This is a genomic window from Planktothrix mougeotii LEGE 06226 (genome assembly GCF_015207485.1).
GTDB lineage: Bacteria > Cyanobacteriota > Cyanobacteriia > Cyanobacteriales > Microcoleaceae > Planktothrix.
On record NZ_JADEWU010000002.1, the window covers coordinates 1 to 115,343 of the forward strand.

The 115,343-nt window shown below is 39.2% G+C and carries 106 protein-coding genes and 1 tRNA gene (1 of these 107 running past the window's edge); 46 read left to right on the top strand and 61 right to left on the bottom strand.

What is annotated here, in order from left to right:
* Window positions 1-47 precede the first annotated feature (47 nt).
* A complete protein-coding gene (locus tag IQ236_RS01050; protein ID WP_228041365.1) occupies window positions 48-1,142 on the bottom strand; it encodes a transposase in 1,095 nt (364 codons plus the stop codon).
* Between the two features lie 135 nt (window positions 1,143-1,277).
* Here IQ236_RS01050 and IQ236_RS01055 point away from each other — a divergent pair, with 135 nt between their 5' ends.
* From IQ236_RS01055 to IQ236_RS01080, 6 genes are all read left to right on the top strand, one after another.
* The gene (locus tag IQ236_RS01055) at window positions 1,278-1,787 is read left to right on the top strand and encodes a TIGR02652 family protein (RefSeq protein WP_190516452.1); all 510 of its coding nucleotides are present in this window, start codon (window positions 1,278-1,280) and stop codon (window positions 1,785-1,787) included.
* 11 nt (window positions 1,788-1,798) lie between these two features.
* Complete coding sequence (locus IQ236_RS01060; RefSeq protein WP_193867569.1) at window positions 1,799-2,239, top strand: VOC family protein; 441 nt, start codon at window positions 1,799-1,801, stop codon at window positions 2,237-2,239.
* A gap of 144 nt (window positions 2,240-2,383) precedes the next feature.
* Entirely contained in the window at window positions 2,384-2,875 is a 492-nt protein-coding gene (locus IQ236_RS01065; RefSeq protein WP_193867570.1) for a plastocyanin/azurin family copper-binding protein, read from the top strand.
* Between the two features lie 468 nt (window positions 2,876-3,343).
* Window positions 3,344-4,249 carry a polysaccharide deacetylase family protein gene (locus IQ236_RS01070; RefSeq protein WP_193867571.1) on the top strand — a complete coding sequence of 302 codons (906 nt, stop codon included), beginning with the start codon at window positions 3,344-3,346 and terminating at the stop codon, window positions 4,247-4,249.
* 229 nt (window positions 4,250-4,478) lie between these two features.
* Window positions 4,479-5,576 carry a DJ-1/PfpI/YhbO family deglycase/protease gene (locus tag IQ236_RS01075; protein WP_193867572.1) on the top strand — a complete coding sequence of 366 codons (1,098 nt, stop codon included), beginning with the start codon at window positions 4,479-4,481 and terminating at the stop codon, window positions 5,574-5,576.
* Window positions 5,577-5,987: 411 nt separating this feature from the next.
* The gene (locus IQ236_RS01080; protein WP_193867573.1) at window positions 5,988-6,491 is read left to right on the top strand and encodes an ATP-binding protein; all 504 of its coding nucleotides are present in this window, start codon (window positions 5,988-5,990) and stop codon (window positions 6,489-6,491) included.
* A gap of 15 nt (window positions 6,492-6,506) precedes the next feature.
* On the opposite strand, the gene IQ236_RS01085 is transcribed toward IQ236_RS01080, so the two are convergent.
* Window positions 6,507-12,752 carry a translocation/assembly module TamB domain-containing protein gene (locus IQ236_RS01085; RefSeq protein ID WP_193867574.1) on the bottom strand — a complete coding sequence of 2,082 codons (6,246 nt, stop codon included), beginning with the start codon at window positions 12,750-12,752 and terminating at the stop codon, window positions 6,507-6,509.
* Between the two features lie 465 nt (window positions 12,753-13,217).
* Between IQ236_RS01085 and IQ236_RS01090 the strand changes: the two genes are divergently transcribed.
* Window positions 13,218-14,129: a pentapeptide repeat-containing protein gene (locus tag IQ236_RS01090; RefSeq protein ID WP_193867575.1), complete on the top strand. Its 912-nt coding sequence runs from the start codon at window positions 13,218-13,220 to the stop codon at window positions 14,127-14,129.
* A gap of 24 nt (window positions 14,130-14,153) precedes the next feature.
* Entirely contained in the window at window positions 14,154-14,477 is a 324-nt protein-coding gene (gene cutA / locus IQ236_RS01095; protein ID WP_193867576.1) for a divalent-cation tolerance protein CutA, read from the top strand.
* A gap of 21 nt (window positions 14,478-14,498) precedes the next feature.
* Here cutA and IQ236_RS01100 read toward each other — a convergent pair whose 3' ends face one another.
* The 8 genes from IQ236_RS01100 to IQ236_RS01135 all read right to left on the bottom strand — a co-directional run bounded on the left by IQ236_RS01100 (window position 14,499) and on the right by IQ236_RS01135 (window position 24,643).
* Window positions 14,499-15,248, bottom strand: coding sequence for a CPBP family intramembrane glutamic endopeptidase (locus tag IQ236_RS01100; RefSeq protein WP_193867577.1), 750 nt, complete (start codon window positions 15,246-15,248; stop codon window positions 14,499-14,501).
* Window positions 15,249-15,319: 71 nt separating this feature from the next.
* Window positions 15,320-16,519, bottom strand: coding sequence for a hypothetical protein (locus IQ236_RS01105; RefSeq protein WP_193867578.1), 1,200 nt, complete (start codon window positions 16,517-16,519; stop codon window positions 15,320-15,322).
* Window positions 16,520-16,522: 3 nt separating this feature from the next.
* Window positions 16,523-17,878 carry an APC family permease gene (locus tag IQ236_RS01110; protein WP_193867579.1) on the bottom strand — a complete coding sequence of 452 codons (1,356 nt, stop codon included), beginning with the start codon at window positions 17,876-17,878 and terminating at the stop codon, window positions 16,523-16,525.
* Window positions 17,879-18,076: 198 nt separating this feature from the next.
* On the bottom strand, window positions 18,077-18,556 hold the full coding sequence (locus IQ236_RS01115) for a hypothetical protein (protein ID WP_193867580.1): 480 nt from the start codon (window positions 18,554-18,556) through the stop codon (window positions 18,077-18,079).
* 145 nt (window positions 18,557-18,701) lie between these two features.
* Window positions 18,702-20,066 (bottom strand): UDP-N-acetylmuramoyl-L-alanine--D-glutamate ligase, encoded by a 1,365-nt coding sequence (gene murD, locus IQ236_RS01120; protein ID WP_193867581.1) that lies wholly within the window; start codon window positions 20,064-20,066, stop codon window positions 18,702-18,704.
* 102 nt (window positions 20,067-20,168) lie between these two features.
* A complete protein-coding gene (glyS, locus tag IQ236_RS01125; RefSeq protein WP_193867582.1) occupies window positions 20,169-22,322 on the bottom strand; it encodes a glycine--tRNA ligase subunit beta in 2,154 nt (717 codons plus the stop codon).
* A 161-nt stretch (window positions 22,323-22,483) separates the two neighbouring features.
* Complete coding sequence (locus tag IQ236_RS01130; RefSeq protein WP_193867583.1) at window positions 22,484-23,143, bottom strand: Uma2 family endonuclease; 660 nt, start codon at window positions 23,141-23,143, stop codon at window positions 22,484-22,486.
* A gap of 150 nt (window positions 23,144-23,293) precedes the next feature.
* Window positions 23,294-24,643, bottom strand: coding sequence for a lysophospholipid acyltransferase family protein (locus tag IQ236_RS01135; protein ID WP_193867584.1), 1,350 nt, complete (start codon window positions 24,641-24,643; stop codon window positions 23,294-23,296).
* A gap of 395 nt (window positions 24,644-25,038) precedes the next feature.
* Between IQ236_RS01135 and IQ236_RS01140 the strand changes: the two genes are divergently transcribed.
* On the top strand, window positions 25,039-25,683 hold the full coding sequence (locus tag IQ236_RS01140) for a DUF4241 domain-containing protein (RefSeq protein WP_193867585.1): 645 nt from the start codon (window positions 25,039-25,041) through the stop codon (window positions 25,681-25,683).
* On the opposite strand, the gene IQ236_RS01145 is transcribed toward IQ236_RS01140, so the two are convergent.
* The 10 genes from IQ236_RS01145 to IQ236_RS01190 all read right to left on the bottom strand — a co-directional run bounded on the left by IQ236_RS01145 (window position 25,652) and on the right by IQ236_RS01190 (window position 34,661).
* Window positions 25,652-26,209: a peroxiredoxin family protein gene (locus tag IQ236_RS01145; RefSeq protein ID WP_193867586.1), complete on the bottom strand. Its 558-nt coding sequence runs from the start codon at window positions 26,207-26,209 to the stop codon at window positions 25,652-25,654. The two genes, IQ236_RS01140 and IQ236_RS01145, sit on opposite strands and share 32 nt — an antisense overlap.
* 115 nt (window positions 26,210-26,324) lie before the next feature.
* Entirely contained in the window at window positions 26,325-26,918 is a 594-nt protein-coding gene (locus IQ236_RS01150) for a peroxiredoxin (RefSeq protein WP_072720737.1), read from the bottom strand.
* A 206-nt stretch (window positions 26,919-27,124) separates the two neighbouring features.
* Window positions 27,125-27,197, bottom strand: a tRNA-Met gene (locus IQ236_RS01155).
* A 123-nt stretch (window positions 27,198-27,320) separates the two neighbouring features.
* Window positions 27,321-29,480, bottom strand: a complete 2,160-nt coding sequence (locus IQ236_RS01160; protein ID WP_193867587.1) for a LysM peptidoglycan-binding domain-containing M23 family metallopeptidase — start codon at window positions 29,478-29,480, stop codon at window positions 27,321-27,323.
* A gap of 535 nt (window positions 29,481-30,015) precedes the next feature.
* Window positions 30,016-30,477, bottom strand: coding sequence for a tRNA (cytidine(34)-2'-O)-methyltransferase (locus IQ236_RS01165; protein ID WP_193867588.1), 462 nt, complete (start codon window positions 30,475-30,477; stop codon window positions 30,016-30,018).
* Between the two features lie 133 nt (window positions 30,478-30,610).
* Window positions 30,611-31,762, bottom strand: coding sequence for a glutamate--cysteine ligase (gshA, locus tag IQ236_RS01170; RefSeq protein ID WP_193867589.1), 1,152 nt, complete (start codon window positions 31,760-31,762; stop codon window positions 30,611-30,613).
* A gap of 122 nt (window positions 31,763-31,884) precedes the next feature.
* Window positions 31,885-32,712: a cobyrinic acid a,c-diamide synthase gene (locus IQ236_RS01175; RefSeq protein WP_375539504.1), complete on the bottom strand. Its 828-nt coding sequence runs from the start codon at window positions 32,710-32,712 to the stop codon at window positions 31,885-31,887.
* Between the two features lie 581 nt (window positions 32,713-33,293).
* On the bottom strand, window positions 33,294-33,482 hold the full coding sequence (locus IQ236_RS28125) for a DUF4089 domain-containing protein (RefSeq protein ID WP_322744061.1): 189 nt from the start codon (window positions 33,480-33,482) through the stop codon (window positions 33,294-33,296).
* Between the two features lie 7 nt (window positions 33,483-33,489).
* A complete protein-coding gene (locus IQ236_RS01185; RefSeq protein WP_193867590.1) occupies window positions 33,490-33,957 on the bottom strand; it encodes a KGK domain-containing protein in 468 nt (155 codons plus the stop codon).
* 251 nt (window positions 33,958-34,208) lie between these two features.
* Complete coding sequence (locus tag IQ236_RS01190; protein ID WP_193867591.1) at window positions 34,209-34,661, bottom strand: KGK domain-containing protein; 453 nt, start codon at window positions 34,659-34,661, stop codon at window positions 34,209-34,211.
* Window positions 34,662-34,847: 186 nt separating this feature from the next.
* Between IQ236_RS01190 and IQ236_RS01195 the strand changes: the two genes are divergently transcribed.
* On the top strand, window positions 34,848-36,644 hold the full coding sequence (locus tag IQ236_RS01195) for an N-acetylmuramoyl-L-alanine amidase (RefSeq protein ID WP_193867592.1): 1,797 nt from the start codon (window positions 34,848-34,850) through the stop codon (window positions 36,642-36,644).
* Window positions 36,645-36,792: 148 nt separating this feature from the next.
* Window positions 36,793-38,319, top strand: coding sequence for a metallophosphoesterase (locus IQ236_RS01200; RefSeq protein ID WP_322744062.1), 1,527 nt, complete (start codon window positions 36,793-36,795; stop codon window positions 38,317-38,319).
* A gap of 12 nt (window positions 38,320-38,331) precedes the next feature.
* Here the strand turns inward: IQ236_RS01200 and IQ236_RS01205 are convergent, their stop codons facing one another.
* From IQ236_RS01205 to speB, 7 genes are all read right to left on the bottom strand, one after another.
* Window positions 38,332-40,914, bottom strand: coding sequence for a GAF domain-containing sensor histidine kinase (locus IQ236_RS01205; RefSeq protein WP_228041366.1), 2,583 nt, complete (start codon window positions 40,912-40,914; stop codon window positions 38,332-38,334).
* Between the two features lie 204 nt (window positions 40,915-41,118).
* Complete coding sequence (locus IQ236_RS01210) at window positions 41,119-43,923, bottom strand: GAF domain-containing sensor histidine kinase (RefSeq protein ID WP_193867594.1); 2,805 nt, start codon at window positions 43,921-43,923, stop codon at window positions 41,119-41,121.
* Between the two features lie 363 nt (window positions 43,924-44,286).
* A complete protein-coding gene (locus IQ236_RS01215) occupies window positions 44,287-45,375 on the bottom strand; it encodes a geranylgeranyl reductase family protein (RefSeq protein ID WP_193867722.1) in 1,089 nt (362 codons plus the stop codon).
* Window positions 45,376-45,469: 94 nt separating this feature from the next.
* Entirely contained in the window at window positions 45,470-46,018 is a 549-nt protein-coding gene (gene frr / locus IQ236_RS01220) for a ribosome recycling factor (protein ID WP_193867595.1), read from the bottom strand.
* Window positions 46,005-46,733: a UMP kinase gene (gene pyrH, locus IQ236_RS01225; protein WP_193867596.1), complete on the bottom strand. Its 729-nt coding sequence runs from the start codon at window positions 46,731-46,733 to the stop codon at window positions 46,005-46,007. Before pyrH ends, frr begins: the two co-directional genes overlap by 14 nt.
* 986 nt (window positions 46,734-47,719) lie before the next feature.
* A complete protein-coding gene (locus tag IQ236_RS01230; RefSeq protein ID WP_193867597.1) occupies window positions 47,720-48,259 on the bottom strand; it encodes a thioredoxin family protein in 540 nt (179 codons plus the stop codon).
* Window positions 48,260-48,440: 181 nt separating this feature from the next.
* A complete protein-coding gene (speB, locus tag IQ236_RS01235; RefSeq protein ID WP_193867598.1) occupies window positions 48,441-49,361 on the bottom strand; it encodes an agmatinase in 921 nt (306 codons plus the stop codon).
* 262 nt (window positions 49,362-49,623) lie between these two features.
* Here speB and IQ236_RS01240 point away from each other — a divergent pair, with 262 nt between their 5' ends.
* Entirely contained in the window at window positions 49,624-50,499 is an 876-nt protein-coding gene (locus tag IQ236_RS01240) for an alpha/beta fold hydrolase (RefSeq protein WP_193867599.1), read from the top strand.
* Window positions 50,500-50,826: 327 nt separating this feature from the next.
* On the opposite strand, the gene IQ236_RS01245 is transcribed toward IQ236_RS01240, so the two are convergent.
* The 3 genes from IQ236_RS01245 to IQ236_RS01255 all read right to left on the bottom strand — a co-directional run bounded on the left by IQ236_RS01245 (window position 50,827) and on the right by IQ236_RS01255 (window position 51,856).
* Window positions 50,827-51,030, bottom strand: a complete 204-nt coding sequence (locus IQ236_RS01245; protein ID WP_193867600.1) for a hypothetical protein — start codon at window positions 51,028-51,030, stop codon at window positions 50,827-50,829.
* Window positions 51,031-51,046: 16 nt separating this feature from the next.
* Window positions 51,047-51,610 (bottom strand): peptide deformylase, encoded by a 564-nt coding sequence (gene def, locus IQ236_RS01250; protein ID WP_193867601.1) that lies wholly within the window; start codon window positions 51,608-51,610, stop codon window positions 51,047-51,049.
* A gap of 102 nt (window positions 51,611-51,712) precedes the next feature.
* On the bottom strand, window positions 51,713-51,856 hold the full coding sequence (locus IQ236_RS01255; protein WP_193867602.1) for a hypothetical protein: 144 nt from the start codon (window positions 51,854-51,856) through the stop codon (window positions 51,713-51,715).
* Between the two features lie 254 nt (window positions 51,857-52,110).
* On the opposite strand from IQ236_RS01255, the gene aroF reads away from it, so the two are divergent.
* Both aroF and IQ236_RS01265 read left to right on the top strand, forming a co-directional pair.
* A complete protein-coding gene (gene aroF, locus IQ236_RS01260) occupies window positions 52,111-52,965 on the top strand; it encodes a 3-deoxy-7-phosphoheptulonate synthase (RefSeq protein WP_193867603.1) in 855 nt (284 codons plus the stop codon).
* A 75-nt stretch (window positions 52,966-53,040) separates the two neighbouring features.
* A complete protein-coding gene (locus tag IQ236_RS01265) occupies window positions 53,041-53,238 on the top strand; it encodes a heavy-metal-associated domain-containing protein (protein ID WP_072720756.1) in 198 nt (65 codons plus the stop codon).
* Window positions 53,239-53,303: 65 nt separating this feature from the next.
* Here IQ236_RS01265 and IQ236_RS01270 read toward each other — a convergent pair whose 3' ends face one another.
* Together IQ236_RS01270 and IQ236_RS01275 are read right to left on the bottom strand one after the other, a co-directional pair.
* Complete coding sequence (locus IQ236_RS01270; protein WP_193867604.1) at window positions 53,304-53,492, bottom strand: hypothetical protein; 189 nt, start codon at window positions 53,490-53,492, stop codon at window positions 53,304-53,306.
* Between the two features lie 273 nt (window positions 53,493-53,765).
* A complete protein-coding gene (locus IQ236_RS01275; RefSeq protein ID WP_190516382.1) occupies window positions 53,766-54,086 on the bottom strand; it encodes a 2Fe-2S iron-sulfur cluster-binding protein in 321 nt (106 codons plus the stop codon).
* 645 nt (window positions 54,087-54,731) lie between these two features.
* Here IQ236_RS01275 and IQ236_RS01280 point away from each other — a divergent pair.
* Window positions 54,732-56,696, top strand: coding sequence for an ABC transporter ATP-binding protein/permease (locus IQ236_RS01280; RefSeq protein WP_193867723.1), 1,965 nt, complete (start codon window positions 54,732-54,734; stop codon window positions 56,694-56,696).
* 39 nt (window positions 56,697-56,735) lie between these two features.
* Here IQ236_RS01280 and IQ236_RS01285 read toward each other — a convergent pair whose 3' ends face one another.
* Window positions 56,736-57,089 carry a DUF6464 family protein gene (locus IQ236_RS01285; RefSeq protein WP_072720759.1) on the bottom strand — a complete coding sequence of 118 codons (354 nt, stop codon included), beginning with the start codon at window positions 57,087-57,089 and terminating at the stop codon, window positions 56,736-56,738.
* Window positions 57,090-57,241: 152 nt separating this feature from the next.
* A complete protein-coding gene (purN, locus tag IQ236_RS01290) occupies window positions 57,242-57,904 on the bottom strand; it encodes a phosphoribosylglycinamide formyltransferase (RefSeq protein ID WP_193867605.1) in 663 nt (220 codons plus the stop codon).
* Window positions 57,905-58,078: 174 nt separating this feature from the next.
* Between purN and IQ236_RS01295 the strand changes: the two genes are divergently transcribed.
* Complete coding sequence (locus tag IQ236_RS01295; RefSeq protein WP_190516375.1) at window positions 58,079-58,966, top strand: carbohydrate ABC transporter permease; 888 nt, start codon at window positions 58,079-58,081, stop codon at window positions 58,964-58,966.
* A 143-nt stretch (window positions 58,967-59,109) separates the two neighbouring features.
* On the opposite strand, the gene IQ236_RS01300 is transcribed toward IQ236_RS01295, so the two are convergent.
* Window positions 59,110-60,579, bottom strand: a complete 1,470-nt coding sequence (locus IQ236_RS01300) for a phytoene desaturase family protein (RefSeq protein ID WP_193867606.1) — start codon at window positions 60,577-60,579, stop codon at window positions 59,110-59,112.
* 462 nt (window positions 60,580-61,041) lie between these two features.
* Here IQ236_RS01300 and IQ236_RS01305 point away from each other — a divergent pair, with 462 nt between their 5' ends.
* Window positions 61,042-62,667 (top strand): hypothetical protein, encoded by a 1,626-nt coding sequence (locus tag IQ236_RS01305; protein WP_193867607.1) that lies wholly within the window; start codon window positions 61,042-61,044, stop codon window positions 62,665-62,667.
* 67 nt (window positions 62,668-62,734) lie between these two features.
* Window positions 62,735-63,730: a pentapeptide repeat-containing protein gene (locus tag IQ236_RS01310; protein WP_193867608.1), complete on the top strand. Its 996-nt coding sequence runs from the start codon at window positions 62,735-62,737 to the stop codon at window positions 63,728-63,730.
* 10 nt (window positions 63,731-63,740) lie between these two features.
* Here the strand turns inward: IQ236_RS01310 and IQ236_RS01315 are convergent, their stop codons facing one another.
* Window positions 63,741-64,133: a hypothetical protein gene (locus tag IQ236_RS01315; RefSeq protein ID WP_190516366.1), complete on the bottom strand. Its 393-nt coding sequence runs from the start codon at window positions 64,131-64,133 to the stop codon at window positions 63,741-63,743.
* 88 nt (window positions 64,134-64,221) lie between these two features.
* Between IQ236_RS01315 and IQ236_RS01320 the strand changes: the two genes are divergently transcribed.
* The 8 genes from IQ236_RS01320 to IQ236_RS01355 all read left to right on the top strand — a co-directional run bounded on the left by IQ236_RS01320 (window position 64,222) and on the right by IQ236_RS01355 (window position 70,858).
* On the top strand, window positions 64,222-64,389 hold the full coding sequence (locus IQ236_RS01320; RefSeq protein WP_190516364.1) for a YqaE/Pmp3 family membrane protein: 168 nt from the start codon (window positions 64,222-64,224) through the stop codon (window positions 64,387-64,389).
* Window positions 64,390-64,519: 130 nt separating this feature from the next.
* The gene (locus IQ236_RS01325) at window positions 64,520-65,584 is read left to right on the top strand and encodes a branched-chain amino acid aminotransferase (protein WP_193867609.1); all 1,065 of its coding nucleotides are present in this window, start codon (window positions 64,520-64,522) and stop codon (window positions 65,582-65,584) included.
* 75 nt (window positions 65,585-65,659) lie between these two features.
* On the top strand, window positions 65,660-66,532 hold the full coding sequence (locus IQ236_RS01330) for an EI24 domain-containing protein (protein ID WP_193867610.1): 873 nt from the start codon (window positions 65,660-65,662) through the stop codon (window positions 66,530-66,532).
* Between the two features lie 48 nt (window positions 66,533-66,580).
* Window positions 66,581-66,814 carry a DUF2283 domain-containing protein gene (locus tag IQ236_RS01335; RefSeq protein ID WP_193867611.1) on the top strand — a complete coding sequence of 78 codons (234 nt, stop codon included), beginning with the start codon at window positions 66,581-66,583 and terminating at the stop codon, window positions 66,812-66,814.
* Between the two features lie 11 nt (window positions 66,815-66,825).
* Complete coding sequence (locus tag IQ236_RS01340; protein ID WP_193867612.1) at window positions 66,826-67,974, top strand: O-fucosyltransferase family protein; 1,149 nt, start codon at window positions 66,826-66,828, stop codon at window positions 67,972-67,974.
* A 339-nt stretch (window positions 67,975-68,313) separates the two neighbouring features.
* A complete protein-coding gene (locus IQ236_RS01345; RefSeq protein ID WP_193867613.1) occupies window positions 68,314-70,341 on the top strand; it encodes a serine/threonine-protein kinase in 2,028 nt (675 codons plus the stop codon).
* Between the two features lie 48 nt (window positions 70,342-70,389).
* Window positions 70,390-70,632 carry a hypothetical protein gene (locus IQ236_RS01350; RefSeq protein ID WP_193867614.1) on the top strand — a complete coding sequence of 81 codons (243 nt, stop codon included), beginning with the start codon at window positions 70,390-70,392 and terminating at the stop codon, window positions 70,630-70,632.
* A gap of 25 nt (window positions 70,633-70,657) precedes the next feature.
* On the top strand, window positions 70,658-70,858 hold the full coding sequence (locus IQ236_RS01355; protein WP_193867615.1) for a hypothetical protein: 201 nt from the start codon (window positions 70,658-70,660) through the stop codon (window positions 70,856-70,858).
* 172 nt (window positions 70,859-71,030) lie between these two features.
* On the opposite strand, the gene IQ236_RS01360 is transcribed toward IQ236_RS01355, so the two are convergent.
* The 3 genes from IQ236_RS01360 to IQ236_RS01370 are packed head-to-tail and all read right to left on the bottom strand — an operon-like array spanning window position 71,031 to window position 71,914.
* Entirely contained in the window at window positions 71,031-71,474 is a 444-nt protein-coding gene (locus tag IQ236_RS01360; RefSeq protein WP_193867616.1) for a type II toxin-antitoxin system VapC family toxin, read from the bottom strand.
* A complete protein-coding gene (locus IQ236_RS01365) occupies window positions 71,475-71,720 on the bottom strand; it encodes a hypothetical protein (protein ID WP_193867617.1) in 246 nt (81 codons plus the stop codon).
* Between the two features lie 14 nt (window positions 71,721-71,734).
* Window positions 71,735-71,914, bottom strand: coding sequence for a hypothetical protein (locus IQ236_RS01370; protein ID WP_193867618.1), 180 nt, complete (start codon window positions 71,912-71,914; stop codon window positions 71,735-71,737).
* A gap of 271 nt (window positions 71,915-72,185) precedes the next feature.
* Between IQ236_RS01370 and typA the strand changes: the two genes are divergently transcribed.
* Entirely contained in the window at window positions 72,186-73,976 is a 1,791-nt protein-coding gene (gene typA, locus IQ236_RS01375) for a translational GTPase TypA (RefSeq protein ID WP_193867619.1), read from the top strand.
* Between the two features lie 242 nt (window positions 73,977-74,218).
* On the opposite strand, the gene IQ236_RS01380 is transcribed toward typA, so the two are convergent.
* The 4 genes from IQ236_RS01380 to IQ236_RS01395 all read right to left on the bottom strand — a co-directional run bounded on the left by IQ236_RS01380 (window position 74,219) and on the right by IQ236_RS01395 (window position 78,928).
* A complete protein-coding gene (locus IQ236_RS01380; RefSeq protein WP_228041367.1) occupies window positions 74,219-75,082 on the bottom strand; it encodes a lysophospholipid acyltransferase family protein in 864 nt (287 codons plus the stop codon).
* A 138-nt stretch (window positions 75,083-75,220) separates the two neighbouring features.
* On the bottom strand, window positions 75,221-77,344 hold the full coding sequence (gene glgX / locus IQ236_RS01385) for a glycogen debranching protein GlgX (protein WP_193867620.1): 2,124 nt from the start codon (window positions 77,342-77,344) through the stop codon (window positions 75,221-75,223).
* Window positions 77,345-77,531: 187 nt separating this feature from the next.
* On the bottom strand, window positions 77,532-78,155 hold the full coding sequence (locus tag IQ236_RS01390; RefSeq protein ID WP_193867621.1) for a hypothetical protein: 624 nt from the start codon (window positions 78,153-78,155) through the stop codon (window positions 77,532-77,534).
* Window positions 78,156-78,250: 95 nt separating this feature from the next.
* Entirely contained in the window at window positions 78,251-78,928 is a 678-nt protein-coding gene (locus IQ236_RS01395) for a chromophore lyase CpcT/CpeT (protein ID WP_193867622.1), read from the bottom strand.
* Window positions 78,929-79,012: 84 nt separating this feature from the next.
* On the opposite strand from IQ236_RS01395, the gene IQ236_RS01400 reads away from it, so the two are divergent.
* On the top strand, window positions 79,013-79,972 hold the full coding sequence (locus tag IQ236_RS01400; RefSeq protein ID WP_193867623.1) for a M48 family metallopeptidase: 960 nt from the start codon (window positions 79,013-79,015) through the stop codon (window positions 79,970-79,972).
* 178 nt (window positions 79,973-80,150) lie between these two features.
* On the opposite strand, the gene IQ236_RS01405 is transcribed toward IQ236_RS01400, so the two are convergent.
* From IQ236_RS01405 to IQ236_RS01420, 4 genes are read right to left on the bottom strand one after another with little or no spacing between them, the layout of a single operon-like run.
* Complete coding sequence (locus IQ236_RS01405) at window positions 80,151-80,438, bottom strand: type II toxin-antitoxin system RelE/ParE family toxin (RefSeq protein ID WP_193867624.1); 288 nt, start codon at window positions 80,436-80,438, stop codon at window positions 80,151-80,153.
* A gap of 3 nt (window positions 80,439-80,441) precedes the next feature.
* Entirely contained in the window at window positions 80,442-80,657 is a 216-nt protein-coding gene (locus IQ236_RS01410; protein WP_193867625.1) for a hypothetical protein, read from the bottom strand.
* 1 nt (window position 80,658) lies between these two features.
* Window positions 80,659-80,844 carry a hypothetical protein gene (locus IQ236_RS01415; protein WP_193867626.1) on the bottom strand — a complete coding sequence of 62 codons (186 nt, stop codon included), beginning with the start codon at window positions 80,842-80,844 and terminating at the stop codon, window positions 80,659-80,661.
* A gap of 18 nt (window positions 80,845-80,862) precedes the next feature.
* Window positions 80,863-84,147, bottom strand: a complete 3,285-nt coding sequence (locus tag IQ236_RS01420) for a Calx-beta domain-containing protein (RefSeq protein ID WP_193867627.1) — start codon at window positions 84,145-84,147, stop codon at window positions 80,863-80,865.
* 232 nt (window positions 84,148-84,379) lie between these two features.
* Here IQ236_RS01420 and IQ236_RS01425 point away from each other — a divergent pair, with 232 nt between their 5' ends.
* Window positions 84,380-85,750 (top strand): NB-ARC domain-containing protein, encoded by a 1,371-nt coding sequence (locus IQ236_RS01425; RefSeq protein WP_193867628.1) that lies wholly within the window; start codon window positions 84,380-84,382, stop codon window positions 85,748-85,750.
* A gap of 51 nt (window positions 85,751-85,801) precedes the next feature.
* Here IQ236_RS01425 and IQ236_RS01430 read toward each other — a convergent pair whose 3' ends face one another.
* On the bottom strand, window positions 85,802-86,209 hold the full coding sequence (locus IQ236_RS01430; RefSeq protein ID WP_193867725.1) for a type II toxin-antitoxin system VapC family toxin: 408 nt from the start codon (window positions 86,207-86,209) through the stop codon (window positions 85,802-85,804).
* 3 nt (window positions 86,210-86,212) lie between these two features.
* On the bottom strand, window positions 86,213-86,422 hold the full coding sequence (locus tag IQ236_RS01435; protein ID WP_193867629.1) for a hypothetical protein: 210 nt from the start codon (window positions 86,420-86,422) through the stop codon (window positions 86,213-86,215).
* Between the two features lie 180 nt (window positions 86,423-86,602).
* Here IQ236_RS01435 and IQ236_RS01440 point away from each other — a divergent pair, with 180 nt between their 5' ends.
* Window positions 86,603-87,031: a DUF4359 domain-containing protein gene (locus tag IQ236_RS01440; RefSeq protein ID WP_193867630.1), complete on the top strand. Its 429-nt coding sequence runs from the start codon at window positions 86,603-86,605 to the stop codon at window positions 87,029-87,031.
* Here IQ236_RS01440 and IQ236_RS01445 read toward each other — a convergent pair.
* Window positions 87,013-88,440 carry a GTP-binding protein gene (locus IQ236_RS01445; RefSeq protein WP_193867631.1) on the bottom strand — a complete coding sequence of 476 codons (1,428 nt, stop codon included), beginning with the start codon at window positions 88,438-88,440 and terminating at the stop codon, window positions 87,013-87,015. The two genes, IQ236_RS01440 and IQ236_RS01445, sit on opposite strands and share 19 nt — an antisense overlap.
* Window positions 88,441-88,588: 148 nt before the next feature.
* Complete coding sequence (gene thyD / locus IQ236_RS01450; protein WP_193867632.1) at window positions 88,589-89,515, bottom strand: thylakoid membrane protein ThyD; 927 nt, start codon at window positions 89,513-89,515, stop codon at window positions 88,589-88,591.
* A 156-nt stretch (window positions 89,516-89,671) separates the two neighbouring features.
* Between thyD and IQ236_RS01455 the strand changes: the two genes are divergently transcribed.
* The 3 genes from IQ236_RS01455 (at window position 89,672) to rsfS (ending at window position 93,383) form a co-directional block, all read left to right on the top strand.
* Window positions 89,672-91,315, top strand: coding sequence for a DUF3352 domain-containing protein (locus tag IQ236_RS01455; RefSeq protein WP_193867633.1), 1,644 nt, complete (start codon window positions 89,672-89,674; stop codon window positions 91,313-91,315).
* A 171-nt stretch (window positions 91,316-91,486) separates the two neighbouring features.
* The gene (locus IQ236_RS01460) at window positions 91,487-92,761 is read left to right on the top strand and encodes a WcaI family glycosyltransferase (protein WP_193867634.1); all 1,275 of its coding nucleotides are present in this window, start codon (window positions 91,487-91,489) and stop codon (window positions 92,759-92,761) included.
* A 205-nt stretch (window positions 92,762-92,966) separates the two neighbouring features.
* Window positions 92,967-93,383 (top strand): ribosome silencing factor, encoded by a 417-nt coding sequence (rsfS, locus tag IQ236_RS01465; protein WP_193867635.1) that lies wholly within the window; start codon window positions 92,967-92,969, stop codon window positions 93,381-93,383.
* 468 nt (window positions 93,384-93,851) lie between these two features.
* Here the strand turns inward: rsfS and IQ236_RS01470 are convergent, their stop codons facing one another.
* Window positions 93,852-94,316, bottom strand: a complete 465-nt coding sequence (locus tag IQ236_RS01470) for a hypothetical protein (protein WP_193867636.1) — start codon at window positions 94,314-94,316, stop codon at window positions 93,852-93,854.
* 37 nt (window positions 94,317-94,353) lie between these two features.
* Here IQ236_RS01470 and IQ236_RS01475 point away from each other — a divergent pair, with 37 nt between their 5' ends.
* From IQ236_RS01475 to IQ236_RS01490, 4 genes are all read left to right on the top strand, one after another.
* On the top strand, window positions 94,354-94,572 hold the full coding sequence (locus tag IQ236_RS01475; RefSeq protein WP_193867637.1) for a hypothetical protein: 219 nt from the start codon (window positions 94,354-94,356) through the stop codon (window positions 94,570-94,572).
* Window positions 94,551-95,999: an NB-ARC domain-containing protein gene (locus IQ236_RS01480; RefSeq protein ID WP_193867638.1), complete on the top strand. Its 1,449-nt coding sequence runs from the start codon at window positions 94,551-94,553 to the stop codon at window positions 95,997-95,999. Before IQ236_RS01475 ends, IQ236_RS01480 begins: the two co-directional genes overlap by 22 nt.
* 329 nt (window positions 96,000-96,328) lie before the next feature.
* Entirely contained in the window at window positions 96,329-96,841 is a 513-nt protein-coding gene (locus IQ236_RS01485) for a hypothetical protein (protein ID WP_193867639.1), read from the top strand.
* 35 nt (window positions 96,842-96,876) lie between these two features.
* A complete protein-coding gene (locus tag IQ236_RS01490) occupies window positions 96,877-97,152 on the top strand; it encodes a hypothetical protein (protein ID WP_072719234.1) in 276 nt (91 codons plus the stop codon).
* A gap of 225 nt (window positions 97,153-97,377) precedes the next feature.
* Here IQ236_RS01490 and IQ236_RS01495 read toward each other — a convergent pair whose 3' ends face one another.
* The 4 genes from IQ236_RS01495 to IQ236_RS01510 all read right to left on the bottom strand — a co-directional run bounded on the left by IQ236_RS01495 (window position 97,378) and on the right by IQ236_RS01510 (window position 99,400).
* Complete coding sequence (locus IQ236_RS01495) at window positions 97,378-97,932, bottom strand: Npun_F5560 family protein (protein ID WP_193867640.1); 555 nt, start codon at window positions 97,930-97,932, stop codon at window positions 97,378-97,380.
* A gap of 226 nt (window positions 97,933-98,158) precedes the next feature.
* On the bottom strand, window positions 98,159-98,497 hold the full coding sequence (gene rpsF / locus IQ236_RS01500; RefSeq protein WP_193867641.1) for a 30S ribosomal protein S6: 339 nt from the start codon (window positions 98,495-98,497) through the stop codon (window positions 98,159-98,161).
* Between the two features lie 140 nt (window positions 98,498-98,637).
* Window positions 98,638-99,114 (bottom strand): Tic20 family protein, encoded by a 477-nt coding sequence (locus tag IQ236_RS01505; protein ID WP_190519954.1) that lies wholly within the window; start codon window positions 99,112-99,114, stop codon window positions 98,638-98,640.
* Between the two features lie 88 nt (window positions 99,115-99,202).
* Window positions 99,203-99,400, bottom strand: a complete 198-nt coding sequence (locus IQ236_RS01510) for a hypothetical protein (RefSeq protein ID WP_193867642.1) — start codon at window positions 99,398-99,400, stop codon at window positions 99,203-99,205.
* A gap of 248 nt (window positions 99,401-99,648) precedes the next feature.
* Here IQ236_RS01510 and glyA point away from each other — a divergent pair, with 248 nt between their 5' ends.
* The 7 genes from glyA to IQ236_RS01545 all read left to right on the top strand — a co-directional run bounded on the left by glyA (window position 99,649) and on the right by IQ236_RS01545 (window position 108,423).
* The gene (gene glyA, locus IQ236_RS01515; protein ID WP_193867643.1) at window positions 99,649-100,932 is read left to right on the top strand and encodes a serine hydroxymethyltransferase; all 1,284 of its coding nucleotides are present in this window, start codon (window positions 99,649-99,651) and stop codon (window positions 100,930-100,932) included.
* A gap of 196 nt (window positions 100,933-101,128) precedes the next feature.
* Window positions 101,129-102,187, top strand: a complete 1,059-nt coding sequence (locus IQ236_RS01520) for a glycosyltransferase family 4 protein (protein WP_190519948.1) — start codon at window positions 101,129-101,131, stop codon at window positions 102,185-102,187.
* A gap of 165 nt (window positions 102,188-102,352) precedes the next feature.
* Complete coding sequence (locus IQ236_RS01525) at window positions 102,353-103,600, top strand: competence/damage-inducible protein A (protein WP_193867644.1); 1,248 nt, start codon at window positions 102,353-102,355, stop codon at window positions 103,598-103,600.
* 518 nt (window positions 103,601-104,118) lie between these two features.
* A complete protein-coding gene (locus IQ236_RS01530; RefSeq protein WP_190519944.1) occupies window positions 104,119-104,256 on the top strand; it encodes a hypothetical protein in 138 nt (45 codons plus the stop codon).
* Between the two features lie 29 nt (window positions 104,257-104,285).
* Entirely contained in the window at window positions 104,286-104,732 is a 447-nt protein-coding gene (aroQ, locus tag IQ236_RS01535; protein WP_190519942.1) for a type II 3-dehydroquinate dehydratase, read from the top strand.
* Between the two features lie 11 nt (window positions 104,733-104,743).
* Window positions 104,744-105,814, top strand: a complete 1,071-nt coding sequence (locus IQ236_RS01540; RefSeq protein ID WP_193867645.1) for an ADP-ribosylglycohydrolase family protein — start codon at window positions 104,744-104,746, stop codon at window positions 105,812-105,814.
* Between the two features lie 119 nt (window positions 105,815-105,933).
* Window positions 105,934-108,423 carry an HD family phosphohydrolase gene (locus IQ236_RS01545; RefSeq protein WP_456107198.1) on the top strand — a complete coding sequence of 830 codons (2,490 nt, stop codon included), beginning with the start codon at window positions 105,934-105,936 and terminating at the stop codon, window positions 108,421-108,423.
* A gap of 7 nt (window positions 108,424-108,430) precedes the next feature.
* On the opposite strand, the gene IQ236_RS01550 is transcribed toward IQ236_RS01545, so the two are convergent.
* Genes IQ236_RS01550 through IQ236_RS27960 form a run of 3 tightly spaced genes read right to left on the bottom strand, consistent with a single transcriptional unit; the run spans window position 108,431 to window position 109,975 of the window.
* On the bottom strand, window positions 108,431-109,285 hold the full coding sequence (locus tag IQ236_RS01550; RefSeq protein ID WP_193867646.1) for a carbohydrate ABC transporter permease: 855 nt from the start codon (window positions 109,283-109,285) through the stop codon (window positions 108,431-108,433).
* 1 nt (window position 109,286) lies between these two features.
* Window positions 109,287-109,853, bottom strand: a complete 567-nt coding sequence (locus IQ236_RS01555) for a 5-formyltetrahydrofolate cyclo-ligase (protein WP_193867647.1) — start codon at window positions 109,851-109,853, stop codon at window positions 109,287-109,289.
* A complete protein-coding gene (locus IQ236_RS27960) occupies window positions 109,847-109,975 on the bottom strand; it encodes a hypothetical protein (protein ID WP_265578662.1) in 129 nt (42 codons plus the stop codon). The genes IQ236_RS01555 and IQ236_RS27960 overlap by 7 nt, the downstream gene beginning before the upstream one ends.
* 294 nt (window positions 109,976-110,269) lie before the next feature.
* Here IQ236_RS27960 and IQ236_RS01560 point away from each other — a divergent pair, with 294 nt between their 5' ends.
* Window positions 110,270-111,580 (top strand): serine hydrolase, encoded by a 1,311-nt coding sequence (locus tag IQ236_RS01560; protein ID WP_193867648.1) that lies wholly within the window; start codon window positions 110,270-110,272, stop codon window positions 111,578-111,580.
* 283 nt (window positions 111,581-111,863) lie between these two features.
* Here IQ236_RS01560 and IQ236_RS01565 read toward each other — a convergent pair whose 3' ends face one another.
* Complete coding sequence (locus IQ236_RS01565; RefSeq protein ID WP_193867649.1) at window positions 111,864-112,265, bottom strand: protein kinase family protein; 402 nt, start codon at window positions 112,263-112,265, stop codon at window positions 111,864-111,866.
* Between the two features lie 268 nt (window positions 112,266-112,533).
* Complete coding sequence (locus IQ236_RS01570; RefSeq protein ID WP_193867650.1) at window positions 112,534-112,941, bottom strand: molybdopterin-binding protein; 408 nt, start codon at window positions 112,939-112,941, stop codon at window positions 112,534-112,536.
* A gap of 1,198 nt (window positions 112,942-114,139) precedes the next feature.
* Here IQ236_RS01570 and IQ236_RS01575 point away from each other — a divergent pair.
* On the top strand, window positions 114,140-115,343 hold the beginning of the coding sequence (locus IQ236_RS01575; protein ID WP_193867651.1) for a S8 family serine peptidase. 1,286 nt of this gene lie beyond the right edge of the window; 1,204 of the gene's 2,490 nt are visible here — the first part of the coding sequence; its start codon is at window positions 114,140-114,142; the stop codon falls past the right edge of the window.

A 115,343-nucleotide genomic window follows, 5' to 3' on the forward strand; every position in this document is an offset into this window, starting at 1 on the left:
AAGTTGTCTTTTGTTGAGGATTTAAGTGCTTACTCAACCCTTCAGGGTTACTCAACAAATGCCAGCCATCCCCCTATTTCTAGGTTTCGACTGAACGAATCGCACTTTCGTGCTGCATTCAAATCAGAGTTATGGTAGTGACCATTAGGGCAATTAAAATCCTGTCGATTTCTTTTGCCAATAACACCACAAGTTGAACAAGATTTAGAAGTATAGGGTGCAGGTCTTTTAATTAACTTCAATCCTTTCAAAGCTAACTTATAATTAAGTTTCTGTTCCAAAGAATAATAAGACCAATTATGTCGAGATTCGCCTGAATCAGAACGAGATTTCTGGCTCTGTTTCATCGTATTTCGACAACCTTCCAAATCCTCAATAACAACATCAGCATTATGGTATTCAGCAAAACGAACAATTCGGCGACTAATAGTATGGTTAATAGCATCCATCCAACGTCGCTCTTTTTTGTTCCATTTCTTTAAAGCTCGAAACTTCTTAGCTTCTTGAAGTTGTTGCCTTCTTAGTTGAAAATAACGTCTTCGATGTTTAACACTGTGACCTTTAAAGAACTTGCCGAAACCCTGTTTTGGTGCAACTACCGCTAAATTATTCTGCCCTCGGTCACATCCTAATCTTTTCTCTGTCTTAACTTCTGGAACATCCTCAGTAATTGACAGATAGGCATACCATTTATTTCGATGTTTAATTAATTTAAAAGAACCCCCTTGAATTGTTCCCTTTAGCAATCCATCTAAAACAGGTTGCCAATGAGGAGATGCAACTTCAACGGGGATTCTTTTTTCACCTTTGAGGGTTGGAAAACTAATTGAATAGGTATCTCCTTTTAGGGTTAACTTCCAGTTTTGGTTGTTAACTTCTATCGGGAGAACTTTATATTGTTTGGTTTTACGACCTGTGGGTGATGTGGTATGTCGAATAACTTGATTAACCAAGGCAGATTTTAACTCGGACATGATTTTAGCTGTTGTCATTTTACGCCGTTCTTTGATTGGCAATGACAACAGCTTATTAGCAATTCGCGTGTTTTCTTCCGTCATTTGCTCAAACATTTGAGCTTTACAACGGTTGAGATTCAGGAATTTCAACTTAATAGTCCGAGTTACTTTTATCATGTTAACCATGATAACATAGGATTATTTACTCCGCCTAAAGGCGGGTATTCTACATCCCACGCTTGAAAGACGTGGGCTTTGAATACGGTTATTGTAAAATTCCCATAGTTATAATAAACGACAGCCCTGGTGTAAAACCATTTAATGATGAATTCTGCCTTGCAGTACCCAATTTTTGGCCCAGAGATTAGTTGTCCCCATTGTCGTCAGCAAATTCCGGCCCTGACGCTGACGGATACCTATTTATGTCCCCGTCATGGCGCTTTTGAAGCTGACCCGAATACAGGTGAGTTGGTTCATTTGCAATCGGGTCGTCATTGGCGAGAATGGCAGGGAGAATGGTATCGACAACATACTCATCCCGATGGCATTCGATTTGAAATTCATGAAGCGTTAGACCGACTCTACACCCAAGGTTATCGGGCTACCCGTGTGGTGATCGCTAAACGCTATCAAGAGTTAATCAGTGCCTATTTAGAACGCAGTGCCCCTTGGCGCAATGGGACAGATACTACACAACCGAGATTATACGGTTTACCTGTGGAATTTAGCCCCGATGCCAAGGATGAACCGTGCTGGGATGTGATTAATTTTGATTTAGATAAAGAACAGGGAGTACCCGTCCGTTATCCCTATTTTCGATTATTTGAATAGGGAGAAAATTCATGCACCATGCGTCAATTCGGACGGCTAATATTCATCGAGCGATCGCTTTTTATGAAACCCTGGGATTTACGGTTTGTGAACGGTTTACAACGGGATATACCTTAGCGTGTTGGATGGAAGGGTTAAACGGACGAATTGAATTGATTGAAATTCCCCAACCGAAACCTGCTCCTGATGCGTTCTCGGATGAGAATTATGTGGGTTATTATCATCTTTCGTTTGATTTAACAAATCAAGTTTCTGATTTAGCCAGTTGGTTAAATGATCTTAAAAATCAGTTTAATCAAGGAGTTACAGAACAGCCCAATTTATTTCAACCGTTAAAGATTCTATTAGAACCTATGCAACAAATGATCGGAGATCGGGTGTATGAAGTCATGTTTATTGCGGACACAGACGGTTTACCTTTAGAATTTATCCGCATTTTGTCGGCTGTCTAACCAACCTCCACCCATTCCCTAAGAATGTTGTTCATAAAAATATAGAATTCAAAGTTTCCAAACTTGATATAATTTTTCTAAAAGTTTAGATCAAAACTTTGAAGCCTAGAGAAGTTCTGATTTTTTAAATAAAAGGGTAAAAACATGATAAAATTTAATTTTGATTTTAAATTATTATTTAAACAAATCTCCGTTGGTTTAGGTGTATTATTGATCCTGATTTTAGGATTGAATGCTATCCTAATGCAACCCGCTTTTGCTGGGGTTGATTTATCCCGACAACCAGCAACGGAAGTTACCGTTAGTTTAAGTAATGAATCAGGAGAATTAAAATTTTTCCCGGATCACTTCCAATTTGAAGCTGGAAAACCCTATAAATTAATCTTAAAAAATCCCAGTCCCGGTAAACATTATTTCACCGCTAAAGATTTTGCGGATATGAGTTGGACACAAAAAGTTGAGTCTGGAAAATTAGAAGTTAAAGGGGCCATTCACGATTTAGAATTAAAACCGGGTGGGGAAGCAACCTGGGTATTTGTTCCCATCAGAACTGGAACTTATAGTTTACGCTGTTCTATCCCCGGACATACCGAAGCTGGAATGAAAGGGGAAATTATGATTACCGAGAACTCGTGATTACAAACGTAAAGATTTATTAATAAAATTTGGCTTAGGTAAAGCTTTATGATCTGGATTTAAAGATTGAGTGAAATTAAGACCTATCAGAGTATAGAGGGAAACTGGATGAGGGTGATTATAGTATATTGAAGAATATCAGGGGTATTATTCGCATATTTTCTGATGCAAAAACGGTTTTTCAACCGAGATCAGTTCCCAACTGAGCTAATAATTAACACTGCATCTGAGGGAAATAGGGCCGACTGAAACCCACAACCCACAGGGGGTCATTATGACAGGGTTAGAATTGGCTATTTTTATTGTAGGGCCGTTAGTTTCGTTTTTATTTGCGATCGCATTAACACCCAACAAACCGGAGATTGTTTCTGATCAGGAACATTCTCATATTTAATTTAATGAAGGTCTACGGGAGTGAGGGCAAAAGTCTCGTAAACTAGAGTCAGATTATTCTGACGGTTAAAACCGATGATAGGTTCCATAACTTTTAAACGGTTTTCACAAATTCTACTCGGTGGTGTGAGTGGAATTTTTATCTTGAGTTTTCATCAAGCGCAAGTTGCTGTATCTTTGCCGAATGTTGGGTTACCAACTCAAAATCAGGTTCTTCCAGCCGAGATTAATTCTTCTGAAGATTACATCGAAAAACCGGCTATTCCCCCTTTAGGAGAACCAGACCCCTTTATCCCCAGACAACCTTTCCCCACTCCCAATTTAAACAAGCCTGAAAAACCTTATTATTCTTTAATTCCAGAACGCTATAAAGGCAAAACTGTTAATCACGTTTCTCCTCGAAATCAAGAAAAAGTAATTGCCTTAACCTTTGATGATGGCCCTTGGTTAGACACCTTAAAAGTGTTAGTGGTTTTACAACAGTTTGATATTAAAGCCACATTTTTTATTTTAGGTCGCAATTTAGTATTATACCCTGAAATTATACAACAAGTGGTTCAAGGGGGTCATGCGGTTGGGAATCATACTTGGACACATCCTTATGTTAAAATGGAGTCCCAGCAGGCAAAATCAGAAATTGAAAATACAGCCGCAAAATTACAGTTGATGACGGGGTTAAAAACCCGGTTATTTCGTCCTCCTGGCGGCATTTTAGATAATGGAACTGCGGAGTATGCTCGCAGTAAAAACTATGCGATTATTATGTGGTCAATTGATACGAAAGACTATCAACAAGCTTCGGCTGAAATTTTAGCAGATCGGGTTTTAAATCAAGCCCGTCCAGGGGATATTGTTTTAATGCACGATGGCGGTGGAAATCGGTTTCAAACCATAGAAGCTTTAAAGATGATCATTCCTGAATTACAAAAACGAGGCTATCGGTTTGTCACTGTTCCTGAATTATTAGCCTTATCTGAATAGTAAGCTAAATTCCACGAACGAGGTAATCATTGATGGAATTTTAGCCAACGCACTCTAGTCTCATCATTTCTCCAACCTTTGACAGATGAATTTTAGAGTTTTAACTCTTTAAACTAACAAAATGGTCAATGATTCAATTGAGCTTATACAGTCCAAAAATCCACTATTTTAAAGCTCAGATTGTTCATGCAAACTTTAATAGTAAATTCATCATCATTAGGAGAATAGCATGGCATTAAACAATAACAGTTCATCTAAAAAGCGGGTGGCAATTTTAATTGAAAATGGAGTCGAAGATGCAGAGTTTCTGATTCCTTATAATGCCTTTAAAATGTCCGAGGTGGAAACCGTTGTTCTTGGTTCTCGGATGAATGAAAAATACAAAGGAAAACAGGGAAAAATGACTCATTCTGCCGATGGAACGACGACAGAAGCCCGTCCAGAAGACTTTGATGCTGTGATTATTCCGGGGGGAATGGCACCCGATAAAATGCGCTGTAACCCCAATACAGTTAAATTTGTGCAGAATATGATGGAGCAAGGAAAATGGGTCGCTGCGGTTTGTCATGGCCCCCAGGTATTAATTGAAGGAGATTTATTGCGCGGAAAAAATGCAACGGGGTTTGTGTCTATTCGCAAAGATATGATGAATTCTGGGGCAATTTATCTAAATAAACCTGTAGTTATAGATGGTAATTTAATCACCTCTCGTCAACCCGGAGATTTAGCGATTTTTACCACTGCAATTTTACACCGATTAGGCTTAGGAAAACAGGCAGGTCTTCCTGATGAAAATAACAATTTAGCGGAATGGTGGAAATTAGCGGATGCTTGGGGAGGTTCTACCAAAGGAGAAATTGCTAAAGCATTGAATACGGCTTTAGCAGGAGAACACTATTCTTTAGAAGCCTTAGAACAGTATGCCGAAAAAGCGGATTATCTAAAATTAAAATTACTGTTGAAAGATTTTATTGCGATTAAACGGCGACATATTGATCAATTAGAAACTCGTTTGCAAGAGTTAGGAGAAAAACCGAGTTTACCATCAGCAATGGCGGAACCCTATGCGAAGTTAAAAAGTGGGTTACAGTCTAGTGATGATATAGCGGTTACAAAACGAGCATTAGGGGATATTCAAACCGGGGTTGTTGATGTTTTTAATTTACGGGCTCAAACCACTGACCCAATTTCAACGGCTTTATTTACCGAAATTGAACAACATTTAGCAGAGCAAGAACAACAATTAGTCGAACTTTATCAAACCATGTTAGGGTCAAAATCTCCTGAACCTGCGACCCCTTCTACGGGTGCTGCTATCAGTCTGTAAGTTGTTTGAATTAAGGGCTAAAACCCAACAATAACAGGACTTACGCAGAAACCGGGTTTCTTGTTCCGTTTTTATTAATACAGTCTACTGTCCTTGAGAGAAACCCGGTTTCTTGAGCCTCATGCGTAACTCCTGAATAAATTTTTTTGAGCGATCGCTTCTTAATCTCATTGTCCATAATTGGAGAAGAGAGGCGATCGCTATTTTATCGCGTGAATCTAAATCAATTGTACAACTGTTTTGATTCCAAAATTATCGTAAGGGGGAGGTAACCTCGCCCCTACCTAGAAATCACAGTATTTTTGGGGATTAATAATTGGGCTGACTATTTTATACAATTGATTTAAACTTGCTATATAGCGGTTTCCTATTCTATCTGCTAAACAGCCAAATCTTTTAATCGCATGGAATATGATATGTCATTTTATGATTGGGGTTCCGGGTTCAGGAAAGTCAACGATTGCTCAACAACTTGCGGAAATTACCCAGGGTATTATTATTTCTACAGATCGAATTCGAGAGCAACTTTATGGGGAGGAAATTATTCAGGGGAATTGGTCTGAAATTGAAGCAGAAGTTTTAAGACAAATGGAAACGGCGATCGCTTCTTCTCAACCGATTATTTATGATGCGACTAATGCTTATCCCCAATGGCGACTCGAACTGTTAGAAAAAATTGCTTTAATTTCTCCTGAAATCCCTCGTTCTTGGATGGCTTGGGTATTAGAAACCCCGATAGAAATTTGCAAACAATGGAATCAAAATCGCCAGCGCCAGGTTCCTGAATTTGTTATTGAAAAAATGGGACAAGCGATCGCAAACTTTCCTCCCACTTTATCAGAAGGATTTATTACCATTTATCCTGTCAAACCCGGACATCTCGATTTAAAAATCCTCTTAACCACTAACTATTAACAGTCAACAATTAACTTAAAACCGAGTTTCATACTCAAACCGAATTTCACTTTCATTATTAAAATTTGTAGCTCCACGTAACAATAAATTATCATTCAGACGATAATTAATATTAAACAGAAAAGGTTGATGAGCCGCTAAGACACGACTTAAAGACACATAGGTATTATCGGTTACATCTAAACCGACTTCAATTCCGACCCCTAATGCGGAAGCTCTTCCACTTGAACCCCGTTCAGCAACCCGTGAGGGATAAATTCTAAATTCCGTTAATCCCGTTGCATTAATAATATCCTGCTGTAGCTTACCAAATAATCCCGCACTGGCAATATTTGCTAATACTAATGTACTATCATCTTGAATGCCTTGAATTACACTTCCACCCAATAAAGCGACTAATTCATTTTGAGAACGAGGCGGAGAACTTTGTAACTTAATAATATCATTAATTTCCGATGCAGGGCCACGCACAAGGGCAACAATACGGATCGTTCGCACCGTTCCAAACCGAGACGGACTTAAGGCTTCCGTTTGTTCAGCCGGGAATGCAGAGGGAGGAGAAACAAAGCGCACCGCTTCAGGAACACGGGTGACTAAGCGAACATTTAAAATGGGGTCGAGTCCCTCAGAAGGAACAAAGATGGCTTGTTGGGGATAGCCTCGATCTAATCGTAATTGACTCGTATAAAGATTCACTTGTCCTCCGGTTAAGTCAATGGTTCCTTGAGGACGAATATCATTAATACTCGCTAAACTTCCATTCAATTGAATTGTTCCTTGGGCTGTAAAATTAATTAAAGGAGCATCTAAAATCGGGGGAGTCATAACTTGAATATCATCGGCTAACGTGAGTTTTAATCCATTTAAACTGACATTAACTGGGGGTTGAGAATTCGTTTCCGGGGTATCGGTTGGTAAGGTGGCGGTTTCTTGAGACGGTAAAATCACTCTTCCCTGACTTAATACGACTTCTCCGCCTAATTTGGGTTTTAAAGCTGTTCCTGTAATTGTGATAGCACCGGAAGCATTTCCTTTATAGAGATCGGGTAAATTTAAGGTTAATTGATCTAAGCTTAATTGTAGGGGAGTTTGCAGATCGGGATCGGTTTCAGCAAAGGGATAAGACACGGGTAAAACGCCACTTAAGAGGATATTTCCGGTTCCTTTATCTCCTTGTAATTCGCCTTTAATTTCTTTAACGTGAATGCGATCGCCTGTAAATAAAGCGGTTCCACTTAATCCGACAATAGACTGTTCTAAACTGCGGGCGGTTAAGACTGCATCTTGAATTTTAAATAATCCTTCAGGTTTGAGATTGAGTTTAATTCCTCCCGTTTCTGGTTGTTGCAAACTGCCACTAATTCTTAATTGAACTAATCCCTTTCCTTCTTGCCAATTTAACTCAGGATTCAGTAAATTAATCACCGCTAACCCTTCATCTTTAATATCCACTCGTACATCCACTAAATCGCTTTCGGGAGTGACTTTAGCAAAGGGTAATTGAAAGGGAAGAGTGCCTTTAAACGCAATCGGATCAACTTCAGTAACTAATAAACTACCTCCAAATCGTAGGCGAGCATTATTATAACTAAAACTGCTTTGAGCTTCTTGAACGGGATCACCATTTACTGTTGCTTCTAATAAGGTTAATTCTCCCGATGCTTGGGGATTATCTAAAGTTCCCCCCACACTCGCGCGAACATTTAATTGTCCGGTTAAATCAACATTCGGTAAATCGACAATTTTTTCAATTTCTTCTAACCGGATATTTTTGACTCGTAATTGACCAGAGGGTTGTTGATTGGCTAAATTTAATTGTCCGCGAAAATCATATAATGCTGCGCCCGAACGCAATTGTATGGGTTCAACTCGTAAGACATTATCGGCAAAATTAGCGTCTAATAAAAACTGATTAGCCCTATATTTTCCATAGTTCCAATCTTCACCTTTAACCGTTGCAGTTGCTTGAATTCCTGATGGAATTGAGCCTTGAAAAGCAATTTCTCCGGTAAATTTTCCTTGTAAATCTTGTAAGGGTGGTAAAGGTTCCTGCGCCGCTTCTTCAATTGATTGTTGTACGATTTCTTGAATTTCTGCAAATCGTCGTAATTGTTGCAATAACGTAGGATTTCCCGGTAAACCGACGGGAACTGGGGCGACTTCTGCGGCTGTTGCATAGTCGGGGGGTTTTAATCCTCTGGCTAAATCTTCTAAATTAAAGATTTTTAAAGCGGTTAAGACATCTTGTAAACTGCCTTGAGGGATTTTAATCGTTCCTTCAAATTGATTGGATACAGTCGATAAATTTTGAGTGTTGGGTGCGGAAAGACTCGCTAAAATTTCAGAAACCTGGGCTTTAGTATTAATTAAAACTTGAGTGATACCTTTTTTCAGTTCAGCATCCGTTAAGGTGGCAATTCCATTTTGATAATTAAAATTTCCTTTAAAGGAATCCGCTTGAATATATCCTAAAGCGGGTTCTTGAACAATAATATTTCCTGTTGCACCGATTTGATTCAGATTAAAACTGGCTAAATTAGAAACTGTAACTTGTCCCGATGCTATCCCGTTTAACAGTCCAATATCGAATTGGGCTAAGGGAGAAAGGCTTAAGGCTTGTAGGGGAAATTGTTCTAAACTAATGTTTAAATTATTTCCCTGAGATTGTCCAACTAATAAGCTTTTATCCCGTTGAACTAAAAATGAAATTGGTAAGTATTTATTATCTAAAATTAGTTCTATTTTATCTTGTTCCCCTGCTAAAGCAACATTCACCTGTTGACCGGGAGTAATATTAACGGTTCCTGCTAAAAGGGGATCAAAAGTGACATCCCGCAGGGCAAAATTATTTAATCTTAAATTTCCGTTGAGATTCAAAGCGGAAAGAGTTCCCGTTAACTTGCCATTAAAATTAACAATTCCCGCCACTAAAGGGCTATCTCCGGTTGTGACTTCTGGGGGTAAAGTTGCTAAAATATTTTGAGCTAAGGGAGATTGTAAATCAAAATTATTGACCCGAACATTTAAGTTTAAATTCGAGAGTTGGGGAATGCCATTTCCTTGAAATTCAACCCCAATAAATCCATCGGTTGAAAATCCTGGGGTTTCAGCTTTTTGAATATTAATTTGTTGACCATTCCAACTCGCAATTGCATCAAAGGGTTGTTTAATAATCGGTAATTCTGTTAGCCGTAATTGACCTAAAGCTTGTATTGTTCTAGGATTAATAGACGCTAGATTTCCCTGTCCGAGGATTTCAGTATTTAATAATCCTCGTAATAAAGGCATATTTTCTGCTTGGTCTAACAGTCCGTTTTGACGTAAATTAGCCATGAGTTCAGGAATTTGAGATTCAACTAAATTTGAGAAGCGACTAAGGGCAATTTCATCTCCTTTAAAACCTGCTTTCCATTGTCCTTGTTGGGTTTCTCCAGTTGCTAAAACTAAGCCTCCTCCTTGACCTAAATTAACTTGTCCATCCAGACTTGCAATTAAATTATTAGGCGAAAAATTCGTTAAATTTCCGCGAAAGTTAGCTGATCCCTGGAGAAATCCTCCTTGTAAATTTAAAGCGTTAATTTCAGTAACTAAACTGGGTTGTAAATTGGCTAAGGGTAATCCTAAATTGATTAAAGGTTTCAGAGGAATTTGATTGGTAATGACTTGAGCTATTAACTGATTATTTTGTAATTGTCCTTCTGCATTAATTGTACCGCCAAAATTCCCTAAATTAACTTGTCCTGATGCGTTAGCAATAATGGTATTTAGGTTTAAGTTATCTAAATTTCCCGTAATATTTCCGCCTGCGGTTAAACGACTATTCCGCAGGTCAATTGTTTGAATTTGGGTTTGAACATTATTGGGTAAATTAGCGAAGGGTAAACCTAAATTAATCCAAGGATTTAATTGAACATCCCTGGCGTTAAATTCGCCTTGAAACTGTCCTTGATTGATTTGACTATTGGCGGTAATGATTCCTCCTAAATTCCCTAAATTAATTATTGTTTTTGCGTTTCCCGTGAGGCTATTAGGGGTAAAATTTTCTATATTACCGTTGAGAGAACCTGCAATTTGTAGAGTTCCTTGGCTGAAATCTAAATTTTGAATTTGTGCGGTTGTAGTCTGGGGTAAATTTGCTAAGGGTAATCCAATATTAATTAATCGAGGTAAGGCTAAATTATCGCTGGAAAATTCTGTTTGAAATAGTCCGTTTTGTAGTTGAGCGATCGCATTAATCGTGCTATCCTGAAAATTAAGTTGAATTTGACTATCAGCAATTAAAGTATTGAGAGAAAATTCTTTCAAATTTCCTGATAATTTTGCAGCGAGATTTAAACGACCATCGGTCAAATCAACAGATTGAATTTGTTGTTTTGTCGCATTAGGAATGGGGGCAAATAATAAACCTAAATCAACTAAAGGCGTGATTGCAATTTGATTTCCTAATATTTCTGCATTCCAAATATCATTATTATTTTTTTGAGCAATCAGATTTAGATTACCGTTAGCAATTTCAACTTGTACTTTCGCCGTTGTTCCTGCAAATTGAGCTTGACCCAAAATCGGATAGGTCGCCGAGGGTAAGCTAAATTTAGCCTCACCTTTTAAGTTGTCTAAATTTCCAGAAACTTGAGCATTTGCGGATAAATTACCAATTCTAAAACTTGGTAAAAGTCCATAGGATTGAGCGATGGCATCCCCTGGAATATTATCCACTATAAAATCTAACTTAACCGTCGGATTAAAATCAACTTTTCGGGTTGTAATCTCAGGCTTTGGAGGTAAGGTTTGGAGCGATTGATTCGGAGTGGGTTTTTGTTGACGGATAATGACTTGATCACCGGGTTTAAGCAGTTCTGGTTGGGAGTCTAATAATGCAGTTAATCCGTTTAATTGAACTTCTCCATTTCCCTTAACTGACCCTCCAACGGACGGTTGAATTAATAAATTTTGGATACCGATAACCGGATCGGCTAAAATTTTAAAATTGGGATCAAATTTTGCTAATACATTAAAATCCGTTTGAATGGTATCAAAATAAATTCGATCAATTAACGTTTTTTCAGTGGTAGCAATCGTTCCTGAAATTTGAGGGGTTTGTAAATAGCCTTTTAAGTTGACATTAGCTTTTAATTCTCCCGTAACGGGAAAGGGTAAATTGAGAGGTTTACCTTGAATTCCTTCTCCGGTTTTTAACAGTGTTGAAACTTGAACAGGTTGTAAATTAGCTGCTAAATTAACTTGAGTTTTAGCCAATTCTAAATTAGGATTTGTTAAAACAGATCCCTTCAAATTTAGAGCTAAATCTCCCATTGTTGTATTAAACTGATCAATAATCAGTTGAGTTCCCGCAAATCGTAATTTAGCTTGACTTAAATTAACCGTATCGGGAAGATTTTCAACCCCAACTTTAATTTGATCTAAATTTAACGTTCCCCGAACATCTAAGGGTTTATAATTATCTAATTTAACGCTTAAATTTGTATTTAATTTACCTTGTTTGACGGACACACCCGGAGTAGAAACAAACCAGGCGATTAAGGGTAAATCTATCCGATTGGCTTGAATTTGAGCATTGACTCTGCCTGGTTTTAGTAAGGCATCTCCCTTAATGGCAAAGGTTCCAGTATCCCCAATTGTTCCGGCTAAATCTGCTTGAATTCGTTCATTATCTTCCCTTAAGTTAGCTCTAACTTGATCAACCCCGATTAAAATTGGTTTTTGTGTTTTAGTTCCTTTAGCATTAGCTCTCAAAATCTCATAAGGCATTAAATTAATTTGAGCCTTTTCTATGCCAATCGTTCTAAAGACTAAAGTAATGGGAGGATTCGGATCTAAATTTAGTTTTGTATTCAGCCAATTTCCTGATGCGTCTTCCTCAATATAAACATTAGGTTTAATTAAAGTAATATCCAGTTGAACTTTTGGTTTAAATAAAGATAAAAGGGAAAAATTAACTTCTACTGCTTCCGCTTGTGCTTTGTCGGTATCTGTTGCTGTCGGGGGAATTGATGAGTTACCAAAACGAATACTATTAAGGGTAAATCCTTCAACGGGGCCAACATTAACAGGCCGTTGTATAATGGTTTCTAAAACACCGCCAATAATCGGTGCTAACCGATATCGAATAAACCAGGCGGCTGTTGTTCCTACTGTTAAGAGGGTGATTCCGCATCCGACACCCCCCCAAACCAGGATGCGCCTTAATCGTCGTCGGGGATGTAAAATTGGTTCAGAATTGGGATTAGGAGAATCAGTCATCTCAAATCTGGCTCTGGGTGAATCAAAACACTATTATAGAAGCAATTGAGACTTTAGCATTTTAGCAGTGAACTGTATAGCATAGCAGGTGGATAAAATTAATAATTTGTTAAGGCGAACTTCTTGTTCATAAAGTTGGATTCCTGTATCAATATTAAACTTAAATTTAGGGGGTTTTCAAAAGTTTACACTCGTTGATTAACAGGTAAGCTACAGCGTTCTGATCACTTAAATTTTATTTAATTTTAATTAATTAAGTATTCTCCCGGAGTTAAATTTCCACAATCCATTCAATCATCACCTAGAATTCAGTGCTTATACGGGGATAGCTACAAAATACAAGGGGAAAAACCCAATTGCGTTTTGACAATTATTAAAAAATGTTAAACACAAAAATATAAAAACTTTCTTAAGATTTCCGGGTATATTGAAAATACAAGCCAAGGAAACTGGAGTCATACATCTATGCTAGTCAGCCAACTCTTGAGGCAGTACGAAGAAGGGGAAACCAATTTTACAGAGGTAGACCTCCAAGGTGCAGACCTATCGGGTGCGATTTTGATTGGCGTTAACCTTTCCAGAGCGAACCTAACGGGAGCCAACTTAAGTCGAGCCTTCCTGAGTCGGGTCAAATTGAATGGGGCCTGTTTACATCGTGCTAATCTCAGTTATGCCAAAATGAACGAAGCAAAATTAGGAGATGCTAACCTCAGTAAAGCCAATTTGAGTGGTGCTTTTTTAGTGAAAGCTAAACTTCCTAATGCTAATTTGAGTGGAGCTATTGTGACGGGAGCTAATTTAAGACGCGCCACACTCCCTAATGCTAATTTATGCTCGGCAAATTTACAATTAACCAATTTAAGAGAAGCAAATTTAACAGGAGCTAACTTAAAATGGGCGAATTTAATCGCGGCAAAACTCAGTGGAGCTAACCTATTCGGAGCAGAATTAAACGGAGCTAATCTGCAAAAAGCTTATATGAATGGTCTTAAATTAAGTCGAGTTAATCTTGAGGGTGTAAATCTAAGTGAAGCTTGGCTTAATGGTGCAGATTTAGAAGATGCGACCTTAATTAATACTAACTTTAGTGAAGCTCAAATGCGAGGAATTCGTTTGACAAAAGCAGATTTAACCGGGGCTAATTTAGAACGAGCGAGTCTGATGTGGGCTAATTTAAACTGGGCAAAATTACCTCAAGCTGACTTAAGGAATGCCGATTTAAGAGATGCGTCTTTATTGGGAGCAACCTTTGAAGGAACTCAGTTTCAAGGAGCAAAATTACCCCAATCCTTACAACTTTATCTGGATTTAGCGATCACTTGTTCTAATTTATATCAATCTCATACTCAAAAGTGTGCCATTGAGTTAAGATCATGATTATAAAGAGTTAATCAGACATCAATGGGAACAGATTATGCAGTAGTGCTTGTTACGGCAAGTTCTAGGTTAGAAGCGGAAAAAATTGCTCAAGCTTTAGTGGAAAAAAAACTAGCGGCTTGTGTTAGCTTAATGCCCATTCATTCTATTTATACCTGGAAATCAGAAGTCTGTCAGGAGGATGAATGGCAATTAATAATCAAAACTGATATTAGACAGTTTGAGCAGTTAGAAACACAAATTAAACAACTTCACTCTTACGAAGTCCCTGAAATTATTGCGTTACCGATTATTAAAGGCTCGGCGGATTATTTAAACTGGATTTCTGAACAAACTCAGAAGTATTAAAATTTTTTAGGGATAATCGGACTAACTCATAATGACCATGATGACATGAGAAAAAACATGAGCAATCATGGCAGATTCCAAGCCTTTTTTCCAATAAAGATAACCTGCAATTAAGCCAAAGAAGGAGTTAGCACCGATAATATAAATCAGAAGGGCTAAATTTGGCTGTTTGGTTAATAAAAAAGCGATGGGAAGATGAGCAAAACCAAATAGAATAGAAGACAGAACAATGGCTAATCCCACTGCGAAGTTATGAGGGGTTCCCCGCCTTTGTTGAAAAAAACGCCAAGCTATCCAAACCAACATCGTCATGAGTCCCCATCTCAATAATATTTCTTCTGTAATACCTCCATAAAATAGACGAGTTAGAATAGAAAGATTAGGACTAAATTGTGTAGCATTTTTGAGAAAATCCTCTGGTAAAAAAGGCTTCGCTAATTGGAATATAAAAGGGAGTGTTAACCCAGTAATTAATCCCCCAATTAAACCGGGAATAATTTGGGGCTTTAAGGGTAAAAAGGGAGAGTTTCCAGAGGCGATCGCTTCAAATCCAGGTGCAAATAAATTAACTTTATGAGCCAGTTTTACACCTACAAATACCGCAATTGATAATAAAATAAAGGGTTGAATCAAACTGAGGAGTTGCAGTGTTTCTACCGGAAGGGGAAGTTCTGCACCTTCTATTAAGAGTGGAGGTGTGGCTAATAGAGACAATACCCCCACTAAACCCGCAAACTCCAAAACGATAAACAGCTTTTTTGAGGAAGTCATTATTGAGCGTTTATACTACATCTTCCTATTCTATCAAATTGAGTTGATTGATACTTCTCATAAAATTAGCCTTAAGGTTTTTCCTTTTTCGTTGCTAACATCATATTTGATTGGTTCACCCCAAACTTATAACCGACTCCAAAATTCAGTGGTTTTATAGACGAATTATTTTGATAAACGTTCCTTAAATCCGATTGATAACGAACACTAAATAAGGAAATAGGGGCGGTATAGGTTCCAAAAAAATCTAAATTCCATTGTTTTTCTGCAAAGGATTTAACCGGTATCCCAGAATCATCTTGTAAAATGGCTTGACTTTGATCCAAAATTAATTCTCGAATTGCTGAAAAAGTAGGTCTGTGCATTAAATAGGATGCCGCTTTAAGATAGGTTACGGGTTGATTAATTTGTTTAACAAATTGGCTGTATTGGGGTGTTTTTTTCAAGCCGTCATCGGAAATATCTACGGAAAAATAATATAACGTTCGCGGTTGTTTTTCCCCTTCAGGAACAAAATCAATTTTTACCCCTGGAATCATGCCTTTTTCAAATTTTTGAATTTTAGCATCACCATCTAATCCAATATATTGTAGATCTAAAATTCTATTATTAGTTCTTGCCATAAATAATACAATTAACGGTAAAACACCTTGATTCGATAAATCAGATTTCATTTCTTTGGTTTGAAAAAAGCTAAACTGAAGTAAAGAATAGAGAGAGTTTTTAACATCTGCTAACTTTTGATTACGTTGACTTTGTGATAATTGATTAAAATCAGGCATTGTTCCAACAGGTTCTAAAGCGGTGAGAACATATTTTTGAGATGTGGGAAAAAATAAATAAGCATATAAAAAATCAGGGCCACTAAAGGGATAAAAAATCTCAGGATTAGATTGATTAATCGTCGCTAATTCTTGTTCTGACCATTGACTGACTTTCGCCAGTTGTTGTTTTTCGAGTTTTGACCAAGCTGAATCTATAAAATTGTGATAATTTATCCAAACATTAGATTGTTGAACAGGATAAAGTTGACTTTTGTTATCAAGTTTAATCCCAGCAATCAATTTAGCTGTATCGGTTAAATAATCTGCTTTTTTTGGGTCATAACTAGCTAAAGAATCAACAGGTTTAGGGGGAATTGGCGCTGTTGTTTTTGTCGTTTGACTGACTTCAGGTTGAGGCGTTTCAATATTTTGTTGAGGTTGAGTTTGAGAACAAGATTGCAATCCAGTAACCGTTAAAATAAGGGCTAATAAGGCTTTGATTTTCATAGACTACACCAATTTGTTGTGAACACTAATAAAATAGAAGGGTAAACCCAAGGCTATTGTTCCTAATCCAGCTAAGGATTCTAAAGGTTTATCCTGAAAAATAAATATTAGCATCCAAAGGCTAATTCCTAAAAAAATAATTGGAGTAATGGGATATCCCCAAGTTTGATAGGGACGGGGCGCATCAGGACAGCGCCATCGATAAACAAAAACCCCTAAAACGGTAATCACTGAGCAAAGGGTTAAGGTAAATCCTAAATAGGTAATTACGGCTTCAAAGCTGGCTGTAATGATTAAAATCATCACAATTGCGAGTTGGAAACAGATCGCATAATAGGGAATTCCATGTTGATTTTTTCGAGATAAAATTTTAAATAAAGGAATATCTTCTCCGATGACTTGGGTAACTCTTGGCCCAGCTAATACCATTGAACTGATAGAAGAAATCAAACCCAATCCAATTAATAATCCCATTAATTTTGCCCCAAAGTTGCCGAAAATTTGTTGGGCTGCAATATAACCAATTTCTAATTGTCCGGCTAATTGGTTTATGGGTGTGGTATACAGAAAAATAAAATTAAGAAGTAGATATAAAATTGTTACAATTAATGTACCAATTAAGAGCGATCTCGGTAAGTTTTTTTCGGGTTCTTTGAGTTCACTGGTTAAATAAACGGCTGCGTTCCAACCTGAATAAGAATAGGTAACATAGACTAAAGAAATGGCAAAAGAGGAACTAAAAATTACATTAAAATCATTAATATTGGGTAAAAATTGAATCGGTTGTGGATCGGCTAGGATGAATCCGGATAGAATAAAAACCAGGATGAGAATCACTTTTAAAACAGTAAAGCCTTGTTGAAATAAACTACCAATTGTTAAGGTTTGGCTATGAATTAAAGAAACTAATATAACGGCAATTAAAGCGATTATTGTAGGATAATTTAAACTAGGAAATACACTGGATATATATTTGCCAAATGCCATCGCTGCGGCGGCAATGGGAGCGGCAAAACCAACGGTGATAGAAACCCATCCAGAGAGAAACCCCAATAGAGGATGATAAATTTTAGATAGATAATGATATTCGCCCCCAGAACGAGGCATTGCTGCTCCTAATTCCCCATAACAAAGGGCGCCGGAAAGGGCAAAAATACCACCAATTAACCACAAAAACAAAATGGTAAAACCCGATTGAATATCGATGACTTGAAACCCTAAACTGGTAAATACACCCGTTCCAATCATATTCGCAACGACAATACAAATAGCCGTTAATAAGGAGATTTGATTGGGGGATGAATTGGGTTTTTCTGGCAAATGAGAGGTGGAATTAGGAGGATCGTTAAATTGATTCATGAATATTTTTTTTGATGAATTAAATCGAACTATAACAGATTTTAAGCTGATTTTCTATGCTTTGCTGTTCTAGTCATATAAAATTCTGAAATTGATGATACAGATTAGGCGCTGAACCTGACGTAGAGACTAGCCATGCTTAGTCTCTACACAATATGGACGTGTAGCAAACATTTAAAGATTTCATATTAATAAAGATTACTGATTTTCTGAGCGTCGATTTAAGTTTAAAATTGCGCTAACTTCTTGCAAAAGTTGATTTTGTTCTTGATGAATATCTTCTAAATGTTGTAATAAAATAATCAGCCGTTCTTGCTGTTCTAAACTGAGTGATTCTATCCGTCGTTGAGGGTGGGTTGATAAAAACTGTGATAAGCGACTTTGACGGGGTTCGGAATTCAAAGGTCTGCCTGAGTTTAAAATCCATTGAGAAATCCAAATTAAGCTAGATTGAAATAGTTGAAAAGGACTGGTTAAAATCAATAGCCATCCTTGTTTAAATAAACTACTAATCGCTTGTAAAAATCCCGAAAATAAGCTAATTAAAAATACAAATAGAATTAAACCCATCCCAGGATGGCTCATTAACCAAGAGATAAAAGGATGAGCATTAATCCAATCTTGGATTATAGAATTAACAGCGTTTTTAATGGCATCATTGATTGGGAAATTAGGCATATAAAACTGATATTTTAGGAATTTTTCATATTTTATTCTCAATCAAAGATTAAGCTATCTATCTCTAAGTTGATTTTTAATGGTTTTAATCCCCTGCTTGTAGAGACGTTTCATCAAACATCCCTACATTAACATTGAATTGAGATTAACCCTTTAATTCTAAACACAACTGACGGAAATGTTCTCCCCGATGTTCAAAACTTTGATATTGATCAAAACTAGCACAAGCTGGAGATAATAACACAACTTTTGCTCCTAATTTAGGGGCGATTTCATCTGCTTTTTGAATTGCATTTTCCATTGTTTCAACAATTTCAAAATTAAAGTAATTTTCTGCTTTTAACCGTTGAGAAAATGCCTCGGCTGCATCTCCAATTAATAACACTGAAGCTACTTTTTCTTTAATCCTATAAATCCAAGCTGTATCATCCCCTTTTTTTGCCTCTCCCCCAGCAATTAAAATCACCGGAGAATCAACCGCCGATAATCCCACTTCGGCTGCATCATAATTTGTGGCTTTACTATCATTAATCCAGTCAATTCCTTGCCAATTCATAATCTGTTCTAAACGATGGGCAACCCCTGGGAAATTAGAAATAGCCTGACAAATTGCTTCGGTTTTTATTCCGGCTAATCTAGCAGTGGCTACAGCCATTAATAGGTTTTGTTGGTTATGACTTCCGACCATTTTTAAAGCATCTGCTTGAACAATTTTCTCTCCATTTTGCATCACCCAATTATTCTCAATATAAAATCCGAGTTCAGAATTGGCAACTAATTTTTCTTGTCCTAAAACACTCGTCCAACAGGCAGAAAGCCAGCGTTGATGAGCCGTTTCTCTTAAATAAGGATCATCCCCATTAATTACTTGTTGTTGGGATTGATATAATAATTTCGCTTTAATATCATAATAGCGTTCTAAGGTGTAATGACGATTCAAATGATCCGGTGTAAACGTCGTCCAAACCGCAATTCTAGGATTTAAAGTGGATGAAGATTCGATTTGATAACTACTCACTTCCGCAATAATCCAATCTAACGGTTGAGCGCTTCCTTCGTATTCTTGTAAGGCTAATTCACAGGCTGCATACCCAATATTTCCACAGGCTGGAGCGTTTAAACCTGCGGCTTGAAATATCGCAGCAGTTAGGGCTGTTGTTGTGGTTTTTCCATTCGTTCCCGTAATACAAACCCAAGGCACATCTCGCAGATTTCGCCAAGCTAATTCCATTTCTCCAATGGTTTCTATGCCTAAATTTCTGGCGGTTTTTAACCCTGGAATATCCCAAGGAACCCCAGGACTAACCACCACTAAATCTAAGGACTCATCCGGTTGAAAATTCTCTCCTAAATTAACAACAATTCCTTCGCTTTCTAATTGTTGTTTTTGGGGTTCTAATTGAGACGAATTGTTGCGATCGCTTAAACTAACATCCCATCCTTGTAATTTTAATAACTGGGCTGCGGCATTTCCAGATTTTCCTAAACCGATGATATGAGCTTTGAGCATAAATAATGTTATTGCACCAGACAAATTTTTTTGATTGTATTCGAGAGATCCTCGATTTGATCCCCCTAAATCCCCCTTTTTAAGGGGGACTGTGATCTTTTTTTAGCTTTTTACAATTGCTCCAAAATCAGCTAAAACACGGGAATGATTTCTTAATAATCCTAATAAATTCAAACGATTACGTTGAATATTTGGATCATCATCCATCACTAAAACACTTTCTGGGCCATCAAAAAAGCTACTAACCGTCGGGGTAATTTCTGCTAATGCTTCGACTAATTGACGATAATTTCGCGTTGTTTGAGATGCTTGGGTTTTGGGAACTAACTGCACCAATGCTTGATAAAATTCCTGTTCAGAAGATTTTTGGAAAAGATCCGGTTTAACCTTTTTGTCCGGTTGCAATTCTAGGGTGTTTAAATCTCCTTGTTTGGCTAACCGAGTAGAACGATTAACGGTTTCATAAATTTGGTCTAATGTGCCATCATTGCGGATAGTTTGTAGGAATAACGCTCGATCTCGGACATCCAATAAATCCTGTAACGCCCGTTCTTTATATTCGAGATCATTGTCTCCTAAAACCGCATTAACTAAATCATAATCAATGGCTTTTTCATCCTGTAATAAGGTTCTAATCCGTTGCAGGAAAAAATCATCTAATTGATGGGTTAACCCTAGCATGGCATTGGGAAATGTATTGACAAAATCGGCTGAAATTTGCTTCAATAGTTGATATAAATTCAACGGTAAATCTGCCACCCAAATAATATTAATCACTGCATTTGCTGCCCGACGTAAGGCGAAAGGATCAGAGGAACCTGTGGGTAACATCCCCAAACCGAAAATACTGACTAAGGTATCAAGTTTGTCCGCTAAACCCACCACTTGACCCACTAAAGTTTGAGGTAAATTATCTGTAGCACTGCGAGGTAAATAATGTTCAAAAATCGCTGTTGCAACTGCTTCCGGTTCTCCTCCTTCACGAGCATATTTTTCTCCCATTACCCCTTGTAATTCGGGAAACTCATACACCATTTGGGTGACTAAATCCGCTTTACATAATAATGCAGCCCGTTGAATTAAATTGCGATCCAATTCACTGATATTCAGTTGATCTGCAATCCAATTAGCAATTTTACCTATCCGATTGACTTTATCTCGAACTGAACCTAAATTTTCTTGAAATGTTACCGCTTCTAAAGCAGGTAAATAGCTTTCTAAAGGCGTTTTTAAATCCGATTTATAGAAAAATTGACCATCAGCTAACCTCGCCCGAATAACTCGTTCATTTCCGGCGGCAATTAAATCGGATTTAGCTGGATCTCCATTAGAAATTGTGATAAAATAGGGTTTTAACGGCGATGAATTTTGAGTTTCTGTTGTTAATACGGGAAAATACCGTTGATGGGTCACCATGACGGTTTTAATCACTTCCGCAGGTAAATTCAAAAATTCCTGATCAAAGGTTCCGACAACAGCCGTAGGCCATTCCACTAAATTAACAACTTCTGCTAATAAATCTTCGGGAATTTCTGCCTGTCCTCCTACACTATTAGCAGCAATTTCAACTTCTTTTTGAATCGTCTGAATCCGGTCTTGGGGATCAACTTCAATAAAGGCTTGTTTCAGAGATTCTGCGTAGGTTTTAGCATGGGAAATGGTGATGGGTTCTGGATGTAAAACTCGATGTCCTTGGGAAATGCGATCGCTTTTAATTTCTTCGGAACCACTAACTAATGTAACGGGTAAAACTTGATCATCCAATAACGTAATTAACCACCGAATCGGACGGGGAAATTTTAAATCTCCATCCCCCCAACGCATAAACCGTTTTCCTTCTAATTTTGTAATCCATTCTGAAGTTAATTCGGCTAAAATTTCTGCGGTTAATCGACCCGGAATTTTCTTTAAAACAAAGATAAAATCCCCTTTAGAAGTCGGACGAATTTCTAAATCTTCTAAGGTCACACCCTGTTTTTTAATAAATCCTTCCGCCGCCGGAGTTGGTTTTCCGTCTTTGAAAGCGGTCGATGCTGGGGGGCCTTTAATTTCTTCTTCCCGGTCAGGTTGGTGGCTAGGAAGTCCTTCAATTAATACCGCTAACCGTCGTGGTGTTCCCCAGACCTGAACGGACTCAAAGCTTAAAAACTGTTCTTTGAGACTGGCGGGAATTTTTTGTTGCCATTGTTGAATGGCGGTTTCCACAAAGGTTGCTGGTAATTCTTCTGTACCAACTTCGAGTAAAAAACTAACCATAGGAAATTTTATAAGAGATGTTGCTAAGAAACTTAAGGGTACAAATAATCACCATAGCAGGTTAGGGGGTCATCACTCAAGGGTTAACCATTTTTTGAGAATTTTTCAACCCCCGTAGAGACGTGCCATGGCGCGTCTCTACAAGACTTTTGAAAATGCCGTTATTCTATCGGTTCGATGCCTAAAGATCGTAATTGTTCGGCTAAACGTTCAGCGCGATTTTCAGCTTGTAATGCAGCTTCTTCAGGAGTCAAAACAAGATCACCTTCTGGTGTAAAATAGCGTAGTTTTTCTTGATAAATTCCCAGGCATAATCCTAAGACTTCACTTTCTAATAATCCGGCGGCATTCGGAATAATTTCTTCATATTCCTGTCCAACTAATTTAAAACCAACTAATTCTAAATCATCGGGAGAAAACCAAAAATATTCCTGGGTTCTAAAGTGATCTTGATATAAATTCTTTTTAGTCGTTTTATCAATTTCTGCCGTTGAGTTGGAAAGCAGTTCAATAATTAAATCGGGATATTTCCCTTCTTCTTCCCAAACCACCCAAGATTTCCTCGGACGTTTATCAGTATTTTTTACCAAGAAAAAATCCGGCCCGCGAAAGTCTCGATTTCTCAGTTGTTGACGACTAAAATAAATGGTTAAATTTGCCCCAATAAAATAGTCTGTTCTGTCTCTCCATAACCAATCTAAGCAAGATACTAATAATGCCAACTGAAGATAATGTAACGTACTTTCCATTTCTATATACTCACTTTCAACCTGAGTCCCATCGGGCATTAAAGCCTCTAGTTGTTCTGCGGTAATTGACATTCTTACTTCTCCTCATTTGAGGTTGGCTTAATTTATTATATAGCAAGTATAAAGGAATTGTATAAAAGCAGGATTACGATGATTAACCCTAAAAAAACAACCTTCGGTGTGTAGGGGCGGGCTCTCCCCACCCATCCGATGACTTGAAATTTAATGCTCAATCATCTGTTCTAAAGCATTCTGTAAATCTTGAGTTAAATTCGCAACCGCTTGCCGACGATTTGTTTGATAATCTGACCATTTTTGATTGACAGAAATCGGTTCTCCGACGGTTAATTTAGCTCTTTTTTTTCCTAAATTAGGAGGCTTAATCGAAGTGTTACCTTTTAACTGATTGATCATTCTCCAAACAATTAAAGTTGTTTCTGCAAACCGATCAAACGTGGGATTTTCTCGAATATAACGACCCGTTACCGCCACAAAACTTTCCACTAATCTCATATTCCACATTCTCAAACTCGCTTCAATTGCCACCCGATCTGCTAATCCCAATTCTACCGCCGACCAGTTATCATTTCCTTTAAGATTATATCGATAAATACAATCCCAACCTGCTTGTTCTAAACGACGACAACGACTACTTAAATCTTCCGTTGGTTTCAGATTAAAATATTCTTCAGAAACAGTTAACGCAATATCTAATAATCGTTTCAAACGGTCTGAAAAATCAAGGGTTTCATCTTGAGGAATGCTACGATGATAAAATTGGCGATAAAAATTTTCCATCGTATCTAATAGATAATTTCCTAATCGCATTAAACGGCTATAGAGAGAAGTGACAGTTAAATCTTCAGTTCCTTGAGGGAGGTTACAATCTTTTTCTAATTGAGAAATTAATATTTCTAAACCGTCCCAATTATCCTGAATATAAAAATATTGAATTCCAATGGGAACTAAATAAACCTCTTCTGTTCGTTCTGCTTTTTCTAAATCTTCTACACACCAAAATCCTAATTGAGCAATTCCAGGTTCTAAAGGACTAATACTTTGATTATGACCATTCGTTGCCCCTTCCGGTGCAGCAGCTAAAGGAAATTGACCGGTTAGAAATAAATCTCTCGCAGAACGTAATCCTAATCGATCAACTTTTCCCCTTAAAATTGACGTTCCTCCTAACTTTGGAAATAACCAAGTCACAAATTGTCCCGCCCATAAGGGAATCCCTCGATCATACATAAAATGAGCATGAATTGGATGAGATAAAGCAATTCCCTGTTGTTTCGCAGTTTCAGGAACAAATCGCCATAACAATTGACTCATACAAAACGGATCATCTGTATTGGGATGACGAAACGCTAATAAAAATCGAATTTTTCCGCTTTGGAACTGTTGATAAAGATTCACTAAGCGTTCAACTTTTTCTCCTTTAATCTCTACTAACGGCGTTTTCCATTTAATCCAAAATGGAACCCCCCATTGGCAGATTTTTACTATAAACGGATTAAAATTAGGAGGAATAAAATCTAGGGTGGGTTGTATATTGGTAATCAAATTAACCATAAATTAAGGTTGAGAAAATTTAATAAGTATTAACGCTTATTTAACCCAGCCAATTGCCAGCAAGGGGATGAGAAAATAAAAAGTTAATCATCCAGTAATTTCTATGTTCCTGCACTGATGATCGTTTGCTGTTCAGCATAACATTCAGTCAGAGAGTTTTTGCTGTTTTCCTTATTGTTTTCCTTATTGTTTGCCTAAATGCTTCTCCTGTTTACAACACCTGACTCTGCATTAGGTAAAACACATCATCATAGAACTCTTGAATATTTCTGTCAATGTCTAAAATTTAACCATAATTCGTTACAATGACAACCGAACTTTACACCTAAAAACGGTTTCCTTGAAAAGTAAAAGGACAAATTATCAAATTTTCTCTTAGAAGGCAGGTAGAAAGGATGAACCCCACCGACTTGACCCAAGCATTTCCAACTGGTTATTGGTTCCCAACCCCCCTTGATCACCATACAGATCAAGTCACCTATTCTGTTCAGACCATCGGTGAATTAGTTGTAACCACTGGAAAAATTGCCGTTTGTGATCCTTTAGTGACCCTTAATCCTCATCTGTGTTTGACTCAACCCCTGCCCGTAGGTCGTTATCCGGTTAAACTCAGTATTGCCACATTCCATGACCGAAAAGAGCAAAGAGTTGCCTGTGCAATGTTAGTCCTTCAAGATCAACCTGCGGTAACATGGGAATTAGCAGCCTGTTTTCAGGGAGAGTCAGAATGCGGTTATCCTGTGGATTCAGGAACCGGATGTTTTATGGATGGCGAAGTTGTTCAACGGCTATCTTCCCTGTCACCAACTGAGTTTGAAACCTATTATCATCAGTTAGATCAAACCTTAGATCAAACCTATCTGGATACTTGGGATTGGGCAAATTTCTGCTTAGAAGAATCAACCGGATTGAATATTATTGCCTTTCATTCCGGTTGGGGAGAAGGGTGTTATCCCTCCTATTGGGGTTATGATCAACAGGGTAATCCAGTTTGTTTAGTCACCGATTTTAAACTGTTTGAGTTGCGAGAGGATCAATAACTTCCAGTAAGGTTTTAATACTGGCATTGTGATCCAAAAAAGAAAACAAATGTTTATATTTCAAAATACCCTTTTGATCTAAAACAAATTGAGCAGGTAAGGGTGCACCCAAAGCTTGTCCTACTTGATACAATCCAAAAATGCCACAGCTTGGATCACTTAGCAATGGCATTTTTAATCCTAGATCTTTGACGACAATTTTGCTTTGACGTTCATCGGTACTCGTAATCATTAACACTTCCACTCCCCGTTGAACAAATTCTTCATAGTGTTCGTTCAGGGCTTTAATATGGGGATAACAAAAAGGACAATATTGTTTTTCTGTAAAAATGCGGGTAAAAGCCAAAATTACAGGGCGATCGCCTCGAAATTGAGACAGCCGAATTAATTGACCATTGGTAATATCGGGTAATGCAAAATCAGGGGTTTTCATCCCCAACTGTAAATTACTGGTGGCGGGGATCGGAAAAAAGTTATTCCAAAATCGGCGATTAATTAAACCTGTAAAATCGTTAGAAGTCAGCATAAGAGTTTGTTGTTGATTACTCTTCCCAGTTTAAAACAATCTTATAAAATAGAGTAAACCCGCCTTCACACAATTGTTAAGACGGGTTGTGAATGGTTTTTTGTCGGGAATAATCTTAGACCGCAGCAAAGAATTCTTTGGACTTGACGGGATCAGGGATCATGGTTTTATCACCCGGTTGCCAACCCGCAGGGCAAACTTCATCGGGGTGGGCTTGAACATATTGAATGGCTTGCAGTGTCCGCAGAGTTTCATCCACGTTGCGACCAAAGGCGAGGTTATTGATCGTGGCGTGTTGAATTACCCCTTCTTTGTCAATGATGAACAGACCCCGCAGGGCAATTCCGGCATCGGGATCAAGAACGTTGTAAGCCGTGCTGATTTCTTTTTTCAGGTCAGCTACTAAAGCATAGTTCAGATCACCTACACCACCGGATTTACGATCAGTTTGAATCCAAGCCAGGTGAGAGAATTCGCTATCTACAGACACGCCGAGAATTTGAGTGTTGAGTTTTGTAAACTCTTCGGCGCGATCGCTAAAAGCGGTAATTTCAGTCGGACAAACAAAAGTAAAGTCTAAGGGGTAGAAGAACAGAACCACATACTTACCCCGATAGTCAGAGAGTTTAATCGTTTTAAATTCTTGGTCAACAACAGCCGTCGCTGTAAAATCGGGGGCGACTTGGCCAACACGCAGGCACTCAGCCATGAATAATACTCCTTAAACTGACGATGGTAAAGTTTCCTTCAAGAAAATTAGGATAGTGTTAATCCTAATTTTTTGATTGTTTTACAATTTATTACAATTATATCATACTCGAAATGAGTACAGTTAGACAAGATTTGTCAAAAAAGTCAGCCATCATCTGACTGACTCAATGCTCTACAGTAGAGGGTTATACTATTTCGTTGACATGGCTCAGGCGGGATTTGAACCTGCGACCTTGGGCTTATGAGTCCCCTGCTCTAACCACTGAGCTACTGAGCCTTGATTGATTCACGATTTATTAATATAGCACAACTTTTTCCCAAAAGTAAACCCCCTGTTTAAAGTTTTTTTAGGGGGTTTAAGAAGTCAGATATCAGGTATGGGTCAACCGTTCACCCAAACCTAATAATTCTGAGACACCATTGAACTGTCGGGAGGCAAGAAGGCAATCGGGTTAACCGCACCTTCTCCCTTGGGATGAATTTCAAAGTGCAGGTGCGGCCCTGTACTGCGACCTGTAGTTCCCATCTCGGAGATTTGCTCCCCTTGAGCCACTTTTTGGCCTTCGTTGACCAGGACGCGATCATTGTGGGCGTAAACGGTTAAACTGCCGTCGGGATGTTCAATTTCGACTAAATTGCCATAACCGCCATCATTCCATCCTGCATAGGTCACAACCCCAGGAGCCGCCGCAAAAATCGGAGTTCCGATAGGGCCAGCAATATCAATTCCCCGGTGCATCCGTCCCCAGCGCCAACCATAGGGAGACGACAGAATCCCAGCAGCAGGCCAAGCATAGCCATTGAAGCGCATGGAACCATTGGGCAAGTAAGCATCTGGCCCAGGCAGAGGCGGTAACTGCGGAGAAACCATCTGACCCAAGGTAGGGTTATTTAAAGGATCGTAGCCTTTAGCCCCGATAGGAGCCGTAGCCACCACCGAACGTCTGGACTCCGGTTGCAGTTGAGTCGATGGAGTTCTATTGGCATTCCCAGACACTTGCGCCAACTGTTGAGCAGATAAGTCCTGTTCAACTTGAGTGGCTTTTTCCTGGGAATACGCTTGAGGATTAAACTCAGGATTAATCCGTTTTTGCCGATGTCTAGGAGCCGTCGTCACCGAGGTTAAGGTTTTAACCGTTGACTCTTCACCTGACTCTAAGGATACATTCATCACCTGATAGCCACTCTGGGCTTTATATTCCTCTCGCAGGCGTTCTACTTCAGATCTCAGGCGATCCGAATACAACTTGTTGACGGCTTCTGATTTACGGACAGAAACCTGTTGAACGGCCATCTGTTGAGACAGGGAAGATTTTTCTGCTTCAACAGGAATGGAAACCGCTTCAGCCGCAACGGGAGTAGGAGACTCAACCCCATTGACCGCACGGGAAGCTAATTGGTTTAACGATAGCTGATTTAAAGTGCTGTGGGTCGGAATTGAACTCAAGGTGGCAACCGCTTCCTTCGGAAAATCGGTGACTGAAGAACCCTTGCTATTGAGTTCTGAGGGAATGACGGCTGGAAGTACGGCTTGAGGTAATCTCCCGCCTAAAGCACTTAAGTCTGTGGTTGGGGAAAGCTGTTGTGAAGAGGGGGAAGCCTCTAAACGAATCTGAGAATCTGGCCCAGAATTCGGTACCGGAGAAGATGGACTGCTAGAAAAACTACTCGCCAGTTGCTTAGGAATTTTTAGACTTTGATGAACACTAAGAACATTGGGATCTGTTAGTTGATTTGCCTTGATCAGGGCATCTACAGAAACATTGTGCAGTGTAGCAATCCGATCTAAGGTGTCACCCGAACCCACCTGATAAACTTCTGTAACGGTTGGGTTACTGGCATCGGTCGGAATCACAAACGCTCCAGACATCTCTTGGGAGAGCGTATCTAAGGAATTCCCCTCAGCCGTATGGTTTGGCTGCAATTCCTGAGTTGCTTCAGAGGGCGTTTCTGAAACCTCCACTGATGGATCTAAAGAGTTCTGAGTTGCTGAGGTTTCAACTTCATGGGAGGGACGAATCTGCCCAATGGATGGGGGATGAGATTCGTTCAGTGTAACCGATTGAGGCAACGATTCCGAGGAAACACTAGGCTGAGACTCTGGTGTAGAAACTGCTTCTACATCGGTTCGATCCGATTTTTCTAGCCCGACATCAGGAGATTGACTGCTGCTGTTGACAACGTTCTCGCCTGCATTGAGACCGGAAACGGTTCGTAACAGGGACGGCTGCCACTCCGATTGAGATGCTTGTTCCCCAGAGTCCATATTGACTTGATTGGGAGACGCATCGGTCATCGCGGCAGATGACTGCAAGGCTGGATTCGGATCAGGATTGGATAACTCTGCCGCCACGGCATAATCATTGGCTTGATTGCTGAGAATCCCAGAAGCAATGGCTAAACCCAAAAATGCGACAGAGGTACGAACCTTATAACTGCCAGAGTGTGAGACCTGTTGTTTGGTCTGCCCTGTTGCACTCTGATCTAAATCTAAACCGGAATCTAAATCTAAATTAGGCATGGCAACAGGTTGATCATGATTTGGAACTGTTCCTTTCAAAGAACGACCTCCTATGGAGAAGCGCTGAACTGTCCTCGAACCGCTCAAGAACGTAATATCAGTAGATCTAATCACATTAATCATTGATTGAAATCACTGACAATAATCCTGATTACGTCAGATTACCTTGCTTTTTCAATTTCGGCAAGAAAAGCGAAAGTTCCATAGAAAGGCAAACCCTGAAAACTAACGTTCTTAACAACAATAACCCTTGAGGGTCGAGGAACTTTAAAGATTAAGTGAACTCTGTTACAAGAGTCCAGATGAGAATCTACACCAGTTTCTACCAGAAATACAATAGGAATGGAATCCCTTGAATTTATGGAGATTAGCTTGTCAGATGCCTCGCAAATTAACGGTGAAGAACCTCAGATCGAGTTCAATTAAGGGTTTGGGCTTTTTTGACCCGGGCAAAAAAACACCCGTTTAGATGAATAAAATCTATCACTGTTGGGGGTCAATTGAATCCGGGTATTTATAAAAAAAAGTTATCACAGAAATTTTTCCTAAAACCGGGGGTTTTGAGTCACCGATTTTAAGCCAAGTAACCCAATTGTCTGCGGGCTTCAAATAAACTAATGGCAACACTCACGGAGAGATTCAAGCTCCGAACTCCGGGCTGGGCCATTGGAATATAAACGGTTGCGGTGCAAGCGTCCAACACATCGGGGGGAAGTCCTGTGGTTTCACTTCCAAACAGTAGCCAGTCTGAATCTTGAAACTGAAACTGGGCATAGTTGGAAGCACCTCTGGTACTAAATCCCAGCAAACGTCCACTGTGTTGTTGATGATAACTCTCAAAGGTGAAGAAATCGGGATGATAGGTTAAGGACACATAGGGCCAATAATCTAATCCGGCTCGCTTCAGGTAGCGATCGCTAATTTCAAATCCTAATGGCCCGACTAAATGGAGTTGGGTACAGGTGGCTGCACAGGTACGCGCGATATTCCCGGTATTGGGTGGGATTTGGGGCTGAACTAAGACAACGTGAGGCATGAGGTAATTAGACAAGGAAACAAGGGATTAAGGGGTTAATCACCCCCTAGTCCGAGTAACAATCTATAGTTTTTCTTTATGTTTTGTAAAGAAATTTATCGATAAGATATTCTCATCAAAAAATGGGCCTTTTTTAGGCCACAAGGGGTTGGCAAATCTGATCTTCAAACTCTTGCTCTTGCTGTTCCATCTTTTGAATGGCGTGCTGAACAATAGCACGGGTTTCCCAACCCTGTTGGGACAAATTCACCCATTGTTGGGCTGTAGAGCCTTCTCGCAGTAATTTTTTCACCGGAGATAAAAAACAGCTAAACCCATGTTTTTTGGCAATCGGCCAAACTTCTTGATACAGTTGTTCAATCCAATCTCTGGCGGTGATTAAACGTCCATCTTTCCAATGTCGCAATTGGGCATCTAAGCTATGGTGGGCGGCTTGGATTTCATTTTCATCGCTGAGGGCAACTAAATCTTCAGCACGACGGGTTGCCGGAAGTTCACTGTGTTGGAGTGGATCTAGGTCAGGGTTCTCTAACAGTTGCCAAAGGCGTGCTTCTAATAAAGCTGTGACTGCTAACAAGGCAATGGGGTTAACCATCAAATCACAAATTCTGAGTTCCAGACGGTTTAAATTATAGGGACGGCGATCGCCATTGGGCCGTACCGATGACCACAGGTGACGAACATTTTGCATGGTTCCTTTTTGAAGTTGTTCTTCTGTCCAGTTAATAAAGTGGCGATGGCTTTCAAATAAGGGGACATAGGCTGGAGTTTTGGGAAACAGATGCCAACGGGTGGAATGATACCCCGTGACTTCACCCCCTAAGAAGGGAGAAGAGGCACTCATCGCTAAATAAAGGGGAGCTTCAACCCGCACTAAGCGAATGGCTTGCATTAACTGTTCGGGGTCAGCGATGCCAACATTAATATGAATACTGGCGGTGACGACATCGGTACCGTAGGTTTGTTCAATATAAGTATGATAGGGATTTTGCGGATCAGATCGGTAAAAATGTTTTGTGTCTCCCAGGGATAATGTACTTCCGGGTAACAGGGTATAGTCTCCCAACTGTTGTAAATAGTTTCGTAGTATCCGCCGAGGTCGAACCAAGGCACACAACAACCGATCATAATTACACAGGGGGGCGGTGGTATATTCGACGTTTCGGCTATCAGGTTCTCGGACAAATCCTTCTAAGTCCGCAACAATTTTATCGGACAGCCCCACAATATCGCCCTGGGGAGTTCCTGTATACATTTCAACTTCAAAACCTTTGGATAAGAGCATAGTTCAGTTCCTGGGCGGAGTGTAAACGGCCAATCAATAGAAAACCAATAAATTAATTAAACTACCTTTAGTTTGAACCTTAAATTTAGGGATTTTGGCTGTTACAAAATAAGAGCCATTTTTTATCCTAACATGGATTCTGAACCCCAGGGAAAAATGCTGTCGGGTTCGTTAGAATTAAAAATATAATCATAATCAAACTCAAACGCTCGACTATGACGAGTCAAAGAAAATCCACAAGCAATGACTTGGCTGGTTGTAAAGGTTGCCATGACTAATTCAATTAAGGTTCTGGGTTTAATTTCGGGTTTCTGGACATAGAAATCTCGTTTAGCAAAAAAGACTCGTTCGTCTTTAGGAACAATAATCCCATTAACTCGATGGGCGTGTTGAATTGGCTTGAGATAATTTTTGATAAAATAGTCCTGATTGGTTTGTAATCGAGACAGTCGTTCCTGTTGTAGCCAACTCATTTGAAACATGAGTTTAATCAGTTCAAATCCGAGAATATAATTAAACACATTATCTTTATCTTTCGGACTTAAGGCTAACTTTAACGCCGACTCTAAATATTGACCAGGTTGACAACGAGCATCTTGGGCAGAATGAATATAAAATTGCCGAATATAACCGCGTAAAACTGATTCATTTAAGGCAGCTTTAATCCGAAAACAACTGAGATATTGTTTGATTCGTTGCAGCGTATCAATATCTTCTAACATCTTCGCCATTAAGCCGTCGGCGGTATATTCATCTAAAAATTCCGCTTGTTTTTCTGGGGAAGATGCACATAAAATATAACATAAAGAAAGGACATAACGCCGTTGATTCCAGGGCAAACTTTCAGCCCATTTTTGCACCTCAATGGGCAATTTATCAAATAAAATATTATGGCTCATCAGCCGTGCAAAATCGCTCTGTTGTTCGTCGCTGTATTCAAGATTCATCATCTGATTTCATTCCCTATCAAGCTGATTTACCGTGATCCACTCTTGCTTCTTCCCCTGGGTTTAGATTTCCCCCTAAACCTCAAACACTTTACCCAAAGATTCCCGTTGATTTCTAATGACAATCTGGACTCTAGTAAGTCAGCCCTAAAATACTGGATGAATTGTCTTTAATTCTAAGGGATCTGAGCCGTATTTGTTACCGTTTGGCTGAATTGTGTCTTGATAGTTTCCCGTTTCGCAGAGCCCATTGATCAGGGTTCCTAATGTGACATCAATCACAATCAAACCTAGATTTAGATCACGCTAAATTTTGACCAGACTCACCAAAATGACTAACTCACTTCCTTAACGTCTCAGCGTTCATGGAATTCTGGAACATAGAGTTGCAGATTATTCTACCTCTTATTATTACAGGAATGAAACCCTTTTGTAATTTTATAAGGTTTCCCCCATACCCTTTCGATCAACATCGGTTATTAACAATTTTAGCTTGAATGATTCCTTGTTCTTCTAAAATTACCCTTGAGATAATCACAGGTCGGGTCGGGATTAAAAATCGGAGCTATTTCTATATTATCAGGTCAGGAAAAGTTGTTAATTCGGGATGCGATCGCAGCTATTCTTTCTAAATTAGCAATTACACTTTGATGATATTGAGGAGGAAGGGGTAAATTAATTAGTTGGGCGATTTGATTGATAGATTCTTCGATGTTTTTGATGATTTTGATTGATTTTAATAAAATATGGGTGCGTGCGCTGCGCTTACGCACCCTACAATTAAAGAGCGTTGATTTGGTTTAATTTGGCTCTAATTTCATCTAAATTTTCATTGGAATTAGAGTTTTGTTGTTCTTCTGTTTCGTTAGATGTTATTTCATCGGGAGCAAATTCTAACGCTGTAATTACTTTATTGTTATAACCTCGATTCTGAGGAATATATCTATAATCTACATCAATTTGAAATCTGATTTTACCTGAAATCCACTTACCAGACTGTAGCTTGAGTAACTGACAGCCTATCCCTTTAGGTGGAAACACTAATGTAATTTCGTGTAAGTCTAGATCTATTGATTTATCTGTTATTTTCAAATTTTGGCATAATGAAGAAGCTAACGAGGGTTGACCAAACAGTTTACTCCTCATATTCTCAGCCATTAACTCTTTCAACCTGGATACCGTAAACGTATCCTTCCCCAACATGACAATATCGTCATCCTGTTCCAACTTAACAAATAATTCACTCATCGGTTTAACGCCTCAACTCAGTAGGATGGGTGTGTGTTGCTCATACACCCAATATTTTGAATTATCTCACAAAATTAGCTTAAATTTTAAGTGAAGTTTAATTTATTATTATTTTTAATTTTACAAAATTCAAATTATATGGGATTGAGGCGATGATTGGTTATTGAAGACCCTGATGGTTAGAGAGAATTGAATTTGATTCAAGCCGTAGATGAAATTTTTGGGAATTTAAGAATTAAGAGTATTCCCAATTAGGATTGATGGACTAAATGACAGGACGACATTTTGTGATTAGAATTAGGTTCTTCCTGAAAATCGCTAGGATAATGAAAGAGATTCATTAATCGCGGTTCATCGGCTGCAAACTGAATCTCGACGGAAAAACTTTGATTCAAAGTTTCGGGATCTGAGTTTAAATTGGCTTGAATTCTGACCTGACCTGAAATCCAATCTTTAGAACCCAATGGTAATAAATAACCACTCATTCCTTCAAACGGAAACATTAACTGAACACTTCGCATATCAAAGCAAAAAGCATCATGCTTGGCTGGAGAAAATGTCAAATTAAAAAAGTCTCCGTAATTCATAATATGCTCTTCAAACTGAATCGCAATTAATTCTTTTAATCGTGAAATTGTGAAGGTATCTTTCCCTAGCTTAACAATATACTCATCTTCAGTTAAGCTAAAAAACTCATGATTCATGGTAGGCTTCCTTATGGCTATTTTTCTTGGCTGCACCCTAATACCCTAACTTAGCTGCTTTTTTTGCTCAATTTTTATTGCATCAGGCAATAAAAATTAAACTTGATCAAAAGAGGGAGAAAATAAGGGTAGTATCATACTCCCTAAACGGATAAAATAAGTTGAGAACGAATTCAAACGACACTCATGAAACAGATTCTAGGATTAACAGCCATGATCAGTTTGGCTTTGTCATCTTCAATATCGGCAGAACAACCTTTATATGTTGCTTATCCACCCGATGATCACAAAACAACATCTGACCGTATTTTTTTAATTGGAACGGCTGCACAGGAAGGAGAAGTGTCAATTAATGGTCAAGTTATTTCCCGAAGTCCTGCTGGTCACTTTGCACCCACGGTTCAATTGCAGCTTGGGGAAAACACTTTCATTCTACGCTATAAAAATCAAAAAATCAAACTCAATATTACTCGAATTTCAACGGAAGCTACTCCCTTAGAAACCGTAAGCTTTTTAAAGGATTCATTGACTCCCTCTGAGAATATCGCTATACTTCCAGGGGAGCTTGTTTGTTTTAGTGCGATCGCTCCACCAAAGGCAACGGTTTCTGTTAAATTAGCGGAACAAACAATTCCGTTATCCTCACAATCTCAAAGCTTAGAATTACCCGATAACAAAGCCGTTTTAACCGGACAGAATCAACCTATCAAAGCCAATACTGTAAAATATCAAGGTTGTGGTGTCATTGCAAACAATTTAAGCTTTTCAGCCGATAAAAAAATATTAGATTTAGGCAAACCTGAGTATCAATTAACCCTGAATAATCAGACCCTGACTCAAAATGCAACCGGGCAAATTTCTATTCTTTCTCCCACTCAATTTGAAATCGCTGAAGTGATTGTGGAGGAAGGAACTGCACGCACGGGGCCTAGTACCGATAATTCTCGTTTAACCCCCTTACCTAAAGGAACTCGTGCTCAAATTATAGGACGACAAGGGGAGTTTTTACGCCTTGATTATGGGGGCTGGATTAAAGCAAATGAAACCCGAATTACCACCGAACCCATACCCCCGAATTCTTTAATTAGAAGTGCAAGTTCTCGCCAAGTTGGAGACTGGTTAGAAGTGTCATTTCCCCTCCAAACACCTGTTCCGATAACGGTTAAACAAGAAGATCAAAGTTTCACTTTAACCCTCTATAATACAACGGCTCAAACGGATACAATTCGTTTTAATGATAATGCTTTAATTTCCCGTATGGATTGGCAACCTGTGTTATTTCCTTTGGGAGAAAAAGCACAAGATGCGGTGCAATATACCTTTCATTTTAAAACAAAACAACAATGGGGTTATAAATTGCGTTATGAGGGGACAACCTTAGTTTTATCTTTCAAAAATCCCCCGCAATTACAGTCTAATTTACCTTTATCGGGATTAAATATTTTAATTGATCCAGGTCATGGGAGTCAAAATGATTTAGGGGCAAAAGGGCCAACAGGTTATCCTGAAAAAGATGTTAATTTAGTGGTTTCTAAACTATTAGAAGCCGAATTAATTAAACGGGGTGCTTCAGTTTTTATGACCCGCCAAGGGGATGAGGATTTGTATCCTCAAGACCGAGTAAAAATGATTAATCAACAGGAACCGGATTTATCAATTTCTATTCATTATAATGCTTTACCCGATAATGGAGATGCGATTAAAACAAAAGGAGTGAGTACCTTTTGGTATAACCCCCAAGCTCATAGTTTAGCAGCATTTTTACATCACTATTTAGTAAAGGCATTAAACCGTCCTTCCTATGGGGTCTTTTGGAATAATTTAGCCTTAACTCGTCCTACTGTCGCGCCATCGGTTTTACTGGAATTAGGATTTATGATTAATCCAGAGGAATTTGAATGGATTGTTAATCCCCAAGAACAACAAAAATTAGCTATAACTTTAGCAGATGGGATAGTAGAGTGGGTAAAATTAACCCAATAATTAAGATAGGTTTTAAGTGTTACAATAAAGTAGGGTGCGTAAGCATCGCGCACGCACCTCCTGAGATTTTAAAACTTATATTAAATGGGAAAAATTTTGTAATATGCAGTTTGTATTTGATCCCCCCATTGCCACAAAAATAAATAAAATGAAAGAGCGGGTTCGTTGGCAAGATCCGTTAATTGTGAATCAAGGTATTGATCAAACCTCTTTAGTCATTGATGATGGAAAAAATCAGGATACTGAATTTTCATTTTTAGTGATAGGAGATAGTGGAACAGGCTATAAACCGAATCCAAGTCCTCAACGAAAAGTTGCAGAATTGTTATTAGAAAATCAGGAGAATTGCCGTTTTATTGTTCATACGGGAGATGTCGTTTATTTAGTGGGTTCGAGTGAATATTACCCTGATAATTTTATTCATCCCTATCGAGAATTTTTAGTGGGAGGTGAAAACCCTAAAAAAATTAGTTATGATCAAATGGTGTTTAATTTACCTTTTTTACCCGTTTTAGGTAATCATGATTATTATGATTTACCTTGGTTTTATAGTTTATTAGCTCAGTTGATTTGGTTACCTCGTCATCTTTTATTTTCTAAATTTGATTTTGATATTGGTTGGCATGGTTCGTTTCAAGGAAAAGCTTATGCTCAAGCGTTTTTAGATTATTTAGTAACAATTAATCCTTTACAACTTCAACACCATTTAGACCAACATTATACGGCTAAAACCAATACAGGTCGATGTCTGTGCTATCAACCCGGACTGTTTACTCGTTTACCGAATCGTTACTATACCTTTCGTTATGGTGAAATTGATTTTTTTGCCTTAGATTCTAATACTTTTAATGCTCCTGAACCCTTACCGAATACCCTTCAGGGGGAAGATTTGCGATCGCAATTGCAGCAACGATCTAATACAATTGAATTGGAAAAACAACAATTCATGAAAGAATTAGATATCCTTCAAGGTCAGCCGGGAAAAAGCGATGAAATTGTTCATGATTATTTAGAAAAAATAGAACAATTAGAAGAACAAAAAATGGATATTCAGAAACAACTGAATGCTCCTCAAGATATTACGATTGATTTTGAACAACTGAACTGGTTAAAACAACGTTTAATTGAATCTTGGCATACTTCAGAAGTGCGAGGACGAGTGCTGTATTTCCATCATCCTCCTTATGTTACAGAAGCCACAAAATGGAATCAAGCTCAAACTATTGCTGTGCGAAATAACTTGCGTTATGTTTTAAATGAAGTGTCTAATACCATTGGCAACCTGACAGAAAATCGCCCAATTGTGGATTTAGTGTTGAATGGTCATGCTCATTGTTTAGAACATTTATATACCGGAAATACAGGCTTTGCAGATTCCTATATTCATTGGTTAATTTGTGGTGGAAGTGGCTATAGTTTACGCCGACAACGCCCCGAAGGAAATCAATTAATGGAGTTTTTTGAAACCGAAACAGGTGTAAAATCGCGCTCAATTGCGGAATCGTTATTATTTGTGGGCCGCACAGGTTTAGGTCGAGAAAAACGCCGTCCCTATTCAGGTTTACGCATTGATGTTTTAGCGGGAAAATCACCTAAATTTCGGGTAAAACCCTTAATTACAGAACGATTTAAAGGTCGATGGAATACCCAAGAACAGAACGCTTTTATCCTTTAACGAGGAAACTGTTTATCCCTGTTGATGAACTGGAATCTCTACGATAAATTCTGTTCCCTGGTCTGGTAAGGCTTGACATTCAATCATCCCTTTATGTTTTTCCACAACAATTTGATAACTAATGGATAATCCTAAACCCGTTCCTTTCCCCGCAGGTTTCGTTGTAAAAAACGGATCAAAAATATGTTTTCTGACGTGTTCAGGGATACCATGACCATTATCTTGAATCGCAATTCTGACCCGTTCTAGGGGATGTTCTGTGGTACTTGAAAGCCACTCGGTTTGAATTTGGATCATTAAATATTGGGTTTCAGAACATTCCTTACTCAGTGATTCTAACTCATCAATGGCATTACTAATAATATTCATAAAAACTTGATTGAGTTGAGCCGCATAGCATTCTACTTTAGGTAATTTCCCGTATTTTTTAATAATTTCAATCGGAGGACGCTCCGGTTTAGATTTTAAGCGATGTTGGAGAATTAATAGGGTGCTATCAATCCCTTCATGAATATCAACGGGTTTAACCTCAGATTCATCTAAGCGGGAGAAGTTTCTTAAGGATAATACTAATTGACGAATCCGGTCGGCTCCGACTTTCATTGAAGATAATATTTTCGGTAAATCTTCCCGAATAAAATCAAATTCAATTTCCTCAATTTTTTCTTCTATTTCGGGTTCAGCATTTAGGGATTTTTCTTGATATAATTGAACTAAATCTAATAAATCTCTCGTGTAGTCCGTGACATAACTCAAGTTTCCATAAATAAAGTTAACGGGGTTATTAATCTCATGAGCAACTCCAGCCACTAACTGCCCCAAACTTGACATCTTTTCACTTTGAACCAATTGAGTTTGGGTTTGTCGTAAATCTTGCGCGAGTTCTTCTGCTCTTTTTTGGGTTTGAGCATAAAGTTCAGCTTGTAATAAAGCAATTCCAAATTGAGTGCCAATTTGAGCTAATAATTTAATTTCTTCATCTTGCCAATGACGGGGATAGGAATTTTGATAAACAGCGAGTAAACCCCAGAGAAATTGTCCTTGCAAAATCGGAACAATAATATAGGATCTCGCCTGTAATTTTTCCAGTAATCTCACATGACATTCTTCATGTCCGGCGGTGTAAATATCATCAACGGCATAGGTTTTATTATCTCGATAACGTCCTCCTAAAGTTTCTTGTAAATAGGTGTCTTGAATCATGGGAACGGTATCAAATAAAGAATTCCATCCCTCAATCACAGATTCTGCTACAAAATAACCTGACCAATCAGAATTAAACCGATAAACCACCACTCGATCTACATTTAAAAAGGTTCGGACTTCGGCAGCAGTGGTATTAAAAATAGTGGCAATATCTAAGGAGTTTCTAATTTTTTCAACAACTTGATATAATAATTTTTGCTGTTCTGCTGCTTTTTCTCGTTCCGTTAATTGTACCAGTTTTTTAGCTTGTTCTTGAACTTGTTCAATATAATCAATTTGTTGTAACGCCACTTCTAAATTTTGAGCAATTTGAATCACAAATTCTATTTCTTCTGATTGCCAATGGCGAGGGCTGTTACACTGATGGATGCAAAGTAAACCCCATAATTTTTCAGCTTTTAATAAAGGAACGACTAAATTAGCTCGAATTTTAAATTCGGCTAAAATCTGAAAATGGCAGTCTTGTAAATTGGCTTGATTAATATCAGAAATAGCGTTAATTTTTCCTTGCTGATACAGATGATAAAATCGTTCAGAAAAACAATGATCATTGACTTTTTTCTCTAAAGCAGAATCAAATTCAGCTACCACTGCTTCTGAGATAAATTCCCCTTCTCCATATCCTGAATTGGGGTTAAAATAGAAAATACCAACCCGATCTGCATTTAAAAGTTGTCGAACTTCTGTCACCGTGGCTTGAAAAATCTGATCTAAATTTAACGTGTTCCGAATTCGAGAAATCACCCGTGTTAAAGTTTTTCGTTGATCTAATTGTCGAGAGGTTAGTTGCCATAATTCTCGTTGCTGAATGGCGGTTTCTAAGTGTTTAGCAATTTCTTGGATAAATTCAATTTCATGAGGTTGCCAATCTCGGCGTTGGTGGCAATCTTGCACCCATAAAAATCCCCACAACTGTTGGGTTGTATATAAAGGAACCCCTAAGTTAGCTCTGATTTGGTAATCAATACTCCATTGTAACAGTAATTGATTAAATCCTCCATAATAAATATCTGGAATGATAATCGCTTTCTGCGATGGATGGTTAAGATTAAACCCTAATAATTCCTCAGTATTAATCTCAAAATTTAACAGAGATGGAAACCCAGTTAAAACAGTTTCTGCAATATATTTCCCTTTAATTTCTTCTGCTTGGGGATACCATTGCACAATGGCAACTCGATCTACATTCAGATAGTTTTGCAGTTCGCGGGTAGCAGTTTGTAAAAGGGCTTCTAATTCCAAACATTGATTAATGCGTTCAATGATGGTGGATAAAGATTGATAGCACGGTAACAGTTTCAGATTTAAAATTTCCTGTAATTGAGCAAATGCAACGTCATTCCGACAGCATTCTCGTAACTGCTCCCATTGATGCTGATTTACGATCATACACTCGCGCCTAAAATGATGTTAAGTTATTCTAAAAAATTGAATTTCTCCGAAATTTAACGAACCTGAGACAGGATCACATTGATGATATTCAAGAAAGTTGATCCCTGCTTTTATAAGACAAAAATTGAGTTTTAAATCATTGATTTGACCTCCGTATATGGGTTAAAAAATGCTTATCCTAGCAAATCTCAATTGGGTGATTTAGGAATTGAGGGTAACATCCGAAAGAGATTGTCGCAAGGGAATTTCAATTTTAAATTCGGTTCCCAGCCCCCAGTGAGAAAGGCATTTCAGCGATCCTTTATGTTTTTCAACAATAATTTGATAACTGATTGATAATCCTAACCCGGTTCCTTGGCCCACAGGCTTTGTGGTAAAAAACGGATCAAAGATATGGGGAAGTAATGCGTTAGGAATCCCTGTACCATTGTCAATGATCGAGATCACAATTTTCGGTAAAGCTGTAATTTCATCCCTCAAAGCGGTACGAATCTCTAAGCAGGGTTGTGTCTGTTCAGAGGTGGAAAAATTCTGATTCGATCCTTGTGTTTTAAATGCTAACGCATCAATGGCATTACTGAGAATATTCATAAAAACTTGATTTAAGAGACTGGCATAACATTCCACCGCCGGAAGGTTGCCATACTGTCGCTTAACTTGAATTTCGGGAGCGTCGGAATTAATGTTGAGACGATGTTGTAACAGCAATAACGTACTTTCAATTCCTTCATGTAGATCAACAAATTTTAAATCCGCTTGATCGAGTCGGGCAAAATTGCGAAGGGATAACACTAATTGACGAATTCGGTCGGCTCCACTTTGCATAGATTCCAAAATTTTAGGCAAATCTTTGGCAATAAAATCTAACTCAATGGTACTGATATAATTAACAATTTCCGAGGTTGGATAGGGGTAATAGCGTTGATAAAGTTGAATCAGATTTAATAAATTCTGGGTATATTCACTGGCATATAGTAAATTACCAAAGATAAAATTAATGGGATTATTAATTTCATGGGCCATCCCCGCAACTAATCGCCCCAAACTGAGCATTTTTTCCGTTTGAATTAGTTGACTTTGGGTTTTTTGGAGTTCATTGAGGGTATGAGTCAGTTGTTCAGCTTTAGCTTGTTCATTTTGGGCGGCTCTGCGACTTTGTTCATACAATTCAGCTTGAGCAATGGCGATCGCAGCTTGATCGGCTAATTGTTTTAAAATATCCAATTCCTCAGTTTCCCAATTGCGAGGATGGGTACATTCATGGGCAATTAATAATCCCCAGATCTTCAATTCTTGGTTAATGGGAACAATTAAATTAGCCCGCACCCCCAAACTTTCTAAAAATTCCTGATGACACAGCGCTAAATTTTCATTATAAACATCACAAATTGCTCTCATTCGTCCTTCTCGATAGAGCATCACCATGTCTTCGGGAAAACAATCCTCCGGTGTTTGCATCCCGACAAGGGAATGAATGGAGTCTCGCCGATCTTCAAATACGACTTCTCCAGCTTGTTGATTGATCAGCTGATAAATAACGACCCGATCCGTATCTAATAAGGCTCTAACTTCTCGGACTAAACACGATAATGTAGTTTTTAAATCTAACGTTCGACGAATTTGATCCGTAATTCGTTCTAAAGTTTTAGCAAAATCTAAAGCTCGTTTCAGTTGATTGGTTCGTTCATCAATTTGCTCCTCTAAATTCAGGTTTAAACACTGAACTTCTTGATATAATCGATATTGTTGAATAGCCATTGCAAATTGATGAATTAATGCTTTGGCTAAGGTTAATTCTGCTTCTGTCCAAGGTTGGGCTTGACCTTGTTTAGATTCTCGCCAAATTTCAAAGGACTGTCGAGGCATCATTTGTTTGACACTAGGGTCAAATTCTCCCGCCCAAAGGGTTTCGGTATCAATTTCGTCCCGAAAAATTGTCAAAACCCCTAATAATTGTTGACGATATTGAATCGGTAAAACTAATATTCCTCGAATCGGTGTTGATTGAAAATTGCGGAGCAATACTCGCCATTGAGGTTCTTTATAAACATCCGTAATCACCCAAGCAGATAAGGCTGGATTCGGGGTGGCGTTGGCTTGAGAGGAGGCTCCATAACCATTGGTTAACCAATGTTGCCACAATGGATGTTCTTCTAAAATCCCTGAAGGAATTCCATCAGGAGGATGGGGCTGTTTCCCCCAGGTAAAGACTTCCGGGGGATGGGGTGCATTGGGTTGAATATACAGCCGTCCTCCCACCCCTTGCAACGCTTTTACTGTTGCTTCTAAAGCCGCTAACAGTTCAATGGTGGGACGTTCATGGAGGAGAGACACAACGGTGTTAATCGTGGCTTCCTGTTGGGCTTGTTGCTGGGTTTCACTGAGTAAATTTGCCTGAGCAATAGCAATGGCCAGTTGATCAACTAATAGCTGGACAAGGTGGATATCGGATTCAGAAATAGATTGAGGTTCGGCGTGATGGGAGACTAATAATCCCCAAAGCTTAGGTTTCTCAGAACTAACCGGATTGAGGGGATGGAGTAAAATCGGAACCACCAGAGAAGCCTCTACCCCCATAGCGGTTAAATAAGTTTGATGACAGGGATCAAGGGTGCGATAATCAATCCCCGATGAGGTTCCAGTCTCTTCTAAATGCTGACTGATCCCCATTGTTCCCCCAGCGACATTCACAATGGTACGTTGACGGAGGGAACAATACATTTCACGGGTATAAGCAGGAATATCATCGGCGGGAAAATGTAATCCCAATAAGGACGGGAGGCGATCTCCAAACCGAGCTTCTGCTACCACTTCCCCACTGCCATCGGGACTAAATTCATAAATCATAATCCGATCCGTTCCTAGAAATGAACGGATTTCGGCAACGGTGGCTGTTAAAATACCGGGTAAGTCTAGGGATTGTCGAATCCGGTTCGTAATCCGATACAGTAAAACCTGTTGATCTAATTGAGATTGAAGTTGTTGTGTATTTTCCAGCCCATTCATGATCTTGTCCTATAGCAAGCTTTTTCAAGCTTCACTGAGATAATGAAAAAAACAGCACTCAAGATACTTGAGTGTTCACAGCGAAACAGACTATTTAATTTTTTCCCCTAACCTTGATCTCAAATTATCTTCCTTGGGGTGGGATGATGCGTCCTTGAAAACAGTTCTATTTTATACCGAATCAATAGTTTTTTGTTGGCTAGGGAACAGGGAATTAGGAATTACGAATTACGAATGATGAATTACGAATGATGAATAGGGACTATAACGTAGTGTACTCACCAACACAGCCGGATATAAAAATCGGGTTCCTGGTGATCAGAAACCCGGTTTTTCCAGGGATTGGCAGTTGTTTGGATGGCTTTAGAATGGCATTAATTGTTTAATGGCTTTATTGGCAATATCCCCATACCGCAGTTGACCACAGAAAATTTTACTCATTACTTTCGTGGCGACGGGCATTTTCACCCCAGCTTTATAAGCCACTTTCGGGAACCGATAAAATGCACCCGCTAAACGTCCAGCCCAAACCATATCGGAACCCCATTCTTCCTTCATTGTTTGGGTATAGCGTTCTAAGGCATTACCCACACCCCCTAAAGCTTGATCAATCGCTTCTGCGGCTTTGACCCCACTGAGAATAGAAGGACGAATCCCCTCCGCCGATAGCGGGTCAACTAAACTGGCGGCTTCCCCTGCAATTAGGGCATTTTGGGTATGGAGGGTTTTATCTCCATCCCAGAGACACAGGGGATGCTCATAAATTGTCGAATTCCCTAAACCGGCTTTAGCTGAATAATTCAGTAAGTCCTTGCTGAGATCTTTCGGTTCTCCCCCGATAAAAGTGGCAATACTGAGGGAATAACCATCAGCTTTCGGGAACCCCCAAATACTGCCATTTTTCACCAGACCAAACTCAAAACTCGGTAGCAACGGTTGAGTTGTAGCCACCTCCATAAATTGACTTTGACGCAGTTTAGACTGTTTCAAACCTAACCATTTTGCCATGGAACCTTTGGCGCCATCAGCCCCAATTAAATATCGCGCCGTTAAGGGTTCAGTGGCGGTGTTCACTTGCCAATGATCGCTTTTAAATTCAATTCCTGTGACTTCCGTATTATCCTGTAGTGCTGCCCCCTGACCTTTAGCTTGAGCCACTAAAAACTGATCGAAAACGTCTCGCCGCACCATCCACATCGGAGTGGGAATTTCTGATTCCACCGCATCATCTAATTGCCAGGTATAGCGAATGCGCTCAACGGTTGTGGAAATAGCCGGACTAAAATCAAAATCAAACCATTGGGCGATCGCAGGAGAAACACCCCCACCACAAGGTTTTAAGCGCGGAAAGGCTGATCGTTCCAAAATTAAAACCGAACGTCCCCGTTTTGCTAAATGATAGGCTGCTGCTCCTCCTGCTGGGCCAGCACCAACAATAATACAGTCAAACATCGTTGTCATGGGTATTTTAGGGATTATGTTCTCGGTTGACTGTTAACAGTCAGTAGAGACGTGCCATGGCACGTCTCTACACAGTCAACCGAGGTTAAACAGTCGTGATGTCTTTTTCTTTGGCTGCTAAGGCTTCGTCGATTTTAGCAATGTATTTATCTGTGAGTTTCTGAACGGAGTCTTGTAAATCAGCCGCTTCGTCTTTAGAGAGTTCGCTACTTTTTTCTTGTTTCCGTACAGAGTCAATGGCATCCCGACGAATATTTCTGACCGCGACTTTCCCTTCTTCTGCTAATTTAGCCACTTGTTTGACTAATTCTTTCCGTCGTTCAGTGGTTAAGGAGGGGATATTCAGACGAATAATAGAACCATCGTTATTGGGTGTTAACCCAATATCAGAAAGTAAAATCGCTTTTTCAACGATATTAAGCATATTGCGTTCAAAAGGCTGAATCGCAATGGTGGTGGCATCGGGGGTGCTAATATTCGCCACGGCTTTTAAAGGCATGGGACTGCCATAATATTCCACCGTAATTCGATCCAATAAACTGGTATTGGCTCGACCAGTGCGAATCGTATTAAAAGAGCGCTGAGTCGCTTCCAGCGCCTTGATCATGTGATCTTCAACATCAGGTAATTTCACACAAACCTCCTACTAAGGTTCCAACAGGTTCACCACTCACCGCACGGCTAATATTTCCCCGGACAGTCAGGTCAAATACAATAATAGGGATATTATTTTCTTTGCACAGCGCAATGGCTGTACTGTCCATTACCCGTAAATCATGGGTGAGAACGTAGCCGTAGGTCAATGTTTTGTAACGTTTTGCGTCTGGGTTCTGTTTCGGATCGCTATCATAAATACCATCTACCTTGGTGGCTTTGAAAATCACTTCGGCATCAATTTCCGCCGCTCGTAATGCTGCGGTTGTATCCGTTGTGAAAAAAGGATTCCCTGAACCCGCCCCAAAAATAACCACCCGATTAAGTTCTAGGTGGCGAATGGCTTTGCGTCTGATATAGGGTTCTGCAATTTCCTGCATGGCGATCGCCGTTTGTACCCGGGTCGGAACTCCAATTTGTTCTAAAGCATCTTGCAAGGTAATGGAATTCATGACTGTCGCAATCATTCCGACATAATCGGCTGTTGCTCGATCCATTCCCCCAGCGGCGGCTTTTACCCCTCTAAAAATGTTACCGCCTCCGACTACAATGGCGACTTGTACGCCCATATTGACAACTTCGGCGACTTCTTGGGCAATATCTTGAACGACGGCTGGATCAATGCCATAGCCCAAATCTCCCATTAAAGCTTCGCCACTCAATTTTAGTAAAATGCGTTTGTACGCTGTTCCCATTTATACTCCCATAGTCTCTGTAGTAATCAACATCGCCAATTTTCGTTAACGAAGTGGGTTTATCGTTACTATTAGCCTAGACATTGGCGTTATCGGAAAATTGGGTATAAAACCCCTAACTTCTAGGACGGCTTTGTGCTAAAATTAAGTTGGTGTTAAAAAACCCACCCTATCAAAGATACTCCGAAACAAATAACAAGGTTGAAAGTCCTGCGGGGTTGACGATGAGAAAGGGGAAGCGGAAGTAAGGCAATGGTATCAGTCTACCCTTGAACGCACTCCAAATTAAATCTTTTCTTTTAAGTGGCGGAAGGACATTCTGACCAAAAAACGAGACGCAAGCCCCTGGCTTCAGACATGGGGATAAGTCGGTAGGGATTTTTAAATCCCGTGAAACGATTGTGTGGCTTTAGCCACAGTGGTATAATGAAGACAAAGCAAGTAAGAATAACCATCTACGTGTTGATTCATCCTAGTACGGAGAAATCCCGGCAACGGACATACCCAACTTGATTTGGAATAGTTAAAGGGCAAATAATGGCAGGATGTTGAGCGTACCTAACTGGCATTTTGATGGACTCGGAAAGCGAAAACAATTTAAAAGTAAGCGCAATTGCAATACCTGTCGTAGTGGTAGTTGTTTTGAGCGTCTAGGGTGTTTTTGCCAGCACCATTGAAACTTCGTTTGTGGAGTCTTCAAGAATCCCCCGGCTTTAGCCGTGGGGAGTGTCAAACTCTAAACGGACGTGGAGGAAGGCTTAAGACTATCGTTAAGATAGCAGCATCCGGTGAAGCGTCAACCCCATTCAGCGACCCCCTTAAACAAGTGGCGTGGTGAAGAATCACCGTACCTTCAGGTCGGTGAGGATGTCAACATATCAGGATATTTGTCAGCACCCCGCTCTAAAGAGACGGGGCTTCATGCCTCCTCTTTGGATAGTTGACCAGCTATAGTCTTAATTGACGTCTCTACACAGCCGACAACTTCAATGTCTCCACTTAATCGAACAACCAATCGAGTCTGTATGTTCTGGAGTAATGGGTTGGTTGTTGAAAAGTTGAGCGATCGCATTTTTTAAATAAGGGGTTGTCACGGCTTCAGCCGAGGAAGGATTATCATCAATTAATCCCCGATAGCGAATAATTCCGTCATGATCTAATAAAAAAATTTCTGGGGTATGAGAGGCTCCAAAACAGTGAGCAACCTCTTGAGTGATATCTCGAATATAGGGAAAGTTTAGCTTCTGTTCTTCCGCAAAAATTTTCATATTTTCAAAACTATCATCAGGATATTGACTAGCATCATTAGCATTAATACCCACTAAAATAACCCCGTGTTCCCGATACTCTTGTTGTAACTGTTTCAGACGGTTTAAATAGTAACGAACATAGGGACAGTGATTACACATAAATATAACAACAACGGCTCGATATTCTTCTAAATAACGAGCTAAATGATGCACTTCATCATCAACTCCTGGTAATTCAAAATCTGGAGCGTAGCTATGAATTAAAGTACCCTGCATAGTTAGTCTTCTCACCTTCTTAAAACAGTGCAATTGTATTGAGTAGATATCATCTTTCTGGCTCAAAGGTTTAACCGATGATCTAGCTGCACCCTTTCTTATTCTAAACCTGATCGGATGTGAGTCGATTAGATTTTTACTGGGAGGAAAAAGGAATATCCCATCCCTCCCTTGTCCCTGCTTACGACTTAATCCATCCCTTTGATAACGCTTGATACCCGATTAATTTATAGGTTAACTTAGCAACGGTAAATTCAGAAACAACGGAATCAACCACCGGAGCTAATTCCATAACATCACAGCCTATCACATCTTTAGACTCAAATAATCGCCTCAAAAATGTGAGGGTAGAATACCAATTTAATCCACCGGGTTCAGGGGTTCCTACCCCAGGAATTAAACTCGGATCAATCCCATCAACATCAATGGTTAAAAACACTTTTTCTGTAGGAATACTAGCGATCGCTTGTTCAATCCAATCTTGATTAAACGCCATTTCTCTAGCTCGAAAAACCGTTAAATTTTTCTCTTTAATTAAATCAGCTTCCTCTTGACAAATGGCTCGAATTCCAACTTGAACAGTGGGTAATCCCATATTAACAATCCGACGCATCACACAAGCATGACTATGAATTGTGTCTTCATATTCATGTCTTAAATCGCCATGAGCATCAATTTGAACCACAGTAAACGGTTCTTGATATCCTTGACGATATCCCTGTACAACCCCGGCGGTAATACTATGTTCTCCACCAATGGAAATCACAAATTTTTGGTCTTCAATTAAAGACTTCAGAGTTTGTTGAGTCACACTCAACATTTCTTCGGCGGAAACACTCTTACCATTGCGAGTATCTGCAATCGGAGTATGGGTAAAAATTCCTGCATCAAAACAGACTTCTCGATCAAGTTCTTCATCATAACATTCTAATTGATGAGAAGCTTCTAATAAACTAGCAGGGCCATTTTCACATCCCTTGCGATAGCTGGTTGTGGCTTCATAGGGGATAGGTAAAATTACGACTTTAGCCGTTTCGTAGTCAGGGACAATTTCAGAACCTAGAAAGTCTACAACAGCAGTCGAAGGGAAAGTTGATCTCATCTTCAATGTAGTCCGAAGCAATTTCAGTGACCTAGTGCACGAAAGCAGAGGATTTTACAATCAGTAGTCATCCGTGATCAACAACTCTTAACGATTAACTGATCAGGAATCAATTATTTTTGCTACGCTGCACTCAGGGATTAACAACTCTTAATTTTGACACAAAACGGGGACGATCGTTAACCGTGCAATTACGGAATACATGAGTTTTGGCTAAAATTTTACAGACTATTTACTTTTTACTGCTTCTACCTTAAGAGTTATGTTGATTGCTTCATCTGTTTCGCAAACTTGGATTTGGAAAGGCTTCCCCATTTGTTATGTGAGGGAGGGTAATAATGGCCCTGCGGTGGTTCTAGTGCATGGGTTTGGTGCATCTTGGGGACATTGGCGAAAAAATATCCCTGACTTAGCAAAACATTGTCGCGTTTTTGCATTAGATTTAATTGGGTTTGGAGGGTCAGCTAAACCCAAACCGACGGAAGAAATCAGTTATACTTTTGAAACTTGGGGACAACAAATTGCTGATTTTTGTCGAGAAGTTGTTCAAGAACCTGCTTTTTTAGTGGGAAATTCTATTGGTTGTATTGCGGTGATGCAGGCTGCAATTGATCACCCTAATATTGTTCAAGAAGTTGCTTTATTAAACTGTTCTTTAAGATTATTACATGAACGCAAACGGGATCAACTTCCTTGGTATCGTAATTATGGAGCGAGTGTCGCCCAAGGGTTATTAAAATATTCCTGGTTTAATCAATTCTTTTTTAAACAATTAGCAACGCCTCAAACTGTTAAAAAAGTATTATTACAAGCCTATAAACGAGATGAAGCCGTTACGGATGAATTAGTCGAAATGTTACTAAAACCTGCCCAAGATCAAGGTGCAGTCGATGTTTTTGCAGCTTTTACTCGCTATTCTCAGGGGCCATTACCAGAGGATTTATTACCTGAATTACCTTGTAAAGCAATAATATTATGGGGAACAAATGATCCTTGGGAACCGATAGAATTGGGAGAAGAATTTAAACAGTATTCAACAGTTAAACAGTTTATTCGATTAGAAGGAGTCGGTCATTGTCCCCAGGATGAAGCCCCCGAATTAGTTAATCCTATTTTATTAGATTGGATGCTGTCTTAAAATTAGCGATCGCTCTCATAGGATATAAAAGTAGTAAGCCCTTCAGGGCTTTCTTCCCTAGACTTAGCAGCAAAACCTAACACCAATAACCATAAATTAAATTTATTACTGTTGGGTTTATGGGATTAAGCCCTGAAGGGCTTACTACGAAGTCGGGGGATTAAGCCCTGAAGGGCTTACTACGAAGTCGGGGGATTAAGCCCTGAAGGACTTACTACGAAGTCGGGGGATTAAGCCCTGAAGGGCTGACTACGAAGTCGGGGGATTAAGCCCTGAAGGGCTGACTACGAAGTCGGGGGATTAAGCCCTGAAGGGCTGACTACGAGGTTATTCTTGATTCATTTGAGCATCTTTGACGGCGGCAAAAAATAGAAACACACCTAATGGAATACTCAAGGCTAAAATAATACTGGTGGTTAAACTTCCCAGTTGTGGAACTCCCGAAGAAAGTTCAAAAACCGAACCCACTGCGGCGATCGCAGCGATACAAGACCCTAATAACAAAACCATACTTTTTGGAGTGCCAACCATGTTGAATTATCCTATATTATTTAATGGGTTTAACAGCTTTGGGAGAGAATTTATGTTTGGCTAACTCTTCATTTAATGCCAATTGATTCTCAACTCGATCAACAAATAAAACCCCATTCAAATGATCCAGTTCATGTTGAATAGCACGACATAATAATTCCGTCGCCCGTAGGGTTCGAGGTCTGCCATTTTCATCTTTAAATGACACTTCCACCACCTCCGGGCGAGTTACATCCATATACACCCCTGGAATACTTAAACAGCCTTCTTGAAAGGGTGAAATTTCAGCACTACTTTTAATAATCGTGGGATTAATTAACACTAAAGGCGGGTTAGCAGCATTATCGGGTTCGCAGTCAATTACAATCACTTGTTTATTCACAGCGACTTGAGGGGCGGCTAAACCAATACCATCCGCACTGTACATGGTTTGTAACATCTCCCGCACGAGTTGGCGAATCTCATCATCAATTCGGGACACTCGTTTTGCAGGCGTTCTCAAGGCGCGATCGCCTAAATAATGGATTTCAAAGGGCGGTTTTTCTAATTTTTTCTTTTCAACTAAAACTTGTGATGTCATGGAAGGGTTACTCTTAGCTTTTGAAACAATCTTGTTCTTCTTTTATCTTAATGGATTTTAACAATTAAAAGGGGGTTGGTGCGTGCGCTGCGCTTACACACCCTACAGTGATCGCTTGACATTGAGCGATCGCTGTGCTAAGGTCGTAGTAACGAACATATAAGTTTGATCAAAACACCCATGCCCATTCGCAATTGCTATTACTTTTATTTTTGGTGTAGCACGGTTCACAGAGAGTGAATCCATTGGTGTATGGAAACTCCCTAGTGAACCGCAGAAACAAAGGCTGCGGTTTTTTAATGGTCAACCTTCTTATTTTTACAGCAAAACAGCAATGACAAACTTTATCCAATCTTACTTTTATGGCTTTTATTTTTGGCCCCGAATAGGTTCTGGGTAAAGTTTGCTGCTGTTTTCACAAACGCCAAGCCCGGAACCTCAAAAAGGTTTCGGGCTTTTTAAATGTTTACCGTTTCTATGAACACAAAAGGAGAATTCCCATGTTAGATGCTAAACTCGTTTCTAAAACCCATCCTGAACATCAAACCGTTATTAATATTTCTGATACCGTGACTGTCGGGGGTCAAGACTTATTAATCATTGGTGGCCCTTGTGCGGTGGAAAGTTTAGAACAAATGGAACAAGTTGCCCGCCATCTCGCCCATACTTCCGTACAAATGCTGCGAGGCGGAGTCTTCAAACCGAGAACCTCTCCCTACTCCTTCCAAGGTCTAGCTTTGGAAGGACTTCATATTTTAAAGGGTATTAGTCAACGCCATCATATTCCTGTTGTGACCGAGGTAATGTCTATTGAACAAATTGAATCTGTTGTAACTTATGCAGATATGCTGCAAATTGGAAGCCGCAATATGCAGAATTTTGAATTATTAAAAGCATTAGGAAAAGCGGGTAAACCCATTTTATTAAAACGGGGTTTAGCAGCAACAATAGAAGAATTTGTAATGGCGGCTGAATATATTTTAAGTCATGGCAACCCTAACGTTATTTTATGTGAACGGGGTATTCGTAGTTTCGATAATTTCACCCGCAATGTGTTAGATTTAGGGGCTGTTGTTGGTTTAAAACAGTTAACCCATTTACCTGTTATTGTTGATCCATCCCATGCGGTCGGAAAACGAGAATTAGTTGAACCTTTAGCAAAAGCCGCCATTGCTTGTGGGGCGGATGGACTGATTATTGAATGTCATCCTGAACCGGAAAAATCCGTTTCTGATGCTAGACAAGCGTTATCTTTAGAAGATATGGCGGAGTTGGTTAATCATTTACGTCCCGTTGCGGTAGCTGTCGGACGAGAGATTCTTCAGGTTGAATCTCCAGCACTGGCATTCGTTTAATTGCTGTAGAGACGTGCCATGGCGCGTCTCTAGCAGTAATAATAAATAGCAGAATTGTATATAAATACCTGAACCATGACTATTGAAATCAAAGTTCCTTCGATGGTGTGTCAAGCCTGCGCCAATACTATTACCAAAGCCATTAAATCTTTGGATGCTGAGGCTGATGTGCAAATTAATTTAGACACGAAAACGGTCAATATTAAGGGTAAACCGTCGGAAACCGCCGTTAAAGAAGCGGTTGTATCCGTTGGTCATACCGTAGAGTCTTAACCGATAATAGGGTACACCAAAAATTAACAGTCATCAGTCATCAGTCATCAGTCAACCGTTAAGAGTCAACTGTCAATTGTTTTCTGAACCGTGACAACAGCTTCAACTTTAGCTTTTTGTTGTTCAGAATCAATACTGGTAATTGCCCATCGTAGGGGTTCACCGCGTTTTTTTAATTCCGCTTCAATAGCCTGATTTAAATCGACTGGAGATTCCTGTAAATCAATTTCAGCCGTAATAAAATGAGTTGTCATCGTTTGGTTTAATCCTCAATATTGTCTCTTCAAAAACTCAACAAATCAGAGGCAGTAGACGGTTAACTGATGAGTGAGAACGGGTACAGAAACACCTGAACACCGCGATATACTCGCTATAGCTAATATGAAATCTTTAAATGTTTGCTACGCATCCGTATCGTGTAGAGACGTGCCATGGCGCGTCTCTACAGGGGATTTAGGGATCATCTGTAGTATAAATTTGAGGATTTCATATAACAAGCAACAGTTAACCATCCACCGTCATTTTAATTAAGAACCTTGACCAAATTGGCGATCATAGACTTCTTCTTCTTTTCCAGGAACCAGTTTGAGATTAGAACGGGGATAGGCGATACAAAGAAGGACATAACCTTCTGCTTGTAGGTCAGGACTTAATCCCATACCCTGACTTTGCTCGACTTCACCTTCGATAATTTGGGCAGCACAGGTAGTACAAACTCCTGCATTGCAAGAATTGGGTAATGTGATCCCGGCATCCAATGCGACTTTGAGGATTTGTTTATCCTCTGGAACTTCGACGGTTTGGACGTTCCCTTGGTCATGAAATTCAACTGTATAGGTTTTAGACATCGTGTTCTTTTTAAACCCTGAACCATTGTATCGCTGAGTGCCACCAATTCCAGTAATGACCTTCCCTAAAAGTTGAGGGTTACGTCAAGTTACTGAAACAGTTTGCATAAACTCTTGTCATCTATCTTAAGATCAATATTTGGCAAAATGATGAACGGAGTTGGATGAGGTTAAAGTTGACAGTTGAGTTTTTTTTATCGGGTGTCTAAGAGTTGAAAGCATTGTGCTATTGTTAATTCACTCCGATCAAGAGTAAAAAGAGAACCCTTGAGCGAAAAGCGAATTTGATCAAAAGAGTGCATTCTACAGGGTCTTTGTGTTATTGCTATAACTAGAGATCAACTTTCACAATACAGTTATGGGGACTTGCTCCATTTTCCGCGCGTCTCGTAAATTGCCTGATCGAGTATTTTGTAGTCTGATTTGCGGATTTTGTAGTGATTTCAGCCTTTCTGATCATTGGATGTGGATAGATTATGGGGAAATGTTAGAGTTAAGATGGTTTATCGCCTCACCCTCTTGTGCCAATTTTTGTAACTAATTCATCAAAAATCTAGCCGATTTCACACGCTAAGTTTGTAGAAACTAGCAGGGAATACGGAACTTTGATAGGATAGGACGTCTGTGTTCAAAACAATGAAAAATATGAATCAACTTGATCCTTTACTTTGGCACCGATTTTTAAAGATTGCTCAACCCTTCTTTTATCCTTTAGAAGCAGGAAGTGGGAAAGTTTTTTTGAGTTTATTGTTGTTATTATTAATCTTTTTGTTTGCTGCTGTTTTTGTTTTAGTGAGTGGAGTTTCGATTGTAAGTCAGTATATTTTTCCTGATTTCTTTAATAGTATTGCTCCTGGTTTATATAAATCCGTTGCTAGTATTATTTACTCTCCCTCTATTATTATTGTCCTTTTAATGCTTTTAGTTCCCATGGGGGCGTTTTTCCTGTATCGAAATCAAATAAAAATTCGTTGGCAACCTTGGGCATTTTTAAGCGTTCTCTTATTCTTATCCCTATCCGTTAGTGGATTAAATGTCATTATTAGCTATGTGGGTAACTTTTTTACAACGGCTTTAGCTGAAAAAAGTCAGGATGAATTTTGGCGATTTCTTTATGTTTATGCGGGTGTTTTTGTTGTGGGAACCCCCATCGTTGTCTTGTATGGATATACCCGCGATCGCTTAGGGAACTACTGGCGAAAGTGGTTAACGGATGAATTTTTAGATCGGTATTTAAGTCAGCGTGCCTTTTATCAAATCGAATCCGACGGAAAGATTGATAACCCGGATCAACGGATAACCGAAGATATTAAATCTTTTACGATTACCAGTTTAAGATTTTTACTGATTATCCTAGGTTCAATTATTGATGTAATTTCTTTTACTGGAATTCTTTTTTCTATTTCCAAATCTCTTTCGGTTTTTCTGTTAATTTATGCTTTCATTGGGACTTTAATTACCGTTGTAATTGGACGGCGTTTAATTCCCCTGAACTTTAATCAATTAAGACGAGAAGCAGATTTTCGTTATGGGTTAGTTCATGTCCGCGATAATGCCGAATCTATTGCTTTTTATCAAGGGGAAGACCAAGAACTTAACCAAGTTAAACAACGTTTTTTAAAAGCCTTTGAAAACTTTAATTTATTAGTAGGTTGGCAACGAAATGTTAATTATTTTACCAAAAGCTATCAATATGCAGTCATTATTTTGCCTTCGTTAATTTTAGCTCCCATTTATTTCGCAGGAACGATTAAATATGGGGATATTACTCAAGCTAATTTTGCTTTTGCTCAAGTTTTAGGTGCTTTTTCTATTATCGTCAGTGAGATTGAAATTCTGAGTGCGTTTGCGGCTGGAATTAATCGTTTAGCAACGTTTTCTGAATTTTTAGAATATCCAAAACCTGTTGATCAAGGAGATAGACAGATTGATTTAACGATTGATTCTCCCCTGGCTTTAGAACACGTTACCCTGAATACTCCTAATTATCAAAAAATATTAGTTAAAGACTTATCTCTGACTCTCGCTTCCGGTGAAGGATTAGTAATTATGGGTCAAAGTGGAGTCGGAAAAAGTTCTCTATTACGGGCAATTGCTGGGTTATGGACATCAGGAACAGGGCGGTTAGTTCGTCCTGAATTATCGTCGATGTTATTTTTACCCCAACGTCCCTATATGATTTTAGGAACATTACGGCAACAATTACTTTATCCCAATATTAATCGAGAGGTTAATGAAACTGAATTACGTCAAGTCTTGAAATTAGTTAATTTAGAAGATCTGCCAGAACGAGTCAATGGATTTGATGCTGAATTAGATTGGGCAAATATTCTGTCTTTAGGGGAACAACAACGGTTAGCTTTTGCCCGATTATTAATCAGTAAACCTCGCTACGCTATTTTAGATGAAGCGACGAGTGCCTTAGATTTAAAAAATGAAGAACTCCTTTACAAGAAATTAGATGAAACCGAAACAACCTATATTAGCGTTGGACATCGGATGAGTTTATTGCGCTATCATCAGCACGTTTTAGAACTCATGGGCGATCAAAAATGGCGCTTAGTTTCAACGAAGGATTATCAAGCTGAAATGAGTTTATTGACTCAATGAAAGGGTGTTTAGGGGGCAGGTACAGGCTTGGGGATAGCCTTAAATGGGTTCATAAAACCGACAGGTATTACAAGGGCCAGAGGGATTCACCGCACAACGCATGAGTTCTGAATGGGCGTTAAACTGACAACTGGCATCCCCAATCACCCAATGTCCATCAATTAACGTTTTATCTTCAGGTCGCTCTACCGATTGTACATATAAGGAAATTTTATGCAGTCGGTAGCGACCGGATTTGAGTTGATAGCGATGGCGACGCTCTAAAACTGTATAAGTTTGCCCATTCCAGTTGAGATAATGACCGGGTTGTGGTGTCCAATCTAAACAAACACTTCCCAGGGTTTGACGGGGATGGGTCAAAATCACCTCCGTTGGTAATGAATTTAGATCCATGATGCGTTCCAGTTCATTCAATACGTGGTGAGATTGTAGCTTAAAAGGTAACAGGGAACAGGGAACAGGAAACAGACAGAAAAAGAGTTGAGTGTCTAGGTTGGCGTTATCTGTAATTTACCCCCAAGCCTGAATACAATTTAACTCGGAAATTATTTTTGATTTTGCCACTGAGTCACTAGGGAAATGGCCCCAATCAAAATTTTATGCTCTTGAACTTGAATTCGGGCGTGTAAGGTTTCCGGGGTATCATCGGGTAAAATTGGAACCGCCGCTTGCATTAAAATGGGGCCGCTATCGACCTCTAATTCGACTAAATGAACGCTACATCCTGTAATTTTAACTTGGGCTTCTAAGGCTTGTTCTACCCCTCGAATTCCAGGAAAACTCGGCAATAAACTCGGATGTAAATTAATAATTTTTTGAGGGAAGGCATCGACTAAAACTTGAGTTACAATTCGCATCCACCCGGCAAAAACAATCCAATCGACATCATGTTCTTTTAAGGTTTTAACAATATCTCGATCTAAATCTTCCCGTTTTTTATAGTGGCGATGATTTAAAAGAATTGTTTTGACTCCAAATCGTTGCGCTCGTTCTATGACTTTAGCATCGGGATTATTATAAATTAAAACTTGAATTTGAGCATTGAGTTGTTGATCTTGGATAGCTTGAGCAATTGCCTCAAAGTTGGTTCCGCTTCCAGAGGCTAAAACGCCAATTTTTAAAGGATTACCTTCCACAAATAAAGGAGAAGGAATAGGAGGAGAAATTAAACAGGAGGTTGAATCAATTCCCGTTAGCGTCGCATTCATTGAGAGTTTCACCTATCGATACAGTAATTTAGTTCGTATTATCGAATGAAAGGACAACAGTATTACTTTTTTTTATTTTAAATTTGGAATTCAACCCCATCCAATTCTATCGATATCGATTGCCAAACTATTGTAAAATATTTTGAGAAAACTTTATCAAAATTAATTCGGGTTATGGCTTCTTCACCTATTTCTCAGAAACAGCTTCTGGATCAAGATGCAGTCATGGCTTGGATTTTTCTGGCTCCAGCTTTGCTACTGATGGGGATCTTTATTGTATGGCCAATTGGGTATTTATTTTACCTGAGTTTTACCCAAGGGAGTTTTACACGGTCTGGGGTTTACGGGGTGGGACTGAACAATTATGTGCGTTTATTTCTGAGTCCTGATTTTTGGCAAGTGCTGTTTAATACAATTTATTTTACCGTTGCAACGGTAATTCCAATTTTGATAATTCCTTTAGGATTAGCGGTACTTTTAAATCGAACTTTTGCTTTACGAGATATTCTCAGAACAGCTTATTTTATTCCCTCCATTACTTCCTTAGTCGCCGTTGGTTTAGGATGGCGTTGGTTATTTCAATTTAATGGCCCCGTCAATGGATTATTATCCCACATTGGACTTGATCCGATTCCTTGGTTAAGTAGTACAATCTGGGCAATGCCTGTATTAATTTTACTGAGTATTTGGAAACAATTAGGGTTTAATTTAGTAGTATTTTTAGCAGGGTTACAAGCAATTCCTCAAACTCGATATGAAGCAGCCGAATTAGATGGGGCAAATCCTTGGCAACAATTTTGGTACATCACCTTACCCGGTTTACAACCTACTCTTGTTTTTGCAACGGTAACAACGGCTATTTTTACCTTAAGAAGTTTTGAGCAAGTTTATGTCATAACCGGAGGCGGCCCCTTAAATTCGACGAATGTTTTAGTTTATTATATTTATGATCAAGCCTTTGCTCAATTTGATTTTGGTTATGCAGCCGCAGCAGCAACTATTTTACTAGCGATCGCTTTAATTTTAGTTTATATTCAATTGAAATTGTTTGGAGAAAATTAATCTATAGGGAACAGGGAACAGGGAACAGGGGAGGCAGGGGAGGCAGGGGAGGCAGGAAGAGAAATTTCTATTGCAAGAGTGCCTATTATCTATTTCCCATTCGTAATTCGTAATTCGTAATTCGTAATTCGTAATTCCCTCTCCTACAAACAATTCGCACATAAAATCCCCGATGCTGCTACGGCGGGAACTCCAATACCAGGTTGGGTACTATCTCCCACTAAATATAAGCCTTGAATCGGGGTAAATGGCCCTGGAAATCTCCCTTGACCTGCAACAATGGCAGGGCCATAAGTGCCTTGATAACGTCGTAAATAGCAAGCATGGGTTAAAGGTGTTCCAATTAATTCTAGGGTGGTTCGTTGGCGTACATCGGGGATAATTTTTTCTACAGCACGATATAAAGGTTCGGCTTTTTCCCGTTTCTTTTGAGCATAATATTCATCTTTTTCCCATCCTAAAAAGGGTTCTAAGGTATAGGCATGAATCAGATAATGACCGGGTGGAGCTAAATTTTTATCCCAAACAGAAGGAATCGAAATCATACAGGTATTGCCCGGAACAGTAATATCAAGGTTGCTATTATGAACCACAACATGATGCCCCGTTAGTTCCTCTAATCCGTCAGCTTTAAGTCCTAAATGTAGGTGCATAAAACTATCAACTGCCGGAGTATTTAAGGCGGTTTTACGATAGTCTGGAGGTAAATCCGAAGGGTTTAATAAATGGGTATAGGTATCCCAAATTGTGGCGTTAGAGATGACAGTTGGAGCTTGAAATTCTTCTCCCTTTCGAGTTTTAACGCCATACACTTTTCCCCCGTGAACTAAAATTTTTTCAACGTGGGTTCCTAACTGGATCTTTCCTCCAAATCGAGTTAATCCTCGCACCAAAGCTTGAACAATAGCTTGACTACCTCCGAGGGGATATTCAATCGGAGAATAATTCCGTTCACCTATCATAAAAGCAACTTCTGGAGTCACCGTTCCTTCTGCTTTTAATCCTGATAATAAAAAACATTCTAAATCAATTAATCGTCGTACCCAAGGGTCGTGAACAGTTTGGTCAACGATTTTCCCCACTGAACTCGAAATATCACCCAAGACAGGCAGTAATTTTAATAAAGAAAAGCCATAATTTGTGATTAATTTAGGAATTATTTTCCAATCAGCGCGTAACTCAATGGCGGGAATTTCTTTTAAGCCTTGATAAACTTTCAGTAACCGATGTTCAAATTGGGCAAATTCTAGCGCGCCTTCGGGTGTAAATTGAGCAATAGCCTTTCGATAACGTTCGCTATTCCCATAAACGGCCAAAGACCCTTCAGGAAAATGATAATGTCCTAGAGGGTCATAGACTACCGTTGCCAGGGACTCCCCCAAACGAGTTAAAACTTGCTGTAAAGGATTTAAACTCTGGGAATTACTCAGTCCACAATAAAACGAGGGGCCTGAATCAAAATGGAAGCCCTGACGAGAAAAACCCTGTGCTGCACCTCCCGGCAAGGTATGGCTTTCTAAAATCATGACCTGTTTACCAGAGTGAGCCAAAAGAGCGCCTGCTACTAAGCCACCGATACCACTGCCAATGACAATTACATCAAAATTTTGCATCCGTATTGATCAGGTTGTGGAGGTTAAGCAATAAGATTTTACCGCTATTTTAATAAAAAATAGCGTAAAATATACTAGGCTACTCCGCATTAAAATTATATTCTAGGATGAGGAAGGGAAAATGGGGAATGAAAAATAGAAATTTGTGTTTGTACAATTGAGATGTATTTTAGTGGATCATCAGGGATGCCTGCATTTCTTCTGAATAGTCCTTTAACGGGATGTAAACTTAAGCAGATTCGGAGTGTATTCAAGCCTTTAAAGGTTTTGAAAATAGAACAGAGGAGTCATAATCCCTCAAAAAATTCTAATCAATTTGGGTAAAAATGATCCTCTAAATAACCGATTATGAGCGATAAGTTTCTATTTCCTCCTCAGTACCACCTATTATTAACAAAACCCTAGTACCGGATACGCTTAAGTCACTTCATAAATTGTTGACTTTCTGTATTGGAGACTAAAATGCCAACCCCGTCCCGTCTAAATGAAGTTGCTCAAAGTTTAGAATCTGATCCGAATTCAACGCGGATTAAGAAAGTTCTGTTATGTGCTTATAATGGCAAATGGGAAAATGATGCTCAAATTTTAAATGCAACTAATTTAACTCATATACTTCAAAATATTTATCAAAAATATCCTCAATTTGAACCCCTTAAAATTAGTCTCAATAATATTTTATCTCGTCTTAATAAAAAGAATGAATATGGTCGTGTTATTCACAGCATTGAAGAACAGATCACTCAACTTTATCTTCCTTCTCTTTCGGAAGAAAATTCCGAAGTTAATCAACCGTCAATTACAGCATCAGAAACCGTAAAAATTAGTCCTGAAGAGTTAAATTCTCTGTCCTCTGTCTATTTAAGTCAAGTAACTTCGCCGGATGCCAGAAGCAATATATCGGATTTATTTGATGTGCGATTTAAAATCATGCAGCATACTAATCCCTTACGGGCAAAACTGGTGATTTTTTCGAGTTTAGAAAGAGAATTTAATTATCGAGATGAAGATTGGTCACAACTGAAAAATCAAAGTTTGGATAATTTACTGCGCCAACTCTTACAAACTTTTCCTAATTTAGAACGGCTTAAATCCCATCTTTATAAGATGGCAGAATATTTAGAAGATGTGGATGAAAATATACAAGTTGTAACAGTCATTTTAGAAGCTCTAAATCATTATTATGAACCTAAACAAAAATCTTATGCAGAGATTGCCGAATCTTCCCCGCCTTCGATTTTACAGCAACATTTTTTAACGAGTCAAGCCATTGATATTAATGAAAGTGAAACCCTGCATTTATTAAATCCTAATCCCCAGGACTTTCAATTTGCCTTAGACAAGGGAGAGACTGTTCAGGTTCCCTCGTCCATCAGTCAAAGTAGTCTTTCTGATTTTACCTTAGCAACATCTATTAGTAATATTGAGATTGCAGAACCTGATGTAGAAGACAACAGTGATATTATTCAAAAAAGGCTAAAATTGGAGTTAAACGTTGAGGAAAAAATTGAGCATAGTCTAGCTGATTCTTTAGTACCATTAACAACAATTTTAAAGCATTTGGAGTTATCTCTTAACCAAGAATTAAAAAATCAGACCCCTGAAGTTCAATTAGAAATTAAATATAAATCTTTAAGAAAGTTTATTCATCTGCTTCACGATAGAATTGCAGATTTAGGGATGGTAATTAATCAATCGGAAGTCGAAGATCAACAACGATTATTGTTGAATAAGACCGTGATGATGGATGGAGGTGAAGACCCAGAGAACCCGCAACACCGACTGACTCAACCCCAATTGCTGGAACTCGCCAGACAGGGCCATGCAAAAGCGATCGCAACGGTAATCAGTCAATTCCTCAAACCGAAGGGAATAAACACTCTCGCTAAGTCAAAAGACGCTTGCTTGCACATTATACTAGAGTCAGATCAAGTGCCAAATCAAGCGACTATGAGTCAATTTGTTTATCAAAAACTTTTGGATTTGAAAATCATATCAATTCAGAAGATCAAAGTTTACGCTCGAACTCCTGGCAATAAGTCAATGGCTTGGGTGCAAGAATTTACCTATACGGGGACTGATAGATGTTAATAAACAACCCCATATAAAGCCTAACTAGAAGTTAGGGGTTTAAAACCCATTATTCTGATAATTAATTATGGATGAGGAAACATTACTCGAACAGTATCGAGCCGGACAAAAAAACTTTAAAGGAATTAGTTTAAGGGGTGCTGAACTTAGTCGTGCGGACTTGATTGGTGCTAACTTAAGTGGTTCAGATTTGCAAGGAGCCAACTTTGTTTTTGCTTATTTGAATGGAGTTAATTTTTCCCGCGCTAATCTTAAAGGTGTCCGATTTAATGGTGCGATTTTAAATAAAGCCAACTTAAGCGGCGCTAACCTCAGCGATGCAGAATTTCATGGCACAATTTTACAAGGCGCAGATTTTAAAAAAGCCAATTTAGCCTTAGCAACCTTATTGGATGTTAACCTGATTCAAGCGGATTTAAGAGGTGCTAATTTACAAGGAGCCGATTTAAGAGGCGCTTGTTTAAGGGGGGCAAATTTGCGCTATGAACCGAGAATTTATGAAAGTGTGAATTTACGAGGTGCAGATTTAAGAGGTACAGATTTACAAGGGGTCAACTTAACCGGAGCGGATTTAACTAGAGCCAATTTAAGTGGAGCTAATTTAACCGAAACGGTCTTACGCGGTGCAATTTTAACCCAAGCTAACTTAAGTCAATCGAACTTACAATCAGCCTTTTTAACAGAAGCCGTTCTGACAGAAGCCAACTTAATTGGAGCCAATTTAAGGAAAGTCAAATTTGAACGAGCGATCTTAAATGATGCTCAATTACCGGGGGTTTCCTTATGTGATGCAATCCTTCCTGACGCTCAACTCAGTAATGCTAATTTAAGCAATGCTGATTTAAGTCGGGCTAATTTAGTTCGTGCTGATTTAACTCGAACCAACCTAAATTCTGCTAATCTTACCCAAGCGGATTTAACCGATGCTTCTATTGCTCGAACCAACTTAAGAAATGCCAATCTAAGTTATACCTATTTAACTCGCGTAGAGTTGAGCAGTTCTAATACGGCTGGGGCTATTTTGCATGGTGCTATTATGCCGAATGGTGAAGTTCATGATTAAACGTTAAGGATTAAGAATTAATTCCTTTTTTTCCATCTTGTCTCCCTAACTCATAAATTCCCCCACTCAGACAAGCAATAATTCCCACACTAATTGACCAACTTTTATCTAAAGCAATTTCAGTCCCCCAATTCAATAACGTTCCTACAATTAAAAAGGGAACAATGCTAAACAAAGACGCATAAAACGCATTTTGTGACTCTCGACCTTTACGGGTGCGCTCATATTCGGTTTCCGAAGTATATAACATTCGTTCGGCATAATTAAACCAACGATTTAATTGGTGTATCACCCATTCACTCACGGGAGAGAAGCCCCAATACAACGCTAAAGACCATAGGGTTGCGCCTGCAATCAGGGTCGGGTCAAAATGAAATTCAAAGGGAAAAAGATCAAGTAGCATGGGGATAAGGTTTAAGAGTTTATAGAAGTTTACCTATTCTAAATGAAAAAATTGCTAAAATATCAATAAAAGTCATAAATAAAGTGATATGAACCTTATCCGTTTGATTGCTGCTGTTTTCTTACCCCCCTTGGGCGTGTTTTTAACCGTTGGTTTTGGGGGCGCATTTTGGCTGAACATCCTGCTGACTCTACTTGGATTTATTCCCGGAATCATTCATGCTGTTTGGGTGATTGCTAAAAATGATCCCAATTAATTGAGATCAAATTCTACTCCCTCTATTCCTATCCTGATTATTAGAGCATAAGAATAGGGGGTGTTGGGGTTTCCTAAGACTCGAAAAGCCTTATCCTGTAAAAACAATAATTCTAACAACTCAAACGACAATGGAAACAGTGAATCACCAACTCAACATTCAAAAAACAGAACATTCCCGACTTCCTTCAGAACCCTTACATCATATTCCCTTTGGTCGAATTTTTAGTGATCATATTTTTGTGGCTACTTATGATAATGGAACTTGGGAAGATCTAAAAATTATGCCCTATAGTAACTTGACCATGACTCCAGCAATGGCAGTTTTACACTATGGTCAGGCTGTTTTTGAGGGGATGAAAGCCTATAAAAGTGTAACGGGAGAAACGTTGATTTTTAGACCGGATGCTAATTTTAGACGGATTAATAAATCGGCTCATCGACTGTGTATGCCCCCCATTCCTGAAGAAATTTTTATGGAAGGATTAAAGGAATTAATTCAGTTAGATTCTGCTTGGATTCCTGAATCAGAAGGGAGTTTATATATTCGTCCGTTGTATTTTGCAACCGATGAATTTATTGGGTTAAAACCTTCAACTCACTATACTTTTATTATTATGAGTTGTCCGGTGGGAGCTTATTATTCTGAACCCGTTAAATTAATCGTTACTGACAAATATATTCGAGCTTGTGAAGGGGGAACAGGGGCGGCAAAATGTGCAGGAAATTATGCAGCGAGTTTATTAGCAGATAAAGAAGCTAAAGCTTTAGGGTATGATAACGTCATTTGGCTGGATGGCATTCATAAGAAATATGTCGAAGAATGCGGCACCATGAATTTAGCTTTTGTGATTGATAATGTCGTGGTGACACCGCAATTAACCGGAACAATTTTAGAAGGAATTACACGGGATAGTGTGTTAACGTTATTCCGAGATCAAGGTGTTAAAGTCGAAGAACGATTAATTCCTATTGAAGAAGTAGCAGAAGCTTATGACAAAGGGATTTTACAAGAAGCCTTTGGAATGGGAACTGCTGCGACTATTGCTCATGTTTCTAAAATTGGATATCAAGGACGAGATTTAATTTTACCCCCCATTTCTGAACGCAAATATGCTCAATCTATTTTAGAACAATTAGAAGCCATTAAAACTGGAAAAGTACCCGATCCCTATCATTGGATTTGGAAAATTTAACCGCAAAAGGTGGGTTTTTACCCACCTCAGTTGGGTCTGTAAGAACAGCATAGACAGCATCTCAATTAATATTATATGAACTCTAATCCTTTACAACCTCAGAATCCTTTATTAGATACCCCCCTGAGTTTAATTACAGGTGCAACCTATCCTTTAAAAGCTTTAAAGTTATTTTATCACAACCCGCCCCTCAGAGGCTATATTATTTTGCCCGTAATTGTTAATATTATTGTCGGTATTTCTCTTTATTTTGGATTAGTCCTACCCGGTTTAAATCAAATCGATAAAACCGTTTTAATTTTAGGAACCCAAATTGATGAATGGGTGGCTAATTTACCTCAATGGCTACATTATTTAGATATTTTAGCCAATATTTTAGGATGGTTATTGCGGGTCGGGTTAGTCACCGGACTCTTATTCATTATTGGGTTTCTATTATTACAGTTTGGAGGAATTTTAGGCGCGCCTTGGTATGGTCAACTGTCGGAGAAAGTTGAAGAATTGCAAACAGGTCAACCTGCGGTATTACCTCCCCAAACCCTCACCAGTTCCATTCAGGATATTGGACGAGCAATTTTATATGAATTAAAGAAAATAGGGTTACAAATTTTAATCGGATTCCCCTTACTTTTACTGAATTTTATCCCTGGTTTTGGAACATTATTGTTTACAATAGGAGGGATTGCTTTAGCTTCAACCATTGTCTGTTTAGACTTTTTAGATTCTCCAATGGAAAGAAGACGCTTTAGGTTTAGAGATAAATTAAAGATGATTCTTCGCACCTTTCCCGCCAGTGGTAGTTTTGCCTTAGTTTGTTTTGGGTTAGTGGTCATTCCCTTGTTAAATTTATTAGCAATTCCCGTTTGTATTGCCGCCGGAACAATGTTTTTTTGCGATCGCATTTTGTTAAAATACGATTCTGATCCGGAAAAAATAAATCGAATTTGATTAAAAAATGTTTGTTAATATGATAGACTAAAATCAGGTTTATAATTTATGAATCCGACAAAAATGACTTATTTTGAACAAGAAGATATTCTGCATTTGAAATTTTCCGATGAGCCGGAAACGGGAAGTATTGAAATCAGCCCTAATATGACCGCCGAATTAAATGCAGAGGGAGAATTAATTGGGCTAGAAATTTTGGAAGCAACTGCTTTTATTCGAGATGCTATTTTAGAATCTGCCCAAGGTAAACTCTTAAATTTTTCTTCTGCTAAAGTTTCTTAACCCTCAATTTCATGACCTCACGCTATTTGTTATATAAAGATTATGAATCGGGTTTAAATAATAACTTAATGGGGTTAGAAATAGCCGTAGGATTAGCCTATTTAACCCAACGAAAATTAGTCTTTTACGGTTCAGTGGGAGAAGAAAAGAACATCCTCCCTGTACGGGGTGGATATTTTTTATCTGTTCCTGAAAGTCGGAAACATATTATTAATATTGATAAATTACCCACAATTTTAGATTTAGTGGATCAACTTCCGATTCCAATTTTAACGTATTCAGAATTTTTACAAGAAACTCAAGGAAAAAATCTCAGCCATTATCACAGTGATGTCAGATTAGTTAATGCAGTTTTTGTCCCCAATAATATTACCGTTGACCCTAAAGTATTATCAAGTTTTGCTGAACATCGAATTATTGTACAGGATGTTGAACAGGATATTTTACAATTTAGCACTTGTAATTTAGCCTATTATTCCCGATTTTTTTACCTTCCTTCACCTTCCCTCTATTCGTTGATGGAAGCGATTCAATTTAAACCTATTTATCGCAATTTAGCCGATAAAATTTCTCAAACGTTAGGACACTATAATGGAATTCATATTCGTCTAACGGACTATCGTAACTGTATTCCCCATCGAGAAGAAGATCATCCTTATTTAGTCTTGAAAACCTTAAAAGAAATCTTTCCCCCTGAAGAACTATTATTAATTTGTACGGATGAATCTGAGAATATGGATTTTTTTAACCCGATTTTAAAGTTTTATAAAAATAGCATTTTTATTGATCAGTTTATTATTCATAACTTTTTAAAAGAGTTTCAAGACTTACCCTTTACCGATGAACAAACCCTGGGATTAATTTGTAATCTGGTAATGTGGAATTGTCAAAAATTTGCCGGAAGTTTTCGTAGTACCTACACCGGAATTATTCATCGAAACTGGTTAAGAAACCAACTTAAAAAACAAGTTCACCCTTCTGCATTAACCTTTAAATTTGTAGAAAGTGGTTTATCCCCTGGAGAGGTTCAATTTCATCTCGGTTCCTATCCTGAAATTAACCCTGGTTTATTTAGTTGGAATAAAATTCATCTTCCTATTGTTAGTGAAATGAAATCTTGGTGCAGAGAATGGCCGGAATCTGTTTGTCTAATATTATAGCAATCCTAAATAGGTCGTAATATTTTATTGTAGGGGTTTGGTCTCCAAACCCAGGCACCAGGAGGGTTTGGAGACCAAACCCCTACAGAATTTTTTTACAAATCCAATAGAATTGCTATATAATCGTAGGGGCTTGTGTCCCTTATTTCCCTAAAACCTACAATTAATATCAGAGCTATAGCGATCGCATTTAACCTCAAGATTTTACCCCAAAATCCCTAAACTCTTATTAATTTTCCTAACTCTCTTTTAACTACTTGTCCAAAATACTGTAAAATGAATTATAAGGTTTGTATAAAATCAAAGAAAATCCCAGTACAATTCTATCCCTCAACGATAATGAAATGCTGCATCAATCCCCAATGTCCGAACCCAGATAACCCAGATGGTACAGTTCACTGTCAAGCTTGCGGTGTGAAAATACCCGACTTGCTGTACAGACGGTTTCGCATGATCAAATTTTTAGGACAAGGGGGGTTTGGTCGAACCTATTTAGCGGAAGATCGGGATAAACTGAATAAGAAATGTGTGGTTAAACAGTTAGTCGTTAATAATCAAGGAACAGCAGGTCTACAAAAAGTCTTAGAATTATTTGAACGAGAAGCAGAAAAACTGGAACAACTGGGATACCATTCGCAAATTCCGGCGTTATGGGCATATTTTCGGGAAAATAATCAACTGTATTTAGCTCAAGAATATATTGAAGGAGAAACCTTAAATAGAATCTTAGCTCAACAAGGGGTTTGGACAGAAGCGCAAGTCAAACAACTGTTAGAGAGTTTATTACCTGTGCTGACGTTTATTCATCAAAACAAGGTAATTCACCGTGACCTCAAACCCGATAATATTATGCGTCGTCGGAATGGGGAATATGTGTTAATTGATTTTGGTGTAGCGAAAGATTTAGCCGCAACGGTGGTACAGACCCAAGTGGGAACCCGTGTTGGGACGTTTGGTTATGCAGCGCCAGAACAATTACAAAACGGAGAAGCTTACCCCGCTAGTGATTTATATAGTTTAGGGGCGACTTGTTTTTATTTATTATCAAAAATTGATCCGTTTCAACTATTTACACAATATGGTTACAGTTGGATAAGTCGTTGGCAACAATATCTGTCACAACCTTTGAGTCCAGAATTAAAGACAGTTCTCGATAAATTATTGCAGAAGGAGATTCAAAATCGCTACTCCTCTGCTCATCAAGTATTGCAGGATTTACAACCTACACCAACCCCAACGGTAAGAGCTATACCTAACCCCACACCACCCCCTCCAGCCCAAAATAATCATAACTTCTGGGTGGGTTTATCGGTTGGGATATTGTTGTTAGTTGGATATGGAATATTTACTAATAAAAATACTCAAGATCAAAATTCCTCACCCATCGCTTCATCAACTCCCATACCAACGGAAAATTCCATTAGCAATTCTATAATATCGCCAACTCCCACACCCGTTGCCGCACGCACCCCCACACCCAAAGTTGCCTGGCAAAATCCTGCTTTGATTGCAACTCTCACCGGACATTCAAATAATTTCATGTCTGTAGCGTTCAGTCCCAATGGTCAGACGTTAGCCAGCAGTGGTGGTGACACAACGATTACATTATGGGATGTGCCGAGTCAACGGGAAATTGCTACGCTCACCGGACATTCAGATCCGGTTTTCAGTCCTGATGGTCGGACGTTAGCTACTAACAGTGGTCAAAGGATTATTAAACTCTGGGATGTGACGAGTCAACGGGAAATTGCTGCTCTCGCCGGACATTCAGATTATGTCATGTCTGTAGCCTTCAGTCCCGATGGTCGGACGTTAGCCAGTGGGAGTCAGGACAAGACGATTAAATTGTGGGATGTGCCGAGTCAACGGCAAATTGCTACTCTCGCCGGACATTCAGATTATGTCATGTCTGTAGCTTTCAGTCCCGATGATCGGACGTTAGCCAGTGGGAGTAGGGACAAGACGATTAAATTGTGGGATGTGCAGAGCCAACGGCAAATTGCTACTCTCACCGGACATTCAGAGAATGTCAATTCTGTAGCCTTCAGTCCCGATGGTCAGACGTTAGCCAGTGGGAGTTCTGACAACACGATTAAATTGTGGGATGTGGCGAGTCAACGGGAAATTGCCACCCTCACCGGACATTTAAGTGCTGTCTGGTCTGTAGCGTTCAGTCCCAATGGTCAGACGTTAGCCAGTGGGAGTTCTGACGAGACGATCAAATTGTGGGATGTTCCGAGTCAACAGCAAATTGCCACGCTTACCGATCATTCAAATACGGTCTGGTCTGTAGCCTTCAGTCCCGATGGTCGGACGTTAGCTAGTGGGGGTGGGGACAAGACGATTAAATTGTGGGAGGCACGATAGGGGTGGGTTCGAGTAGTAGAAATCGGGTTTTTCAAGATATCTTGATTTGTGGCAATTAACTTAATTAGAAACCCGGTTTCTTTGGGTATTTGCGATCGCCTTCAGAAACCGGGTTTCTGTAGAAATCTTGATTTGTGGCAATTAACTGAATTTAGAAACCCGGTTTCTTGGGGTATTTGCGATCGCCATCAGAAACCGGGTTTCTCAAGATATCTTGATTTGTGGCAATTAACTGAATTTAGAAACCCAGTTTCTTTGGGAATTTGCGATCGCCTTCAGAAACTGTTTTAATAGAAATATTAAGGAGAATCTAACAATGACATCCCTTGAACTTCGAGAAAAAGGCTATCAAATTCTAGTTGAACACTTAGGTCAAGTTGCTACCCTTCGCTTTTTACAAGAATTTAATTGGGGACGAGGTGACTATACAAAAGAGAGAGAAACCTTGTTAAAACAGGTGACACGGGAAAGTTTTTGGCAAGATGTAGAAACCCTTCGATCAGAAAAAAATAAGTAATAACTACGAATTCTTGAAATCGGGTTTCTGTAGAGATCTGGATTTGTGGGAATTTGCGAGCGCCCTCAAAAACCCAGTTTCTATAGATACCTTGATGGGTTGCAATACCCTCTTCTTCATAACGCCTTCACGTTTCCAAGCCTCTTTTTTTATCACTTTATTTTAACACAGATTAATCAGTAATATCTCCAGGATTTACGGGAGTAATTTCTACATAACGGCGAAAATCCTCAATATTAAAAGTTAAAATATGCGTTAAACCATGTATCAACATAGCAGCCACTAAACGAGCATCGTGAACATTAACACCTTTGACTTCATAAGTGCTGACTAACCTTTCCCATTCTGTATAAATAGCGCTGGTATCCAGTAATAAGGGAAACATCGTCTTTAATTTGGAAACTTCCTCTCTAGTTTCTGTAATTGAATATCCTAATCCATTTTTATTTTTAGGACGAGTGCAGACATTCCAAAACTCAATTAAATTTTGCGGTGTAATATACAATTCTTCCCCTCGTTTTAACAATAGACTAATCGCTGTAGTTGCACTAAAAAACATTGGATGGGAGGGTTCTGAACTCCTGAGCAAAATATTAGTATCCAGTAAATAAGACATTTAACCTCTGTCTCCATAAATACTTTCTCTACTAATAGCCTCATCAGATAAAATGGGAGTATTCAAACGATGACTGTTCGCCCACTCTTGAAAAACCTTAGCTTTTTCTTCCGGGCTGGCTACTTCATAAAAAGGATGGTGTTGGATCTCCGTATTTAGATTTATTTTTCGGTTTAATAAATCCTTTTCTTCCGCCGTCAAAGACTGAATAATTTCAGCCAAAGATTCCACTAATTTAGTATTCATAACAATTTACCTCCCTATTTGTAGGGATCTTCATAGTGAATGACTTTTCCTCGCAGGGGATGTTCAGAGGTCAGTTGGGGTAAGGAAGTTGAGCGCATATCATTTTTGACAGTTTGTAAAATGGCTTCAATGATTAAAATACGCTCTTCGATCGATGTTCCTTGCAGTTTTTCGAGGATATCTGATTTAATCATTTGTTGACTCTTGTGTGATTAGTTTAACTGAGGCTTCAATTTTAAAGCGTGTCCTCCCGGTTAATCGTTCCTGTATGATTCCCGGTTTAATGCGATCGCAACTCAGAAACCCAGATTTTGGGTAACATATCCTAATTTTGACTAGAAACCGGGTTTTTGGGTTTTTTCTTTGCTGTCCCCTATACCGGGTTCCCCGTTCTTTGCTATAATTGTTAAGATATTTGAAAAATTTTTCAATTTCTTGCAAAACTCGGTTACAAAACCCAACCCTATGTCTCTCCCCATTCGCAACGTCGCTATTATCGCTCACGTCGATCACGGTAAAACAACCCTAGTGGACGCACTCCTCAAGCAATCTGGCATTTTCCGTGAAGGGGAAGACATTCCAGATTGCGTCATGGACTCTAATGATATTGAACGGGAACGCGGTATTACCATTCTCTCCAAAAATACCGCCGTTCGCTATAAAGACACGATTATTAATATTATCGATACCCCTGGACACGCAGACTTCGGCGGCGAAGTTGAACGGGTGTTAGGAATGGTAGACGGTTGTATTTTAATCGTTGATGCCAACGAGGGGCCAATGCCTCAAACCCGCTTTGTGCTGAAAAAAGCCTTAGAAAAAGGGTTACGGCCCATTGTTGTCATTAATAAAATTGACCGTCCCCGCGCCAACCCCCACACCGCCGTTGATAAAGTCCTAGACCTGTTCCTCGAACTCGGCGCCGATGATGACCAATGCGAGTTCCCCTATCTATTTGCGTCCGGTTTAGGGGGGTTTGCCAAACGCAGCCTAGAGGAAGAAAGCTCAGATATGCAGCCGATGTTTGAGTATATCCTCGAATATGTTCCACCCCCAGTGGGAGATGTGGAAAAATCCCTACAAATGCAAGTCACCACCCTCGATTATTCTGAATATGTCGGGCGCATTGTGATTGGTAAAATTCATAATGGCGTGATTAAAGCTGGACAACAAGCTGCCTTAATGAAAGAAGACGGTAGTATTGTTAAGAGCAAAATTACCAAATTAATGGGATTTGAAGGCTTAAAACGAATTGAACTGCAAGAGGCATCTGCTGGAAATATTGTAGCGGTGGCTGGATTTGCCGATGCTAATATTGGGGAAACGATTACCTGTCCCAATGAACCTCTAGCGTTACCCTTAATTAAAGTCGATGAACCGACCTTACAAATGACCTTCTCGGTGAATGACTCACCGTTTGCGGGACAAGAGGGAACTTTCGTGACATCGCGGCAAGTACGCGATCGCTTAATGCGAGAATTAGAAACAAACGTTGCTTTGCGTGTGGAAGAAACCGACTCCCCCGATAAGTTCTTAGTTTCAGGACGGGGAGAACTGCACCTGGGTATTTTAATTGAAAATATGCGTCGGGAAGGTTACGAGTTCCAAGTCTCCCAACCCCAGGTGATTTATCGCGAAGTCAACGGTCAACCTTATGAACCCTTTGAATATTTGGTCTTAGACGTACCCGAAGAAGGCGTGGGTAGCTGTATTGAACGCTTAGGTCAACGACGGGCGGAAATGCAGGATATGCACGTTGGGGGTAATGGACGGACTCAGTTAGAGTTTGTTGTTCCCGCACGGGGTTTAATTGGTTTCCGAGGGGAGTTTATGCGGATGACTCGTGGGGAAGGCATTATGAACCACAGTTTCCTCGAATATCGGGCTTTATCGGGAGATATTGAAGCCCGTCGTAACGGCGTGTTGATTTCCTTTGAAGAAGGAGTCAGTACCTTCTATGCGATGAAAAATGCCGAAGACCGAGGGGTGTTCTTTATTAAGCCCGGTACTAAGGTGTATAAAGGTATGATTGTGGGTGAACACAACCGTCCTCAAGATTTAGAACTCAATGTCTGCAAAACCAAACAGTTAACCAACCATCGGTCTGCAACAGGCGATGAACTGGTTCAGTTACAAACCCCTGTGGATATGAGTTTAGAACGAGCCTTAGAATATATTAGCTCGGATGAATTAGTGGAAGTCACACCTGAATCTATTCGTCTACGCAAACTCAGCAAGAAGTTAGTGAAACGTTAACCCCCTCTCGTTCCCAGGCTCCTGCCTGGGAATGCCATTCGGGAGGCGGAGCCTCCTAACAAAGATGGCATCAATTTCTAGCTGCATTGCATGAACAAAGGCTTTAAATAAGCAAAAAGAATCCTGCTCTGTTAACCATTCAGTTGATCTAGTTGAGAGCGATGCTACAGATGATTCCCCCTAACCCCCGTGTAGAGACGTTCCATGGAACGTCTCTACACGGGGGAATTTGTAGCAAACATTTAGGGGATTTCATATAAATTGTCAAGTTCCTGTTGCATGAATGTTTTCACCTGTTGGTAACAAATATCTACATACTCTCGATCATTAGCGGCTTCTCGTCCATAGCGTTCAAACTCAATTACCGGACAAATGTGAATTTTAATTTTTGCGGGCAAAGGAAAATTGGGTAACGGCCCAATTCCCACTCCCCAAGGCAACCCTAAATAAATGGGAAATACCTCTGGGTCAAGATTTAATAACCAAGGCATTCCCAAGTTGTGCAGTTGTTTTACCCAGTCGTAAATATCCGTGAGCACAATTAACGTATCGTGGGCACCGGATGAAATCACCGGAACAATGGGGGCTTTTTCCCGCAGTGCTAACTTAATAAACCCTTTACGACCCGCTAAATGAATTTGGTTGCGTAAGTGATGGGGTCGAAACACATCCTCACCGCCACCGGGATAAACCAAAACGGGCGCATTTTCCCGTAAAGCAGCCATTCCCATGCGAGGATGAGCCATCAATGCTCCACAACGCACCGCCGAAGTTGCGACTTGTGGGGAAACCTGCCAAACTTTCGGGTGCATGAGTCCGTAAAGTAAGCGTTCGGCTCCGAAGCGACGACACCAAGCATACAACCCCATAAACATATCAGGGGCGGCTAACCCCCCATTATGGGAACCAACTAATAACATCTTATTTTGAGGGGGGAGATTTTCCCAGCCAGTGGTTTTGACCTGAAAATAATGGTCATAGAACCAACCCAAAAACGGCATTAAGGATAGGATATAGTCAGGATCACGATCCTGCAATGACCAACCTGTGAAACGGGAATTCGCGGTTGGGTCGGGAGAGGGGTTAGAGTTGAAGAAAAGGTTCAAGATCTCAGAACTGTAAGCGTTGCATCCGTCAAGATAATCTAGTTTTGAGGAAATTGGCAACTATAGCGCATAATTCTAGGGAATAGGGAATAGGGAATAGGGAATAGGGAATAGGGAATAGGGAACAGAAAATTTGTATTACAACCGTTTTAAAACCATTAGCGATCGCTCAGTTACCGTCATAGCTTTATCCAAAGTATAACGAATATCATCTTTAACAAAACGAGAGTAACTCGTATCAATTATAACTTGCCATTCTCGATTTGCCATCGGTTCAGGAAGGAAGAAATCTAGGGGTTCATAATGAGCATTGAACAAGATATAGAAACTATCATCAATAATGCGTTCTCCCCGTTCTCCTGGTGTTAGAATCGCTTCTCCATTTAAAAATACACCAATGGCTTTTGCAAACCCAATATTCCATTGTTCTTCTGTCATCACAGCACCATCAGGGTTAAACCATCCAATATCTGTAACTCCTGAACCATAAATTGCCCGACCTTGGAACCATTTACGACGACGAAAAACGGGATGTTGACGACGAAAATAAATCAATTGACGGGCAAAGTCTAATAAAGAAGAATTTTCTTCTTGTAAATTCCAATCTAGCCAAGAAATTTCATTATCTTGACAATAGGGGTTATTATTTCCTTGTTGCGATCGCCCAATTTCATCTCCTCCTAACAGCATGGGAACCCCTTGAGATAACATCAAGGTGGTTAAAAAATTACGGCGTTGACGGTTGCGAAGTTTCAACACATCAGGGTTATCTGTAGACCCTTCTTCTCCACAATTCCAAGAGCTATTATGTTGATCTCCATCTTGGTTATTTTCTCCATTAGCTTCATTATGTTTATAGTTGTAACTCACTAAATCATTCAACGTAAATCCATCATGAGCCGTGATAAAATTAATACTGGCATTGGGACGACGACCATTAAATTGATATAAATCTGAACTTCCGGTAAAACGATAGGCAAATTCTGCTAACGTTTGGTCTTCTCCTCGCCAAAAATTACGAGCATTATCTCGATATTTTCCATTCCATTCTGACCATAATAAGGGGAATTCACCCACTTGATATCCCCCTTCTCCGATATCCCAAGGTTCAGCAATTAATTTCACATCAGATAACACCGGATCTTGATGAATAATATCAAAAAATGCAGCTAATCGATCAACCGCATAGAGTTCCCGTGCTAAGGCGGAAGCTAAATCAAATCGAAACCCATCGACGTGCATTTCTAACACCCAATACCGCAAACTATCCATAATCAATTTCAACACTTGCGGATGGCGAACATTCAGGGAATTTCCACAGCCTGTAAAATCCATATAATAGCGAGGATCTTCATCTACTAAACGGTAATAAGCTGCGTTATCAATGCCTTTTAAAGATAGAGTCGGCCCCATGTGATTGCCTTCTCCGGTATGGTTATAAACCACATCCAAAATAACTTCAATTCCTCCTGCATGGAGGGCTTTTACCATTTGTTTAAATTCTGTTACTTGTTCCCCTAATGTACCACTGGAACTATAGCCAGAATAGGGAGCAAAATAATTAATAGAATCATAGCCCCAATAATTTTTTAGCTTTTTATCCACTAAATACCCTGGATAAGCTAAATAATGATGTACAGGCATTAATTCGATAGCTGTTATCCCAATCGATTGTAAATAAGAAATACTAGCCGGATGTCCGACTCCGGCATAGGTTCCCCGTAATTGTTTAGGAATATCAGGATGTAGCTTTGTAAATCCTTTGACATGAGCTTCATAGATAATTGTTTCATGAAAAGGGGTGCGTAAAAGTTGATCATCTCCCCAATCAAAGAATTCATTAATGACAACAGATTTAGGAACTAAATGAGCATCATCTTCTTCAGAATAAGAAAAATCTTGATCCTGATGTTCTACAATATAACCTAACGTTTCTATCCCCCCTTGAATATCCCCATCTAGGGCTTTAGCATAGGGATCAATTAATAGTTTATTGGGGTTAAAACGATGACCTTCATGGGGTTTATAAGGGCCGTGTACTCGAAAACCATAGCGTTGACCTGGCCCTACACTGGGTACATAACCATGCCAAACAAAATTACTAACTTCTGTTAAAGATACACGAGTTTCTTGTCCCTTTTGATCAAACAAACACAGTTCAACCGCCGTCGCATTTTCCGAAAATAAAGCAAAGTTTGTTCCTTTTCCATCCCAATAAGAACCTAATGGATAAGGTTTACCCGGCCATAAAGGAATATACATAGCGTTGACTCCAGGGGATAGGGTTTAAAAATGTTACATCCCAATTTTTAGGGAATTTAAGAATAACAGTTTTGAGATTCAATCCTATCAAGTTGTATAATTTAAAAACATATTCCTAAAGGTAGATTTTTGTGATTTTTACTATTAATTTTTAACAGTCATGTTGTTACATTATTAACATTGCAGGTTAAGTAGAGATTTCTTCAGAAGCTAAAGATTTAACTTGCACAAACATGATTCCTGCTCCTAATAATGCTATCGTTAATCCTGCTAAAAATGAACGTAAAATTCCACTTCCACCCGACCAAGGAATGATAAAAATAATCCCGGCTGCTAGGATGAAACTTATCCCCCAACAGCCACTAATTAAAATGAGCTTTAAAACCGAAATTTCAGATTGAATTTTCTTAACAACAACACCCATGAAACAACCACCAATTAACCCCGCAATGGTAAAATTAATCAATTGACGAATTGAACCCAAGGTAAAAGATGCTAAATTAAACTGATTAAAGGCAATATCATATTCATTAATATAAGCACTTAATTGTACTCCTATAGCTAAAGCGATCGCCCACATTAAAGCAATAATAAAAACTCGAATTCTACTTAAAGACGGAACCACTTTTTTTAATCCCCATCCCACACTTAACCCTCCAATAAATCCACAAGCTGCACTAAAAATTATCCGTTCTTGTAACAATTCTGAAGTTAATAGATCTCCTGTAGGAACATTTCGGGCAATATCCCATAAATTGAGTAAAAGTCCCACTGACCAAAATAAAGTAATAATTAAAAGGTTGAGTATCATTTTAATAAAAATTCAAAGGTTTAAAGCTGATCGCAGTCCCCTAAATAGGCGATTTAAAAGAATAGAACCTCTAAAAAATTAGGGTAAACTTTCTTTTATTTCTGTTCCCTTTTCCCTGTTCCCTGTTCCCTCATTTTCTCATATTGATAAGAACGATTTTCTGCTCCCCAAACTTGTTTCCCCTTCGCATCAAATCCCCGATCTTGAGTTTCCATTCCTTGTTGATCTAATTTAATCGTATTCGTAATTTTAACCGCTCCCTTAAAATTAGTAGCACAGCCTCCCGGTTGAGTTTCACCAATATATTGAGTTCCCACAGGTTTCAAAAATACAGTACAATTAGCATTTTGTATTTCTTGATAACTAATCACCCGTTCTGACAGAGGTTTATGACACAAACCAATCCAATTTTTAGGATTAATCAGTTTAAAACTAATGGACTCAATACTATTTCTATCCGCACTGGGTTTAATTTCTAAAACTCTCTGACGATAGGGTTTTGATAAATTGCCAGTTAAGGCTTGTTCTTGATAGAGAAAAACCCCGTTAAAATGTTGAACAGAACCGTCTGTATTGTTCAATTTCACCTCACAAGTCGTCATGCGAACACTAGGCGCATCAGGAATAGCTTTAGCCTGTGCTGAAGTCTCCATTACACCTGCCAAATAAGATGCTACTTCCTGAACACGACTTTGCATCGGATCAAGTTGAGTCCTGCATCCACTCAAAATAAAGGCAACCCCTAAAATAGAAATGGGAGATAATTTAATCATCGGAACATCCCAACCGTAGTAAGCCCTTCAGGGCTTCAAAACATTGTAGATCCACTTTCTAACATTACCTTGTAAATTATTATTATGCCAACTTACACCGGAATTTCTAGCGAAGCCTTTCGTCATCCCCTGGATAAAGAAGCAGAAGCCGCTCTCCGCAGCGTTCCAGGTTTCGATTTAATTGCCAGTAAATTTGTAGAATTCGTCTATGAACGACCTCAATATGTTTACTTAATGGGAAATGCGATACAAGTTGGGCCGAGACAATATGCGAGTATTTATCATCTCTTTCGAGAATGTGTTCGAGATTTAGATATTTTTCCCGAACCTGGTTTATTTGTCTCTCAAAATCCCCAAGTTAATAGTTATGCTTTGGGACAAGAACACCCTTATATTATTCTGAATACAGGTCTTTTAGACTTAGTAGATGAAGCCGAATTACGAGCGGTTTTAGCCCATGAATTAGGGCATATTAAATGCGGTCATCCGATTTTAAATCAAATGGCAATTTGGGCGATGGGAGTAGCTTCGATGTTAGGAGAATTAACCTTTGGGTTAGGAAATTTAGTCAGTAGTGGTTTAATTTATGCCTTTTATGAATGGCGAAGAAAAGCCGAATTATCCGCAGACCGGGCGGCATTATTAGTCACAGATGATCTCAAATGTGTGATGAAATCCATGATGGAATTAGCGGGAGTGAGTACAAAATATGCCCATGAATGTAGTTTAGATGAATTTATTCGTCAATCAGAACAATATCGAGATTTAGATCAAGATGGTTTGAATCAAGTGTATAAATTTTTATTATATAATGGAGGTCAAGGCATGATGTTAAGTCATCCCTTCCCCGTTGAACGCATTCAATATTTACAACACTGGGCTAATTCTGCCGAATATCAGAAAATTCGTTCCGGTCAATATCAACGAGCAACGGCTGAAGGTTCCTTTAATGTAAAAGCCGAAAAACCTCAAGATGAAGTCGATGATTTACGCCGTCAAATTGAAGAATTACAAAATCAAATTAATCGGATGAAATCTAAATAATATTCTCAACAAACCGGGTTTATGAGTAAGAAACCCCAAAATTCAAGAAACCGGGTTTCTGTATTAATCTAGCTTTAATATCATTAACTCTGGGGAAGAAACCCGGTTTCTGGACTCATGCTATTGGTAAGGAGTTAAGTTTTTACAGGCGATCGCACTTTCAAAAATCAAAATTATATCAACTATAAGCCTCATCATGACTACCAATATAATATAAGTTTAAAATCCCCTCTCCTGTTGACTCGTCTATTGTTTCCATATCAAAAATAATTCTACAATCATAGGCAACAGAGCAAGACCACAAACCATCCAGATTTCCCTTTAATTTATGGGTTTTTAGGGATGGGATAAAAGGGTCTTCAGATAATAAAGTTATTACTGAAATGACTTTTTCTTGCAGTTGGGGATTCTTCTTTACTAATCTTTTAAATGACTTTTTAAAACTATTTTCATAGACTATTTTCATAAATTAGTCTGCCAAAAGATTGGCAATTGCTTCTTCCGCCGTGCCACAAAAAGCTGTACCATTTTTCTTAGCTTCTTGTGTCAGCTTGACAGATTTTAGTATTTCTTGTTCTTGTAACTCTAGCCGGCGTTTCTGGAGTAACTCAATCAGTTGATCTCGTTCTTCTGAAGTTAAATTATCAAATGTATTAATCAAATTTTGTTTAAAAGTGATGTTCATATTAATATTTCGTCGTTTTATCAAAGTTAAATTGATTATAGCAAAATATTTTTGATGTTCTGAAAATGATCGCCCGATCAAAAATCAAAAGGGCGATCGCATCTTGTAAATAAAGAGCGATCGCACTTTCGGAAAAATAAGGACACTTGCACTTAGCTAGTTGCTCGTCGCTATTAAGCCATCGCAAATAGTTGATTTTTTTCTGCTACCGAGCAAAAGCAATGAAAGAAGGGTTAGCATTAAAAACACTTAATTGAGATCTTGTCATTGCAACTGTACCCCCCTCGTGCATCGGATCAGCAACGATGTATTTTCCATCGGAACTTTTACCGAGAATAGCATTCCAATGACCCCCTGAACCACTGCCTACTCTTGATGGAAACTGTCCACGCCAAGCATCTGTTAAAGTCCCGTAATTAATGACTGGCTTTCCAGCATTTAAAGATCGATCTAAATTATCCCATCCAGTTAACTCTTCCGGTGTACCACCAGAGTTTCTAATGCCGTTTTTTACATTATCAAAAGATGTCCACACTGTGTCTTGATTGAGAACGGTAACTCCTTGACTTGTTCCATTAGAATAACCAAACATCAGATAACGTGCATGGTCAATGCTTGTTTCATCACTGATATTCGCCTGCTCCATACCAAACATTTGTCGAATCATCGCTAAACTAGCTGGGCCACAGTTTGTACTAGAATTAGGTCCATATAAGTTATATGGGTTGTTCCAGTATTGAACTTTAAAAAATGCGTTTGCTTGTTGTGTGCTACTTACCAAAGGTGATGAAACTGCAACCTTATCCCAAGAAAGATCAAACCTAGCGTCGCCCCCCCCCTCATACTGGTGGAAGTGCATATAGTATCGACCAGCTGGCAATTGATAAGTTATTTCTGTAGGTGAGTAAGATTGCGTCCACTGATTGGCGGGAGTGATGTTATACCACTGCCCTGTACCTTGATTTACCGCAAGTAGCTGGAATCCATCATCACCCTGCACCCGGAACTTATAGGGACTACCATCAAAATCAGCCTGGGTGTAGGATCGCATTGCAAAAAAGTCATGGGGTAAACGATTGCCATCTCCATTGGGAGCACCTTGACCCCAGTTTACGTTGATGCCTTTTTTGCCGTCACTGCGGGTATTAGAACCCAAATTGATCACACCGATCGCATTTGGACTGTTGAAGTCTCCTTCCCAGAAGTTTGTTAGCGGAGTACCTTGGCTACTATTCCATGAATAGACTGTTGATTGCCATTGTGTTGAAGTGTCAACTGAATCCCAAAACTTGGTAGCTGGAGTAATACTAAAATTAATGGCAGCATCTCCACCTTGTTCATAGTAATCAACTGTAATTGGAACAGTACCACCGTTTGATCGGAAATAGCCAGAATTGGTCACAAATGACTGAGGTAACCACCTGTCAATTACAGATTCATTTCCTATCTTAACTCTCACACCATCATCAGCTTGTACTTTAATCTGGTATAAGCCAGGTGCAAAATAGCGTTGGGTTGTCATACGTCCAGAGAAATTATCTACTGGAACACTACTAGCAGGGGAACTACCACTCCAGTTTTTACTAAAACCTTGACTACCACTACCTAAATTTTCTGTGAAGACAGGAGTACCACTCAGACTAACATTATTAAAATATTCAGCCTTCCAACTCGTGCTAGGAATATTAACATCATTATCAGCAATAGTTACTGTACCACTCGTATCTCCGAAGTCTATGTTGTTGCCACCAGTTCCGGAGTTGTAGTTCGTATTAGCAGATAAATTTATAATAGCAGTTTCTGAACCCTCTACCAGACCATCATCAATCACATTAATGGGAATTGTTGCCGTAGTTGACCCGGCAGGAATCGTCACAGAACCTAGAAGATTTTGATAATCTGTTCCTTTTGTCGCCGTCCCGCCAGTAGTATAGTAAACTGTTAAAGGATTAGTAGTAATACCTGTACGGGTGACAGTAAATCGACCAGGATTAGCAGTTTGTCCTGATGTTGTTTCAGCCGCACTGCTATCTGTTGTAGTTAGACTAACTGTAGGCTTAGTAACAACATCATTATCAGCAATTGTCACCGTCCCACTCGTCGTACCTAAGTTGTAGTTAGTATTAGTGGATAAATTTACAATAGCAGTTTCTGAACCCTCTACCAGGCCATCATCAATCACATTAATGGGAATTGTTGCCGTAGTTGACCCGGCAGGAATCGTCACAGAACCTATAAGATTCTGATAATCTGTTCCTTTTATCGCTGTTCCTCCTGTTGTGTAGTAAACTGTTAAAGGATTAGTAGTAATACCTGTACGGGTGACAGTAAATCGACCAGGATTAGCAGTTTGTCCTGATGTTGTTTCAGCCGCACTGCTATCTGTTACACTCAGACTAACTGTTGGTTTTATAATAGGAACAGATAGAGATAAATTGTAATTTGTATTAGCGGCACCATAGGGATAAACCCGTGCATAGTAAGTACCAGGGCTTAGAGTTCTACCAATTGATTCCGCAGTAGTACTTCCATGCGTCGAAGATTGTATAAGTCCGTTATTGGCATCGAGTAATTGTACATCTGCATCTGCACTTAGTCCATTGAGAGTTAGATTAAAATTACTAGTACTTCCTACATAGAAACGATAGTAATCATTTGTGTCTGTACTACCAACCCAACCACTAAATGATCTAGTTCCACTAAGGGTTCCAATATTTAATGCAAGAGAAGGAGTATTATCCTGTTCAATAATTAAACTTTGACCATCTATAGTTACAGCTACTTGATCATTTTCTGATTTTAATTTGGTCAGTGTTTCCAAACTCAACTCCTTCCCCTGCACAACGGCTGCAAAAATCGCCCCCTCATCTCCGGGTGTATCCGTAACATTCAACCGCGCATCAACAGAATGCCCGATTTCTTCCAGCAACACATTGGCCACCGCCGCCGGATTTGCTCCATTCCCGGTCAATAATTCTCTCGATAAATAAATCGTATCCGTCGCGGCTGCAAAAGCCCCATTCGCCCCACCAATTTCGGCAGACGAGACAAATTTAACAGGCGGAATTAAACTAAAATCACCGTTTAACCAATCTTCGGTTAAAACATTTGCAGCTTGATTATCCCAACTTTCTCCAAATGCTAAATTCATCTTTTCGACAAAATTAGGAACCTTGGCAAACTGGGTTAATTGTTCCTTGACAATATCCATTGCTTCACCCGTCAACCCATCGAAGGAATTATCATTCGGTAACGTTATATTAGGATCAATAGTTGCAATTGATCCTTCAATTTGAGCCAGCAATAAACTATCAGAGGGGTTTGGTGTGACTGCTGGAATATTTGGGTTTTGATTAATATGACCGATTAATAAGTCAGATTGTAAAATAACTGTAGGATTAGTTTCCTGGGGTTCCCAATTCAAAGTAGAAAAACTGGTAGATGGGAGCAAATTCTGGTTAGGATCTGGCGAAAGTGGATTAGACATCATATATTTTCCCTGAATTTAGATAAAAGTGAGATAAATTTAGTAATACAAGTAAGTAACTAACTTGAAAAATAGTATGAATTAAAAACTTGTTTCTGTAAAGTAATGAAATATCACTTTTAAGCAGAAAATTAAAATTGATTTCGTCATAAATTGTCATAATATTTTGAAAAATGTCAGGTGAAATCACAAAAAGTCTGATATCCTAGTGAAAATACTGATATTTTGTGGAGTCATGGATATAGAAGAATTCTTAAAGTTAGCAGACAATGTGGTTTTTTTGGAGACAGAAAAACATCTGGATGATCTGCAAAAAGCTGTCTTGCGCGGAGTCTGGGATGGCCAAAAATATTCTGAGATCGCAGAAGAATGTTATCGTACCGAAGCTTATGTGAGGAATTCAGCCTCAGAATTATGGAAAATGTTTTCAGGAATTTTAGGTGAAAATATTAGGAAATCGAATATTAGATCGAGTTTAGAACGATCACAATTAGCTTATTTTTTGAATTATAATGAGTCTGTAAATCTTAGCCATGTAAATATATGCAATAATAATTCATCATCCATCATCCCGAAAGAGCGATCGCCATCTTCCCCAAAACAACAACAAATTGACTTAGGCACAGCACCAGATATTAAAAAAATATGCGATCGCATTCACGAACTAAAAACCCTACAAAATTGGGTTATTCAAGAAAATTGTCGCCTAGTTTCTATTATTGGATTAAGTGGTATTGGTAAAACTACCCTAACTCGTTATTTAATTCAAACCTTACAACCAGAATTTGAAGCAATTATATGGCGAAGTTTTTATACTTCCCCGACTTTAGAAATTACTCTCAAAAATTTATTACTATTTTTATCTAATCAATCCTTAACAGAATTACCTGCTAGTTTAGAAGAACAGTTAGCTTTATTAATCGAATATCTAAGAACAAAACGCTGTCTGATTATTTTTGATGATTTGCAAACTTTACTCAATGTACGAACTCTAGCCGGACAATATCACCCTGACTTTAAAAATTATAGGCTGTTGTTTAAATTAATTGCTGAAACTTCCCACAATAGCTGTTTAATTGTCAATAGTTGGGAACTTCCCCAAGATATTGTTACCTTGACTGATGATAATGCACCTATTCGTTGCTTAAAATTACCCGGTTTGGGTTCAGCAGCAACGGAAATTTTACGCGAAAAACGATTAAATGATCAGGAACAATGGGAAACTTTGATTAACACTTATCAAGGAAATCCCTTATGGTTAAAAATCGTAGCTACCCTGATTCAAGATATTTTTAGGGGAAGGGTTGCAGAATTTCTTAAATATGATAATCTATACTTAGCGGAAGAATTGACCCAAATCTTGAAGCAGCATTTTGAACGGTTATCAGAGATTGAGACAACAGTTATCTTTACTCTGAGTCAAGAAAAGCAACCTCTAGCGATCGCAGACTTAATTAAAACGTCTCAATTACCAGCCAGCGATGTATTCAAAGCAATTCAATCTTTAGAAAGACGTTGTTTAATAGAAGCAGAAGATCAGGAACAGGAAAACTGCTTTAAAGTTTTACCAATCTTCAGACAATCTGTTCTTTCAAATTTTAGTTAATCATTCATCTAACTCTTATGGTATGAAAATAAAAAGTTATTTGCAGTTAGGTTATGATGGTAAAATTTGAAATCCAGCTTGAAGAAAATGATCATCTAAGGTTAAAGCTGTAACAATCTCTCGTTCTTCCATCACAATAAACGATAAGCAATCAGTGAGGGAATAAGATTTGTCTTTATGCTTTTTAAAATATTGCCATCCCTGATTAAATAAAGTCCGATCAATCTCTATCAACTCTATATCGGGACTTTCCAAGAGACGATTACCAACTTCAACTGCTTTATAATGAAAGTTGCGACTATTAAAAAAAGTTACGACTTCATCAAAAATGTATGTTGTGGTTACTAAAAAAGGTTTGGAGCTTGCTAAAGCCACCCAATTTTGTAATACTTTTTTATGAGCGTCTTCATTTCTGATTTCCAGAGCTAAAATATAGCTGGTATCTAAAAAAATAGATATTTTTCATGGAGTATACAGATAATGATCATGGTTAACTGCGCCATCTTTTAGATCACATTCCACAGGGTTTGAACCTAAATCCCAAATCGAAGATTCTTTTTTGATACTCGTAATAATAATTTTTTCCTGTTCTTGAATGATGTCAAACTCTTGGTTTTTTCCTAACATTTCTTTAGGTATTAATAATCCTTGCTCTGTTGCTGTTAATCTCATTTAAAATTACCTCAATTGATTATGTTATTTAATCTGTCGAGTGATTTGGGCTATTCTATTATAATCTATTTTGATAGCGATCGCACTTTCTAAATTCGGAAATCCTGAATCGACACAGGAACCCTTGAAAGATACAATAAAGATATTCTAGTATAGGTTCTAACTCAATCAGTAACTAACATGATGAAACTGGATCACATTCAAGCTAAACCATCTTCGTCGGGTTATATCGGAAAAGGGGTAATCCTACTCAGCATTTTAGCAGGAACCATGATATTTACAAACCCTAAGCGGGAAGAATATCTCAATTATGCCTCCGATCAATTATCCACAGAAATTAAAAAATCCATTTGTCAAGAGTCTCAAGTCCCTGAATTTTTAAAAGGACTATCTAATACATTAGTCAATACTTGTAATACCTTAGTTACGACTCAACGAGACTTCATTAAAGATACAATTAATAAATCCACGACCCAACAAAATGCTATTTTATTTAGCGTTTATACAACCGAAATTATGGGCTATAAATATCAAACTTTAGGAGGATTTGGTAACTTTGTAACCTTTCCCACAAAAGATCCAAAAACTTCTCAATCTGCTTCTAAATAAGGGGATTGAGAACTGCCTTCAATGTCTTGTTTTAATCGGGTAATAAAACTATCTCGATTCACTTGATTTAAAATCCCTTGAATGGCGGTATCAATTCCATTCTCACCCCAAGTACAACCCTGTTCTAAATAAACTTGCGCTGCTTGACCGACGGTATAAGTTAAATAGGCAGAAATTGACGCTTGAGTAATGGCAATTCCGGCATAATTTGCGAGATCCGTTGCTAATCCTGCGGCACTTTTACCAAATCCTAATATCCAACCGCTTCCCAGTTCTGCTAATAGTAATCCTCCTGAACTCAATAGAATTTTTTTCCATAATTTTCCCGCTTCATAACTGGTCATGGGTAAGCCATATAAACGAGCTAAAGAACGAATTAAAATTAAATCACTAATTGTTGCACCCAATACATCTAAAATGGCAATAGGATTTAACGCCACAGCTAAGGCTTTATAACGGGTAAATTTCCAAATTAATTCTTCCGCTTCCGAGGCTTGTAATTGAATACTATGACGGGCTATAATGCGTTCTGCTTCTCTGGCTTGAACTAAGGCATTTAACGCTAAAAGCGATCGCCCTTCTCGATTTAATAATTTTACAATAATTTGTTTTAATTCATCAATTTGAGGGGCTGGAGTCTCCCATTCATGGGTAATTTTACCATCCGGCCATTCAATTCTTAATCGGATGGGGGCGGGTTCAGCCGATACCTTGACAATTTCAAATGGGGCTGATTTTTGCGGACTGTCACCGGAATCAGACGGAGAAAAATTATCTCTTTCTAGGGTTTTACTCTGGATTAACTGTTGTAAATTTCGATAAATTTTATCTTGTTCTGATTCTGTATATAAATCAATTTTATTAAAAACAATAATTAAAGGTTTATGGGCATTTTGTAATTCTGAAAGTGCATCATATTCCGTTCGGGTTAAATCCCCCGATACCACAAATAAAATTAAATCCGCTTGGCGAGTCACATCCTTTGCCATTTCTCCCCGCACTTGTCCCGCCACTTCATCTAATCCAGGGGTATCAATTAATTCAACTTGAATTTGATTTTGTGCTTCAATATTATCAATCCGGTTGGGTTCTTCAATTTGCGGTAAAGATACGCTCCAACGCACAGAACGAGGCCATTGAGTCACCCCATTTAAGGGGCCAGTTTGCAGAACTTTTTCCCCTAATAACGCATTTAAAACCGCCGATTTGCCGCGACTCACTAACCCAAATACCGCAATTCTAATCACTCCTTGTTCAAGCTTTTCTAAATTAGTTGATAAAACTTCTAACTGTTTTTGTAATGTCGCTTGTAATTCAGGATGAGAACTGCGCCGTTGACGTCGTAAATGGTGATAACGGGTTAAGGTTTGTTTTAAACTAGAACGGGCTTGATTAAAATGATTGTTCATTATATAAGGGGTTGTTGGGAATTACAAATTACGAATTACGAATTACGAATTACGAATGGGGAATGATTGATGATCAGCGATCATTGAAACGTAGGGGCGAGGTCTCCTCGCCCTTACAAAAGTTTTGTTTCTAACAAAATCATCCCATTTATGAAGAAGATAAAATTTCTTCTAGGGCAGGTTTAACCGTAGGATATTGATAATTAAAATTGTAGGATAATGCCCTTTTCGGGACGACTTGTTGACCTTGGAGAATCACCTGCGCCGCATCTCCTAATAACATTTCTAAAGCAAAATCAGGAACCGGAAGCCAAGACGGACGATGAAGAACCTCACCCAAAGCATGACATAACTGATCCATTTTTACCGGGTTAGGTGCGGTGGCATTTAGAACTCCTTCAACGGAAGAATTCGTTAAACTAAATAGAATTAAATTGACTAAATCTTCCCGATGAATCCAAGAAAACCATTGATGTCCTGAACCCAACGGCCCCCCTGCAAACAATTTAAAAGGAGTCAACATTTTTCCTAATGCTCCTCCCATTCCTAAAACAATTCCTAATCTTAAAATCACTAACCGAGTCCCCACTTCTTGCACCTGTTGGGCGGCGGCTTCCCAAGCTAAACAGACATTGGCTAAAAAATCCCGTCCACTGGGGCTATTTTCATCAAACAGGGCTGTTTCACTGCTTCCGTAATATCCAACGGCTGAAGCACTCACCAGAACACTGGGTTTAGAATTAGCGTTTTGGATCGCTTCAACTAACTTTTGAGTCGCCGTAGAACGACTTTCTAAAATTTCCTGTTTGCGTTGAGGCGTCCAGCGTTCATCAGCAATGGGTGCCCCGGCTAAATTGACGACCCCATCACAGCCCGAAATCGCCTGTTGCCAAGTCCCCGATTTCGTTGGAGTATAACCCACAATTTCTAACCCGGAAGAGACAGAACTAGGAAATACTCGTTTCGCCCGTTCGGGGTTGCGGGTCAGGACTAACACCGCATGACCGTCCTCTTGCAGTCGTTCTACTAAACGACTTCCGACAAATCCTGTTGCTCCTGTAACTGCTACTTTCATTAAAATAACTCTTAATGGCTGAATGGTCGCACCTGTGTCTTTAGATTATCAAATCTTCGCCACTTCCCAGGTGCGGGTAGCAAGCTAACATGGGGGGAAATAACCTCAATCTTTCTGATCAGAAACATTCCTGAAAACCCCCGCTTGAAAATCATCATGCTGATCCAGAAAAAATCAAAGCTTTTCCTCGTTGTTGCAGCGATCGCCTGTGTTGGGAGTATCGCCACCTTCATCTATTTAACGACCCAACGGTACAAAGCTTATAGTCCCCTAGAAAGTGGCAAACTCGTACCAGATGAAGCCATAATGGCAACCTTCGTGTCTCCCACGCCGAACGCCTTATCAGAATTACAAAATTTTGGCACACCCGAAACCCAAGCCTTAATTGTTCAAGGCATTCAACGCTTTCAACGGCAGAGTTTAGCAGGCACAAAGATTAATTTCAATCGAGATATTCAACCTTGGATCGGAGGGGTAATGGTGGCTTTACTTCCCCCGGAACCCTTAAAACCGGCCTCTGATCCGCAACTGTTAATGGTAGTGGGGATTAAAAATCAATGGAAAGCTTGGCATTTTGCCCAAAAATTAAAAGCTTCACCGGATCTCCAATCTCAACAAACGTCCTATCAAGGAATTAACCTATCCCATTACACCGAAAAAAGTGGAAAACAATACCACGTTGCGGTTGTTAACGATCAATTAGTGATTGCAGCCCATCCTGAACCTGTGAAACGAGCAATTGATACCTTTAGGGGTGCACCGTCTCTGCTGAGTTTATCAGGCAACGCTGACCTGTTCTTTAAAAGCGTGAACCTCTCCCATCCCTTAATCACGATTTTGATTGCGGACTCTGATCGGTTTACAAAAGAGATCATGGCAACTTGGCCCGATGCTTCCCGTTTATCCCTGAGTTCCTCATCCAGCTTAAAATCAATTCAATCCGTAGTTTTGGGGGTGGGGGTAGAACCGGAAGGACTCCGGTTAAAAGCGATGGCTCAATTCCGTCCTGATGCCCAAATCTCTCAAAATCAACCGGAATTTGGCGAAATGCTGAATCGCTTTCCCGCAGAAACTCTCGCCTTTGTCAATAGCCATGATCTACATCAACTCTGGTTACAATTTTTAAGCTTAGGAAAAAACAATCCCCCTCTTGAGAACCTGACCCGTCAAATTCGTTTGGGACTACAAGCAATTGATTTAGATGCTGATACAGATGTCTTTGGCTGGATGGATGGAGAATTTGCCTTGGGTGCGATCGCTTCGGAAAAAGGCGTGTTAGCGGCTTTGGGACTGGGAGGCGTGTTATTAATTGAAACCAGCGATCGCCCCGCCGCAGAACGAATGTTAAATAAATTGGATGCTATTATTGCTAATAGTAATCCGCCGATTAATATTGAACAAAATGTTCTAGCTGGAATTGAAGTCACCGAATGGAATGACCCCAAACAAGGAACCTTATTTGGACATGGATGGTTAAGTTCAAATTTAATGTTTGTTGCTTTTGGGGGGCCAGTGGTGGAAGCAATCACCCAGAAACCCCAACATCCCCTAAATCAAAGCCAACAATTTCAATCGATTAGTAAATTTTTACCCAGTCCCCACCATAGCTATGTTTATTTAGATATGGAAAAAATTACGGGTTGGGCGATGGGATATTTGTTAGCGTCCCCGGCTATTTCCCTGCAACCTAACCGCATGATGATGCTCAATTCAATTCGAGGCTTGGGTATCAGTGCCACGTTTCCTGATGTTTCCACGGTTGAGGTGGAGATGGTATTGGTACTAAAGCCGAAAAGCTAAAAAAAGGAAGAAAAGCCTTAGAGCCAAGGGTTTTTAAGTCTCCTCTAGTATTTTGGTTGCAGATGTGAGTACCATTAGACTAAGCATAAAAATGTTTTCTTAACATGACTCAGGAGTCCTTGCTTTAGCTACAAATCATGCTAAAACCGTTTTTAGGTCTATTCAAAGCGTATGCGTATATTAATTTACTCGTATAATTACTATCCTGAACCCATCGGTATTGCTCCTCTGATGACAGAGTTAGCTGAAGGCTTGGTTCAACGAGGTCATCAAGTTCGGGTGATTACCGGAATGCCTAACTATCCTGAACGCCGGATTTATGAAGGATATCAGAATAAATTTTATCTGACGGAAGAACGTCATGGAGTGGTGATTCAGCGTAGCTATATTTGGGTACGCGGCCCTAAACCGGGGTTATTAGATCGTCTTCTCCTGGATAGTAGTTTCATGCTCACCAGTATTGTTCAGGCGTTTAAGGGGTGGCGACCTGATGTTATTTTTGCAACGGTTCCGCCTTTATTAGTCAGTGTTCCGGTGGGTTTATATGCTGGGGTTCGTCGTTGTCCGGTGATTCTGAATATTCAGGATATTGTTTCAGAAGCCGCCCTACGGGTTAAATTAGTCAATCCTGATGGAGTTGTCGTTAAAACAGCCCAAGCCGTTGAACAATTGACCTATGAAAAGGTGGATCGAATTTCTGTGATTGCCACGGGTTTTATTGATAAGTTAGTTGAACACGGGATTCCTGAAGAAAAAATTGTTTATATTCCCAATTGGGTCGATACAAAGTTTATTCGACCCTTACCCAAAATTGATAATTCTTTTCGCCAAAAGTATCAACTTCAAGATAAATTTGTTGTTCTGTATTCCGGGAATATTGCTTTAACCCAAGGTTTAGAAACGGTGATTAAAGCAGCAACTTTATTAGAATATATTCCTGATATTGCTTTTGTGATTGCCGGAGAACAGAAAGCCTTACAAGAGTTAGAGAATTTACGCCAGAACTATCAAACCCAGAATATTTTATTAATTCCCCTGGAACCCCGTGAAAAATTACCTGAAATGTTATCGGCTGCCAATGTAGGATTAGTGGTGCAAAAACGAGAAGTTACGGCTTTTAATTTACCTTCAAAAATTCCAGTTTTATTAGCGAGTGGCTGTGCTATTGTTGGTTCTGTTCCTGATACGGGAACCGCAAAAGAAGCAATTCTTAATAGTGGAGGGGGAATTGTTGTTCCGCCTGAAGATGCAGAAAGTTTAGCCAATGCAATTGTCGATCTTTACAAAAATCCAGAGCAGGTCAAAACTCTAGGTGAACAAGGTCGAAAATATGCAGAAGACTGTTTTAGCATTGAACAAGCATTGAACAAATATGAACAGTTATTTACAGAAGTGGTAACCCAGTCTACACCCATCCCAGAACCCTTGACTAAATCTGTTAGATGACAATAGAATGTAAACTCGAATCATCGGTTACGGGAAACTCAGGTATTTCCTTTATGGCCTTCGCAAAATCCGAACCATCCAAAATCGAAAAGAAGGATTAAAATAATCAGTAGATCTCTATGGCATTGTCACCCCTGGCTACAATCTTAGCCATTCAGGATTAACCAACTGTAACCGATCATTATACGAGGAATACAAGAGCTTAATGTTTGATAACGCCAAAACCAAATACGCCTCTGATCAAGTGATCATCTCTGCTCTTTCTGGGGATGAAGATACCAGCCGGGAAACCGCCCTAGTCGCCGCACGAGCAGCCGATGATCGGAAAGCGGATAATATTCTGGTGCTGCGCGTATCAGAAGTATCTTATATAGCCGATTATTTCGTGATTGTAACGGGTTTTTCTCAAGCTCAACTCCGGGCAATTTCTCAAGCGATTTCAGATCAAGTCGAATTAGAATTACAACGACTTCCCCTCAGAATTGAAGGTCAAAATGATGGTAACTGGGTTTTAATGGATTATGGAGATGTAATTATCCATATTTTATTACCCGAAGAACGAGATTTCTATAAATTAGAAGCCTTTTGGGGTCACGCCGAGCGAGTCCGTTGGCAATCTTAAATCTATTTTATAGCTACCCAGACCCCAATTAGAAACCGGGTTTTTATAGATAGTTTTATTAGCAACCGAAAGATTGAAGAAAAACCCGGTTTCTGAGTCCCCATCTAGCACAAGAAACCGGGTTTTTGTAGATAGTTTTATTAGCAACCGAAAGATTGGAGAAAAATCCGGTTTCTGAGTCCCCATCTAGCACAAGAAACCGGGTTTTTGTAGATAGTTTTATTAGCAACCGAAAGATTGGAGAAAAAACCGGTTTCTGACAACACTAGCGACAAATTTATTAAAACCAAATTCATCGTAGGGGCGAGGCGCGCCTCGCCCCTACAGGGGTGTACCCATTTTTTAGAATTAATAATCCTGAGCATTAAGATTGTTCAATAAGATTGAAACTTGCTCTATAAACTATCTCTAACCCTGTGTATGATGAATCGAAAATTTATCAGATTCTCATTCACAAATATTGGCTAACTAGGGTAAACCAGTACAGGGGGGTACAGAACTCCCACCACTACCACCAGAACTAAGACTCAATACACGGTCAAGAGTATTATCGTGAGAACATTGTGCTGCTGGACAATGATTCGTGAGATCCCTTAATGAGATCCCACCACGACATTGGGCATTAGGAGGTATAATTATATTATCCCCTTGACCTGGACAGGGTGCCCAACGGGATGAGTTAAAATAAAAACATAATTGTTGACCCGTATCAGGGTTCCTGTAGGTTTGAGAGGAAATTCTTTGATTCCAAGGACTATCCCCAGACTGTGCTATAATGCCAACATTGTTCAACTTTGGAGGAATACTACTCTGATTAATATTGGGATTACGGGTTTCTGGTAGATTAGCATTAGCGTTGGGAGTGCTTTTAATCATAGCTCCACTCATAGCTAAAGCAGCACCGAGTACCAATATCACGGCTTTTCTATTCATGAATTTCCCTCTGATATTTGCAAGCTTCCTTTAACTTTTGTCGATTCGCCAAAATATAGCGATCGCCACTAACTCAAACTCAAAAAAAGTAATTGTAACTATTAATATTGATATTATTTTTGATCATCGAATTTTTGTCAGTCGGGAAATGTCGGAAAATGTCGGGAATTTAATGTCAGATATTGTCGGAAAATGTCGGAAAATGTCGGAAAAATTTTTACACCTATCAAGAATATGGATATTCAAGAGGTTTTAAAAATCGCTGATCATCTAGTTTTTAATCATACAGGAAAACATTTAGATGATCTGCAAAAAACCGTACTTGAAGGAGTTTGGGAAGGTAAAAAATATACTGAAATTGCGGATAATATCCATTGTAGTGAAGGCTATGTTCGAGATACCGCCTCAGATTTATGGAAAATCTTATCAAATTTTTCAGGAGAAGATGTTAATAAATCGAATTTTCGTTCAGCTTTAGAAAGATTACAATTTTCTGTTTCTTCCAGTGTTGGTTTTGGTAATGTTATCGGAATTACAAATAATTTAAGTTTATGTAGCGATCGCATTACACCTTTAGAAAATAGCAGGAATGGAAAACAGGGACAAACACCCGGACAAAATCAACCCGAAATTCATCTAAATACATTACCCATTCAAGACCTTAGAGAAGCACCGGATATTGGTAAAATATGGGGTCGAGTTAATGAAATATCAACTTTAGAACATTGGATATTACAAGAAAACATTAAAGTAGTAGGAATATTAGGAATAAGCGGTATAGGTAAAACAACATTATCCCGCCATCTCATCGAAAAAATTAACAATAATTTTGACTATATTATTTGGAAGAATCTATATCACTCTCCCCCGTTATTAACCTTAGTTAGACAGTTAGTTTTCTCCTTATCTTCTCCAACTAATAGTAATTCTTTATTAACAGATATTAATTCTATATTAGATTTAGAACTTGCTGAATTATTATCAATATTGTTTGAATATTTGCGTAAATACCGTTGTTTAATTATCTTAGATAATGTTCAAGAGATATTAGCAGAAGGTAAATTAGCCGGAAATTATAAAAATCACTTTGAAAACTATGGTGAATTCTTAAAAAATATGGGTCAACTTTACCATCATAGCTGTTTAATTTTAAATAGTTGGGAAGCACCCTTAGAACTCATCAATTTAACAGGTTTAAGTAACCCCGTAAAACTATTATCATTAAATGGAATAGGAGAAAATGCGATAGAAATTTTTAAAGAACACAATTTATCCGATGAAGAATACTGGCTAGAATTAATTAATACCTATCGCGGTCATCCTGACGAGTTAAAAACTATAGCTCGAATGATTCAAGACTTATTTAATGGTAAAATCGGAGATTATTTAAAATATAACAGTCTGTTTTTGGGAGATGAAATCATCAATCAATTAAACCGAAATTTTCAACGAATATCTTTATTAGAAAAACAAATAATATTGCAATTAAGCCAAATGAATCAACCCGTAACGGTGACAGAACTTTCACAGAATTTATCTTTATCCTCATCTGAGTTATTGACTGCTATTCAATCTCTAGGAAGACGTTCATTAATTGAAAAGATAACACAAGAACAATTAACCTTATTTACAATATCACCCGTAATTAGGGAATATATCAAATTAGAAACCGGGTTTTTGTAGATAGCTTGTTAAGAAACCCAAAGATAAAAGAAAAACCCGGTTTCTGAGTCCCTACCTAGCAGGAGAAACCGGGTTTTTATAGATAGCTTTGTTAGCAACCGAAAGATAAAAGAAAAACCCGGTTTCTGAGTCCCTACCTAGCAGGAGAAACCGGGTTTTTGTAGATAGCTTTGTTAGCAACCGAAAGAGGGGAGAAAAAACCCGGTTTCTGAGTCCCCCTTCATCTCAAGTAAACTTATATGAATTTGTTTTAAAAATTTTAATCAAATTAGCAATGCCATCCCCTGTTTGATAAAATTGCTTCAGAAATCGATTTGAGAACACAAGCGATGAAAATTAAATCTGTTTTTACGGGTCTAGGATTGACTTTGCTGATTAGCGTCTTTTTTGCCGTTGCATCTGAGTTTTTGGTCTTTAATGCCTCACCAGCTTTCGCTCAAGATGTTACCAGTAGTTGCCCTCTACCCGTCGATATTGCCAATACATTTCTAAACTCTGAATGTAAAGAGATTCAATTATCAGAATCTCAAGATTTTTACCGTTATTATAGCACCGATAATATGAAATATGGGCGCTATTTAACGACGGATCAATATACTAAGAATGTTGATGTGATCAGAAATTTAGCCTTAAACCAAGCTTGGGGAAATCAAGCAACGATAATCGAAACGGTAACATTACCCGCCGGAACAACAATTTATAAAGGCATTGTAGCCCCACAACCGCCAACGGAATGTTATCCTGGGATGGGTCATCAAATCTTTATTAAAGATTCTAAAGATCCCAATATTAAATGGTCGGCTGGTCAAAATATTGGTGTTGAACCTTTTTCTTGTCCTTAATTCTTTTTAAGTCAATTCCCTCACCGGATATTAACATGGATGCCAAAATTACCGAATTTACTCAGTTAATTGATCAAGCGATTGATTCTGCGGAACAAACCGATCAAGAGGAACAATCAGATCGTTTAGATAATTTAATTGCGGTCTTGAAAAACCTCAAACAAACCGTAATCTCAGGTCAACTTCAACCGTCTCATGGAACTGCAACTTTAGGACTGGCGAGAGAAGTAGCAGACTGGATTGAATCTTTAGATTCTCCTTTATTGAGTGCTGTGGGTGCTGTTGAAGACTATTATCAAAAGCACTTCTAAACTCCAAAGAGAAACCGGGTTTTGGTAGAAAGTTTGGTGAGAAACCCAAAGATAAAAGAAAAACTCGGTTTCTGAAAATTAAAACCTTTACTATCAGAATCAATAGAGGCAGAAAATCACCTAAAAACTGATCAATCACCGACCATCAAGTTAAAAGGTTATTCTTCAGTTAGAATAACCTCTTAATTGTAAGATTTGATATTTTGTTTGAAATCCCATTAATAATCAAGCATTGCCAAAAGTGGGAACCTCAACAGAACCCCCACCTCGATTTTGAAAACTGGGTAGATCCAACCCACTCGGACGACGACTTTTTTGAGCTAAACGATAGCTAACACTTTGTAACTCAGCATTAAGTTGTTTATTTTCACGTTGAAGTAATTCCACTTTTTCCATCACTTCATTCAGACGCTCTGAGAACTTCTGGCGGTAAACTCCGGGTAACTCTTGAACGACTTGTTCCAACATCCGAGAGCGATCTGTTAACTCCTGAACCGACTGTCTCAGTTGATAAACTTCCGTATCCCGTTCAGCAATTTGTTCTTGATAAAACTTAACCTGCTGTTCCATCTCTTGCAGTTGTTCTCGTAAAGCAACCATTTGGACTTGATGGCGTTCAGACACGTCCGGGGCTGGTAATAAATTAGCATCCCCTTTAACCAAACGGAACAGTTCTTGAGATAACTGTTGAATCAACTGATCTCGCATTTGTAGCTCTTCGTTTAAACGAGCAACTTCAGCGTTGAATTCCTGTGGCGTTTGACTTTTGGCTTGGCTCACGGTAACTGACGGCTCCTATAAATTTATTCTGTATATTTGTTCTTAAAATACTCTTCCTTCCCCAAATCCGCAATAGTGGGGAAGCGGGGGTAGGGTGTGGGCATCAGTGTCAACTTCAGCCAAAAACCCATGATTACAGCCGAGATCCCCCTAAATCCCCCTTAAAAAGGGGGACTTTGATCCCCCCTAACCCCCCTTTTTTAAGGGATCTTTTGCTCTTCTGTACTTAGGCTTCTTGAAGTTCAGGTTCTGGAGTTTCGGCGATCACTGGAGCAACTTCTTCCTTAATGGTCAGATAACGAATCACTTCATCACTGAGTCGCATGGCTCTTTCGAGGACAGCGATTTGACTTCCAGGGCCTTCATAATTCATCTGGACGTAAATCCCTTCCCGATGTTTAGCAATATCATAAGCCAGACGACGTTTACCCCGATTTTGAATTTCAATATTCTGTCCACCTTGATCCCGCAGAATAGTTTCATATTTGGCAATAAACTGCTCAACTTGTTCATCGTTGAGATCGGGACGCAGGATATACATCGTTTCGTAAACAAAAGGTTTCATGCTATTATGCTCCTTCTGGACAACAAGGCTTCTGGATTAGAAGCAAGGATCTTTAATTATATCAGGTGTTGTTGTTAAAAAAATGAATGACTTTGTGAAATCCTGAGATTTGGGCAGGAAGACCCTGCCCCTACGAAGCTTTATCGGACTTGCATATAAACCGCATCAGACAGGGTAGGAATTTCTGCATATTTTCCTAAAAAGCACTGAATTACAGAATAGAAAAATGCAGCTAAAAGTCCCAGGAAAATCATGTTGTAAAGGGTTTCACCAACAAATCCTTGTAACAGAACACTGCCTAATACTTGGAAGATTAACGTACATAAAATCAGAACAATGTCAATCAAAATTGCCTGCATTGTATTGAATCGAATAAAATGAGGAATATTTTCATTCCGAACTACTAGCATATATAACGCGATGAACACAATAAATCCTGCAAAAGGAATGATTTGATAAAGGGTCATCAAGGGAATAACAGGCAAGGTAATCAGTTGTAAAATCGGAAACTGTTGAAATAAAAAGCGTCCAAAGGGCAACCCATCCATTAAAGGCAGTAGATAGGGTAAAGCCGCAAAAATGCGATCGCGTACTGTCGTCGTCCCGCGCCAAGTCATAACCAGTTCTCCTGAGTGTGTCTTAAACTCAGGATAGCGTAGTCCCAGATATTCGGTGTCAGTTGTCAGTTAACAGTCAACAGTTTTATCATTGAATATTGGCCATGCGGAAACCCATTTGACACTCATACTGACTGGGTTGATTGTCGATGGAGGGGCGCACCAAATGACCACAACAAAGCTGACCGCCTCTCCAACGGGGTTGACCGCTTTGATCAGCCAGCAAACACCCTTGACAAACCTGTTGAGAAGCAAGTACCTGGTTATCCATCAAGATGACTAGCATAATGGTTCCTCCGACAGATGCCATTTCTCTGTATCTATTGTAAGTCAAGAGTTCCAGCCTATTCAGCTAAATGACTTACAATTTAACAAAACGGGCAGAAATTTTAGAGCCTTGTGGTTGGGGAGTCAAGGACTAGAAGGGTTCAGCAAAGAAAGTTATTATTAAAGATTCTGGGGAAAATACGCTATTGAATCCCCTGATTAGGTGCAATAGCATTCTGTTTTTGTTTCATTAAGAGGAATTTTATTGTGAGTCAGACTAACTTAGAAATCTTATCTGAAACTGATCCGGTCATTGCTGATCTGATTCAGCATGAACTCTGTCGCCAACGGGATCACCTAGAATTAATTGCGAGTGAAAACTTTACCTCCGCCGCCGTCATGGCTGCCCAAGGGTCTGTTCTAACTAACAAATATGCAGAGGGACTTCCCAAAAAACGCTATTACGGCGGTTGTGAATTTGTTGATGGTGTGGAACAGTTAGCCATTGAACGGGCTAAACAACTGTTTGGGGCGGCCAGTGCCAATGTTCAGCCCCATTCCGGTGCTCAAGCTAACTTTGCCGTGTTTTTAGCCCTGCTCAAACCCGGTGACACTATCATGGGGATGGACTTATCTCATGGCGGACATTTAACCCATGGTTCCCCGGTCAACGTTTCGGGTAAATGGTTTAAAGTTTGTCATTATGGCGTTAGTCCCGAAACCGAACAACTGGATTATGACCAAATTTTAGAATTAGCCAAACAGCATAAACCCCAAATGATAATTTGTGGGTATTCTGCCTATCCTCGGATTATCAATTTTGAGAAATTCCGCGCTATTGCCGATGAAGTCGGTGCTTATTTAATGGCCGATATTGCTCATATTGCCGGGTTAGTGGCAACGGGTCATCATCCTAACCCCATTCCCTACTGTGATGTGGTGACAACAACCACCCACAAAACCTTAAGAGGGCCAAGAGGCGGTTTAATCTTAACACGGGATGCAGAACTGGGCAAAAAATTGGATAAAGCTGTTTTCCCCGGTTCCCAAGGTGGCCCCCTCGAACACGTCATTGCCGGGAAAGCCGTTGCCTTTGGCGAAGCACTCAAACCCGAATTTACCACCTATTCCGGTCAAGTGATTGCTAATGCCAAAGCCTTAGCGACTCAGTTACAAAACCGAGGCTTAAAAATTGTTTCCAATGGCACGGATAACCATCTGATGTTAGTGGATTTACGTTCCGTTAGCATGACTGGAAAACGAGCGGATCAGCTTGTGAGTGATGTTAATATTACGGCTAATAAAAATACCGTTCCCTTTGATCCTGAATCTCCCTTTGTCACCAGTGGGTTAAGATTAGGTTCTCCGGCTATGACCACACGGGGAATGGGAGAAACGGAATTTATTGAGATTGGTAATATTATTGCAGACCGACTGCTGAACCCCGATGATGAGGCTATTAAAGAAGCTTGTCGTCAACGGGTTGCTAATTTATGCGATCGCTTTCCGCTTTATCCCCATCTCAGTGTTAAAGTTCCGGCTTTAGCCTAAAGGTTGGGTAGTGTGAACAATGGTAGAGACGTGCCATGGCACGTCTCTACATGGCACGTCTCTCTATAACATCAGATCTAATCGTAAGTTTTTCTGGTTTCCTGCGGGCCTATTTCAATATTTCTTGCAAGAAACGATCCCAAATGTAGTAAACTCTGGCTGACACTTGAAGAACATTTTGCACCTATAACCTCAGATGCCCCACCATCTGTACCACCTTCTGGCTTTTATTATTTCTGCTCTAGTTGTCATCTGGAGTACCCCGATTGTTAAGAAAATCGCCATCCGTTCAGGACAGGTTGATTTACCTAATGATCGCAAAGTTCATCAACAACCGATGGTTCGCTTAGGTGGTGTTTCCATCTTTGCAGGCGCCTTAATTGCTCTATTATTGGTTTGGATATCCGGTGGCTTTATTGATGCCACAGGTAAACCCTTAAGTTCAGAAGCTGAATATGAAATTTGGGGCGTGACTCTCGGCGGCATTGCCTTTTTTCTGATTGGTTTAGCCGATGATTTGTTTAGTTTATCTCCCCTAACTCGCCTAATTTTGCAAACAGGAGTTGCGAGTCTGGCTTGGTGGGTGGGTGTCCGTATCGACTTTTTAACAATCCCTTATTTAGGTTTACTTCATATTGGATGGTTGAGTCTACCCATTACAATTATTTGGTTAGTGGGAATGACCAATGCGATTAATTGGATTGATGGTTTAGATGGATTGGCGGCGGGTGTTTGTGGAATTGCTGCCGTTGTCATGTTAATTGTCAGTTTATTTATGAATCAACCGGCTGCGGCATTAATTGCGGCAGCGTTAGCTGGAAGTGCATTAGGATTTCTGCGATATAATTTTAATCCGGCTCAAATTTTTATGGGGGATGGGGGAGCCTATTTTATGGGATTTACCCTCGCTGGAGTGGGGGTTATTGGTTTAGTAAAAATAACGGCTGTTACCTCTGTTGTTCTTCCCTATTTAATTTTAGCGGTTCCAATTTTAGATATGTCTGCCGTTATTTTAGATCGAATTCGTCATGGTAAATCCCCTTTTATTGCGGATAAACGCCATCTCCATCATCGACTATTAGATGCAGGTTTATCCCAACGTCGAACGGTATTATTTATCTATTCTCTTACGCTTTGGGTGGGAAGTTTAGCCCTGGCTTTTTCAGGAATACCCAGTGGTTTAGCTTATGCCTTGGGTGCAACCGGATTATTAGGTTATACCAGTTGGCAAGCTTTAAAACGAGCCAGATTGTAGTAATCCCTTCAGGGGTTTCTTCCTTCTTATTTCACTTTTTTTGATATTCCCTAACCTTTATTTATTATATTATTTAGAGTTAATTGATAGGATGAGGAGTAAAATTAATCCTATAAAGCTGTTAGAATTAAATTATTAATTGATCCTCTATCTCCCCTTGATCTCATGGTTGCTGAAATTATTTGTGTTGGTACAGAATTGCTTTTGGGTGATATTCTCAATAGTAATGCTCAATTTTTAGGACAACAATTAGCTCAATTAGGGATTCCTCATTATTATCAAACCGTTGTGGGAGATAATTCAGAACGTCTGAAAAAAGTGATTGAGATTGCCTCTAAACGCTCTCAATTATTAATTTTTACCGGAGGTTTAGGGCCGACTCCTGATGATTTAACCGTAGAAACAATAGCAGACTTTTTTGGTTCTCCATTAATAGAAAAACCGGAAATTATTGAAGATATTACTCAAAAATTTAGTCAACGGGGACGGGTAATGTCGGCTAGCAATCGTAAACAAGCATTAATTCCTGAAGGTGCAGAAATTTTAACTAATTTAACGGGAACTGCACCGGGTATTATCTGGAAACCTAGGGGATCTCACCTAACAATTTTAACCTTTCCAGGTGTTCCGGCTGAACTTTATCAAATGTGGCGAGATGTGGCAATTCCCTATCTTAAAAATAACGGTTGGTGTCAAGGAATTATTCAAAGTCGAACGTTAAAATTTTGGGGCATAGCAGAATCAACTTTAGCCGAAAAAGTTGCGCCTTTTTTAGAGATGAAAAATCCTACTGTTGCCCCCTATGCGAATCATGGAGAGGTGAAATTAAGAATTTCTGCCCGGGCAGAGTCTCAAGAAATAGCACAACAATTAATTACCCCCGTTGAAACCCAACTGCGAGAAATTGCGGGACTCGATTGTTATGGAGCAGATGAGGATACCTTAGCTTCCGTGGTTGGGGCATTATTACAAACCCATCATGCCACATTGAGTGTTGCAGAATCTTGCACAGGAGGAGGGTTAGGACAAATGCTCACCCAAGTTCCCGGAAGTTCTGACTATTTTCTTGGGGGTGTGATTGCTTATGATAATCGGGTGAAAACCTCTGTATTAGGGGTTAACTTGGATGATTTAACTCAACAGGGGGCCGTTAGTGCCATCGTTGCTCAACAAATGGCTTTGGGGGTGAAAACCCTATTAAACACAACTTGGGGTTTAAGTATTACAGGGATTGCAGGGCCAGGAGGAGGGACAGGGACAAAACCCGTCGGACTGGTGTATATCGGTTTAGCCAAGCCTAACGGTCAGGTCGAAAGTCTCGAATGTCGTTTCGGTCAAACTCGGGGTCGAGACTGGATACGCCAGGGGAGTGCCCGTAGTGCCCTTGACCTTCTGCGTCGCCATCTGAGTTAGAGAGCAGGGGGAGCAGAAGCATGAGGGTCAACCGTCAACTCTGAAAACCCCTTGCGTAAATTTGTAAAGATTTGTTATAATAAAAGCGGTAAACTTTAATTCACAACCTAATCACAACTTGTAAAAATTGCTAAGATGTAATTAGTGCAGCCTATCTCAAATTCTAGTTGAGCCAGCCTGTATAACATCGGTTATCATCATTAAACCTTGTTTCAATTCATCCTAAATGCAATTGCTCTAGGAGATGAGTTAAGCTGTAAAATTCTCTAAATTCCTTAGATTGCTCTAGGAATGTCATGTTAGCAAACGCTTAAAAATTCCCAAAATTTTTGTAGAATTTGGAGCGGGAGGTAACATAATAAAATAAAAAATATCTCAGAGATATCTGTTCTGTATAAAACTTGCTAACCCATAGCAAGGCTAAGTTTTGAGCTATATGCCTAACTTGGCTTAAACTTCGGTTAATTAACCTGCAGTCAAGTTGCGTAGCCAGTTTACAACGAGGAGCCATTTGTTCAATGGAATACATTGAGAAAATACTGGAAAAACTAAAAGAATGGGCGCGTGAGCTAATTGATGCCTTATTAGGCCCAGTCGCTCAACCGGAAGCGGAGCCAATTCCTGTACCAGTAGATGAACCCCGTCGTCGAAGGTAGTATATTTAAGGTTTTATCAGGTTACTCCGTTGCTAAGTCTTTTGGTACTGCATGGCCCTAATTTGAATTTGTTGGGTCAGCGCGAACCCGAAATCTACGGGAAAACAACGTTAGACGGAATTAATCGAATGTTGGAGCAGGAAGCACAGTTGCTTGAGGTTCAACTTTCGATGCTTCAGTCTAACCACGAAGGAGCTTTGGTGGATGCAATACACTCCGCATTCGGGCAACACCAAGGTTTATTAATTAATGCTGGAGCGTATACTCACACAAGCATTGCCCTTCGAGATGCAATTTCAGGGGTGGGAATTCCCACCGTTGAGGTACATCTGAGCAATATTTACCGTCGAGAAGCGTTCCGGCATCATTCTTTGATCTCATCAGTGGCAATCGGCCAAATTAGTGGATTTGGCGCAGAAAGTTACCGTCTGGGACTACAGGCTTTAGTTCATCATTTGAAGGGGCAAAAAGCCTGAGAATCGGTTCCATGAAGCAAGATTCCTTATGTAGCCAATTTCAGGGGGCGATTCTCGGAGCAGTCCTCGCTTATGAATTAGGTCAATGTTGGTTGACCTATGGCTCCGTTTTACCGGGTAAAGACAGGATGGAACTTGAGGATGATCCATCTCTGCAACCGATGATATCTCTGCTCAAAACAGGAGTTGGACATCCTCAAAAACCTCTGTCGAGGGTACTATCTCCTCCTTCATCTGGGAATACAGGAAAATTAATTTCCCAACTCACCCAAAGCTTAATCCAATATCAAGGCTTTGATGCGGTTGATTATGGCAGACGGGTACAAACCCAAATCAAACCTTTGTTTAAGTCGGCTAGTGAAGTAGCTTTATTGGGCTTACCCCTAGGGTTGTTCTTTCATGACAATTTGAGGGCGTTACAACAGTTAGACTGGAAGGGATTAGAAGGGGTGGCCGAGATTCAGGATGGGATAGGGCTGATGGCCACAGCGATCGCTGAGATGCTCACACCTAACCCAGACCTTCATCGGCTGATTCCTAACCTTTTACCCCAATTACAGCCAGAAACAGCTTTAACGGCTAAATTAGAACAAGTTCAAACCTTATTGGAACACAGAGCTAGTTTAGAAACGGCAGTTCGTCAATTGACTCAGACGACAAAAGCCAGTTCTGCTAACTTTGATTCTGAAAACTGGATTGCTTTAGCCCTAAGCTTTTATTGTTTTCTGACCACTCCCGAAGACTATTCTTTAACGGTTTTGCGATCGCTACAAACAGGATATCACCCCGAACTGACTGCGACCCTAAGTGGTGCCTTATCGGGTGGCTATCAAGGCTTAAGGGGAATTCCTACCCGATGGCGTTTAGCCTTTTCAGAGAAACCGTTATTTTCCCAAACTGACCCAAAGATTGAAAATAATTCTGTAGAATTCAACAATTATGAAACTGAGTTGCTACAGTTAGCTCATCACTTATTCGCGGTTTGGTCAGGGGTGTATCATCCCATTCCTTCTCATCCCGCTTGTAAGACTTTCACACAATCAGCCGTAGCAACCCCAACCCGGATGAGAATACAAGAATAAATTATTTTTAGCCGGAGAGATCGGTGCTGAAACCCCCTAACAATAAGCGTTCCTTAAAAATTTCAAGCAATACTATAGAATGAAGATGAAACGGCTGCTAAACCCTTGATCTAGCTTCAATGCAGATGAATACGCTCCATGCTCTGACGCAACAGATTGAACGGCTTTGTAGCCGCGCTCATCCTCCCTTGTCTTCTGTCAAGCCTTCAGAAATACCCCCTTCCCTCCGCAGTTATACGACTCCCTCCGGGCCCCGACGCCAACGGAGAAACGTTAACAAAAATCCGGGTTCGGTGAGTAGTTCCACGTTTTTCTTGGTGGCCGTTGTTTCCTTAACCAGTGTTATGGGAGTACGGTTTTACAACCAGCCCAAACTCGATGTGGGTCGGGTTGCACCGGAAACCATTCAGGCGCCTTGGGATGCCAGTGTTCCCGATATTAAAACAACCGATGAGAAGCGCAAAGCCGCAGAAATTGGCGCGATTCCGGTATTAGTAATTGATGTATCTATTAATCAAGAAATTAATCAAAGGATTCACAAGGTATTGGAACAGGGAACCTATATCCGAAATATTTCCCAACCCTTTCCTTTTGTGGATAAAGGGATTTTATCGACTGAAGTTCAACGTTATTTAAGGCGCTGTCCAGAACGAGAATGGCAGGATTTATTGGCTCAAGTTGAACAAGTGAGCGTACAAATTCCGGCGACAATTCAGCCTAAAAGTCCTAATAAAAAGACGGCTACAAAATTTGCAGATTGGCAACAAGCAACTTTAGAAGCTATTCGACAACAAACCTTAATTCAATTAAAAGCTTATCGTCGTCGAACGACTCCCATTGAATTTTCGCAATTGGTCTCTGACATTACACAAGCTCGTTGGCGTTATGCAAAAGCGTTAAATGCGTTTTCTCAAGACGGGTTAATTGATCAAGAAATTTTCTACACGGAATCGTTTTTTGAATGGCCTGATACGACTTGGTTGCAAACTCAAACGGGAATTCATAAAATTACTCAGGAAATGTTGTCTCAAGGCATCGCTCCCGGCTTACCCGATGAAATTCTTAGACAAGCGATTGAGATTCAAGTCAAAAATACGATTCCTTCAGAAAGTCAATTGTTTGCGACCCATTTATTGACTGAAGTTTTAAAAGCAAATTTGGTGAAAGATCCTCTAGCTACTCGTCATCGAGCGGAGTTAGTTGCCCAAAAAATTGAAACGGTGACGGTGAATATTAATAAAGGGGAGATCATTGTTCTTAGAGGAGAAAAAATTACTCAACAGGATTTTGTTCTCCTGGATTATTTTGGTTTAAGTGAACGGGGAATTAACTCGAAAGGATTAATGAGTTTGGTGGGATTAGTGAGTGCTGGAGTGGGACTGGTTTTAGTCGTTGAATGGAAATTTCATCGAGGTTTACGTCGTCGAGATCGATTGTTATTATTACTGTTAACGTTAAGTACGCCGATTATTATTTTATTAAAATTACCCCTGATTAATTTACCCGCAGTGGGGTTATTAGTGGGTAGTTTTTATGGGTCTGCTGTGGGTGCTACCGTAGTGGGTTTGCTTTCAATTTTATTACCCATTGGGATGGAAATTGATCACGTCCATTTACTGGCGAGTGCGGCGGGGGGACTGGTGGGTAGTTTGTTAGCGGGACAATCTCGCTGTCGGGAAGAGTTAGCGTTATTGGGATTAGGGGTTGGCGCGGCTCAAGGTGCCGTGTATTTAATTCTAAATTTAATGGCAAGTGCAACGGCGGGATCAATTTGGTATGTGTTGCTTAAAATTGTGGGGTTACAAGTGTTAGAAGGAATTGCGTGGAGTATTGTCGCCTTGGGTTTGAGTCCCTATTTAGAACATTTATTTGATTTAATTACTCCAATTCGATTAGCCGAATTAGCAAACCCGAATCGACCGTTATTAAAACGATTAGCCACAGAAGCACCGGGAACGTTTCAACATACGATGTTTGTGGCTAATTTAGCAGAAGCAGCAGCACAAGAATTAGGCTGTAATGTGGAATTAGTTAGAACAGGAACTCTTTATCATGATATTGGAAAAATGCACGACCCGTTAGGATTTATTGAAAATCAAATGGGAGGGCCGAATAAACATGATACGATTAATGACCCTTGGGCAAGTACCAGAATTATTAAAAAACACGTCAGCGAAGGGTTAGTCATGGCGAAAAAATATCGTTTACCCAAAGCAATTCAAGCGTTTATTCCTGAACATCAAGGTAATATGCAGATTGCTTATTTTTATTATCAAGCGCAACAACAAGCTAAAGAAAATCCTCGGTTAGTCGTGAATGAAGCGGATTTTCGCTATGATGGGCCGATTCCCCAATCGAGGGAAACGGGTATTGTTATGTTAGCAGATTCTTGTGAGGCTGCTTTGCGATCGCTTAAAGATGCCAGCCATGAAGAAGCGTTAAATATGGTGAATAAAATTTTAAAAGCTCGATGGCAAGATAATCAATTAATCGATTCGGGTTTAACGCGGGAAGAAATGAGTAAAATAGCCGAGGTTTTTGTCCGGGTTTGGGAACAAGTGAATCACAAACGAATTGCTTATCCTAAAGCGGCGTTAACTTGTCGATAATATACTATTATCCTTTTACCCCTGACCCCGCATCTGTAGGCACAATATAGCGTTGTAATATTAAAAAGAATAGCAAAACAGGTGCAATAGAAATCACCGAACCCGCCGCAATTAATCGCCAGTCTAAAGAAAATGTTCCGGCTAGGGTTGCTACGCCTAAAGGCATGGTATAATAATCGGGTTGGTCTAATATTAATAACGGCCAGAGAAAGTCACTCCAAGACCCAATAAAGACAAAAATTGCTAAGGTAATTAAAGCAGGTTTGACAGCCGGAATCATCACATTCCACCAAATCCCTAATTCTGAACACCCATCAATTCTAGCGGCTTCTTCTAGTTCTTTGGGGACGCTTTGAAACGCTTGTCTTAAGAGAAAAATTCCAAAGGCAGAAGCAATACTAGGGAAAATAATTCCTAAATAACTATTCCTTAATTCTAACTGCACCGTTAACACATATAACGGAATCATCACAATTTGAAAGGGAATCATAATTGTGGCAATAATAGCCGTAAAAATTCCATCTCTACCTTTAAAGTTTAATCTGGCTAAGGGATAAGCGGCTAAGGAACAAAATAATAAATTTAAACTCACTGTTAAGGTCGCTACAATTAGACTATTGAATAAATATCGACCAAAAGGGTTTGTTTTCCAGACGGTAATAAAATTCTGAAAGGTCGGTTGACTGGGGATTAATTGCGGGGGAAATTGAAAGATATTCTCACTCGGAGATTTAAACGCGGTACTCACTAACCAAACCAAAGGAAATAACATTAAGACAGCAATTATTCCCAAAATAATATAAATAATAACTGTTTTTAGGTTTTGATTATTCAGGTTAAATTTAGGCAGTTGATCAATCATTTTAAACTCTTAAATCAAAAAAACTAGATTCTGTACAAACTGCATTTAATGGTTTATCCCAAGCATCAATGGGTAATTGAGGAAGATAAGCAAAATCAAAAATAATTCCAATTGTCGGAATAGAATTCCATTCGGGTAAACTCAACATTCGATCATAAAATCCGCCTCCGTATCCTAACCGATATCCTTGAGCATCACAAGCAACGGATGGAACTAAAATTAAGTCAACTTCACCGGGTTTGAGTTTCGGTAAGTTAATATGAGGTTCAAGAATACCATAACGATTAATCTCATAACCATCTCCAGGTTGCCAAGAATGCCACGTTAAAGATTGTTCAACACAACGGGGAAATCCCCATATTTTAGTCGTGTTACTCCATAATAAACTTAAATCGGGTTCTTGACGAAAACTGAAATAAGATAAAATAGTTTTAGATTGTTGAAAAAGTGAATAATCTTTTAAATTTTTGCACAAATAATCACTTTTTTGTTTCCAGTCTTCTTTTAACAGTGAACGACGTTGTTTTATCAGTAAACGTCTTAATTCTGGTTTGATTTGATTCAACATTCCTTTTTAATGAGACTAAAATTTTCTAAAGCTGTAATAATATTAGCGATCGCTTGATGCTGAGTCGCTTTATTTCTAATTTCTATAATAACCTGACTATAAATTCTGCATCCGTTCTCCATGAAACCTAATGGATCTTTCTTTCATCAACTCTAAGATTTGTAGCCAAGGGTAGGTTCGGTGGCCATTGGGAAGTTGAGTCTTTACCATGATTTAAGCTTTTGTCGATTTCTGAAATAATGTTCTCAACTCATTTAACTCATGGCTCTAAGGATTTAATTTTGATAATAATCATGGTAATCTAAATTCGGATCTCATCTGTTTAAGAAACTGGGCAAAGAGATGTCTTTGCTGAGGTCGAGATGTTATCTAAACCGTCTGTAAACCAATGAAGCTTGTGTGTGAGGAGTTTAAGAATGCGTCAAGTCTGGCGTTGGGCTATAACAGTAACAGGTAGTATGACACTGATTGTGGGTCTGGGACTGACTCAAGCACTCCCTTCATTGGGAACCGCTTCAGAATTGTATGGGGCTCGTTCCTTAAAAGAATTAATTGGATTACGAGATCGCTTAATTCAAGAGTTAGAAACACCTCCTAAAGATCGACCCGAACCCAACTTTTTTAACTCTTTATTTGCTGATCCCCTGGAATTTGAACCCAATGAAATATTATTACAAAAACTAAAAACCGTTGAAGTTCAAATCTTAGTTGAAGAACGGGCTGAAGATAGTTGGAAACAAGCGATTCGTTTAGCAACCCAAGCTCAAAAAGTTGCTAATCCTAATGATCCTTCTCCTCAACAACGAAAACAAGTACAAGATCTGTGGGAAAAAGCCATTAATAATTTACAAGAAATTCCCCCTCATTCTTTATTAGCAGGTCAAACTTCTAACAAAATTAAAGAATACGAATCCAGCTTATCTAAAATCACAGATAAATTATTAGATGCACGGGCAAAAATATTAGAACAAATTCGTCAAGAAAGCGGGTTAACTCGTCAAGCCATGCTGACAGTTTGTACCTTAAAACGAGACTGCGTTAATTTACGGGGAAATGAACCCCCAGCAAGTCCCGCTAGTTTAATTAAAGTTCCCGTTGCGATCGCGCTTTTACATAAAACAGCCGAGGAAAAAATTAGTTTAGATCAAAAAGTTCTGGTAGAGAGAGGAAACTTTACAGAAGATGCTTCATCTATTCAAGCTCGTCAATCTTACTCTTTAAAAGAGTTAATGGGAGTTATGATTGATCACAGTAGTAATATTGCAACAAACCAATTAATTGATTATTTAGGTTCAGATTATATTAATAAATTTTTAGAAGCAGAAGGCTATAAATTCACGAAAGTTAATTTTAAATTAATGGGAGATCATATTATGCCTTGGCGACCGGGGAAAGGACGAAATCGATTAACCAGTAATGAACTCACGGAAATGATGGTAGAGGTTTATAATTATGAACATCCCTCTTCTCAAGTCTTAATTGATGCGTTAAATCGTCAATATGATCGGGTCATTGGTTATGCAGGTTTACAAGGATTACCGAAAACTCAATGGTTAGGAGAAAAAACGGGTCAAAATTCTAGGGTGATTGGCACAACCGTTGCGGCTCAAATTAATGGAGAAAAATATATTATTACTGCGATTGATAATAACACGGCTAACGTTCCCCAAATTAGTACCTCAGTCCATAAAATAGCAGAATATATTGTGGAAAATGGGCAACTATAATCAATCATTTCACCGGATGTAGCGATCGCAAATAAAAAACTGTAGTAAGCCCTTCAGGGCTTTCTTAGAGTCCTAAAGGACTCACTACACCGTAGTAAGCCCTTCAGGGCTTTCTTAGAGTCCTAAAGGACTCACTACACCGTAGTAAGCCCTTCAGGGCTTTCTTAGAGTCCTAAAGGACTCACTACACCGTAGTAAGCCCTTCAGGGCTTTCTTAGAGTCCTAAAGGACTCACTACAAAAGTCCTAAAGGACTCACTACAAATAGAAAATTTAGCAGTCAATTATTCTTCATCTTCACTATCAACTTTATTTTTAATTTCATGCCAAACTGATAAAACTCCTGCCATCCAACTTTTAACAAATGTTAATTTATTTTGCTCATCATCGGGTAATAAATAACTCAATTCACCCGATTCTAAACGATTTTGATTTTGATAGTGGTGATGATCTAAAAAAGCCCACAATTCGGCAAATGCGTCTGAGTCAATATTAATCCCGGCAACATTCAGATTTGCAATGCGGTGAAATTCTTGATAAGATAAACTACTAGCCGATTTAACCCCAAAATTAAAACCTTGTTCTTGAACTTGTTCTTCTATGGTTTTTTTGTCTTCGCGTAAGCGTTGAACTAAGGATTCAGAATCAAAGGTTGCAGTCATTTGTTCTTGTAGAGAAATAGCCATAATTAAAGCCTCCTGGCATTTGCCAGATTAGTAAATCAGTTAAAAAGGGGAAACTATAGCAATCTGATCTGACTTGTAAATTCTCTGTATTTCGTATTTAAAAAATCGATTACCCTTGTATCTCATAATTTACAAGTAATCTGGAAATGCTATAGTTATTGTTGATAGCATCTGGGTTGTTTGACAAAAATCAGAGTTTTTAACAATAGGAATAGTCGAATCCTGATTAGCCCATTGAAATGAATTCATTCGGTTAAATCACTGAATTTTATTCGGCTTCCACATCATTAAGTTCGTCTTTAATTTGATTCCAAACTGTTAATACGCCTTCCATCCAACCTTCAACAAAAATTGATTGGTTTTCCTCATTCAGAGAAGTCATTTCGCGTAATTCTTCGCCTTGAAATTCCATGTTTTGCTCAGGTTGACGACTGGCTAATAATTTCCACATATCCGCAAAGGAATTCGCTTCGATTCTGACATGACCTTGACTGAGGCGTTCAATGCGTTGGAATTCTTTATAGGAAAGGGTCATAGCAGATTGAATTCCTAATTTCCGACCTTGTTCTTTAATTTGCGCCACTAACAATTTTTTTTCCAGTTTCAGGCGGTCAATCAGTTGTTGGTGGTTAAAGGTTAATGCTTGGGTTTGGGTTTCTTTGAGTGTAATCGCCATGTTTAAAGCCTCCTGGCACACGCCAGATATGTTGATTTCTTGTTTAACAGTCTGCAATCGCTCATACAACCCATTGGGGATGGCAATAGTCAGTCGTTTTGCACACATCGTTTTAACTTTTCTGTGTATAGGTATACAATAACTCGACTATTTGCATAATGGTAGCTCTTGTTACATTTTTTTACATACTTTCTGGTAGTTGTCCCATTTGTTATGTACTTATAGGGGTTTGAGGCGAATTGAGACTTGTATTATGTAATTAATGGATTTTTGAATAAAGTTATGCAATGAGAGGGTGGACATATAGCAGTCGCGCCTGGGGTGTTAGGACATAGACTGATGCTAAAACCTAAACTTTTGTCCCTCTTTTCCTGCGGTGTTCCCTGTTCTCTGCTTTGCACTGAGCTTGCGATGCTCTGAGCCTGTCGAAGGGTCGAAGTGTTCCCGGCTATATATATAGTGAGGGATCTAAATCTAAAGATGGCTAAATTCTGATTTGCATAAATCCGTTAAAACGGGTTTTCGCTTTTAGCCTGTTCGCGCAGCGTTGGGGAACAATCATTGATTTCCAGGTTTTAGCCTTTAAACTCTAAACTCTAAACCCTAAACTCTGAAAACAGCCATTAAAGTCATTTAAACAAGGCTTAAAAGTCAGAAAAACTTGAAAAAATAGGTCAAAAATGGTTTTAATATAACTCTCACTAATCGTCTAATGCCTGTGCTCAGGTAATTTTATCGGCATACTCTAACTCGCTCCCATTGTTAAACCAAAAGCAATTCTTGTTACTTAGATAAAAGTTTTAAATAATTTATCTAAGTATAAAAACAATAGGATGTTAAAAAAATCTAGGGGAATTTTAGATAATTTACCCAGATGTTAGATTAAAAATAGGGTTGGAAAAGCTAAAAGTCTTTTTAACTTTAGCTCTAATAAAATTGTAAATAAATTTTAAAAATTTGATGGTAAAATTTGTTATCATTTTTAATGAAGTCAGAGAATATTGATTTTTTGATAAGTTTTAAGAGGTTATATTCTTTTTTTTCAATATTTTTGACTGTTGAACTTGATAATATTGAAGAGGCAATAAGCTATTTTTATTGACATTAACTGAAGGAGGTTTAATCATTTATTAAAAGCAATGAGTTAAAATACTCATTAATAAAAACAAAATTCAAAACCTGACCCAAGGAGTAATTTATGATTGGTGCAACTCCAGAAGGCTACTATGCTTTAACATTCGGTTCAGATAACTTTACAATTATACCGAATTTGCTGATTAATTCACCTCAAGGATTATTAGCTTTAGACGGAAATGATACGGTTTTCGGTTCAACTGTTACCGATATTATCAGTGGGAATCAAGGAGACGATAGTTTATTTGGTAATGATGGCAATGATTGGATTCGCGGTGATGAAGATAATGATTATATCGATGGCGGTTTAGGGGATGATACCCTAATTGGTGGCTTAGGTCAGGATATTCTGGTCGGGAGTTTAGGTCAGGATTGGTTCTATGGTCAGGAGAATTCTGATCTCTTTGTTATCCAGCTAGAAAGGTCTGCAACTAATTCAATGTATGGGGATCTGATTCAAGATTTTAACCCGGTAGAAGACACAATTGGCTTACGGGGAGGATTTACAGAAGCGAGTCTTCAATTACAACCCTTTGAGGGAGGAACGTTTGTTCAAGACTTGATCACGGGTCAGATTATGGCAACGGTTTATGCCGTAACACCTGAACAACTTCAAGGTCATTTGATTAATGTCGAAAATAGCAATTTAGATCATTTCAATAATGTATCTAATGGAGCAATAGATTTGGGAATATTGACTAATCCGTTATCCCTCAATAACTTTGTCGGTGACTCAGATATTTATGACTTCTATCGGTTTACGCTGAATACCCCAAGTGAAGTCAAAATTGATTTAACAGGATTAAGTGGAGACGCTGATTTAGTGCTTTATCAAGATGTTAATGCTGATGGATTAATATCAGAGACAGAACAAGCATACTCTCAAGAAAATGATCTCAATCCTGAAAAAATTGTTCAGCTATTAGCATCGGGGAATTACTTTTTGTGGGTGAGGCAATATCAGGGAGATGCGAACTACAATCTTAACCTGAGTACATCACCCTTGCCTCCCCTGCAACCGGATAATACAGAATCTGACCCCACAACCGTAAAAACTGTAGAAACACCCTATTCTGGGGCAACATTTAATGATGTTGTTGAACCTTTTGATACCCTGGATATTTATCGGGTTCAGTTACCAACCCAAAGTGACATTACGGTAAACCTTAACTTTTTAAATTCTAGTGCTAATGCGGATGCCGATATTTGGATTGTTCGAGATAGTAATGGGAATGGTAATCTCGATGAATTTGAAAATGCTGTTGGGT

What these genes read in the sequence shown, in the direction of transcription:
- IQ236_RS01320 (WP_190516364.1), top strand. Translation starts at nt 64,222, where the DNA reads ATGAACCTTATCCGTTTGATTGCTGCTGTTTTCTTACCCCCCTTGGGC.
- IQ236_RS01460 (WP_193867634.1), top strand. Translation starts at nt 91,487, where the DNA reads ATGCGTATATTAATTTACTCGTATAATTACTATCCTGAACCCATCGGT.
- IQ236_RS01050 (WP_228041365.1), bottom strand. Translation starts at nt 1,142, where the DNA reads ATGGTTAACATGATAAAAGTAACTCGGACTATTAAGTTGAAATTCCTG.
- IQ236_RS01110 (WP_193867579.1), bottom strand. Translation starts at nt 17,878, where the DNA reads ATGAATCAATTTAACGATCCTCCTAATTCCACCTCTCATTTGCCAGAA.
- IQ236_RS01185 (WP_193867590.1), bottom strand. Translation starts at nt 33,957, where the DNA reads ATGAGTGAATTATTTGTTAAGTTGGAACAGGATGACGATATTGTCATG.
- IQ236_RS01270 (WP_193867604.1), bottom strand. Translation starts at nt 53,492, where the DNA reads ATGACAACTCATTTTATTACGGCTGAAATTGATTTACAGGAATCTCCA.
- IQ236_RS01310 (WP_193867608.1), top strand. Translation starts at nt 62,735, where the DNA reads ATGGATGAGGAAACATTACTCGAACAGTATCGAGCCGGACAAAAAAAC.
- IQ236_RS01405 (WP_193867624.1), bottom strand. Translation starts at nt 80,438, where the DNA reads ATGAAAATAGTCTATGAAAATAGTTTTAAAAAGTCATTTAAAAGATTA.
- IQ236_RS01470 (WP_193867636.1), bottom strand. Translation starts at nt 94,316, where the DNA reads ATGAATAGAAAAGCCGTGATATTGGTACTCGGTGCTGCTTTAGCTATG.
- IQ236_RS01085 (WP_193867574.1), bottom strand. Translation starts at nt 12,752, where the DNA reads ATGACTGATTCTCCTAATCCCAATTCTGAACCAATTTTACATCCCCGA.
- IQ236_RS01280 (WP_193867723.1), top strand. Translation starts at nt 54,732, where the DNA reads ATGAATCAACTTGATCCTTTACTTTGGCACCGATTTTTAAAGATTGCT.
- IQ236_RS01570 (WP_193867650.1), bottom strand. Translation starts at nt 112,941, where the DNA reads ATGGCGATTACACTCAAAGAAACCCAAACCCAAGCATTAACCTTTAAC.
- IQ236_RS01505 (WP_190519954.1), bottom strand. Translation starts at nt 99,114, where the DNA reads ATGACTTGGCGCGGGACGACGACAGTACGCGATCGCATTTTTGCGGCT.
- IQ236_RS01305 (WP_193867607.1), top strand. Translation starts at nt 61,042, where the DNA reads ATGCCAACCCCGTCCCGTCTAAATGAAGTTGCTCAAAGTTTAGAATCT.
- IQ236_RS01510 (WP_193867642.1), bottom strand. Translation starts at nt 99,400, where the DNA reads ATGCTAGTCATCTTGATGGATAACCAGGTACTTGCTTCTCAACAGGTT.
- IQ236_RS01300 (WP_193867606.1), bottom strand. Translation starts at nt 60,579, where the DNA reads ATGCAAAATTTTGATGTAATTGTCATTGGCAGTGGTATCGGTGGCTTA.
- IQ236_RS01100 (WP_193867577.1), bottom strand. Translation starts at nt 15,248, where the DNA reads ATGACTTCCTCAAAAAAGCTGTTTATCGTTTTGGAGTTTGCGGGTTTA.
- IQ236_RS27960 (WP_265578662.1), bottom strand. Translation starts at nt 109,975, where the DNA reads ATGGAGAACGGATGCAGAATTTATAGTCAGGTTATTATAGAAATTAGA.
- IQ236_RS01275 (WP_190516382.1), bottom strand. Translation starts at nt 54,086, where the DNA reads ATGTCTAAAACCTATACAGTTGAATTTCATGACCAAGGGAACGTCCAA.
- IQ236_RS01390 (WP_193867621.1), bottom strand. Translation starts at nt 78,155, where the DNA reads ATGATACTCAACCTTTTAATTATTACTTTATTTTGGTCAGTGGGACTT.
- IQ236_RS01565 (WP_193867649.1), bottom strand. Translation starts at nt 112,265, where the DNA reads ATGGCTATTTCTCTACAAGAACAAATGACTGCAACCTTTGATTCTGAA.
- murD (WP_193867581.1), bottom strand. Translation starts at nt 20,066, where the DNA reads ATGCTCAAAGCTCATATCATCGGTTTAGGAAAATCTGGAAATGCCGCA.
- glgX (WP_193867620.1), bottom strand. Translation starts at nt 77,344, where the DNA reads ATGTATATTCCTTTATGGCCGGGTAAACCTTATCCATTAGGTTCTTAT.
- IQ236_RS01540 (WP_193867645.1), top strand. Translation starts at nt 104,744, where the DNA reads ATGAAGCAAGATTCCTTATGTAGCCAATTTCAGGGGGCGATTCTCGGA.
- IQ236_RS01455 (WP_193867633.1), top strand. Translation starts at nt 89,672, where the DNA reads ATGCTGATCCAGAAAAAATCAAAGCTTTTCCTCGTTGTTGCAGCGATC.
- IQ236_RS01560 (WP_193867648.1), top strand. Translation starts at nt 110,270, where the DNA reads ATGCGTCAAGTCTGGCGTTGGGCTATAACAGTAACAGGTAGTATGACA.
- gshA (WP_193867589.1), bottom strand. Translation starts at nt 31,762, where the DNA reads ATGCTCTTATCCAAAGGTTTTGAAGTTGAAATGTATACAGGAACTCCC.
- IQ236_RS01520 (WP_190519948.1), top strand. Translation starts at nt 101,129, where the DNA reads ATGCCCCACCATCTGTACCACCTTCTGGCTTTTATTATTTCTGCTCTA.
- IQ236_RS01400 (WP_193867623.1), top strand. Translation starts at nt 79,013, where the DNA reads ATGCCAACTTACACCGGAATTTCTAGCGAAGCCTTTCGTCATCCCCTG.
- IQ236_RS01315 (WP_190516366.1), bottom strand. Translation starts at nt 64,133, where the DNA reads ATGCTACTTGATCTTTTTCCCTTTGAATTTCATTTTGACCCGACCCTG.
- IQ236_RS01055 (WP_190516452.1), top strand. Translation starts at nt 1,278, where the DNA reads ATGATGAATTCTGCCTTGCAGTACCCAATTTTTGGCCCAGAGATTAGT.
- IQ236_RS01265 (WP_072720756.1), top strand. Translation starts at nt 53,041, where the DNA reads ATGACTATTGAAATCAAAGTTCCTTCGATGGTGTGTCAAGCCTGCGCC.
- rpsF (WP_193867641.1), bottom strand. Translation starts at nt 98,497, where the DNA reads ATGAAACCTTTTGTTTACGAAACGATGTATATCCTGCGTCCCGATCTC.
- IQ236_RS01210 (WP_193867594.1), bottom strand. Translation starts at nt 43,923, where the DNA reads ATGAATGGGCTGGAAAATACACAACAACTTCAATCTCAATTAGATCAA.
- IQ236_RS01130 (WP_193867583.1), bottom strand. Translation starts at nt 23,143, where the DNA reads ATGTCAATTACCGCAGAACAACTAGAGGCTTTAATGCCCGATGGGACT.
- IQ236_RS01340 (WP_193867612.1), top strand. Translation starts at nt 66,826, where the DNA reads ATGACCTCACGCTATTTGTTATATAAAGATTATGAATCGGGTTTAAAT.
- IQ236_RS01195 (WP_193867592.1), top strand. Translation starts at nt 34,848, where the DNA reads ATGAAACAGATTCTAGGATTAACAGCCATGATCAGTTTGGCTTTGTCA.
- pyrH (WP_193867596.1), bottom strand. Translation starts at nt 46,733, where the DNA reads ATGGGAACAGCGTACAAACGCATTTTACTAAAATTGAGTGGCGAAGCT.
- IQ236_RS01115 (WP_193867580.1), bottom strand. Translation starts at nt 18,556, where the DNA reads ATGCCTAATTTCCCAATCAATGATGCCATTAAAAACGCTGTTAATTCT.
- IQ236_RS01335 (WP_193867611.1), top strand. Translation starts at nt 66,581, where the DNA reads ATGAATCCGACAAAAATGACTTATTTTGAACAAGAAGATATTCTGCAT.
- IQ236_RS01255 (WP_193867602.1), bottom strand. Translation starts at nt 51,856, where the DNA reads ATGGATTCACTCTCTGTGAACCGTGCTACACCAAAAATAAAAGTAATA.
- IQ236_RS01080 (WP_193867573.1), top strand. Translation starts at nt 5,988, where the DNA reads ATGATATGTCATTTTATGATTGGGGTTCCGGGTTCAGGAAAGTCAACG.
- IQ236_RS01370 (WP_193867618.1), bottom strand. Translation starts at nt 71,914, where the DNA reads ATGATTAAATCAGATATCCTCGAAAAACTGCAAGGAACATCGATCGAA.
- IQ236_RS01490 (WP_072719234.1), top strand. Translation starts at nt 96,877, where the DNA reads ATGGATGCCAAAATTACCGAATTTACTCAGTTAATTGATCAAGCGATT.
- IQ236_RS01550 (WP_193867646.1), bottom strand. Translation starts at nt 109,285, where the DNA reads ATGATTGATCAACTGCCTAAATTTAACCTGAATAATCAAAACCTAAAA.
- IQ236_RS01105 (WP_193867578.1), bottom strand. Translation starts at nt 16,519, where the DNA reads ATGAAAATCAAAGCCTTATTAGCCCTTATTTTAACGGTTACTGGATTG.
- IQ236_RS01245 (WP_193867600.1), bottom strand. Translation starts at nt 51,030, where the DNA reads ATGGTTGGCACTCCAAAAAGTATGGTTTTGTTATTAGGGTCTTGTATC.
- IQ236_RS01240 (WP_193867599.1), top strand. Translation starts at nt 49,624, where the DNA reads ATGTTGATTGCTTCATCTGTTTCGCAAACTTGGATTTGGAAAGGCTTC.
- IQ236_RS01215 (WP_193867722.1), bottom strand. Translation starts at nt 45,375, where the DNA reads ATGTTTGACTGTATTATTGTTGGTGCTGGCCCAGCAGGAGGAGCAGCA.
- IQ236_RS01325 (WP_193867609.1), top strand. Translation starts at nt 64,520, where the DNA reads ATGGAAACAGTGAATCACCAACTCAACATTCAAAAAACAGAACATTCC.
- IQ236_RS01165 (WP_193867588.1), bottom strand. Translation starts at nt 30,477, where the DNA reads ATGCCTCACGTTGTCTTAGTTCAGCCCCAAATCCCACCCAATACCGGG.
- IQ236_RS01530 (WP_190519944.1), top strand. Translation starts at nt 104,119, where the DNA reads ATGGAATACATTGAGAAAATACTGGAAAAACTAAAAGAATGGGCGCGT.
- IQ236_RS01435 (WP_193867629.1), bottom strand. Translation starts at nt 86,422, where the DNA reads ATGAGATTAACAGCAACAGAGCAAGGATTATTAATACCTAAAGAAATG.
- IQ236_RS01425 (WP_193867628.1), top strand. Translation starts at nt 84,380, where the DNA reads ATGGATATAGAAGAATTCTTAAAGTTAGCAGACAATGTGGTTTTTTTG.
- IQ236_RS01485 (WP_193867639.1), top strand. Translation starts at nt 96,329, where the DNA reads ATGAAAATTAAATCTGTTTTTACGGGTCTAGGATTGACTTTGCTGATT.
- IQ236_RS01150 (WP_072720737.1), bottom strand. Translation starts at nt 26,918, where the DNA reads ATGGCTGAGTGCCTGCGTGTTGGCCAAGTCGCCCCCGATTTTACAGCG.
- IQ236_RS01395 (WP_193867622.1), bottom strand. Translation starts at nt 78,928, where the DNA reads ATGATTAAATTATCTCCCATTTCTATTTTAGGGGTTGCCTTTATTTTG.
- IQ236_RS01410 (WP_193867625.1), bottom strand. Translation starts at nt 80,657, where the DNA reads ATGAACATCACTTTTAAACAAAATTTGATTAATACATTTGATAATTTA.
- IQ236_RS01525 (WP_193867644.1), top strand. Translation starts at nt 102,353, where the DNA reads ATGGTTGCTGAAATTATTTGTGTTGGTACAGAATTGCTTTTGGGTGAT.
- IQ236_RS01365 (WP_193867617.1), bottom strand. Translation starts at nt 71,720, where the DNA reads ATGAATACTAAATTAGTGGAATCTTTGGCTGAAATTATTCAGTCTTTG.
- IQ236_RS01480 (WP_193867638.1), top strand. Translation starts at nt 94,551, where the DNA reads ATGGATATTCAAGAGGTTTTAAAAATCGCTGATCATCTAGTTTTTAAT.
- IQ236_RS01190 (WP_193867591.1), bottom strand. Translation starts at nt 34,661, where the DNA reads ATGAATCATGAGTTTTTTAGCTTAACTGAAGATGAGTATATTGTTAAG.
- purN (WP_193867605.1), bottom strand. Translation starts at nt 57,904, where the DNA reads ATGAATGCGACGCTAACGGGAATTGATTCAACCTCCTGTTTAATTTCT.
- IQ236_RS01345 (WP_193867613.1), top strand. Translation starts at nt 68,314, where the DNA reads ATGAAATGCTGCATCAATCCCCAATGTCCGAACCCAGATAACCCAGAT.
- typA (WP_193867619.1), top strand. Translation starts at nt 72,186, where the DNA reads ATGTCTCTCCCCATTCGCAACGTCGCTATTATCGCTCACGTCGATCAC.
- IQ236_RS01135 (WP_193867584.1), bottom strand. Translation starts at nt 24,643, where the DNA reads ATGGTTAATTTGATTACCAATATACAACCCACCCTAGATTTTATTCCT.
- IQ236_RS01060 (WP_193867569.1), top strand. Translation starts at nt 1,799, where the DNA reads ATGCACCATGCGTCAATTCGGACGGCTAATATTCATCGAGCGATCGCT.
- IQ236_RS01360 (WP_193867616.1), bottom strand. Translation starts at nt 71,474, where the DNA reads ATGTCTTATTTACTGGATACTAATATTTTGCTCAGGAGTTCAGAACCC.
- IQ236_RS01355 (WP_193867615.1), top strand. Translation starts at nt 70,658, where the DNA reads ATGACATCCCTTGAACTTCGAGAAAAAGGCTATCAAATTCTAGTTGAA.
- thyD (WP_193867632.1), bottom strand. Translation starts at nt 89,515, where the DNA reads ATGAAAGTAGCAGTTACAGGAGCAACAGGATTTGTCGGAAGTCGTTTA.
- IQ236_RS01545 (WP_456107198.1), top strand. Translation starts at nt 105,934, where the DNA reads ATGCAGATGAATACGCTCCATGCTCTGACGCAACAGATTGAACGGCTT.
- IQ236_RS01285 (WP_072720759.1), bottom strand. Translation starts at nt 57,089, where the DNA reads ATGGATCTAAATTCATTACCAACGGAGGTGATTTTGACCCATCCCCGT.
- IQ236_RS01070 (WP_193867571.1), top strand. Translation starts at nt 3,344, where the DNA reads ATGATAGGTTCCATAACTTTTAAACGGTTTTCACAAATTCTACTCGGT.
- IQ236_RS01065 (WP_193867570.1), top strand. Translation starts at nt 2,384, where the DNA reads ATGATAAAATTTAATTTTGATTTTAAATTATTATTTAAACAAATCTCC.
- rsfS (WP_193867635.1), top strand. Translation starts at nt 92,967, where the DNA reads ATGTTTGATAACGCCAAAACCAAATACGCCTCTGATCAAGTGATCATC.
- IQ236_RS01330 (WP_193867610.1), top strand. Translation starts at nt 65,660, where the DNA reads ATGAACTCTAATCCTTTACAACCTCAGAATCCTTTATTAGATACCCCC.
- IQ236_RS01205 (WP_228041366.1), bottom strand. Translation starts at nt 40,914, where the DNA reads ATGATCGTAAATCAGCATCAATGGGAGCAGTTACGAGAATGCTGTCGG.
- IQ236_RS01200 (WP_322744062.1), top strand. Translation starts at nt 36,793, where the DNA reads ATGAAAGAGCGGGTTCGTTGGCAAGATCCGTTAATTGTGAATCAAGGT.
- cutA (WP_193867576.1), top strand. Translation starts at nt 14,154, where the DNA reads ATGGGAACAGATTATGCAGTAGTGCTTGTTACGGCAAGTTCTAGGTTA.
- IQ236_RS01175 (WP_375539504.1), bottom strand. Translation starts at nt 32,712, where the DNA reads ATGATGAATCTTGAATACAGCGACGAACAACAGAGCGATTTTGCACGG.
- IQ236_RS01445 (WP_193867631.1), bottom strand. Translation starts at nt 88,440, where the DNA reads ATGAACAATCATTTTAATCAAGCCCGTTCTAGTTTAAAACAAACCTTA.
- speB (WP_193867598.1), bottom strand. Translation starts at nt 49,361, where the DNA reads ATGAGATCAACTTTCCCTTCGACTGCTGTTGTAGACTTTCTAGGTTCT.
- IQ236_RS01145 (WP_193867586.1), bottom strand. Translation starts at nt 26,209, where the DNA reads ATGCTGACTTCTAACGATTTTACAGGTTTAATTAATCGCCGATTTTGG.
- glyS (WP_193867582.1), bottom strand. Translation starts at nt 22,322, where the DNA reads ATGGTTAGTTTTTTACTCGAAGTTGGTACAGAAGAATTACCAGCAACC.
- IQ236_RS01420 (WP_193867627.1), bottom strand. Translation starts at nt 84,147, where the DNA reads ATGATGTCTAATCCACTTTCGCCAGATCCTAACCAGAATTTGCTCCCA.
- IQ236_RS01140 (WP_193867585.1), top strand. Translation starts at nt 25,039, where the DNA reads ATGAACCCCACCGACTTGACCCAAGCATTTCCAACTGGTTATTGGTTC.
- IQ236_RS01440 (WP_193867630.1), top strand. Translation starts at nt 86,603, where the DNA reads ATGATGAAACTGGATCACATTCAAGCTAAACCATCTTCGTCGGGTTAT.
- IQ236_RS01075 (WP_193867572.1), top strand. Translation starts at nt 4,479, where the DNA reads ATGGCATTAAACAATAACAGTTCATCTAAAAAGCGGGTGGCAATTTTA.
- IQ236_RS01090 (WP_193867575.1), top strand. Translation starts at nt 13,218, where the DNA reads ATGCTAGTCAGCCAACTCTTGAGGCAGTACGAAGAAGGGGAAACCAAT.
- def (WP_193867601.1), bottom strand. Translation starts at nt 51,610, where the DNA reads ATGACATCACAAGTTTTAGTTGAAAAGAAAAAATTAGAAAAACCGCCC.
- aroF (WP_193867603.1), top strand. Translation starts at nt 52,111, where the DNA reads ATGTTAGATGCTAAACTCGTTTCTAAAACCCATCCTGAACATCAAACC.
- IQ236_RS01295 (WP_190516375.1), top strand. Translation starts at nt 58,079, where the DNA reads ATGGCTTCTTCACCTATTTCTCAGAAACAGCTTCTGGATCAAGATGCA.
- IQ236_RS01555 (WP_193867647.1), bottom strand. Translation starts at nt 109,853, where the DNA reads ATGTTGAATCAAATCAAACCAGAATTAAGACGTTTACTGATAAAACAA.
- IQ236_RS01230 (WP_193867597.1), bottom strand. Translation starts at nt 48,259, where the DNA reads ATGCAGGGTACTTTAATTCATAGCTACGCTCCAGATTTTGAATTACCA.